Source organism: Arthrobacter glacialis, from assembly GCF_002909445.1.
Lineage (GTDB): Bacteria > Actinomycetota > Actinomycetes > Actinomycetales > Micrococcaceae > Specibacter > Specibacter glacialis.
In genome coordinates, this window is record NZ_PPXC01000002.1 from 171,727 (window position 1) to 287,069 (window position 115,343).

The following is a 115,343-nucleotide window of genomic DNA, read 5'->3' on the forward strand; positions in this document are numbered from 1 at the left end:
GACGGAGACGGCCGCCACCACGGCCGTTTCAAACAGCGCCGTGGTCCGCAAGGATCCCGACGAATCAGCCTCGCCGGGGTTTGCCGCCAGCTCCGGGCCAAACGCACCCGGGCGCTGGTCCAAGATCAAGGCAGCCTCGGGGGTGGTGACCGACTCTTCGGCACGCACCATGAGTTTGCCTGCCCTGGCTGTGACCGGCCAGTGAACCCGGCGCAGCGGATCTCCGTGGCGGTATTCGCGGGCCATGGCGTCGTCGTGGCTGGCGTGGGCCGGTGAGCGGCTCGCCTGGGAGCCGTCGTTGCCGCGTGAATCGCCCAGCGAAATTGCCGGCAGCTCCACGGCCGCCGGGGCAACCGTCAGTAAATCCCCGGCGTCGAGGGCCCTTTGGGCAAAAGCCACATCAAAGGGGTCGGTGAAGTGCCCCTTCAGCGGGCCAAGGGTGAATACCCCGCGGTGGCGTGGGTGCAGTTCATAGTGGTAGCGGCTCAACCGCCCGTGCGGCACCACGGGCTGGGGAAAGCTAAAAGGCCGTGCACCATTAAAGCCAGGCGGCAGCGTCTCCACCAGACGGATCCGCGACCCGCCGGGATTGCTGCCACGCACCTCCAAAGTCACGTTGACGGCCAGGCCCACCTGGGAAAGGGACGGGGAGATGTGGCGCTGGACGCTCACCCCGGGCCGGAGCGCATAAATCCCCAGGCAAGCAGCCACCGGCAGCAGGAAACAAAACACTGCCACCATCAACAGGTCACGCCGGCCAAAATATGCGGCCAGCAGCAGGGCCAGGACACCAAAAATGACCAGCAACCAGCCGCGGGGCCGCAAGGGACGTAGCGCAAACACTGTGGACTCCTAGCGGTTCCGGGCGTCCTTTGCGGCACGCCCGTCAGGCATTCCGCCGGGGACGGGAATGCTCGCCAGTACCTCGGCTATGACGGTGGCGGCAGTGACGCCCTGACTGGCAGCCCTTCGCTCAACGATCAATCTGTGGGCCAGCACGTGGTGGGCAAGATGGTGAATGTCGTCCGGGAGCACAAAGCCGCGCCCGGCAAGGGCGGAGGCAGCCTTGGCAGCGCGCAAAAGCTGCAGCAGCGCTCGCGGGCTGGCACCCAGACGCAGATCCGGATGTGCCCGGGTGGCCTGCCCAATATTCACTGTGTACGCCTTCACGGCGGCCGAGACGTGAACTTCCGTGACCAGTTCGATCATCGCGGCCACCTGCTGGGCCGAGGCCACGGGCTGCACCGAATCCAAGGGGTTGACCGACTGGTGGGTTTCCAGCATGGCCAGCTCCGCGCCAGTATCTGGATAGCCCATGGAGATGCGGGCCATGAAACGGTCTCGTTGCGCCTCGGGCAGAGGGTAGGTGCCTTCCATTTCGATGGGATTCTGGGTGGCAATCACCATGAAGGGCTCTTCCAGGGTGTAGCTGGTGCCGTCGACGCTGACCTGGTGCTCCGCCATGGATTCCAGCAGCGCCGACTGTGTTTTGGCCGAGGCCCTGTTGATCTCGTCCCCAATCACCAGATTGGCAAAAATGGCGCCGGGACGGAACTCAAAAGCCTGGGTGGACTGGTTGAAAATGGAGACGCCTGTGATGTCGCTGGGAAGCAGGTCAGGGGTGAACTGAATCCTGTTCACCGAGCAGTCAACGGTGCGGGCCAGCGCCTTGGCCAGCAGGGTTTTGCCCACCCCGGGCACGTCCTCCAGAAGCAGGTGCCCGCCGGCCAGCATGACTGTCAACGCCAGCTTCACGGCTTCTTCCTTGCCGTCAATAACCGTGTTCATGACTGCCATGATGCTCTGGCTCAGCTGGGCAAAGTGCTCGCTGTCCACGGAACGTGGCGCGCGGAACGGTGAAGCCGGCGGCTGACTCACTGGTGCCGGTGCCGGCGAGGCCGCCGTGAAAGTCTCCTGTGCGTTCATGCTCCGCCTCTCAAACTTTCATCCAGATGCACTCAGCATCCGCCTAGTGTGACCAACGCTACTATCCCGCACGCATTTTCGCCCTACCGGCCGCCAAATTCCCTCACGGTAAAGTAAGGGAATATGTGCACTGACGACATTCCCCGCCCTTACCGACCCGCATCGCTCGCCTCCCAGGGCGGCACGCACAGGGGCGATTTCGCGCCGGCGCCCGTGATGCTTGAGGTGCCCATCTATGACAACCACACTCACTTTGACTTTGGTGATTCACCCGTTGAACTGACTGCCGCCCTCGACGCCGCGCAGGCGGTGGGCATTGCAGGGGCCGTACAGGTTGGCTGCGACCTGGAGTCCTCGCGCTTCACGGTGGAGGCGGTCGACGCCGATCCCCGCCTGTTGGGTGCCGTGGCCATCCATCCCAATGATGCCCCCGAGTTGGCCCAGCAGGGTTCCTTGGATGATGCGTTGGTGCAGATTGATGCCATGGCCGCGCACCCCCGGATCCGGGCCATCGGGGAGACCGGTCTGGACTACTTCCGCACCGGGGAGGAAGGCGTGGCGGCACAGCACCACTCCTTCCGGGAACACCTTGACATGGCCAAGCGCCGCGACCTTGCCCTGCAAATCCATTGCCGTGACGCCCACGTGGACGTGCTGAACATTTTGGCGCAGGTGGGCTCGCCCTCACGTCTGGTTTTTCATTGCTTTTCCGGGGACGCGGAACTGGCAAGAATCTGCAACGAGAACGGCTGGTACATGTCCTTTTCGGGCACGGTGACGTTTAAAAATGCAAAAAATCTTCGCGAAGCCCTGGTGGTTGCCGATCCGGCGCTGATCCTGGCCGAGACGGATGCGCCATTTTTGACGCCCCACCCCTTCCGAGGGCGGCCCAATGCCAGCTACATGCTGCCCTACACGGTGCAAAGCATGGGACAAATTCTGGGCCGTGAGGTCAACGAACTCAGCCTGGCGATACGTCAAAATACAGAGGCTGTCTACGGTTCGTGGGCTGATTAAGCGTATTTGAGCCTGTCGAGTTCATCACTTTTCCGTTATCAACTCTTGTCCACTTGATCACGATTAGGTTACGCTGGGGAACTATTAGCCGTGGTCGGGGAAGGCCAACGGATCAAATGCTGCCGGATTCACGCCTTGTTCGTGGTTCGGGGCGAACGTTCGCAAGAACAATTTTTACAGTGCAGTCCGTGGTGGTTTGCGGACTAAATCTGTTCATGATTGCTTCCTTACTTCTCCGTGCCCGGGTGCTCTAGCAGTTACGGGAACAAGTGAATTTTCTCTACAAAACCGATGGCAAACTGAGCTTTTTGAAGCTTGCCGGCCAAGCCGCCGTCCTGGTGGCTCTGGTAGCCGGACTGCTCACCTTCACCGGTACCAGCAAGTCCGTCACTTTGGTCATGGATGGCCAGAGTAGTTCAGTTCAAGCCTTCGGCGGGTCCGTGGCAGATGTGCTCAAGGGTGCAAATGTGAGCGTGACCGGAGAAGACCACGTCAGCCCCGCGCTGGACACTGCTGTTGTTGACGGCGACGTTGTCACCGTCAACACAGCCAAAGACATTACCGTGAGCCTGGACGGTGCAGAAAAAACTGTCACCACCACCTCCACCAAGATCAGCGGCTTGATCAGCCAATTGGGCATCGCCGCCAATGCACGCCTGTCAGTTCCGGCGGACACCCTGCTGGCAAATTCCAGTGACATCAGCATCATCACCCCCAAGCAGGTCACCCTGGTGGCTGACGGCAAGAAGACCGTCAAAACCACTACGGCCCAGGATGTTTCGGCAGTTCTCGCCGAAGCCGGCCTGAATTTGGCTCCCACGGACCAGGTATCCGTCCCGGGCGTGGCCACGGTGGTGGAAAACATGGTGGTCAAGGTTACCCGGGTGAATACCAACGGCACCGACACGGCCACCGAAGCCGTCGCCTTTGAGTCTGAGCAAAAAGTGGACGCCGAACTTTTCAAGGATGAGAAGAAAACCACCCGCGAAGGTGTCGCCGGCTCGTTGGAAAAAACGTTCAGGACTGTCACCATTGACGGCGCCGTGGTCAGCCGCACCGAGACCGGGTCCAAGGTTGTGGTGGCCCCTGTTGCCGCGCAAATCTCCGTAGGCAGCAAGGAACGCCCCGCTCCGAAGGCGGAAGCCGCAGCCACCCCCGCCGCTGGCGCCAACACCGGTGCCAGTGCCCCGGCCATGTCCAATGAGGCCATGTGGGACGCCATCGCCCAGTGTGAGTCAACTGGCAACTGGGCCATCAACTCCGGCAACGGCTACTACGGCGGCCTGCAGTTCGACATTGGCACCTGGATTGGGGCCGGTGGCGGAGCCTACGCCCCCAACGCCAGCCTGGCCACCAAGGCCCAGCAGATTGACATAGCTAACAAGGTGTACGCAACGCGCGGCTTGCAGCCGTGGGGCTGCGCGCACGCCGCGGGCTAGCACCAAAAAAGTAAATACAGTCCTAATCACACACTCCCTTGCCGGTTTTCATGCCAGCAGGGGAGTGAGTGCGTTAATAGCGGCTACGATTATTTAGTGACCGCACCCGAGCCCAGCCCCGCACCCCAGCCACTGCTGGGTGCCACCGAGATCCGTCGACTTGCGGAGGAGATTGGTGTGCGTCCCACTAAAACACTGGGACAGAACTTTGTTATTGACGGCAACACCATTCGCAGAATTGTGGCTGCAGCCAAGGTGGACCCCACCGAGACGGTCCTTGAGGTTGGTCCCGGCCTGGGCTCGCTGACCCTGGGTCTGCTGGACGCCGCCGCCCGCGTGGTGGCTGTTGAAATTGATCCGGTCCTGGCGGCGAAGCTGCCCTCCACGGTGGCCGCGTTCCGCCCCGCATTGGCGGGAAACCTCGACGTCGTCCTCTCCGACGCTATGCGCGTCACCGAACTGCCAGCCGAACCCACCGCGTTGGTGGCGAATCTGCCGTACAACGTGGCAGTTCCTGTGGTGTTGCACCTGCTGGAACACTTCCCGTCGCTCAAGCATGGGCTGGTCATGGTCCAGGATGAAGTGGCTGACCGCATGGTGGCCGGGCCCGGCTCCAAGACGTACGGCGTGCCGTCGGTCAAGGGCGCCTGGTATTCACAGATGCGCAAGGCCGGCGTCATTGGCATGAACGTTTTTTGGCCGGCACCGAAGATCTCCTCGGGCTTGGTGGAGTTCACCCGCCGCGAACCACCGAAGACCCACGCCAGCCGTGAAGAAGTTTTCGCCGTCATTGATGCAGCATTCGCCCAGCGCCGCAAGACCCTGCGCGCAGCGCTTGCCGGGTGGGCCGGCGGGGCGGCACAGGCCGAAACGTACCTGCGCCAGGCCGGGGTGGATCCCAGCGCCCGCGGCGAAGTCATTGATGTGATTGCCTATGCACGCATCGCCGAAGCCAAGATTTCCGCCACGGTCTAACCATGGATCCCTTCAACAAGGCTGCCGGCACGTCCAGGGACACCGGCGCGGCACGTGGGCCGGACACCTCGGCCACGGCTGATGTTTTTGCCAACGACCCCTTGTGGGCTGCCCGTCCGCGCCACGTCAAAGTGCGTGCGCCGGGGAAAATCAATGCCTTCTTTCAGGTGGGCCCGCTCCGGCCGGACGGGTACCACTCCGTAGCCAGCACGTATCTGGCGGTTTCACGCTATGAAGAAGTGCTGGTCACGGTCAAGCCCGGCACGGACGCCACGGACATCACCGTGAGCATCGGTGCGGGAAGCACGTTGGATCCTGTTGACCTGGCCAATATTCCGCTGGACAAAGGCAACCTCGCCGTCCAAGCAGCGCTGCTGGTGGCTGACATCAGCGCCAACCCCAGCGGCATCCACATCGAAATCACCAAACATGTCCCCATCGCCGGCGGCATGGGCGGCGGCTCGGCGGATGCTGCAGCCACCCTGGTGGCCTGCGATGCACTCTGGCACACCGGGCTCTCCCGCGAGGAACTCTCACAACTGGGCTCAGAACTGGGCGCCGACGTGCCGTTCGCACTCTTGGGAGGTGCCGCCGTCGGGCTTGGCATCGGGGACAAGCTCACGGCAGCCCTGGCACCCACGCCCCTGCACTGGGTTCTGGTGCCGGCAGGTTTTGGGCTGTCCACGCCCGTTGTTTACGGCACCCTCGATGCTCTGCGGGAGGCGTCCGGGCGAGAGGTGCGCGAGCCGGAGCAGGTAGAGGCCGGCGTTTTGGCTGCCCTGCGGGCGGGGGATCCGCACGCGCTGGCACCGTTCCTGCGCAACGATCTGGGGGCCGCGGCGGAAAGTTTGGCACCGGCCCTGAGCGAGGTGCTGGCCCTGGGGGACGAGCTGGGTGCGCTGGCGTCCTTGGTTTCCGGCTCCGGCCCCACGCTGGCGTTCCTGGCCTCAGATGCCGACGATGCCAGCGACCTCGCCGCAGCGTTGGCCGAGCACGGCCACCAGGCGTGGGCTGTGGAAGGCCCCGTGCACGGCGCCGCAATCATCCCCTAAATTTATTTGTCCTCTTAATAATTTGTTGTAAGGAAAGTGGTACCACGTGGCTCATTTGCTTGGCGGGGAAAATCTTAGCGTTGCCTTCGCCACCCGAACCGTCCTCGACGGTGTCAGTGTCGGCCTGGAAGAAGGGGACCGCATTGGCATTGTGGGCCGCAACGGCGACGGCAAGTCCACGCTGATGCGCCTGCTGGCCGGGCGGCAGAGTCCGGATTCCGGCCGCGTCACTGTGCGCGGCGGCGTCCAGGTCAGTTACCTGGACCAGACTGACGTGCTCGACGGCGAGGACACTGTGGGCTTCGCGATTGTGGGGGAGGCCGCCGATCACGAGTGGGCCTCCAACCCCAAGATCCGCGAAATCATGGGCGCACTGGTGGGCGAGGTCGACTGGCACGCCAACATTCACTCGCTCTCCGGCGGGCAGAAGCGCCGCGTGGCCCTGGCCAAGCTGCTCATTGGCGATGACGACGTCATCATGCTCGATGAGCCCACCAACCACCTTGACGTTGAGGGCGTGGCCTGGCTGGCCAAGCACCTCAAGCAGCGCTGGCGTGCCAACGAGGGCGCTTTCGTGGTGGTCACCCACGATCGCTGGTTCCTGGATGAAGTGTGTACCCGCACCTGGGAAGTCCATGACGGCATCATTGACCCGTTCGACGGCGGTTACGCCGCCTATGTACTGGCCCGCGCCGAGCGTGACCGGTCTGCGTCCGTGATGGAGTCCAAGCGCGTGCAGCTGGTCAAGAAGGAGCTGGCCTGGTTGCGCCGCGGCGCCCCTGCCCGGACGGCCAAGCCGAAGTTCCGCATTGAGGCCGCCAACGAATTGATCGCCGATGTGCCAGAACCCCGCGACACCGTGGCCCTGTCCAAAATGGCCACCGCGCGCTTGGGCAAGGACGTCATTGACTTAGAAAACGTGTCCCTGAGCTACGGCGAGAAGGAACTGTTCAACAACATCACCCTGCGCCTGGCTCCGGGGGAGCGGCTTGGCCTGGTCGGCGTCAATGGTGCCGGCAAGACCACCTTGCTGCAGCTGCTCAACGGTGAGGTCCCGCCGTCGTCCGGCAAGGTCAAGCGCGGAAGCACTGTCAAAACGGCCGTGCTGACCCAGGAAGTCAAGGAGCTCGACGACGTCCTGAACATGCGCGTCATTGAGGTCATCGAGCGCGAAAAGCGTTCATTCGAGGTGGGCGGCAAGGACATGACGGCCGGGCAGCTCGTGGAGCAGCTCGGGTTCACCAAGGACAAGCAGTGGACCATGGTGAAGGACCTCTCCGGTGGTGAGCGCAGGCGCTTGCAGCTGTTGCGCCTGCTGGTGGGGGAGCCGAACGTGCTCATGCTCGATGAGCCCACCAACGACCTCGACACCGACACCTTGGCGGCCGTGGAAGATGTGCTTGATGGTTGGCCCGGCACCCTGGTTGTGGTCTCGCACGATAGGTACCTGCTGGAGCGCGTCACCGACCACCAGATGGCTCTCCTGGGCGACGGCAAGCTGCGCGGCCTTCCCGGCGGCGTGGATCAGTACCTGGAACTGCGCGAGAACGCCGGACTGGCACCCTCCTCCGGCAGTCCGAGTGCCGCCCCTGCGCCGTCGGGCCCCACTGAAGGTGAAAAGCGTGATGCCCGCAAGGTGCTGAACCGTTTGGAGCGCCAGCTGGGCAAGAACTCAGCCGCGGAGGCCAAGCTGCACGAGAAGATGGCCGCCCATGTGGGCGAGTACGACGTCCTGGCTGACCTTCAAGCCAAGCTGGCCAAGCTTGCCACTGAGCGCGAAGGCCTTGAACTGGAGTGGCTGGACGCCTCGGCCGTCCTGGAGTAACCCGCTTCTGCGGAACCCTGAACGTATGCGCTGAACCCGTGGCGAGTTTTGCGCATGAGTACCTATGCGTGGAACTCGCCACGGGTTTCACGCATAATTTCAGAGCCCTGAACTTATGCGTGAAACTCGTGGTCAGTTTTCCGCATAATTTCATGGTTGCGGCCTTTGCTTCCTCCACAGCGGCACGTGGGGGCTCTTTTGTCCCCAATTACGACGCCGAGGCTGCCGCCATCGCGGCATTCGGCCCACCCTTGATGCATGGGCGAGAACAGGGATGAAAAAAGTCAGGCGCTGGTGCAAGCCATTGATCGCCGAGGCGGCGTTGCCCGCCGCAAGGACCTTGTGGCTCTCGGGTTCACCACCTGGGACTTTCACCAGGGCGAGGCGCAGGGATTGCTCAGAGCCGTTGCGAGGGGACACTACGCATTGCCCCACGCCAACCCGGCGGACATCTGGCTGGCCAACCACCAAGCCAGACGGACGTGCTTGAGCAAAGTTGCGGATCTGGGACTGTGGTTGTTGGTGGAACCGCGGCAAACCCATGTTGCCGCGGCGCACGGGCGCCCTGTTGCCGGGTGCTTGGTGCACCGGGTCAGTGGCGGGCAATCGATGGTTAATATCCTGCGCCAGTGCGTGCAATGCGGCACCCAGCTTGAAGCCCTCGTGGTTCTTGAATCCGCGGTGGTCAAGAAAAAGTGCACCATTGGGCGGTTGCGCAGGGAATTCAGTGGTCGTGAGGACACAGCCGGCCGCGCCATTGTGGCCATGATTGATCCGCAGTCCATGTCCATCACCGAAACCTGCGGGCGCTACCATCTGCGCCAGGCCGGGTACAACGTGCAAGGGCAGGCGTTTATCAAAGATGCCGGGCATCTGGACCTGTTGGTTGAGGGCGTTCTGGGCATTGAGACGGATGGGGAAAAGTATCACAACACCCCGGAGGGCTGGGCCGAGGATCTTAGGCGCGACACCATGTACGTGCTCAACGGGATCTGGCGGCTGCGGATACCGGCAGCCGTTGTGCTGTACCACCCCGAACTCATGCTCCGTTGGGTGGAACAAGCCTTGGCGATGATCCGTTCCAAGTGACATCCCGCCTGCGTCAGCACGGAAAGTGCTGTGACCTTTGACACCTGCCGCCACGAATTTGCCCGCCACGGTGGCTCTCAACTCGCGAAATATGCCACCGGCGTGGCACACTATATTCTCGTGAGCTTCTAGCGAGAGCATGTAGCGCACGGTCCGCCCTGGTGTAATGGCAGCACCCCAGCCTTTGGAGCTGTGGAGTATAGGTTCGAATCCTATGGGCGGAACCACTTTTGTACGCGATCTGGCACAACGCCCGAGCAGGTACCATGGAATAGTTTCCCATTGCGTACGTTTTAAGACGGACTCTGGTCCGGGCAGGAGTGCCACTTAGTGAGCCCCCAAGAAATCCCCACCGATATTCCGGCAGCTGTCATCGTTTTGGCTGCCGGCGCTGGCACCAGAATGAAGTCGCGCACACCCAAGATCCTCCATCCCCTGGGCGGAATTTCCATGGTGGGCCATGCCTTGGCAGCAGCCAAGGGCCTGAACCCTGCCAAGCTTGCCGTGGTGGTTCGCCACGAGCGCGATCTGGTGGCCGGTCACATTGCGGGGCTGGATGCGGCTGCACAGATCGTGGACCAGGATGAGATCCCCGGCACCGGCCGCGCAGTGCAGCAGGCCCTGGATGCCCTGGACGCTGGCGCCGAAGTCAGCGGCACCGTGGTGGTCACCTATGGCGATGTTCCCCTCCTGACCACCGAGCTGCTGGCCGAGCTTGTCGCCACGCACTCAGCCGACAACAACGCCGTGACGGTTTTGACGGCAGTTCTCGACGACGCAGCCGGTTACGGCCGGATCCTGCGCGACGAGGCAGACGGCACCGTGCTGGGCATTCGCGAGCACAAGGACGCCACGGACGCGGAACGTGAAATCCGCGAGATCAACTCAGGCATTTACGCTTTCAACGCCGCAGTCCTGCGCAAGGCGCTCAAGAACGTCACCACGGACAACAACCAGGGTGAGATGTACCTGACGGATGTTTTGGCGTTGGCCAGGGCCGACGGCGGTCGGGTTGCCGCCGTCTCCACAACTGACCGCTGGCAGGTGGAAGGCGCCAACGACCGCGTGCAGCTCTCCGCGCTGGGCGCAGAGCACAACCGCCGCATCGTTGAGGCCTGGATGCGCGCTGGCGTCAGCATCATCGACCCCGCCTCCACATGGATCGACTCCACTGTGCAGCTCGATGAAGACGTCACCATCCTGCCCGGCACCCAACTGCACGGAAAAACTACAGTGGCGCGCGACGCCGTCGTAGGTCCCGATTCCACGCTGACCGACGTCCAGATCGCGGCAGGGGCGGAAGTGACCCGCACGCACGGCTCCGGTGCCATCATCGGGGAGGGCGCCCACGTGGGCCCGTTCACCTACCTGCGTCCGGGCACAGTGTTGGGCGCCGACGGCAAGATTGGTGCGTTCTATGAAACCAAGAACGTCACGATCGGCCGCGGTTCCAAGCTCAGCCACCTGGGCTATGCCGGGGACGCGGAGATCGGCGAGGACACCAACATTGGCTGCGGCAACATCACGGCCAACTTCGACGGCGTGAACAAGCACCGCACCGTCATTGGTTCGGGCGTGCGCACGGGCTCCAACACGGTGTTCGTGGCCCCGGTAACTGTGGGCGACGGTGCCTTCACGGGCGCCGGCGCCATTGTGCGCAAGGACGTTCCGGCGGGTGCCTTGAGCATGACCGTGGCACCCCAGCGCAATGCCGAGGGTTGGACTATGGCCAACAGGCCCGGCAGCATCCCCGCGCAAGCGGCGCAAAATGCCAGCAACTAAGACTTCTCAACTACCCCACCATTGCGAGAAAGCGAACCCATGAGCGAACTTAGCCACAACGTCGACAAGAAACTGGTCCTGGCGTCCGGCCGCGCCCACCCCGAGCTGGCTGAAGAAGTGGCGCGCTGCCTGGGCACGGAACTGCTGCCGATGTCTGCCTACGACTTCGCCAACGGGGAAATCTACGTCCGGTCCGGCGAGAGCGTGCGCGGCAAGGAAGTGTTCATCATCCAGGCCCACCCGGCCCCGTTGAACAACTGGCTCATGGAGCAGCTCATCATGGTTGACTCCATGAAGCGCGCCTCGGCCCGTGGCATCACCGTGGTGGCGCCGTTCTACCCGTACTCACGCCAGGACAAGAAGGGCCGCGGCCGCGAGCCGATCTCGGCGCGCCTGGTTGCTGACCTGTACAAGACCGCGGGCGCGGACCGCATCATGAGCGTTGATCTTCACACGGCGCAGATTCAGGGTTTCTTCGACGGCCCCGTTGATCACCTCTTCGCGATTCCGTTGCTGGCTGATCACATTCGCACCATCGTGGGGGACGACGACGTCACTGTTGTCTCGCCCGACACCGGCCGCGTGCGTGTGGCTGAGCAGTGGGCCGAGCGCTTGGGTGGGGCGCCGCTGGCCTTCGTGCACAAGTCACGCGACTTGACGGTGCCTAACCAGGCCGTTTCCAAGACTGTTGTGGGGCAGGTTGAGGGACGCACCTGCGTTTTGATCGATGACATGATCGACACCGGTGGAACCATCGCCGGCGCAGTCCGCGTTTTGAAGGATGCCGGCGCCAAGGATGTCATCATCGCCGCAACGCACGCCATCTTCTCCGACCCGGCCGCCGAACGCCTGGCCAACTGTGGTGCACGCGAAGTGGTTGTCACCAACACGCTGCCCATCCCGGAAGAGAAGCGCTTCCCCACGCTGACAGTGCTCTCCATTGCACCGTTGCTGGCCCGCGCCATCAAGGAAGTCTTCGAGGACGGCTCAGTAACGAGCCTGTTCGACGGCAACGCATAGCACTTAGCGCTAACAACTGACGGCCGCTTCCCTTCGGAGGCGGCCGTTTGCGTATGCGCTGCGCTGGCGCCCGAGGAGGCGCATGATTTGCCGGGTTGATTCATCCACAACCGCTGCTGGATTGGCTCTTGTCCACATTGACGACGCCGGGGCTACCGCGGCTCCCGCTGTTTGGGAACCATGGGTGACATGACACATGAAGATGACCTCAAGAGCAGCACAGTGGTGGCCGAACTTGTTCGGCGGGGCAAAGTGGCACGGCGCAAGGACCTGCTGGTCAGTGGCTGCACGGATTGGGGCGTCAGCGTGGCCGAGCGCAATGGATTGATCAGAAGGATTGGCCGCGGCTATGTGGCACTGCCAGATGCAGACCCACTGGATGTTCGGCTGGCGCGGCACCAGGCGAGACGAACCTGCTTCAGCAAAGCTGAACAACTGGGGTTGTGGATCATCACGGCGCCGGAAGCACCGCATGTGGCCGCGGCCCATGGACGTCCAGTTCCGGGATGTGTGGTCCACAGGGTCAGGGGCCCGCAGTCGCTGATGGACATTTTGCGGCAATGCGTCCAGTGCGGCACGGAAGCGGAAGCGCTGGTTGTGCTGGAATCTGCTGTGGTCCTCAAGAAATGCACCATTCCCCAACTGCGGGCTGCTTTTACGGGGCGGACAGGGGCCAAGGGGCGGACCATCATCGAGATGCTTGATCCGCAGTCCATGTCCATAGTGGAAACCTTGGCCAGGTACTACTTGCGCCAACAGGGATACAACGTGCAGAGCCAGTTCTATGTCAAGGGCGTGGGGCATCTGGACCTGCTGATAGAAGGACTCCTTGGCCTGGAAACCGACGGGGAGCGCTACCACAACACGCCTTCGGGGTGGGCCGACGATTTGATGCGGAACAACCTGCTGGTCATGGAGGGGCGGAAGTGTTTGCGGGTGAGCGCCCAAATGGTGCTCCATCGGCCCGATATTCTGTGCGACTGGGTACGCCAGGCACTTGCAACCATCAGCTCAGAAACAAAGTGACCCCTGAGCCTGCATTCAGCTTTGCGTATGCGCAGTGTTGGAGTCTGCCGCGGCGCAGCTGTCTCACGGGCGCAGCGCTGGCCGCCACCATGGCGCATAGCCCAAAACGCTTTGCACATGCGCAGCGCTGGCCGCCACTATGGCGCATAGCCCAAGGGCACTTTGGGTATGCGCAGCGCTGGAGTCTGCCGCGGCGCAGCTGTCTCACGGGCGCAGCGCTGGCCGCCACCATGGCGCATAGCCCAAAACGCTTTGCACATGCGCAGCGCTGGCCGCCACTATGGCGCATAGCCCAAGGGCACTTTGGGTATGCGCAGCGCTGGAGTCTGCCGCGGCGCAGCTGTCTCACGGGCGCAGCGCTGGCCGCCACCATGGCGCATAGCCCAAAACGCTTTGCACATGCGCAGCGCTGGCCGCCACTATGGCGCATAGCCCAAAACGCTTTGCACATGCGCAGCGCGGGAGTCTGCCGTGGCGCATGGCCGAAGTCCGTTGGTGCCACAGGGTGCTGGCGAGCCGGCGTCGTTCTGCTAGGATGGATCAGTAAACCTTGGCGAGGGACGCTTGCGAAAGCGAGAGTCCGTGATCGACTGGGTCTTCTACGCTCCTTGCATTCGTGTGGTGGATTGTGTTGACCTGTTTAGTCCACGCCCACCCCTAATGAATGAAGGAGCTTTTTTCATGACTGAATTGAACCTGATCGGCGAAGCCCGCAACGAATTCGGCAAGGGCGCGGCTCGCCGCATCCGCCGTGCCAAGCAGATCCCCGCAGTAATCTACGGCCACGGTGTTGCTCCCTTGCACATCGTTCTCCCGGAGCGCGAAACTGTTCGCGCCATCCGCGGCGCCAACGCCCTGCTGACCGTCACGGTTGATGGCGTAGAGCACCTCGCCCTGGTGAAGGATGTTCAGAAGGATCCCGTACTGCAGATCGTTGAGCACATCGACCTGTTGACCGTCCAGAAGGGCGAGAAGGTTGACGTTGACGTTCCCGTCGTCATCGTTGGCGAGCCTGCTCCCTCCGTTATCGTCAACCAGGAAACAATGACCATCAGCCTCTCCGCTGATGCAACCCACGTTCCCGTCAAGATCGAGGTTGACATTGCCGGCCGCACCGCCGGTGCGCACATCCACGCTTCCGACCTGGTCCTGCCGGCCAACTCGGTTCTGGTTACCGAAGGCACAGCGCTGATCGTTCACTTCGCTGAGCCCGCCGTTGCCACTGAAGCTGAAGCAGCTGCAGAGTAATAATCACTTATGAGTGAAACTTGGCTTGTAGTCGGGCTCGGGAATCCCGGGCCCGGCTACAGCCGTAACAGGCACAATATTGGTTACATGGTGGTTGAGGAATTGGCCTCCCGCATGGACGCCACTTTCAAGACCCACAAAGCCAAGGCGCTGGTGGCCACGGGCAGGCTGTCCATGGGTGGGCACAAGTTGATTCTGGCCAAGCCAGCAACTTTCATGAACCTCAGCGGAAGTCCGACGGCGCAACTCGCCAAGTTCTACAACCTCGCCCCCGACCATGTGATTGCCATCCACGACGAGATTGACATCCCCTTTGACACTGTCAAGGTGAAACTTGGTGGCGGCGAGGGCGGCCACAACGGCCTGCGCGACATCTCCAAAACCCTTGGCACCAAGGACTACTACCGTGTCCGTGCCGGCGTGGGGCGTCCGCCCGGACGCGCTGATGCCGCCAGCCACGTGCTGCGGGATTTCTCCACGGCGGAGAACAAGACTCTTCCCTTCCTGATCGATAACGCGGCCGACGCCGTCGAGCTATTGGCTGGCAGCGGACTGCTGGCTGCACAGGACAAATTCAGCTAAAACGCGCAAGCGAATTTAGCGTTAACTGCACTTCTTGGAATCGCCACGGCAAAGCGATCGGCAATCTTGGCCAAGCACGTGTGAAACGCTGTTAGAATCTCCCTAATTGCGACTGAGGTACCTCTTGGATACCAGTCAGGTCTCTCGTGGTGTAAGGGAACAGGTTATGGCAAGCGTCTGGGGTGAGTGGTCTACCGCCAGGGGCGATCCGACCGAACACCGGTCTGGTCGCCGTGACATGGGCGCGGCAGAACGGCGTCGTTGGTCATCCTTCATCCGGCAAGACCTGGTTGAGCTTGCCGTTGAACGGCTAGAAGACCCCCATACCCACGGCCTGGTGGTGATCGGCCACCGTGGCGTCGGAAAAACCACCCTGGCACGGTCCGTCGAGGCCCGCATCACCGCCACCACCCATTGTGTGAAGCTGTTTTGTCTTGACACGGAAACGGCCATTCCCTACGGCATTTGGGGTGTTCAGCTGGCCCGGCTGGACAGCGTGCACATGAAAACACCCAATTCCATCATCCACGGGATTGCCGACCTGGTGCACGCTGACGCCGCAGGTCGCCGCGTGGTTGTGGTTCTGGATCATCTGCAAACCATTGATACCTCCAGCATGGGCGTTTTGATGCACTTGATCTTCAGCGGAGCTGCCAAAGTGATGGTCCTGACCCGGGCCACCAATGAGTTGCCCGAAGACTTGATGTGGCTGCTCAAGGACAACCTGCTTTCGGAGCTGGCGCTGGAGGAGTTCACCAAAGGTGAGGTTCAGGAACTCATTTCCAAGGCCTTGGGTGGTTCCATTGCGACAGCCACTGTTGCTACCTTGCACGAATCCAGTGGCGGAAATCCGCTGGTCCTGCACACACTGGTCCACGAAGAGCTCAATCGCGGAAACCTGGTGCAACACCATGACACCTGGGTGCTCAACAGTGAACGCTCCACCGAACCCATAAGCTTGCTCGCGGAGCTGGTCCAGGGCCGCCTCGAGCGCGAATCGGCCGAGCTTCGTCACGGCGTCGAAATGATGTCACTTGTTCAACGGATTCCCCTGTCCATGGCGCTGGAGGTTCTGGGTGCCGACACTTTGAATCTGATGGAAGAGCGCAAGTATCTGGCTATCAGTGGGAAGGCTGGGCGCTACACCTCGCTTGCAGAACCCTTCATCGGTGAGACTGTTCGCGCCTTGCTGGACCAACAAGCAAAAGCCCGGCTGTACAGGGAACTGACGGACGTTGTTTCGATGGATTCACAGGACTTCTCACGGCAGGAACTTTTAGTCTTCGCCACGTGGGCGCACGACGCCGGAATCCCCCTGAAGCCGGAGGTGGCCCTGTCCGCAGCAAGGACTGCCTTGGTGTACTCGGAGCCCATGCTTGCCTTGAAATTCGCCGATGCTGTGGAAGGCGGCACGCCCCATGCAATCTATGCCGCCCTTGAGCGCAGTGCTGCCTACTCGCTCCTTGCCAACTACCCCAAAGCGTTGCACGAAATTAGTGAAACCAAGGACCTGGCGGAAATGTGCTTGAACATTGCAGACCATTCCGCGTGGCTGGGCGAACTCTGCAGTGCGCTGCAGTGGGTTGAGGGGGGATTGGCACAAATACCGGAGCTGCTGAGTGCCGAATCCGCCAAATTGCTGGATCCTGGCCATGAACTCGCGCATGTAGAGCAAGCCAGAAGAAACCTTAGCCTGGCCATGTGCGAGTATCAGGTGCACTGCGGGCAGTTTCGCGAAGCGGCACCGGCGTTGGAAGCCGGTTACCGGGAAATGGTGGATATCGACTACAGCCTGTTCTGCGGGAGCCTGTTGGTGCTGGTGTGGGCAGCCACTGGCAGGGAACTAGACGCGGTTGATTTGGCGCAGGAGATTTCTCCGCAATTCAAGAAAGCATCCCGGTTTATTCGGCAGCCGGAGCTCCACATTCACGGATTGGTACTAGCCCTGATTTGGTCCGGACAATGCCTGGAGGGAGTTGAGATGCTGACGCAGATGTTCGTGGGCATGGGGCGCCGCTCCGAGTATCATGGCGGCATCATCGAATTGGGTCTTGGCATTGCCCACGTTTGCGCCGGCAATGCGTTGGAGGCCGCAGAAATCCTGCGGGTGGCCGTGGCGCAGCTGGAATTACGGGATACGTACCACTGCACCCAAGTGGCGTATTCTGCACTGGCCTACGCCTTGGCCCAGGTTGAAGATGACGCCGAAGCAACAAAGTACCTTGCCCTCGCTGGAAACTTGGCGCCCACTACGACGTGGGTCAACGTGGCCCTGGCCAGGTTCTTTACCTTGATGGCCCAGCGGTGGCTGGGAGACCCGGACGCAACGGAACGGTTGGCCGCTTCTGCGCAGGAAGACGCTGCTGCCGGCAGGTATACACTCGCCTACCTGAGCCTATTTGGCGCCTCCACCAGTGCCCGCGAGAAGGACCTTGAGCTTCTGGAATCAACTGCAGCCATGGCACAGGGGCCCATGGCCGAGCTGTCCGAACTGGTGGCGCAAGCATTTCTGGACAAGGATGCGGAAAAGGCACTGCTGGCTGCGGAAGTGGCGCAAAGCATGGAACTGACCGCCGTGGAACTGCGCTGCGCGCTCTTGGCCCTGGATCTTGCCCGTGCGGCCGGATACACGCGGCAGGCCAAGGAAGCCGAAACGAGAATAAACCGCTTGACCCCGAGTTCACCAGTTCTCCCACTGGTGCCGATCATGGAGGGTGCCAAGCTGACCCAGCGTGAATCTCAGGTCGCCAAGCTTGCCCGGCGCGGAATGGCCAACCGGGCCATTGCCGAAAGTATGGGAGTGTCCATTCGGACGGTTGAGGGGCACCTCTACCAAATATTTTCCAAGCTTGGCCTCAGCTCCCGCAATGAGTTGTTTTAGGTGGTGACCCCGATGAGCCATCATGATCAGGAGCCACGTGGTGTTTCGCTTGCCATGCACGTCCATTCTCCCTTTGTGCGCCACGCCGAACTTGCGGACATTGAATTTGCCCTCGACAATGAGGATTGCCAGGCAGTCATTCTGCGTTACGACACTGGTCTGGGTGCCTCCAGCATTCTGCGTCACCTTGCCGAAGAAATGTCCAAGGTGCGGGCCGTGCTGGCCATCCATGGCATCCCCTCGCTGAGCTCGGTGCCGTATGGGGCATTCGCTCCACTGCTCGCTGGTGTGAACAGCGATGACCTCAGCATCCGCACCAACGTTTTCAGGGCAGTGCTGGATGCCCTCGCCGCAGGTGGTGACGTGTCCCATGGGACCGAACTCCCACTGGTGATCGTTGACGATGCGCACGCTGTTGATCCATCAACGGCTGAACTTCTGCTCACCTTGGTCCTCTCCGGAACCATCAAACTCGTTGCCTCGCATCTGCGCAACCACAAGTTGCCCCAGCCGCTGCCGAAGTTGTGGAGCGGTGGCAGTGCCGAAACCATCGATGTCCATCCGCTCACCCGTGATCAGGGGCATGAATTTTGCCGGGCCATGTTGGCTGCCCCCGTGGCCCTGCCTACCAGCTGGTACTTCTGGTCACGGTCCGGGGGTAACCCCATGCTGCTCAAGATGCTGGTCAGTGAAGCGCTCGACGACGAATTGCTCACCAAGAACCGCGGCATTTGGCTGTACCGGCTGGGCCACCACAGGGTGGGGCGGAACCTCCGCGATGTTGTTCGGCAACAAATTCGTGGTTTGAGCGCGGCAGCCGAGTCAGCGCTGGACCTTGTTGCGTTGGCCGAACCTGTGTCGCGGGAAATAGTTGAACAAGTCAGCGGAACAGAAGCCGTTGCTGAACTGCTGGCCCGCCAACTGGTGCAATCGCCGTTGCAACAAGAGGGCATGCTCAGACTTGCCAACCCCATTTACGGCGAGGTCATCAGGCAAATGGTGCCCCCCGCGCGCAGCCGCATTCTGCACGATAGTTTAATGGCGAAACTTGACGCCCAACCCATGGGAATGGAAGCACTCCTGCGGCGGGTCAGTTGGGCCGTGGACAGCGGCTTGGAAGTCTCGGCGGACCGGCTATTTCGTGCGGCGCTAATCGCCTGCAAGCTTTCTCAGCCCACGTTGGCGCTGGAACTTCTTGACCACATCACCGTGGCTGACCAGGCATTGGAGGTGCAGGCGGTTCAAGCCAGGGCCTTTTACATGATGGGCGACTATGAACAAGCCGCCAAGCTTCTCGATGACGCCTTTGATGCGGCCAACACCCTGAATGAGCTGTTGTTTGGGGCCCTTCTGCGCGCAGTAACCCGGCTTGCCCTGGGGATGCCGGCCGCCACGATGGAGGATGACATCAACACATTGCTCGCCGCCGGTGAACGGCTCATGGCGGAGATGCCTGAGCAGGCTGAGGTCATCAGGGATCGTGTTGGGCACAAGGCGGCTTTGCTTGAACTGATGATGCTGTCTCAAAAGGGTGACTATGGCCGCATGGGCCCGCTCATAGAATCTGTGCTTGCTGGCAGCCCGCAGCTTTCGGCGGACGAACGCCGGTTGAACGAATCCATTGCCTTGGCCATGGATGCCGAACGGCTGTGCGCTTTGGGTTTGTCCGCACAAAGCCAAAAACGCTCCGCCGAAGCCTTCGCCATTGAACACTCGGACCTCTATGACGTCTTCTTCATCCCCGAAATGATCGTCTTCCGCCAAGTGACCACGGCACTTTGCGCCGGGGATTTGCCCTTCGCCGCCAAGCTCCTGGACCAGTTCTTTGTGGATACAGGGCCAATTATTATCACTTTTGGTGGTGGCGCCAATGTGGCCCGGGGCATGGGGCTCATCCGGCAGGGACTTCTGCCGGAAGCGGTGGATGCTCTACTCCCGGCCATAGAATCGCTGCGGGACAGCGATCCACAACAACTGCTTGGATTCTGCACCTCCATGTTGGCCTACACAGCAGCCAAATTGGGCCAGGAGGAACTGGCGGCACGCTTGATTGCCGAGCATCAGGAGAAACCGGGCATGTTCCTTGTCACCGCCCACGAGCGCGCCTTCATGGCTGCGGCATGCGAATACCTTACACATGATGGTGCTGGACTGGCCGAGCTGCTCATCTTGGCTGACAACGCCAGAGACCAACAGGCGCCTCTTCTGGAGCTCAATGCCCTTGCCCTGGCCGTTGAACTTGGAGGGGATTCCCAGATTGAACGCTTGCTGCTGATTTGCCAGACGGTGGAAGGTGCATGGGCTGAATCGATCACGGACTTCTGCCACAAGCAACTTTCGCTCCGTGACATTCCCGTTGACGCCGCAGTTGATCAACAAGGGCCAGATAGCACGCCTCGGCTTGAGAATGCTTCTTCGCAGCAGGTCTCGTTTTTCGGCACATCACCGGTTTCACCGCACCAACAGGGAGCTACCGCCAAGCCGGCCGTTCCGCCCAGCAGGGCCCGGCAGTACGGCCAAATTAAACGCTTGCCACTGACACGCCGGGAACGCGAAATCACGGAATTGGTGGTGGAAGGCTACTCGGATCGGGAAATCGCTGAACGGTTGCAGCTGTCGGTACGTACAGTCGAAGGTCATCTGTACCGGTGCTACGCGAAATTGTCTATCAGTGGCAGGCACCAGATCATTGCCCAGGAGTGGATCCTGGACCACTTGCATTAACTGAGTGGCGTAAGTACTGAACTGAGTACTGAAACGCGAGGTACTTGCGCATCTGCCCTCCAAAAGTACTGGGAAATAGAGTACACACTACTCATGCCCGCCTGCGGGCTAGATCCTACTGTTGAAGTACTGGAGTTAGCTGTACATCATGGAAGGTCTCGACCCATGTCTCATACGGTCCTGGAATCAACACACATAGTTACTCACCCAACTATTTCACCGAACGGCCACAGCAAAAATGGTGACACATTTTCCGCAGTGCGTGAACCAATTCTTGAAACCATCCAAGGCAGGCTGCTGCACCGCGACAGCTGTGGTGCCATACTGTTGGGTGAGTACGGAGTAGGAAAGACTTGCGTGGCGAAACAGGTCCTTGAAGTCATGGAACATGATTGCCTGGTGGTCTCGCTGCGGTGCAGTGCCAGCACCGTCACCATCGATTATGGTGCCTTGAGCCCCTTGATGGGCAGCGTGGCACCTGACACCATTGAAAGCCCCATGTCAGTCCTGCGGGCTGTTTCGAAGGAGCTTCTGCAACGGGCCAGCCGCAGGCCAATCGTGTTGTTTATTGACAACGTTCAGGACCTTGACGACCATTCCGCGTTGATCGTGAGCCAGTTGGCGGTGAGCAAGGCGGTCAAGTTGCTCTTGACCGGCGATTCCCTAACCTCAATTCCGGGGGAGATTCTTGGACTCTGGCGGGATGGGCTCATTAGCCGCATGGATGTGTTGCCGATTTCGGAAGCCGATGCCCGTGACTGGCTCGAAGAATTCTTGGACAGGCCTGTTTCGGCTGCAGCCGCGAATTCACTGTATGAAGCAGGCGGTGGCAATCCGCGATTCTTGAGTGCCGTGGTGGTGGAGCAAATGGGTGCCGGAAGCGTGGTTCTCAACGAGGGTGTTTGGGTCCTTTCCGGCGCACCGTTTGTCTGCGGGCGCAACAGTGTAGACACGGTAATGGCTGCGTTGCTTTCCCTCTCGGTGCACGAGCGCCTGGTTGTTGAGGCCCTGGCATTGTCTGGCGGATTGTCGATTGGTCAGCTCATGGCTTTTTGTGATGCCAAAGCCGTTGACTCCTTGCAGCAGCGAGGTTTTCTGACCATGGGCAAGAAGGACGGAACCCTGGTCCACCTCCGTAACAACCTTGTGGCGCAAGTTCTGCGGCAAGAGGTTCCGGCGGGGCGCAGCCGCGAACTCCAGCGGCTAGCGGCCGCTTCAGCCGATGACCAAGGCGCAGCTGACATGGACAATTTTCAACTGGCCATTTGGGCAATCGACTGCGGCAATGCAGAGGGTCTGGAGCATGGCCATGACCAGGCCAGGGAGGCGAACAATGCCGGTCGCCCGGACCTGGCCTTGCGCATTCTTGACGCGATGCCCGGGCATGGTTCTGATCCTCTCGTGTTGGTTGAAAGTGCGCGGGCTTACTTGGGTCTGGGGAATCTCGACGGCGCCAGGGCTGTGCTCTTTGCCCCATCGCTGCGGCTCGCGGAGTTGCCCTTGGAACAGTGGGTGGATGTGATGCTGCTGCGCATGGCGATGGCCAGTGGTGGGAAGACAGCCGCAGCGGACGCCCACGACCTGCACGCATCGATTAGTTTGCGGCTTCATGACGAGCGTGCAGACTATTCGGCCACCATTGTGGACCTGAGAGAGCGGCTCCAGCTCGCAGAGATTGACCTGAACTTGGAAAAGGGCCGCTACGCCGAAGTGGGGCCGCAACTCCAATTGCTCCATTCAACGGGCGCAAGCGCCAGTACTCGGCGCTTGGCCGGGCTGTGGCTCATCGAAGTGTGGACCTTGACCGGCCGTGCATTGGATGCGGCCAAGATTGCTGACGAGCTCGAGTTGGAAGCCATAGTGCGTGACGATGCGGGCCCCTTTGAGGACCTTGCCGGCTCCGCCCTGGTCACGGCCATCACCGCTTCGCTGATGGCCGGCAATCCCGGCAGCTATTTGCTTCAGGCAGCTCAGGGCCCGTCTAACAGGATGCGGTCCATCACACTGGGACAACTGGTGGAAGGTTTGATGCACGCCTACTCTGGGCGGGCCGACAAAGCCCTCAGATCACTCTTGGCTGCTGCCAGCCAATTCGATCAACTCGATGAGAGCGCTTCACAAGCATTGGCGTACTCGGCCATCGCATATTCCTACGCGCTCAAGGGTGACGACGAGTCAGCAAAAACGTTCATGACGCTGCGCAATGCCATGGCGGTGTCAGGGCCCCGGTTGACAGTGCTCGCGTGTGAATCCTTTGAAGTTCTGGCGTCTGCCGAGATCGCGTCACGGGAGAAGGCCATTGTCTCCCTCTACTCCCTCGCCGATGAAAGCCACAGGGGCCAGGTGCCTGCCTTGGAGATGGGGTTCCTCTGTGCAGCAGTGAGATTGGGAAGCAGCAAAGGTGCCCCCCGGCTGCTGGACATTGCTGCCCAGGTGCAGGGCCCGTGGGCCAGGTGTTGTGAAGGATTCGCCCAAGGTGTCATGAATTCGAACGCACCCCACTTGCTGGAGATGGCCGAGGCAGCAAGTGCCTATGGCGACGATTTGTTTGCCCGCGACATTGCCCGGGCTGCACTGAAGATTGCCAGCGACGGTGCCGACAAGGGTTCGTTGCGCGTAGCCCACCAGCTTATCCGAAATGGTGTTATGAAGCTGGGACACGTCAAAGTGAGTAGCGATGACGGCCAGATGCTGACATTCCGAGAGCAGGAGATAGCCTCGCTTGCGGCCCGGGGTGCCAGCAACAAGGCCATCGCCGCCCAGATGCACATTTCCGTTCGTACGGTTGAGGGCCATCTCTACCAGGTGTACTCCAAGCTTCAGGTGAATTCCAGGGCGGAGTTGCGTGAAAGCCTAGCCTGAGAATTCCAGGGCCTGGGGCTTGGCGGTGTGCAGGTTCTCCGCAAGTTTCTCGACAGCCTCGCCAATTCCCATGAAGCTGGTGTCTATGCTGAAATCGGCATCGGCGGGGACTTCGTAGGGAGAATCGATGCCGGTGAACCCTGTCAGTTCGCCGTTGCGTGCCTTGGCGTAGAGTCCTTTGCGGTCCCTGGCCTCGCAGACCTCCAACGGGGTGCAAACATGAACCAGCACAAACTTTCCCACAGCCTGGGCCATCTCCCGTACTTCCTGGCGTGTGCTTTCGAACGGCGCAATGGGCGCGCAGACCACGGTGCCACCCACTCGTGAGATCTGGGCGGCAACCCAGCCGAGGCGGCGAATGTTGGCCTCCCGGTCTTCCTTGGAGAATCCGAGACCGGGCGAGAGGATGCGGCGGGTATCGTCGCCGTCGAGCAACGTAATGGGTGTGGTGGTGTCTTCTTGCAGACGCTCCGTGAGGGCACGCGCCAGCGTGGACTTTCCTGATCCGGAGAAGCCCGTCATGAAAATGACTGTGCCACCTTTGGTGGATTCCAGGGCGGGCTGCACCGAATGTGGCGCCGGAGTGGTGAAATCAAGGATGGCGTCACCGCCCAGATTCTTCACGACGTGGCGGAATTGCTCCGCATCGGCGGACGTGCCACCGAAGGTGGGCAGAACAACAAGTCCCACCCGGCTGTCTTCGAACAAATGCTGGACTGCACGGAGTTCGGCAAGAACGGGCAGCACAGAGTACGAGCCATGACATTGTGGGCCGCACACCGCAATCATCCACAACACAGCATTCATGGCCCGGGCAGCGTCAACAGATTCCACTATTTGCGAGGGCAGGGGAGGCGTGGCAAAAACGGCTGTCACCACAGTACGACGGCGCTCGTCGCGGGGAAGGGGGGAGCAAATGCGAAATTCACGGGCTGGGGGATGTTCCGCTGCCCGGATGGTTGTCAGGGTGCCTGCAAGGAACGAACGGCCGGGGTTGCCTTGGCCGAGTCCTGTCACGTCCATGCGGACCAGGGGAGTGCCATCCGGGTCTGTGAGCAAGGCGCTGCGGCACAACATGGCAAGGTCACCGTCAGCCGCAGAGACTTCCAGGGTGAAGCTGCCCGGCCACGATTCCGGCATGGCGCCAGGGAGGCAGTAGCCCGTTGCCGGTGTGTAGAGGCCGCCCGCCAAGAGCTCAAGTTCATCCAGCCGCGCACCACTCAAGGCGATGCAGGGCGGTGCCAGAGGTGTGGTGCGATAAGAGTTCATCAGCGTCAACAGCTTTCATCTCAGGAGGTTACCGGTCCGCCAGTGTCTTCCGGACCTGGCGGATGTCAGTGGTGGCCAAAGCCGGAAGGCCAAGGCGTTTGCGCAGCAACATCCAGGCCACTGGCGCCAAGACAAGCACTGCCACGAGCACTGTCGCGGTGCTTATGTTGTCGACATTGAGCATCTTCAGTCCGGAAGCCAAGAGGACAAATGCCAGCGCCCTCCTGATGAACCCTCCGGTGAGACGGCTGGACAGCTGGGCGCCCAGGTAGACCCCCGGGATGCTGCCAATGAGCAGCGGGATGGTCAGGCCAAGATCCAGGTCACCAAAGAACGTGTGCCCCAGGGCAGCGGCGGTGACGAGGGGGACGGCTTGAAACAAATCCGTCCCCACCAGTTGATTGGACTTCAACGCCGGGTATAGCGCCATGAGGCCCACGATGATGATTGAACCGGACCCAACAGATGTCATGCCCACCACCACGCCACCAATGATGCCCAAGCACACGGTGGGCAACGGCCGGATCCTCATGGGCCCAGTGTTTACTTCGGGAGCCAGCACGCCACGTCTCCGCTTGGCCCGCTCAGCCATCTTTAGATACGAGCGAAAGACCATGAGGGTGGCCGACACCAACAAGGCCACACCCAGCGCCATGCGGACAGCATCCTGGACGTGCTCTCCAGGGCCCATCCACTTCAGAATCAGGACTCCGCAGAACGCCGCAGGTACAGATCCCAGAACCAGCCACTTGACCACTTGGAGGTTGATGGTTCTCCTGCGCCAGTGCACCCATGAGCCGATGGGTTTCATGACAGCGCTTGCAACGAGGTCACTCGACACTGCTGCCAGGGGGGGAATACCGAAAATAAGGACCAGAGCGGGTGTCATGAGCGCGCCTCCGCCCATTCCCGTGAGCCCAACGACCACGGCAACCATAAACGCCACTGCAACTACAGATAGGTCCATGCCCACAGATTCTGCCACTGTGCGAGACTCTTGGACACGCGTAATTGGACCGCCCACTACGTGGTGTATCCGCAAATATCCCAGTAGCCGGACGAGGAAAGCCCGTCAAGGACCCCAGGCATGTGACATCCAGAGCTGACTGCGCACTCCAGGCAGGAAACCCACCGCCCCAGTCGAGCAGTAGGTGCAGTCAGTGATGAGCCAGAAGTTGCCGCATCCGTCGCAGGGCCATGTGGTCGGCGTGGTGGTCCAAGCCGGCTATGGCCGCACCCAACAGATTGGCGGATGCTGCCGGCGTTGACAAGCGTGGTGCCGTTCGCATGCTTTCTGGATGGCTCATGGCAAGATTCAGCGCTCGCATGAGTTCTTCCTCGGACTCAGCGGCAATGGCCTCACCGTGGCTGGCCATGGTCCTGGTGAATGCCACCTGATGGCCGTCCACCACCTCATTGAGCCTCGGCAGCCGGGGCACGGCGATCGGTAAGTGCCCCACGGAGCGTGCGTCGAGAATTGAGCCCGGCCCCCCTTGGACCAGAACGATCTTCGCGCTGGCATAGAGCTGCAAGAGGTCCTCGCGTGGCATGCGCAACACACCACGCGCCAATTCGGGGGCCTTGCTCGCGCCGTGCTGAATCAAGCAGGTGGGGTGGTCGGTGCGGGAATCAAGCCAGTCCTCAACCCAGTCAATGAGGCGGTCAAACTTATGGTGGTCGGTGCCCACGGACACCACCAGGGCCGGGTAATCGCCGTCGTACTTCACAGGATGGGCCCAATGTTGATGGCCTCAGGGTAATAGCGCAGTTGCTCTTCCCACTGGACACAGAAAACGTCGGACATCGGGTAGCAGAGCCGGCCGCTCAGGGTGGGCATGGTGATCCGGTCGAAACACTCTATATAAACGGTGCGTATATGCAGCAGGCGGGCAACTACGAAGAAGGGCACACTGACGCCGGCCCCCGTGCTGACAAGAACATCAGGACGCTTTCCGCGCAATGTGGGCCAGGCTAGAAAAAAGTTCCGGATCGCGTTGGGCAGGTTCCTTGTTGTGGGAAAGTAGCACCACGTGACGTCCTCGTCGCTCAGGGCGGACTCCACTTCCGGGCGACGAAAAGTCACCCATGACCTGTCCATATCTTTCCACCAGCTATCCAACGGCAACAGCTGGGCCAGATGGCCGCCTGCCGATGCAACAAACATGACTTTCACTTGGTTCTCCGTCCATTGGCAGTGAATGAGGGTGATGACATGAAGCCTAGAGTCGAGTCCCGACGAAGGCACGAGTACCGAATACCTAACTTGGTGTTATCAGTACTTGCTCCGGGCTAGTAGTCGGCAGCACCGTAGTCGAGGCGAAAGGTCAAGTAGTCGCCAGGAGAATCCCCGTAATAGCTACGCGTGCAGTAGGGGAACGGGCTTTCTAACCTTGTATTAGTAGGCAAATTTGGGACTCAGAGATTGATTCGGCTCAGATGCCCTACTTAAGTAGTTGACGTCGTGCCTCTTTCGCCAGTTGAAGGATACGACGGCGTCGGCGCCCAAAGCGGAGCCGGCGGCGAAGGCGTTGTCTGAGACCACAACGTCACCCCCAGTCGCCGTCGGCTCCTTGCGCGTCTAGATGGCCCACCACGTAGCCGGACTCCACCGAATCAAGTACTTGCTACTCGTGTGCAAATAAAGACTGTTCAATATGCTGAAGTCAGATACTCAGATTTTCCACGTAGTGCAAATGATGAATTGTCTACTCAATGCGGATGAACAATGGTGGAAATCTCGAGAATATTTTTTTGGTCTCGTCGGAAGAGTGAAGGGGGAATGACATGCGGGAACAAAACGGCGCCTTCCCACGGAGGCTGCTGCACTCCCAGCGCCGCCCCGGCAGCCCTGCGACGCTGGCCCGTCCCAGTCACTGCCGGCCCTCTCGATTCATTCAAGGAAGCCTTTGCAGTGATTGCAGTGGGGGCCATTCCGCGTCAGATTCAACCGGCAGTGGGGACTAATCGACATGAAACCCTTGGGACATAGTGGGCAAAATGGTGGTATTCGGAAACTTGTAGGCGACACTTCCGTATCTGGAATCGGCTCGCTGCCGGTTACCTTTGGTCAAGGCAGAGGCGTCAAAGCCGTAATGTCGGTGCCACCACATGGTCCAGCGAAGCTACGTCGCCGTCACGAGAGCTCGGAAGACTATGCGTTGCCCTGGGCGCGGAAATATCGCATCAAACTGCGAATAACAGACACCATACTGGTGGTGCTGTGCGTTTTCCTGAGTTCAGACGCCATTGCGGAAAGCCTAGATATTGCCTCTGAAAGACTGCTACAGGCCAATATTGGCGTTGCTTCGGTATGGCTGCTAACGCTGTGGCTCTGGAGAACGCGTGATCCTCGGTTGGTGGGGGTTGGCCCGGGCGAGTACAAGAAGATGATTAGCGCGAGTACAGCCGCGTTTGGCTGGCTCGCCGTCTTGTTTCTCCTTTATGGAGCGCACCGAATGTCAGTAGCTTTCCTAATTACCATGCCTGTGGGAACCATCGCGCTCCTCATCGGGAGGTGGGGCTGGCGCCGCTGGCTGACCCGCCAGCGGGCGTACGGACACTATTTATCCCGCGTCATTGTGCTGGGCGACAGGGAAGACGTGACGTATGTGGTGGAGCAGATCCACAAGAAGTCCGGAGCCGCCTATGAAGTGGTTGGCGTGGCCCTTGAAGATCCTGGTGCGGACAGGAGCATGAATGTTGGCCAGAACAGGATCCCGATCGTGGCCAGTCTGGACAACATTTGCGACGCCGTGATCGAGCACAATGCCGACGCAGTTATCGTCGCCGGACAAGTGACCCGCGGCGGCAGTTATCTCCGCGAACTGGGCTGGAAACTTGAAGAAAGTGCCACCGAACTGGTGGTTGCGCTGGCGTTGACAAATGTTGCCGGCCCACGCATCCAGATGCGTCCGGTTGAGGGTTTGCCGCTGATGCACGTGGACCTGCCACAATTCACCGGGTACAAACACCTGCTGAAGCGGTCCTTGGACATAGTCGCATCCGCGATGGCGCTGCTGCTATTGTCACCGATTCTGGTGGTGCTGGCCATCATGATTCGAAAAGACAGCCCCGGACCGGTGATTTTCCGCCAAGACAGGGTTGGGCGCGACGGCGGAATCTTTGAAATGTATAAGTTCAGGTCCATGGTGGCCAACGCCGAGGAAGTCTTGGCCACCTTGGCGGATCAAAACGAAGGTAGCGGACCGCTGTTTAAGATTCACAATGATCCCCGCATTACCAAGGTGGGTGCCTGGATGAGGCGCTATTCCCTGGACGAACTGCCGCAGCTGATGAACGTCCTGAAAGGGCAAATGTCACTGGTTGGTCCGCGGCCGCCGCTTTCAACCGAAGTGGAAAACTATGACGGACATACTTACCGCCGGCTATACATCAAGCCAGGCATCACTGGTTTGTGGCAGGTCAGCGGCCGCTCGGATTTGAGCTGGAAAGAGAGCGTCCGCATGGATCTCTACTACGTCGAAAACTGGTCCATGACCGGCGATTTCATGATCATGTGGCGAACTCTTCACGTGATGCGGGACCATGTTGGCGCCTATTGACCGCATGGCTGCAAACACGGTCTGTGCACAATTTCTTGCCAACGATCCATAACAAATTCTGGGGGAGTTAGTATGAACGGATTCAGCCTTTCAGGAGTTCAAGCCGATCAACAATTGGCTCGAGCTCTGGCCGAACAGGCAGGTCAAATGTTGCTCAGATTGCAATCTGAGGCGGTTCGTGACCACGTCCCTGCACATACGCTCAAGGATTTGGGCGACGCGAGCTCAGAAAAAATGCTCAGCACCTGGCTGCATGAGGCCCGGCCAGCAGATGCCATCTTGTCCGAGGAAGCACAGGACAGTTCACGACGCCTAGGGGCGTCCCGAGTGTGGATCATCGACCCCCTGGATGGCACAAAAGAGTTTTCCGAGGGGCGCTCGGACTGGGCGGTCCATGTTGCTCTTTGGAACTCCGGTGAGCTTACTGCCGGCGCAGTGGCCCTTCCCGGTTTGGGCACCGTGCTTGACAGCGGCACGCCTTTGCCGGAGCGTCCGGACCCCAGCAAGCCATTTCGGCTGGCGGTATCGCGGAGCCGGCCTTCGCCCCTGGCCGAGGCTTTGGCCAGCATCATGAACGCCGAACTGGTACCCATGGGATCTGCAGGCTACAAGGCCGGCGCCGTCATTCGCGGCGAGGCCGACGCCTACCTGCACAGTGGCGGCCAGTACGAATGGGATTCAGCCGCACCCGTTGCGGTAGCAATGTCGCTGGGCTTCCACGCCAGCAGAATTGATGGAACACCGCTGTGCTACAACCAGCCGGATCCGTACCTGCCTGATTTGCTTCTTTGCCATCAGGAAAATGCAGGTGAAATGTTGGAGTCCATTGATCTTCTCTTGAAAACCAACAACACTCGACCAAACGGTCTCTTTATGGACGGGATGTATCAACGATGAACAAATCCGAATCGGGCGGCAGCTATTCCCTCAGCCAGCTTCAGGCGCTGGAGTCCGAGGCCATCTTCATCATCAGGGAGGTGGTTGCTGAGTTGGAGCACCCCGCCCTGATGTTCTCAGGCGGCAAAGATTCCATTGTCATGCTGCACCTGGCAGCTAAGGCCTTTGCCCCGGCCCGGATCCCCTTCCCCGTCCTGCACATTGACACCGGCCACAATTTTGTCGAGGTTCTTCAGGTCCGCGATCAACTGGTGGCTGAGCTTGGCGTGAACCTTGTTGTTGGCTCCGTTCAAGATGCGATCGACCGCGGTCTGGTGCAGGAGGAGCCCAGCGGCTCCCGCAACAGGCTGCAGACCCGGGTCCTGTTGGATACCGCCGAAAAGTACGGCTACAACGCCTTGATGGGCGGGGCACGCAGGGATGAGGAGAAGGCGCGGGCCAAGGAGAGAATTTTTTCTTTCCGTGATGATTTTGGCCAATGGGACCCGAAGAATCAGCGGCCGGAACTCTGGAACCTGTTCAACACCAGGGTTCACCTCGGCGAAAGCATCAGGGTCTTTCCCATCTCCAATTGGACGGAGCTGGACATCTGGAGCTACATCGCGCAGGAGGGCATCACGGTGCCATCAATCTACTATGCGCACGTTCGAGAAGTCTTTGAACGCAACGGGATGCTCTTCGGCGTCCATGAGGTGTGCCAACCACATGCCAATGAGCCCACGTTTATGGAAACCGTCAGATACAGGACAGTGGGCGATGCCAGCTTGACCGCTGCCGTGCGCTCCGAAGCTGTCACGGCCCAGGAAATTGTCGTGGAAGTCGCGGCCACTCGAATCACCGAGCGCGGGGCCACGCGTGGGGATGACCAAGTCAGCGAAGCTGCTATGGAAGACCGGAAGAAGGAGGGGTACTTTTAATGGATCTTTTGAGATTTGCCACGGCAGGATCAGTTGACGACGGCAAGAGCACGCTCATCGGGCGAATGCTGTACGACTCGAAATCAATCTTTTCAGACCAGCTCGAGTCGATTGAGAAGACCAGCCGCGAGCGTGGCGATGAATATACGGATCTGGCCCTGTTGACGGACGGCCTGCGGGCTGAGCGGGAACAAGGAATCACCATTGACGTGGCGTACAGGTACTTTTCAACTCCCAAGCGGAAATTCATTATCGCCGATACTCCAGGCCATATTCAGTACACCCGCAATATGGTGACGGGTGCATCCACTGCTGACGCCGCAATTGTCTTGGTTGATGCCCGCAAAGGACTGAGTGAACAAAGCCGCCGCCACACATTCCTGGTGTCACTGCTGCAGGTTCCGCACCTCATTCTGGCCATCAACAAGATGGACTTGGTGGACTGGTCCGAGGAGGTCTATGAGTCGATTAGAAGCGAATTCGTGGACTTTGCGGCAAAACTGGACATTTCTGACCTGACAGTCATCCCAGTGTCCGCACTGCAAGGCGACAATGTGGTGGACGCCTCCGCGAACATGCCCTGGTACAAGGGCTCCACCCTGCTTCACCATTTGGAGACTGTGCACATAGCAAGCGACCGCAATCTGGTTGATGTGCGCTTTCCGGTCCAGTACGTGATCCGGCCGCACCAGAGCAGTCATCACGACTACCGCGGCTATGCCGGCCAGGTATGCGGGGGAGTGCTGCGGGTGGGCGATGAGGTGGTGGTGCTTCCCAGTGGAATGCCCACCAGAATCGCAGCCATCTACGCTCCCAGTGGCCCGGTAGAGTCCGCATTTGCGCCGATGTCGGTGACGATTTGCCTTGAGGACGACGTCGATGTGTCGAGGGGGGACATGATCTGCCGGCAAAACAACAGGCCAACCGTAGCGCAGGACATCGATGCCATGATCTGTTGGATGGGAAGCACCCCACTTGAGCCGGGACAGCGTTTAGCCATCAAGCACACCACACGAAACGCCAGGGCACTGGTTCAGGAACTGCAGTATGAGCTCAACATCAACACCCTGCACAGGAATTCTGCCGCTGTTGACTTGAAGCTCAACGAAATCGGCCGGGTCCGTCTGCGCACCACCATGCCGTTGCTGGCAGATGAATACCGCAGGAACCGCCAAACCGGCGGGTTTGTGCTCATCGATGAGGCCAACAACAACACCGTTGCCGCTGGCATGATCGTCAACGCAAACTAGCCCGTTTCGCACAAGTGAGTGGCCCGCATCATGCGGGCCACTCACTTGCGTGCCGGGTGTTTGGGCCCTAGGTTCCTTGGGGCTCAGGCACTGACGCGCCGGCGGGATTCTGTCACCGGCTTGAGGTTCGGCTTTCCTTCTCTACCAGTGCCATTCCCAGCCGTAGGAACCCTCAAAACCACCCACCACAAAAGCCGCGGAACCGGCCCCTGCTGGAACATCCAAAATGATCATGCCGGATTGGCTCTTGTCCGGGTCAATAGGGGACTCCAAGAGCTCCGACGACTTCACACATCCTGTGCTGTTGCCAATGGGGTCCAGGAGCTTTTTTCCTGCGGAGTCCCAGCCCCGAAATTCATTGCTGGTTATGGCCAGGCTGGGCCATCCTGATTCGGCAAAGTTTGAGCTGGTGGTGACATCTATGGTCAATGCCACGAATTGGCCGTTGATGCTGGGGAACGCCGAGGGCTCGGTGCACTTAAAATTCGTCTGGATTTTAGTTGCCGTCAGCGTCGCATACTTCTCACCCGTTGCCGCCCCGAAAATACCTGCTTGGCCCACCTGCTGTGACTCGTTTCCGCGGGTGTTCAGGTCTATTGAAGACAGTGGCGAGTCACTAGTTGGGGCCGGTGCCGGGGCCGGATCCGGCGTTCCTGCCGAGGCGCTTGCTGAGGGGCTCGGATCAGCCGTGGTCGCCGGTGGGGCGGCGGGCGTCGTGGCAGACGGCGACGTGCTGCTTGAGCCTGTAGTGGAGGGCCGCGCTGAGCCTTGCCCGCCATTCGGCGTACATCCAGTGGCAAGGATTAGCGCTGTGGACGCCCCAATAACAAGCAGTAGTTTATTCATGGAATTCTCCGATGAGGTTTACTCGTGGCAACTCGTTGATCCATCTGCCTTGATACTAGCCGAAGGGAAGCGCCTTAGGTAGGGGTCCGCGGAGGGGCTGATTTGACCCGGTTCACAAGCCCCCACGAAGCTTGTCCCTGCAGGTTGGGGAGGAGAAAAAGAGGCCATTGTTGGCGAACTTTCTAAACGCCGCATTTACCTCTGAGTTGGCGTTGATGGCGGTGTCATCAATGGCCCAATCACGCCCGCCATCATGGAGTCCGGAGCGGTTCCAATAGACCAATGCGCGCAGTTTAGGAAACTTGGCCAAATCCTTGGCGGCCGATGCGTAAAAGTCCTCCACATAGGGCGCCGTCAAGGCAGAGTTCTCAACTCCCCATTCGGCGATCATCTGGGGAGTGTCCGGATATTTCATGGCTGCCCATGCATAAAAGCCAGGCCAGGAACCACTGGGCTGATTGACCAACTGGGCCATGCCGGGCGTTGCCGCGGGGTCAAACATATACGTATCCTGGGCAATCCAGTCCACAACATCTCCACCGGGATGCAAGTCCTCGAACCAGGGCATGCTTGCCCATTTTGCCGTGCCTGAGTAGTTCAAGACTATGACGGCCTGATGGTGCGGATTGGATCGGATCACCCGGACAACATGGGAGAAGAAGTCACGAAAATCAGCCGCCGTTTGTCCTGAGCCCGGGGCCGGGTCCACAAAACGTTCAAACTCCGCGTTGAGAGACAAAAAATATGGTTGCGAATACGCTTCGCCCAGGTGCTGGGCCAAGCGGTACAGATAGGCATCCGCCGCGCCATCAGCCACCTCGCGCCACGTCAAACCGTCTGGACGCCAGTTGTGGAAGGGTATGAGCGGCTCCCCGGGCCTCGTGGCCATGTCAAATTCGGCGGGGCTTGGAAAGAGCTTGTCCTGCCCGAGTTCGTAGTAGTGGACAATCTCCATCTTGCGCCCTGCATCTGCCTCGAACTCCCGCAAGGCCTCAGCAGGAGTCTGCTCGGGGTTCAAAGGCGCAGCCGCCACACCAAAGAGCACATTGCATTCATTGGTCACGCCGGTGCTCGGCAGGCTGAGCGCCAACCCAGCCACCAAGACAACTACGGCCACAAAGGCGGTTTGTGGTTTCTTCATTGCTCCTCCCGGCTAACGCCACCCCCGGTCTACCCACCCTAGGAGAATCTTGGAAACAATGTAAGGGTCCGGCGGCCATTGCCGCTACCAAAGAAATGACAAGGGCGCCGCAACACAATGTGTTGCGGCGCCCTTGTCGTATGGTGCAGGAACGTTTACTTGAAGTAGCTGTTCCGGGCCTGATTCAGCAAGTCACTGGAGATGTAGCTCTTGAAAGCTGCCAGTGAGGAGGGTTTCGAGGTGATGTTCGTGATGCCAACAGGCAGTTTGGTGCCTGAGGGCTCGTAACCCGTTGAGTCCCAGTAGACCAGTGCCTTGAGTTTGGGGAACTGGGTCAACTGATCGGCCGCGGTGTTGAAGAAATCGCGCTTGTAATCCGGGTAGGTGACATCTTCATCAACACCCCATTCGCCAAGCATTTGGGGCTTGCTGGGGTGGTTCGTGGCAGCCCAGTTGTAGAAACCGGGCCACGCCGTGGGATTGCTGGTGCGGTTCACCATTCCGGCGAAGTCGGTCAACCAGACCGGCGGCTTGCCGAACGCGTAGGGATCCTGTGCAATCCAGTCCACTACGTCATCGCCGGGGTACAGGTCGTTGAACCAGGACATGGTGCCCCACTTCTCGATACCCGTGTAGTTCATGACAGTGATGGCGTTGGTGCCGCCGTTGGCACGCAGGACCTGCGTGGTGTGCCTGAAGAAGTCACGGAAGTCGGTGGCTGTCTGGCCGGAACCAGCGGTCTGGTTTACTTCGTCTTCCATCTCAGCGTTCAATGAAAGGAAGAACTTCTTGGACGCGTTGGCCTTCATGTAGGCACCCAGTGACTTCAAGTAGGAATCAGCAGCGCCATCGGCAACCTGACGCCAGGTCAGCCCGGACGGCTTCCAGTTGTAGAACAAGATGCGATTCTTGTCGGTCTCGTCCTGGCGGTTCAGCTCCCCGGCATTGGGGAACATGGCACTCTGGCCACGCTTGTAGTAGTGCGTGATGTCCATGGTGCGGCCGGCGTCTTTTTCAAAACGAGTCTGGGCTGCTTCCCACGATTCGCCACCTTCAGGGTTTCCAGCGGCGCCAAACCAGGTGCCACAGCTCGGCACAAGCTTCACGGACACGGTGCAATCGGTGCCCGGCGTGGTAGGCGGAACTTCCGGCGTCGTGGGGGGAACCTCTGGCGTTGTTGAGGTACCAGTGACCTCCAAGGTGGGGCGCTGGCCATCTGAGGCCTCACGGGAAGCGATGCGGCTGATGCCAGCGCCTTCACGTGCCAAGCCGATTGAGAGAGTGCCATCGGTGCTGCTCAAACCTGTCAGTGACAGGGTCAGCGCTTGGGCGCCGGAGGTGACCGTGGTGGTGCCCACCGTTTTGATGCCCACAGGGGCGTTGGCGAAGCTGACTGCTGCCTCGGTCCAGTTGTTTGATTCCAGCTGCGTGGCCTTGAGCGTTCCGGCCGTGCCACCAGTCATGGTCAGTTTCAAGTTCAAGGTGTCAGTGGCCTTGATGGTGCCCAGGTTGGTGAACTTGAGGTAGCCGTACTTGAGATCGCTGTTGTCTGTGCCAATGGCGATCTTTGTGGTGGATCCATAGTTCTTGGACGGCAGCGTGTTCACTGTGTAGGAATCTGCTGACGCAGTTGCTGCACCGGCGGCCTGTGCAGGCAGCACCGAGGAGATAACTCCGATTCCGCCCAAGAGGGCGGTGGTTGCGACCGTGGCCACAAGCTTTTTTGTAGCCGAGAACTTTCGGCTGGAACTCACATGGCGTGAGCTGAGTGAAAGACTTGACGAAGATTGGTTCGTCATACGTTGAACTCCAATTCGGCTGCTAGATTGGCCCCAGCCACCAAGCTAACCGCAATAATAGTTACATAACCGTTACAAGAGCCTAGTCGAAAGTCATGGATCACGTAAATTGGACGTGAGGCGCCCGTTGCTGTATGGCTGGCTATGTTTTCGGTGAAATCATGCGCCTTTTCACGCCAAGAAGCCCAGCGTAAAAGAGGCATGAGATGCCCAGAATCGACGCCTGAAAAGGGATCTGGGCGGGCAAAAGGATCCGCCCCAGAACTGGCAGCAGAAGAAAAATCACAGTGGTGGCGAAGATCATGAACACCGCAGCACGGGAGACCGGTGTAACGTGCACTGATTTCCGGACTTGGAAGAAGCACATGATGTTTCGCAGACAGATGGCGCCCGCCCAAGCCGTGGCAGCTCCAAAAATTCCCCAGTGGGGCACCAACAGCAAGCAGCCCACCACATCAAACGCCAAGGCAGTGGTGGTGTTGACCAATGACTGGGTGCTCCGCCCTGCCATGTTCAAGAGGGTGTCCACGGGGCCCATGGCCGTCGAGAAGAGCATGGCGAGCGCCAGAATGCGCAGCGCCGAAGATCCTTCCTCATAGTCAGGGCCGAAGAGCGTGCCCAGCACAACATCGGCGAACACAAACGCGGTCAAATGGATGGGCCAGGTCAGTGCCACGGACCAGAGCGTCAACTTTTGGGCAACCCTGCGCGTTCCAGCAATATTCGCATTGGCCAGCAAGCGGGCCAATTGCGGCTCGCTGACTTGCTGGATGGCCGTGTTTGCCAGCTGACCCAAAACCAGGAATCGGGTAACCGCAGTGTAGATCGCCGCCTCAGCCGGCCCGGCAAGGATGGTGACTAGGGCAATGTCCGCGCGTTGCAAGGCCACCAGGGCCATGCGGGAGAGCCCTCGGGGAATGGTGAACCGCCAAAACTCGCCTCGAGCTGCGCGATCCGTGGAACGTGCTCCCTTCCCGAGAATCCCGGGCCGTTTGCGGGCAATGTGTGCAACGGCGGCTGCGGCACAAACCAGGGACACCACATACGGCCCCGTCCACGCGACAGCCAGCCACAATAAATCTGCATGGGTCAACGCGGCAGCAAGAACGGCACCGAGCTGGACGAGCGGGCGCACCAGGCGTTCAATGTAGATGGTGGGGCCCATATGGGCGAAACCGCGCGTAATGGCCAGCATCAGCTCGTAGCCGGCAGCAACTGGCAAGGCCACGGCGAAGACCAACACCATGCCCATGGTCTGCTCCGAAGCCGGCCCACCACGGAGCAGCTCGGCGAGTGGCCTGGAGAATACGACGGCGGCCACCACGAGCGAGGCGGCCGCACAGAGCGAAACGGTGACGCCGTTTCTGACCAGGTGTCGGTTAACCGAGGTCTGGTTCCGGGCCGTGTTCCACGCTAGAAAGCGCACCAACCCTTGATCAACTCCCAATTGGGAAACTGCCACGGCAATCAAAAAGATGGACGACACAGCGAAAAAGAGTCCCGCCGTTTCCGGATCCCAGCGCCGGGAAATCAGGACAATAAGGGCGAATCCGACGATGGCCGAGAGGCCTGACCCCAAAAGGTTGGCACCGCCGGAGCGCGCGATCCGTTTCAGGGATCTTCCGGCATCCTGCTGGTGTTGATCTTGGTGCGGCGGCAGCTGGGTTGGCGAAATTTGTTGCCGGTCGGCGGAATCACTCACAACACTCTAGCCGCGGCGCTCGTGTACCACTTCAAGGGACGCGCTCCCTGCAGCGTCATCCGCGGACTGCGGCGTGTCCGTGGGTCCCTCAGCGGCGTCCGTAGCTGCCGCCGCTGGGCGGCGCCGCAGGCGTATTGCCTTCCGGCTAGGCCGCTTGTAGAGGATGGCTCCGGCAAGCTCAACGTGGATCTGGAGTAGGGTCCCCTTGGCCCGGGCCAGGTCCGCAACCGAAGCGGTGCCGCCGTCTACAACCAACAGAACTTCACGGGCATGGCGTGCCATGGCAATCCCGGCACCAGAGTCAAGTGAAGGGCCTGCAACGATGACCAGTGCCTTCTCGCTGAGGGCTTTAAACACTGTGGTCAACCGTGGGCCTTGGACCAGCGTGGCCAAGAGCTCGGCTTGGGTGCCGACAGGCAGGGTGGAATGGTTGCCATCGGTTTTCAGCAGGTCCCAACAGTCCGCCAGGGGTGCGTCTCCAGCAAGAATATCCGTGAGCCCCAGAACCTTGGCCCCCGTACCTGTTTCGCCGCCGTCGCTTTCAGCGGTGCCCACAACCACTGTGGTGGTGCCGATTTCATCGAAGGCTGCTGCCAGCCCTGACGCAATGGAGAATGTGTCCGTCCCCGCTGGCGTACCGGCAAGAAACAAGACATTCTTTTTACTGGGCTCGGAGGCGGCAATCACGTTTGCCACTTGCCGCAAGCCCTCCATGTCCACAACGGGTGCGTCCTTTGAGCTCCAGCGTCTAATGCTCCCCCTAAAGGGCTCGACGCCGGCTGAGACTATGTCTTCGGGCTCACGGATCTTTTGGTCGAGGTTCTCCCGGGCCAAGACAACCATCACGGCAAAGGCTGCCGCCACCAAAACGATGGCCAGGGCAATGAGTAGCGGGTTGACGCCATCCTTCGTCACGGGCAGGCTGGCCGGGCTGATGATGTCCCCTGGCGTGATCGAGGTGGCGTTGGCTCCGGTCTGATCCACATTGACCGTGGCCAAATGTGTTGCATAGAGGGTGACCTGCTGCTGGAGGTCCAGTATTTGGGCCTGATCAACATTGAGAATTTTGGCGGCGTTTAGACGGTTGGAGGCCTCGGCCAGGAGCTGCTCGATTGAGGTCTGTTGCTGCTTGCGCAATTCTGTCTGTGCGGCCACAACTCTCGCAGCGCGATCCCTGCGATAGGCGAGGTAGGCCTCGGCAAGAGCCTGCGCGCCGGCCTGCGCTAGTCTGGCGTTCGGCTGGGTGTAGGTGATTTGCACCACTGTGGAGTTGGATGGCACCTCGGTGAGGATGTCACTGCGCATTTCAGGTCCCAGCGCGGTGCCGGTTGAGGCACCAATCGCTACGGCTGCTTCGATGACAGCATCCGTGTACACCAGGCCGGCCTCAGTGGTGAGGGCGGCCAACTGTTCGGTGCGGGACGCTGGTGTGGTCGGTGAAAAGGGGTTTCCAGACAGCGGATCCAGGAAAACTATGCTCGTGGAAGAATAGGCCGGTTTGCCCTGCGCAAGGAACCCGATGGCGACAAGAACGCCGATGGTCAAAACGGCTACAGCGGAAATCCAGTGATGCTGTATTGCCCTCACGAAGAAGCTTTGACGCGGTGCTAGCTCATTCAACATTGTTCACCTTGGATTGAATAACCGTGGCTTGAAACGCAGTAGTGCTGTATTGCCCATCATTGCATAGGGGGTCTGCAAATGCGTAGCATTATTGGGCAAATTGTCGGAAAATCCTTCACCTCACCAACAGTTCCCCAAATTGTCCAGTTGAGCGGATCGCAGCGTCTTGACATGTAATGGAAGACTGTCGTTATGAGTTTGAGCCACAAGCCCACAACGTGGTGGAGGTAGCTACATGAACCATTCGTCAACGTCACCGGCCTCTGGCACTGGCGGTGCAAGAAATCGGCCAAACATCTTGATGCTCGGAGGGTTTGGCCGGAGCGGTTCAACCCTCTTGGAACGGTGCCTGGCCGAATCCCGGGGCGTTGTTGGCTTAGGTGAGGTGCTGCATCTGTGGGAGAGGGGACTGCGCGATGACGAACTTTGCGGTTGTTCCCTGCCCTTTTCGCAGTGCCCGTTTTGGCTCGACGTTGGCGATCGTGCCTACGGCGGATGGGATCACGTCGACGTTGAGCAGGCCGTTGGCGATCGCACCACAGTGGTTCGGAACAAGTACCTGCTCGAATTGATCACTGGTCTGACTCCGGCGAACCGCAGGGTTCGCCGTGATCGGTTGCTGGGCCGGGTCAATGCCCTCTACGACGCGGTCGTGGAAACCTCGGCTGCCCGCCTGATAGTTGATTCAAGCAAGCACCCGGCCTATGCCTATTTATTGCGACGCGCAGCCATCAATCTTAAATGCGTTTTGGTGGTGCGGGACCCACGCGGAGTGGCCTATTCCTGGTCCAAGGTGGTCACCCGTCCCGAAACGGGATCTGCGGGAGAAATAATGCCACGCTATTCCACTGTTTCTGCGGTGGCAAACTGGACACTTTATGGTGTGTTGTTTCATGCCCTCAGCCTTTTCAATGTGGATGTTAAGACTGTTCACTACGAAGATTTCATGGCCTCCCCGCGCCAGGTGGTGGATGATATTTTGCGGTTCGCCGGGCTGGAACCGGGGGCCGGGGACACCGAGCACATCCAAAAAAGTGAGGTGCACTTGTCAGCCCACCACACTGTTGCGGGGAATCCGATGAGGATGCGCACTGGAACGCTCCAGATCAAGGCGGACTCGGCATGGATGGTCTCCATGCCGCCGAGGGATCGGCGTGTTGCCGGAATTCTTAGCTTTCCGCTCCGCCTGGCCTACGGGCTACGCCGCAACTAGCGGTGTGTCTCAGTTTTGTGTGATGGGTTGCGAGGGTCAGTGCCGCTGCACTCGAGTAGTCCATGGGATGACATTCCTGCCAGGTTCCGCGCGTTGCTTTAGGGGATCCTCGAATCACTGGGAAGACCAATAAAACGAATTAACGGCGCAGGACACTCAACAGCAGACGGCCCGCTAGATGCCGCGCCCCCTGCGGTTGAGTGTCCTCACCACAAAGCTGGGTTTCACCAGATGCAGGGCCACGGCCATGGCAATGTACCCTCGAGGTTCCTTGGCGCTTAGGCGGATGGACCGGAATGCTGTCTTCATGGCGTTTCGGCGCTGGTTGCCCAGGGCAGCCAGCGCAAAAGCCCGCTGGCCTTCCATCCAGGCAGTACCGTTGCGGTTCGCCGCAAGGCTGGGATGTTTGACCATGAGGTACTCCAGGCCGTCCGCCATGGCCTGCCACTTTTGGGAAAAGTATGAGCCCTGGGGATGCCACAAGACGTCAGTGGTGACCTGGGGGAGAATCACCACCACCCCCGCCGCGCACGCACGCATCAAGTAGTCGTAGTCCTCCCCATACCCGTAGGGCAGGGCCTCATCCACCAGCCCCACCTTGGTGAGCAAAGGCTCGCGGGCAAACAGGTACGTGGACGGGTGGGCGCCTGTGAGCCGGCTACCGGACAGTGCTTGGGCTGTAACCACGTGGGCGTCGGGGATGCGGACATGTGCCCTGTCCCCGAAATGGACCTCAATGCCGCCAACGCAGCCTATTGCCTGGTGGGCGGCAAGCATGGCCAGCTGCCCTTCCAGTTTGCCGGCCCGCCAAGTGTCATCGTCATCGCAGAAGGCGACGATCGGGGCAGTCGCTGCCAGCAGGCCCGTGTTCCGGGCTCCCGGGAGTCCCGGGGTGCGTGAGTTTCCGCAAACTCTCAATTCCCTCGACGGCGTGGAAAACTCCAGTTCGGAGAGCTGCGGACTGGCATCGAACACCACGGTGATGCGTATGTGGCCCGAATATGTCTGATCCACAATGGACTGGATGGTTTTCTTGAGAAGTTCCAGGCGGTCATGGGTTGCAACAATTACGTCCACCCGGTCAGGGGTGGCCACTGGTGAATTTGGCACGGAGGTCCTTTCGGCGGTTGCTGCGAGGAACAAGGTGTGCAGCGGCGTGGGTGCGGTGGAATCTGCTCGCATAGGCCGCCAGGCAGCCCAGAAGCATTCCGACGGCGGCAGAGGAGGCAAGACTGATGACGAACCCGGGGCGGGTGCTTGAGGTGGGCAGCGTGCCGGCGTGAACAATGTAGCCGGCGGCCGGTTCGATCACGCTGAGGGAGATCAGCTCGGCTTGCAAGTCGGACTGCAACTGGGTCAAGGCCCTGTTTGACCCATCAAAGGACACTTCCTGTAGCTGTCCCGAGGCGGTGGAAACGTCCAAGGACGCCGTAACAGCATTGAGCTGGGCCCTAATGGCCTGGATCCGAGCTTCCTGGGCGATGTTCATCGATTTCTGCCGGGCGTCCATGAAATTACGGGCAAGCACCGAGACCGCAGACAGTGCTTGCTGGGGAGTTTGGGCTGAAACGTTCAGTTGAAGAATGCGGGAGTTGATCAGCGGGGAGATGGACAAGTCCTCCAGCAAGCCGCTTGAACGGCCCGGGTAGTTGAGGTCGCGCGCCGTTTGGCCCAGGACCTGGTCAGAGAGCAGCACCTGCACGGCCGAATCGATGGAAACGTCCTGCGGGTCTTTTCCCGCAGTCGACAAATTGGTGGTTGCCACCACCACAATGTCTGTCCTGGCCTTGAATTTTGCCGGCACAATAAACTGCGCCGCCGTGCCCCCCACTAGGCACACCAGAAAGACGGAGCCAATGATGCGCCAATGCGCGCGGACAAACTGCACGTAGTCACTGAAATACAGGTTCTTGGACTTCTGCCTCGGAGGGGCGCTGCCGCGGTGCAGATGCTCCAGCGGTGGGGACGGGGCGGTCATCGACGCCAACTCGGAACATGGCCCAGCAGCTTGGTGAGCTGCACGTCGTCGTCCTGGAATTGCTCACGAAGCCTGTCCTTCAGACTGGCCGGCATGGCGTCGCTGGGCCTGGCGTTGGCGCGGATGACGTCGGCGGGCCGCCAGGGCGAGATGCCAAGATAGTCCGTCAAGGCCGGCCAGTGGGGCAACCCCGGCACAAGGAAGTCGTCGGCGTCAATGACCATGACCCGTTCACGTCCCATGATGGAAAAGGCCCTCTCCAGTTGCACGGCATACCTGCCTCGGGCCACATAGGCATGGTGCTGGTGTGAAAATGACTGGTAATCGGGGTCCGTGACAATACGTTCTTCTTCGTGGCGCAGCCTGCCACCTTCGGCCTTGAGCGCGTCCTCGAACGTCAAGTCCTCGAATCCGCGCATTGTTTCCTGCTTGTAGGCGGAGAAGGCTCGCTCAACAGGATCCCGCAAAAGCACCAGCAGCTTGACCTCGGGGAGTTGGGCGGCGATGCGTGAAATTGCCAGTGGGTGGAAGAGGTAGTACGGGCTTCCCTCGCCGGTGATGCGTGGTGGGCGGCGATAGGCAGTGTTGAGGGGAAAATGCCCCAGATAATAGTTTGGCCCGCGGCGGAAGCGCTCTGCCGTATCAAAGTAGTGGATGCCTTTATTAAGGGCTGGCGGTTGAACTTGCGGGTGTTGGGCCAGCATGCGAAAAATACTGGTAGTGGCGCATCGTTGGGCGCCGGCAATGATGAACGTGGGTTTCATGCGCATGGGGGCGCTGAGCTGGCCCACGGCGGTCACCACCGAACGTGCCCCGCCGCGGGCAGTCTGGCGAATTGTTTGGGTGATGGTTTCCATGGTCGGTCTCATTTCTTCTGGCGTCCCAGCAAGGAATTCCGTTGTAATTGGTCCTCTATGAGGTCATGGTGCCAATCTGCCAAGGCACGCACAGGAGCACCCTCAGGGGAGAGGCCGTCCACCGTGAATCGTGTGGCTATGGTCAGTAGGTAGCCGATCAGAATTGCCCGGATCTGCTGTGGATGCGGATGGACCAACAACGCCGACTTCGCCAAATTCTTGGCGACCGCGTCGGTGCTGACGCCCTCCAGGGTGCTGCGGGCAGCGGTGTGGTCACCGCGAAGGCGAAGTTTCTGGTGGGCTGTGTAGTGAACCACATCGATTCCGGCCGGCACCGGATCCGAATACCGCTCCCAATCCCAAATCATGGGCACCGACGCTGTGTGCGCCAGGTTCCAGGGGCCGAAGTCGCCGTGCCATGCACCAAAGGGAATCTCCACATCACCAAAAACCTGAAGATAGTGGTCAAGGAGAGCCGGGAGCCGATTCCCCGGCACAGTGTGAAGGGGAGCAAGCTGCTGCTCCAGCATGGCCAGCCACGGACTTCCTGCTATGGGTGAGTGGTCCACCGGGGCGCTTTGCATGATTGCTGCGGCAGCCTCATGGGGGATGCTTCCTTGGCGGCGCTTGTCGGGTCGCAACGCGCTCATCAGCAGCACGCTGTTGCCCCGCCATGATCCCGCGTGAAGGGTGCGGGGGAGCGTAAATGCTTCCCTCGTTGCCCCCGCCAACTGGTCTAAAACCACGGATTCCCTGTTGACGAGCTGATTGGTCAGCGCATTCAAGCCAATCTTTGCGAATCCCACTTCGGCGCCGGAGGGTGAATGTACATTCAGGATCGGTTTGCGATTGGCTCGCGCCGATCCCACTGTCAAGGACAGGAGCACTGGATGCCCCAGCACCCCGGCCAAGTAGTCGGCAATTGAGTCCGGAGCGTCTGCACTTTTATGCAGCGTCAACCCATAAGGCATGGTGAAGGGCCCCAATCCTGCGGCCAGAATTGCTGACAGGAGTTGTCTGGGTGCCGCAGTGCGGAACGTGTCACCGGCGCTTGGCCGGACCAAGGCGTCTGCGGCTGCCGAGCGGTGGCCGGCAGACACCAGCATTCGTGGATGCCGGCGCCCCGGGACAAGTCGGAAAGACTGCGCGCCCGAAGTTACCCTGGCGACTGCCACTTCTGTCTGTGGAAACAGGCATTCGAGGGTTTGCACTAGGTCCTCAAGCATGGGGGTTGACCGCTGTCTGGTCATGGGACTGCCTCGGCCGTTGCAAGCTGGGCTGCCACGAGCTGTGTTTTCTTCTCCTGCTCATAGCGCCAGACCAGCCCAAGGGTGATCATCAGGATCATCAGGGGTGAACCGATGAGGTCATAGACGGGGAGCACGCAAAAGAAGAAGACCACTGGATACAGCAACGGTGTGGCCCACGAATCGCTCCGTGTAATGACGGGGACGGTGCGCCGGAGCATGAAGGCACAAAAGAGACCCGCGCCCAGAAATCCTGTGCAAAAGATCAGGAACCAAAAAGACCCCTGGGTGCCCAGTTGCGGTGGCGAACACTGGTGGCAGTCCGCGGTGGCGCCTGATGCAATGGAAAAAAAGTTTCCCTGACGGCTTCGCGTTGCACCAAAGCCAATAAGCGGCGAGTACTGGAGGACAGTTTCCATCGTGATGCCGGCAAGGTTGGAGCGTCCTTCGTTGCTGTGGGGGTTCTCCAAACGAGTTTGGATGGTCTCCCACAGCGGAGTAACTAACAGCCCAATGTACAAGACGATGGCCGTGGCGCCCGCACCTACAACGGCAAACCACCTGCCAGTAATGGCCATGCGCACCACGATGACCAGTGCCATGACTCCCAATCCTGCCCAGAGCCCCCTGTTGAGGGAAAAAATCACCGGCGGGATTGCTGCGAGAAGAACAAGGACAAAGGCAATTCTGTGCCCCGCATGGCGGGTGTATCTATAGGTCATTAAGTAGAAGGGAAGCAGCAGGCCAAAATTTGCGCCCCACGAATTCGCATACTCAAAGGGAGCCTTGGGCCGGGGATCGGGGTATCCCAAGATGTCTTGAATCTGCGCCAAACCAGGGTGGATGAGCGAGTTGAGGAACACGTTGGACCGCAGGGATCGCGGCAGAATCATCTCTAGGAAAGATGGGAATTCGTACTGCCACAGAAATTGGCCTGCATACCCGCCAATGACTGTCAGGATGAACAGCCACCCCATGAGGAATATGAGCCATTTGCGGGGGAACTGCTTTTCAGAAGTGTTGCCGATGAAGAGCAGCACAACGGTCACGGCGCCAAACCACAGAGCCCGGTAGGCCCACGGAAGAATGCGGGCAATACCGGATTCGGCCACCAGCCCGGGGACAGGCGTCCACAGCACCAGGAAACCGATGAGAATCACGGCCAGAAACAGGAGCCAGAAACCGAACCCGCTCGGGACAAGGATCTTGCGTTGGCGCAACAAATAGTAGCCCAGGGGAATGGACATGATCAGGAACCCCAATACGCCAAGTCCCAGTGCCCACCAGAGAGGGAATCCTGCGATGAACACGATGAGAGGCAAAGAAGGGGTGTGGAAAGCGTGGACCAAAACGTCTCTCAGCCGGCCCCTGCGCCCACGCCCGTGGGGCCCGGGGGGCACGGTTGCCGACGCCTGCCCAGGCCGATTCATCGACGGTGTTCCCAAGATGCGCCCCAACACTTCCAGTAGAAAAGCGGTCCACAATTGCTGCTCTGATCGACAGCTTAGTAGCGATGGAATCATTCGGGGAGGGGTGAACCATGAAACGGCCATAGACAAGTAGCCCAGGCGCAGGAACAAGTAGCCTGCCCAGGCTGGCTACACCGGGAATGGGGCCAACTGATCAAGCCAACAGTCCACACCAAGGTAAGAGCAGATACGTCAGGAATAGCGAAATATGCCGGTGCCCAGTAGTAAGGGATCGGGACACAAGTAATTTTGTCCTAACTCCTAGTATTGGAAGGCTCAAAGGAGTGTTCCCACCGGCGTTGATTGAACGTAATAATGATGCATCCGAGTCTTTTCTCGGTCTCAGAAGTCTCAAAATCATGTGGAGCCGGGCTCACAGAGTGCTGTGGGGATGACTCGTATCTCAAGAATGAGGAATATCCATGCGAAGATACATAGCAGTCTTTGCGGCGGTCCTGATGGTGGCCGGATTGGGATTTACAGTTCCCAATATGGCGGCAGCATCAGAAGCGACCCTTACAACAGTAGTCAGATCAACTCCGGTAAATTACACTCCCAATGTCTTGGACGGCACGGTCTTCTCGATCGCCCAAGTCGGCAATACGATCGTGTTGGGCGGGCAATTTACCCAGGTTCAAGCCAGCACCGGCGGCGCCGTGCTCTCTCGCAACAACATAGTTGCGTTCAACAAGGACACGGGCGCAATCAGCACCACGTTTGTTCCGCAATTCAACTCGACTGTCCGCAGCGTGGTTGCATCAGCTGACGGCAACAGCGTTTACGTGGGTGGCCAATTTGGCACGCTCAACGGCGCATCAGTGACCAAGGTGACTCGACTGGCCATCAGCAACGGGGCAAAAGTTGCGGGATTCAATCCCGGGCTCATTGATGCCGTGGTCCATGACATGAAATTGGTGGGCACGCGGCTGTTCATTGGCGGCGAGTTCACCGCTATTAACAACGTGCCTCGAAGCAGTCTGGCAGAGCTGGATCCGGCAACTGGGGCGCTGCGCGCCAACGTCAACATCGCCTTTGCCGGCACCCACCTGGGTGGAACAACCTTTGTGCACAAATTCGATGTCAGCCCCAACGGGGCCACCATGGTGGTCACCGGAAACTTCCGCACCATGAATGGGCTCGATCGGGTTCAGGTGGGCATGGTTGACTTGACCACAAATCCGGCCACCGTGGCAAACTGGGCAACCGATCAGTGGAAGCCGAACTGCTACTCCGTCTTCGCCTACTATCTCAACGACCTGGACTTTTCCCCCGACGGGAATTCCTTTGTCCTGGGATCCATGGGTGGCTATGGCAGTGGACCACCCAGCCTGTGTGACACCATGTCACGCTGGGAGACCAACGCGACAGGTGCTGCAGTGACGCCCACATGGGTTAACTACACAGGTGGTGACAGCATCTACGCTCTGGAAAACACGGGCAGCACAGTCTACTTCGGCGGGCACAACCGTTGGGTTAACAACCCGTTCGCCGCCGATAGGGCGGGACAGGGCGCTGTGGAACGCGAGGGCATTGGCGCCCTCAATTCCGTCAACGGCATGCCCATCGATTGGAACCCGGGACGAGACCGCGGACGCGGCGTCTTTGACATGATGGCCACCTCGCAGGGACTGTGGGTTGGTTCGGACACCGACAGGATTGCCCGTTACTTGTACCGGGCCCGGATTGCGATGTTCCCGGTGGCTGGCGGGACTACCATCCCCACAGCCAGTGCACCGGCGTTGCCGGTGGATGTCATGCAAAGCGGTTCGTTGAACGCACCCTTGGACGCCCGTTACCTGTACCGGGTGAACGCCGGTGGCGAGACCATCCCCACCCTTGATGGCGGAATGGACTGGATCGGTGACACAGCACCTCCGGGAAGCAATTACCGAAACACCGGCAATGCCGCCGCGTACGACACGGTAGGCTCCAGAACCGCCGCAGTGCCGGCAACAACACCGACGTCGATCTTCTCCACGGAGCGGTGGGACGCCCAGGGCAACCCGGAACTGATGTGGTCCTTCCCTGTACCGGCTGGCAAGCACGTCCAGGTGAGGCTTTACCTCTCCGACCGTTGCAGCTGCACCACAGCGAACGGTTCACGTGTCTTCTCCATGAGGGTCGACGGGCAGATGGCGTTCCAGAACTACGACGTCAACGCCTCCGTTGGTCACAATGTTGGAACCATGCTGTCCAGGGACATCACCAGCGACGGAAATGTGAACATTGAGTTCAACCACGTGGTGGAAAACCCGCTCGTCAACGGCTTGGAGATTGTTGATTTGGATGCAGCCGCACCGCCTCCGGGCCAAACGGACCAGATGAAGACCTTGTACTTCGATGGGACAACCGGTTCTGGCAGCACCGCGGCCGTGACGGGCAGCGTTCCATGGGACAACGTCCGCGGCGGATTCGTGGCCAACGGCAACCTGTATCTGGCCACCGCAACGGGCGAGTTCCAGCAGCGTTCCTTCAACGGCACCCAGATCGGCGCACCCACAGCACTGAACCTGTACGGTCTGACCAATTTTGCGGCAGACATGCAGTCGATGACGGGCATGTTCTACTCCAACGGCAGGATTTACTACACGCTGACGGGCCAGAGCAATCTCTACATGCGGTACTTCGATTTGAGTAGCCAAATAGTTGGCTCGCAACGGTTCACGATTGTGGGCCCAACGGGTGGCATGAGCTGGACAAACGTCAGGGGCATGTTCCTGGCCGGCAGTCAGCTGTACTGGGCCTCCGCCGATGGGAATCTCAACGCCATGAACTGGGCAGACTCGGTTGGAAACGGTGCCGTCAGTGGCACGTCAACCGTTGTCAGTGGTCCGGGGTTGGACGGCACCAATTGGGCCGCGAAATCCTTGATTGACAAGGTGGGAACAGGTTCTGTTATTCCCCCGCCCAATCAGGCACCCACAGCCGCCTTTGCGTCCACGTGTACTGGCTTGGCCTGTTCATTCAACGGTGCTGGATCAACGGATTCGGACGGCACCGTGGCAGGATATGCCTGGACCAGCTCGGATGGCGGCACAGGAACGGGTGCAACGTTTGCCCGTACCTTTGCGGCCCCCGGGACGTACACGGTGACCTTGACCGTGACGGATGACGACGGTGCGACTGGGACGGTAAGTCACGATGTGACGGTGGCGCAACTGCCACCACCCAATGTGGCACCTGTGGCGTCATTTACCAGTGACTGCACGTTCCTGGCATGCACCTTTGACGGTTCCGGTTCAAGCGACAGCGATGGCACGGTCAGCAGTTATGCCTGGGTCTTGCCTGCTGGAGCGACGGCAACGGGGGCAGTGACCACTTACACGTTCGCTGCCGCCGGAACCTATCCGGTCAATTTGACGGTCACCGACAACCAGGGTGCCACCGGGGCTATCACCACCAACGTCACCGTGGCTGCGGATCCCAATCCGCCGGTGACCAATCCGGTCGCGTTTGTGGCCTCGGCCGCAAGCTCGGCCACGGGATCGGCCAACACCCACACGTTGACCATTCCGGCCTCTGTACAAGCAGGCGATGTTCTGGTGGCTGCGTTCAGCACCAACTCCGGCACCGTCGCAGTGACGGGGCCGGCAGGATGGGATTCGTTTGCCAATGCGGCCACAACCTCGATGCGCGGCGTGTTCTACTCGAAGGTGGCCGTCGCGGCAGACGCGGGGTCCGTCATGACGGTGGGCACAGCGGCTTATGGACGCGGCACCTTGGTGGTCAGCGCTTACCGGAACGCCACGGTTGCCGCAGCATCATTTGCCCTGCAACCGGAAACCGTGAGCAGGGCGGCGCACACAACGCCCACCCTGGCTGCAGCCACTGGTTCCTGGGGACTGTCCTACTGGGCTGACAAGACGGCCGCCACCACCAGCTGGGTTGCGCCGGCCGGGGACAGCGTCCGCCAAAGCGGTGCCGGCACAGGCGCCGGGCACATGAGCTGGTTGCTGACGGACAGCAATGCTCCGCTTTCGGGATCCACTGCGGGTGGCTTGGGGGCGACGGCAAACAGTGCGTCTTCCGCTGCAGTCATGGGGACGGTGGTGATTGCCCGGGCTCCGTAGCCAACCTAGTTGCTAGCCTTCAGGCCCTGCCGATTGGAATCGGCGGGGCCTGAAGTGCGTCTGGTCACGGATGAGACGGGGCACGGTGCAGACGTGCGAAAATAGAAGAATAGAAACGTGGCGTATTTATGTCCCGCGTTTGCGGCACCGGCTAAGGAGCAGATAGTTGCCAGTGGCATCACATGCACATCCCATCCACCCATCCGCTCAGGCCTTGGGTGATGACGAAGTTCTGCGCATTCGCAATGACTTCCCCATCCTGGAGACGGAAGTCAACGGCCAGCCGCTGGTGTACCTTGACTCCGGTGCCACCTCACAGAATCCGCTCAGCGTCATGGAGGCGGAGCAGGAATACTACGAGCAGCGCAACTCCGCCGTGCACCGCGGTGCCCACACCTTGGCTGTAGCTGCCACGGATGTTTTTGAGGACGCCCGCAGCACGGTTGCCGCGTTTATTGGCGCCGATGACAACGAGCTGGTGTGGACCCAAAATGCCACCGCCGGGCTGAACCTGATTGCGTACTCCTTTGGCAACGCCAGCGTGGGCAAGATTTCCGGCGCGGCCCAAAAGTTTGCCCTGGCCGTGGGGGATGAGGTGCTGGTGACAGAAATGGAGCACCACGCCAACTTGATCCCCTGGCAGGAGCTGTGCCGCCGCACGGGCGCCACCTTGCGCTTCATTCCCATTCACGACGACGGCACCCTGGATATGGATGCCGCCGCGGCGCTCATCGGGGCAAAAACCAAGGTCCTGGCCTTCACCCACGTTTCCAACGTCACCGGGGTCATCAACCCCGTGGCCCAGCTGAGCGCCATGGCACACGAGGTGGACGCGCTGGTGGTTCTGGACGCGTGCCAGTCCGCCCCGCACCTGCCCTTGGACGTGAAGGCGCTGGATGTTGACTTTGCCGTTTTCTCAGGCCACAAGATGCTGGCGCCCACAGGCATTGGCGGTGTTTATGGGCGTGCGGAACTGCTCGACGCCATGCCGCCGTTCCTCACCGGCGGTTCCATGATCACCACTGTCACCATGGAAGAAGCCGGCTATTTGCCGGCCCCGCAGCGTTTTGAAGCGGGCACACAGCCCATTTCCCAGGCAGCTGCACTGGCCGCAGCCACCAACTACCTGCGTGAAACCGGCATGGAGCGGATCCATGAGTGGGAAGCGGCACTGGGCCAGCGCATGGTGCGCGGGCTGGAAGCCATCGAAGGTATCAGGGTCTTGGGGCCGGCATCGGGCATTCCGAGGGCAGGCCTGGCCTCCTTCGAGGTGGAAGGCGTCCACGCACATGACGTGGGCCAGTACCTTGACGCCGCCGGGATCGCCGTCCGGGTGGGCCACCACTGTGCCCAGCCACTGCACCGGCGCCTGGGCTTGAACGCCTCGACCCGCGCCAGCACCTATTTGTACAACACCACAGCAGAAGTTGACGCGTTCCTGGCCGCTGTGGCCGGGGTGCGCGGCTACTTCGGCGTGAACGGAGCATAAGCAACATGAGTTCGTTGGATTCGCTGTATCAGCAAATCATTTTGGAGCAGTCCAAGGCCCGGTATGGCGCCGACCTGCCGAATGAGCACTTGCAGGGATTGCACCTGCCCGAGAATGTGGGGCAATGCCACCAGCTCAACCCGGTCTGTGGAGACGAGATCACGCTGCGTCTTGAAACTGCTGATGATGTTGTGTCCGGGATTCACTGGGCGGGGGACGGGTGCGCTATTTCCATGGCATCGGCCTCCATTCTCAGCGAAATGGTGGTTGGCCTGGAACGAGCCGAGGTGCATTCCTTGATTGAGAGCTTCCGTGAGGTGATGCGTTCTCGCGGGAAACTGCAGGCCGACGAGGAAATTCTGGGTGATGCTGCAGCACTCTCAGGCGTGTCCAAATTCCCGGCCAGGGTCAAGTGCGCCATGCTGGCCTGGGTTGCGGCCGAGGACGCGCTGAACCAGACAAGCTAGTTCAAGTTAAACAGGAAGGCCCGGAGCCAATGGCTCCGGGCCTTCCTGCTTTCCGGGCGAACCCGGAAATGTGTACTTCTAGTTACGCGCTCTGTCGGCTGCGGCGGCGTGAAACCACCACGGTGCCAACACCGGCTGCAAGTGCACCGGCGCCAACGAGTGACCAGACCACAACACTGGTGTCAATACCGGTGTTGGCCAGGCCGCCCTTTTCGGCGTTTGCAACGTTGTTGCCCGCGCCGGAACCGACGCCTGTGCCATTGTTGGCGTCAAGGCTGGTGACAACCTTGACTACCTGAGAGGCCTGGTTACCTGATACACGGCCAACGGCCGTCAGGGTGTAGGTGCCCTTGGCGTCCAAGGTGACGGGAATCGAGAATGATCCCGAAGCCGTAGCCGTGGTGGTGAAGGTTGACGGAGCAACTGCCTTGACGATGAGCGGCTTGGACATGGAAACGCCACCGCCGAGTGAGCCAATGGCTCCGCCGGCAACGGCGCTGGTCTGGGTGACAGTGACGTCGACGGTCTCACCCGGGGCGAAGCCCGAGCCAGCGAATGTCACGGCCTGGCCCGGTACCACTGTGGTGTTTGAGACCGTGGCCGAGCCTTCGGCGGGGTAGCTAGGTGCAGCCTGAGCTGCAACCGCTCCCGCGGAAAAAGTTAGAATGCCGGCAAGTGCCAGGCTGGCGAGTGTTTTTTTCATTAGAGTGTTCCCCACTTAGAATTCTTGCGAAATGACAATATTTCCCCGATTAGGCATAGAGCCTATTTGAGGCTATCAGCAGTCTGTGGCAGTAACCAAGTTCGTTGGATTTAATGTTTTTTCTTAATCTAGCCGTTACGAGCTGTTTACTATCTGGATTTTTTGCGCTGCGGAATTGCCTATTGCGCCGGCGTTGTGCAGTTGGTCGCGGCCTCAGCCGGGAGGATCACATCCGCAGAGTCTTGCACGGTGGGTGTGACATCAAGGTGGGCCGGACTTGACTGGACCACCTTGGCAAAGTCGAGCTCCACCGTAGTGGTTTGCCCGGGGGCCAAGTCCACTCGGATCACGCCCACGGGGCGCTCATCATGACTAAAGGAACCTACAGGCGTGGACTTGCCATTCACGCGGGCAGCCTGTGTCCGCGCCTGAGCGGGACCGTATGCTACTACATTGGTGGCTACGTGGCCACGGGTGACGCCATAAACGCCGTCGCCAGTGACATATTTGGGCAGGGACGTCGCGGCATCGGCAGGAGCCGTATTGGTTAGCGTGATCCGGGCAGTGTACTGCCCGTAGCCGCCAGCGGAACATTGCCGCACTAGCTGGACAGTTCTCTTAACGTAGTAGTCCATTTTGGCCCCAGTGCCGTCATTGAAATAGACGCCAAATGCGGCCGGTGCAACACTAATCCCGGAAATGGCCCCGCCAATTCGCTGTGAGCCCAAGAGCTTTTGTTCGTCTACTCGGGCGGACCAAATCTTAATCCTGTTTTCTTCGACGCCTTTACCCAGTGCGGTGACCAGTTTTTCTCCGGACGTTTTTCCGGATGAAACCTCCGCGAAGACTTTTTTTGCGACTTCGGCGAAATAGGCGTCCTGCAGGGCAGGTTCTTCAATATTCGTGTAAACGTCAGACAGTAATGCCTTGACTAGGTTTTCGCTGGTCAGTTTGGTGGGTAGCCCACCAACGTCCACACCTTTGGGAATGGCGGAGCCAACGTCAACGGGACCGGTTGCCTCCAAGACCAGGGCCAGTGCCGACGGGTCCAAAGCTATGACGCCATCGATGACATCACCCGGGTGCCGCAGCTGCCACATGGCGCGAGCAGTGGTGGCAGCTGTGGGGAAGTCCGGCGTCATGTTCACGTTCTGCATGTAACTGCTCAGCCGGTTGGTGTAGATGGCTTCCTGGGCGGCGTCGACCTCTACCGCAGGCTCAAAAGCACCCATATTTGATGCGGAGTCCTGGGTGGTGAGCTGAATCTTCCCCTGTTCAACATGAAGAACTGCCAACGCACCCGGGATACCTCCGGTGGCCCGGACCTCTGCACTGTTCTGGATCAAGAGTAGGTAGTTTCTGGGCTCACTAGTGCCCATCATTGCGGGAAGCAGACGGACCGTGTTGGAGGCAACATTGAGTGTTCCTCGCAAGTCGTCCAGCTGTTCCTGGGCCGTTGTCAACGGATTCGCCAATTCTGGCAGCAACCGTGACTTGTCAATATCCGCCAGTCTCGAGTGGGAAAGCTGGATGGTGTTGGCGGCCGAGACAACACTGGGTGCTGCGGAATTTATGGCCTCGAGGCCTACAGCCCCGTCAGTTGGCGTCAGGGATTTCCAATCCAAGGATTCAAACGCACCCAACAACGGTTTTGCAGCGAGCTGGACCACGTCGTCCGCTGTAATGGCAACAATGGTGGCGGCTTCAAGATTTGGCCCTACCCATGGAATCGCACTGGCAACCTTCCAGAGTGGATCCGTCCCTGCTGCCTTGGCGGCGGCAGTGTGGATGGCCAGAGAGTCGACCGTGTCGGCTGCGCCAACACGGTCATTGTCGCCAAGCTGTTTCTTCAATTGCGGTACCAGCTCAGTGGTGGTCTGCAGATTGTCCTTGATGACTCCTGCCTTAAACCCCAACCATGCGGCTGCACCCCCGAGGACCAACGCGAAGAGGGCTACAGCAATTCCCGCCCGAATCCAGCGACGGCGGAGCTTGCCGCCCCGGATTGTCGGCTGTGCGCGAAGCCGACGGGGTTCGGGGGCCGGAGCTGCCGTGCGATCGGTGGGTTTGGTCATGGTTAGGCCCTTCCAGCGGGGAATATTTGTACGTTGAGCGCAACGTGTGTGGTCTTTTTCATTGCATGTTTGGGGCCATACGACACTATTTTAGTAGGCGCCTTCGCGCATGATGACAGCCTTCGCGGTGCGGAAGAGTATGACTAGATCTCCTGCCAAAGACCAATTCTCCACGTAGTAGAGGTCAAGCCGGACCGAATCCTGCCACGACAAGTTGGAGCGGCCACTGACTTGCCAGAGGCCGGTCAGTCCTGGTTTAACCAACAGTCGGCGCCGGACATGTTCTTCGTAGGCATCCACCTCAACAGCCAGCGGTGGACGTGGGCCAACTAAGCTCATGGATCCCAAAAAGACGTTTAGAAGTTGGGGAAGCTCATCCAAACTGAACTTGCGTAGTATTGCACCCACTTTTGTGACGCGTGGGTCCACTTTCAGCTTGAACAGGACGCCACTGCCTTCGTTTTTGTCCTGCAAAATGGCGAGCTGCTGTTCCGCGTCTACAACCATTGAACGGAACTTGTGCATGATGAAGGGCGCGCCAAGGATACCCACCCGTTCTTGCCGGAAAAAGACCGGACCGGGGTTTTCTGACTTGATGCAAATGGCAATGATTAGCATGACGGGGGAGAAACCTGCGAGCAGGAGCGATGAAGTCGCAATATCGAATGCTCGTTTCGCTACTCTCTTTCCACCTTCAAGCTTGGGGGTGGTTACGTGAATCAGTGGCAGCCCAGCAACCGGTTGAGTATGAATACGGGGTCCGGCGATGTCGGTGAGCGCGGGCGCGACAATGAGACCGATGTTTGAAGCAGCGAGCTCCCATCCCAACTGACGCATCGTAACTGGGCTGAAGTGCAGGCCAGCAGTGAGCGCAACTGTGTCAGCTCCACTAGCCCTGACTGCCGCCAGAATATCACCCGTGGCCTGTTTGCCTCTGTGGACCGGCAAATCAGGAGCGCCATCGATTAGCTCATTGTCAGTGTCTTGGAGGTAGGCGCCGACCGGTGAATAGCCTGATTGTGGGAATCGGCGGAGGGCTTCAGCCAAATGAGCTACTGCCCTCGAACCTCCGACGAGGAGCACGTGGGCCGTGCTTCTACCTTTGATGCGCTCCATTCCCAAGTGCTGACGCAGGATCCATCGGCCAGCAATCAAACCGCCAATGCCTATGGGGAATGCAAATCCTACATAGCCCCGGGCCAGCTCCATTTGGAACGCATAGGAAACCATGGCCAGGGTGCCGAATAACCACAACCCTGACGCAAAGACACGTTTGTATTCATCCGGTCCTGAGCCTAGGACTCGAGGTTCTCGACTGCCCCAAGCACCCAGCATGATCCACCATGCGCAAGGCAACAAGACGGTGATAGTTGTATAGGGCGCTCCTGCCACCTCGGCGTCGCCGTCCAGACCAAAACGAATCAGGTGTGCACCAACCACCGCCCAGATAACAACACAGGCATCAACAATGCCAATCCGGCGAACGTAACTTGCGCGCCAGTTTCCGGAACTCAATTATTTCCCCCACGATAAGAATTAGATGCGAATAGAAACCTGACTGGTCCGCAATTGCTGGACAGCAATAGATTTGTTCCTGGGAACCGAGCTAATTTACACGGCGCGAGGACGCCTTACCTTGCAAGATGTCATCGAAGGCATCTCGAGTGGCGAGCTCATCGGGTGAGCGATCGAGTCCTCTCGAGCGCCGGGGTTTTTGCACTTCGGGTGTTGCAGTTGAGTTCGAATAACCTTCGTAGCTATAGGAATAGGCATCGGGCCCCTTGGTGGGCACTCGGTTCAAGACAACTCCAAGTATGTCTGCATCTACCAGCTGAAGAGTTGCAATCGCTTTCTCAACCTGCGGACGTTTGGCGCTGTGGCAACCAATCACCAATAGGACTCCGCCTACCTGCTGGGCCAGTACGGCAGCATCTGTGACGGGCAATAGTGGTGGTGCATCAATAACGACCGCATCAAAGACCTGCTCAAGCCGCTCGATCAACTGCTTCATTTCCATTGATCCCAGTAGTTCGCTGGGATTGGGCGGGATTCGTCCCGACGTCAAAACATGCAGCTCATTTTTGCCCCACGGCTGCATCAGATCCTGAACGTCGGCTTGACCAATAAGTGCCGTGGTAAGACCCGCTTGACCTTCTAGTCCCAAATATGTAGCTATCATTGGGCGGCGAAGATCTGCATCAATCAGCGCCACAGTTTGGCCAGATTCTGCCATGGCAATGGCGAGGTTGGTGGCGGTGCTGCTTTTGCCCTCGCCTGGCAACGACGATGTGACCAAGACTGTCTTGCTCTTATGGCTGACGTGGGCGAACTGAAGGTTGGTCCGCAGTTGGCGGAATGACTCTGCTCGGTGACTGTGAGCTGAACCGCCTGTGACTAGGGGATGCTTTAGTGCGTCGTTGTCGACGGCTATGCCCCCTACCACCGGTGTCTGAGTTATCGACGCCAGGTCCCGTTCGCTTCGGATGCGGGTGTCCAATGTTGTTCGCAGTAGGGCCGCGGCTACACCGAGAGCTAAACCGACTATTAGTCCAAGTGCGAGGTTGATTTTGGTATTGGGCGCGGACGGCGCTGTGGGTGCAATGGCAGGTGTGACCACAGATACCCGGACGGGAGACAGGCCACCGTCATTCGGTTTCTCGAGTTCGTCAACAGTCTTCACGAGGCTGTTCGCAACGGCTTGGGCTGTCGCCGCGGCCTGAACTGGGGAGCCGTCTTCAACAGAGATAGAAATGAGGACTGTCGTCAAGTCAGAAGAAGCCGTAATCTTCTTTGCGAGTTGTTCGGGTGTTACAGCAAGTCCCAGAGAGTCAATGACGGGTTGCAATACCGTAGGCGTAGTAGTCGTCTTGACGTAGGAGGAGACCCTTGCCTGAATGAAGGTGTTGCCAGTTTGCAGATCCTGAACCGAGCCAGAATTTTGGGTTGCCACGAAGAGTTGTGTTTTGGCAGTGTAGACGGGTTTGGTCACAACCGATACTAGTCCGCCGAGCAGTAGGCCAATAAGGGCGAGGGCAACGATGATGATCCAGTTGCGTCGCAGAATGATTAAATAGTCCCGTAGTTCCAAGAAGGTGTTCCCCCGTGTAGAAGTTGCTTCCGGAGCACTGTCAGTGGTACTAACCTGGTGCTCCGGGAGCTTGTGCCGATGCAAGAGTCAGCAGAAAAAAAGCTATTTGCGGATATCGTTCACATTTTCGCGATACCACTCCACCGTGTTGCGGATGCCTTGCTCCAAGCCTATGGATGCGTGCCATCCCGCATCCCCGAGTTTGGATACGTCCAGGAGCTTTTGGGGGGTGCCATCCGGCTTGGTGGTGTCCCACAGCATCTCGCCGGTGTAGCCTACGGCTTCAGCGACTAAGCCTGCGAGTTCCTTGATGGTGACGTCAGTACCCGTGCCCACATTAACCTGATCCGGGCCGTCATAGTTTTCCATGAGATGGAGGCAGGCAGCAGCCATGTCGTCAACGTGCAAGAACTCACGACGCGGTGACCCGGTGCCCCAATTGGTCACGACAGGAGCGCCTTGGTGAACTGCCTCGTCATAGCGGCGAATGAGCGCTGGTAAGACGTGTGAACCCTCGGGCGAAAAGTTATCCCCGGGTCCGTAGAGATTGGTGGGCATTGCAGAAATCCACGGCAGACCATACTGACGGCGGATTGCCTGAATTTGAAGGATGCCAGCAATCTTCGCTATCGCATACGCATCATTAGTGGGTTCCAGATGTCCGGTGAGCAAGGATTCCTCCCGGATCGGTTGCTCGGCCAACTTGGGGTAGATACAGGAGGAACCCAAAAAGAGCAGGCGTTCAACGTTGTGTTCCCGTGCAGCATCAAGTACGTTGAGCTGAATCTGAAGATTGTCGCTGAGGAAGTCCACCGGGAAGGTGCTGTTCGCGAGAATGCCACCGACCTTTGCCGCGGCAAGCACCACGTAGCGGGGTTTTGTCTCCGCAAAAAACCTGAACGTAGCCTCGCGGTCCTTCAAATCCAGTTCCAGAGAAGTGCGGCCCACCAGATTCGTGAAACCGGCATTCGTAAGATTGCGCCAAATTCCGGACCCAACTAATCCACGGTGACCTGCTACATAGAAGGTCGATTCACGGTCTAGCGCGCCGGGTGCGTAGTTAACATCCATTGCTAGTGGTTCCAGCTCGCCAAGTCAATCGAATCCACCCAGTGGCTTCCGGAGTGCTCCAGCGCCTTAATGTCTGCATCAACCATGATGCGTGCAAGTTCTGGCGCCTCAACAGTGGTTTTCCAGCCGAGCTTGGCGTTGGCTTTGGAAGGGTCGCCGATGAGGGCATCCACCTCTGTGGGGCGAAGATAGCGCTCATCAAACTTGACATGGTCCTCCCAGTGAAGGCCTGCATGGGTGAAGGATTCGTCGAGGAAGTCCTTCACCGTGAAGCCAACCCCGGTAGCGAGAACAAAATCCTCGGGCTCATCAACCTGAAGCATGCGCCACATGCCCTCTACGTATTCTGCGGCGTAGCCCCAGTCCCGAACAGCATCCAGGTTGCCCATGTATAGGTCATTTTGTTTGCCCGCCTTGATGGCGGCCACAGCCCGTGTGATCTTTCGTGTAACAAAAGTTTCACCGCGGCGCGGGGACTCGTGGTTGAAGAGGATGCCGTTCACTGCGAACATGCCATACGCTTCGCGGTAGTTTTTGGTGATCCAGTAGCTGTAGACCTTAGCTGCACCGTACGGGGAACGGGGGTAAAAGGGCGTGTCTTCCCCCTGGGGTGGGGGAGTGGCACCAAACATCTCCGAGGTCGACGCCTGGTAAAACCGCGTCTTGATACCGGACATACGGACAGCCTCTAGCAAGCGAACTGTTCCGACGCCAGTTGTGTCTGCGGTGTGCTCGGGTTCGTCAAAGGAAACCCGGACGTGGGATTGTGCGGCAAGGTTGTAGACTTCGTCCGGATTAATTTTTGCCAAAAGGGTTACTAGGCGAGCACCGTCACTGAGGTCACCGTAGTGCAGGAACAATTTCGCGGTTGGGTCGTGGGCGTCGACATAGAGATGATCAATACGGGCGGTATTGAACGTCGAGGCGCGGCGGATGAGACCGTGTACTTCGTAACCTTTTCTGAGCAAGAGTTCGGCCAAATAAGAGCCGTCTTGGCCCGTGATTCCCGTGATTAAGGCGCGCTTAGTCAACGCAAGGTCCCCCTACATAATGTTTTTTTGAAAATTAGTGCGTCTTGAGCTGAGCCGTAGATCATTTCGGCACCGCAAGCTCGCGCAACCATTCACTGTACTGAAGTATAGCGGCGTGTTGAGAAAGCACATTCCCAGCGTAGTTTTGCCCTGCGGTTCCCAGCTTGGTTGCAAGTGTGGGATTCGCGGCGAGTTTTTCGGCAGAAGTCAGGAGAAGCTCCGCGGAATCCGGTGCGATTTGGATACCGCCCAGTGAGTATTCGATTTCGCCGGCGGTGGTGCTGTCCGGCTCGGTAGCGGCCAGTACCGGAAGCCCCGTGGAGAAATAGGACGTGAGTTTACTTGGAACGGCCATTTCTCTGAGCCCAGCCATTTCATTGACTAGCAGGATGTCGGCCGATGCTAAGGCTTCACGGAACTCCTTGTCTGGGAGCGGCGATATGAACTGAATGCGATTAACATCACTAGAAAGAGTTTCAATGTGACGCCGTTGGTTTCCGTCGCCTAAAAGTACGAAGTGGACCTTAGATCCGGTAGCGTCAGCCAGCCTAGCGGCGTTCACCACGTTTTCCAATGCCTGCTTGACACCGATGTTGCCTGCATGAAGGACAACGATGTCGTCTTCATTCCAACCATGTCTTGCGCGGGTTGCAGAGCGGTCAACAGCCACGACTGGCTGAACGTGGGTCCAATTCCGAATGACATTTACTTTAGAGGGGTCGACCCCGAGATCTCGACAGATGTAGGCCTTGAACCTGTCATGGATTACCGCAACCTGGGTGGCCGAGCGGAGAATGGCACCCTCGGTGATCTTCATCACCTTTGCGGCCCGGGAACCTCCATTGCCTGTTTCTTCCAAACCACGACTGTAGATGTCTTGAACCCAGATGCCTGTTGCGGGTCGCTTGAATCCGAATCTGGCTCTTGCCAAGACGAAGGCAGTCGAGAATAGAGCTGGACTAACTACCAATAACACATCTGGATTACGCCAACGAGTGAACAGCAGGCGAACCCCGAAGCTGAGTTCCATGTGTAGCCGGTGCATGTTATTGAGGCGGCTCGGGATGAAGTGGCGGACGCGTTTGACTCGAACTCCGTTGATGAACTCGACTCGACGCCAGCCGGTGTATCCCTCTGTTAACTTCCACTCTGGGTAGTGCGGAAAACCGGTGATAACAGTAATTTCATGCCCTTCCTCAACCAGCTTTTCCGCCAGCCGAGTGGTGTACGGAGAGATGCCTGTCGGTTCCGGCGCATAGTTGAGGCCAAGGATTGTGATGCGAAGTTTCGAAGGGGTCACCCATGCAACAATAGATGCAATTACACCAACAAATTTTCAAAATTGGGGGAGACTGTGCCTACAACAGACAACTTAGAGCCAGCAGGGCATACAATCCCGGTCATTGATCTCTCCAAGGCTCCTGGCGAGCATGCGGCATGGGACAAACCCAAAATTGTGATTTACATGTGGGCTATTGCTGAGATTCTCTTCGTCACTAATGCATGGCAGATTAGCTCTGGCCTCAGAGTACGTGTGTTGCGTCTATTTGGAGCAAAAATTGGCTATGGGGTGATATTTAGACCTCGGACACGTGTCAAGTTCCCGTGGAAACTACATGTTGGTGACCGGAGTTGGATCGGAGAGGGTGTGTGGATTCACAATCAGGACTTCGTTCACATTGGCGCGGATGTCGTAGTCTCTCAAGACACTTTTATTACCACCGGCAGTCACGCATACCGCAAGGACATGAGGCTTGTGACACGCCCCGTACGTGTGGAGGATGGCGTGTGGATTACTGCAAAGTGCATAGTTCTCGGTGGAACAATAATCGGCACATCCACGCTGATTAGACCCGGAACTGTTGTCTCCGGCGAAATACCTGCGAACTTGGTCCTAGATGTAGCTAATCCTGCTGGTTCACCCGTTCGCTTTCGAAAATAGGACTACTCAAGATTTCATATCAAAGACTTGATCTGGCCCATCATATGACTTGGATGGTGCAGCTGAATTCACGTCGCATCAATCTAATCAGTCAAAGTGATCTAGCGGGAGTCTGAATGAAAAGTGCTCGAGTCAATATTCTGCAAATTGCCACTCTATTTACTCCTGAAGGAAAGTTTGGTGGCCCAACCAGAGTCGCTCAGGATCAGACGAAGGGCCTGATACGTACCAATCACAATGTCTTGCTCGCCGGAGCAGGCACAGGTTTTGGATCGAGAATGCCCGAGAGGCTTGAAGGTACACCGGTTCAATTATTCCCCTCGATTAATATCGGAAGGCGTGGATTCGCAGGTACAGTGAGCCCTGGATTCTACTGGTGGTTATGGAATAACTGCCGCAAATTTGATGTTGTTCATGTCCACTTTGCGCGAGACCTGATTACACTGCCAGCCGCTCTGATTGTTCGACGTCGTGGTGTGCCAATGGTGTTGCAGACTCATGGAATGGTGGTCGTCCATAGAAGTATGCTGGTTCGCATCTTCGATCGGCTGGTCACTTCAAGAATCCTTTCGGCGGCCGACCGTGTTCTAGGACTTACGAACCATGAGGTTTCTGAGCTGACCGCTATTTGCGGAAACAGAACGATCCGGACCAGGACGCAACCGAACGGCGTCAATGTGGCGGAACCAATTGACGAACTGCTTATCAAGGACGAAGTTTTATTTGTGGCTAGGTTGCATCCTCGCAAGGGGGCGATTCTGTTCGTTGAAGCAGCAAAGTATTTGATCGAGTTAGGGCACACCTCAATATTTACGCTCATAGGACCTGACGAAGGAGAAGGCAAGGAAATTGCGAGTCTGATAAGCAATTTTGGCAGCGATCAAATACGCTGGCTCGGAGGATTAAAGGCTGACTTGGTCGATAGACATATTTCCAGTTCCATGTTCGTTGTATTGCCTTCGAAAAAGGAACCCTTTGGCATGACGATCATAGAGGCCATGTCAAACAGCAAGCCGGTCGTCATCTCCGACGACGCAGAAATTGCATCAATTGTCGAGGGGCACGGTGCAGGTATTATTGCCGAAAGGACCGTTATGGGCATGGCCGCAGCCATGGAGATACTCATTGGGGACAAAATGATGCGTTTTGAAATGGGCAAACGAGGTCATTCTCTGGTCGCTGAGGAATTTTCACTAGATGCCGTTGTTTCCAATTTAGAAAATGACTACATGTCTGTTTTGGCACTTAATCGGAGTGGTAATGTTGAAAACAACTGAGGATGAGCAGCCCCTACTGCGTATAATTTGGGTAACGAACGTTGCTGCTCCCTATCGTTTGCCTGTATGGGAAGAGCTCGGCTCCATTAGTCGCCTAGATGTAGTGCTTTTGGAGAACAACGCTTCATTGTCTAGAGGGCACAGGAATAGGGGCTCTGATTGGAAAACAAAAGAGGATGCAGAAAGATCATTTTCGTATAAGTTTGCAAAGGCAATTAGAGTCTCGGCCGGAGCGGGTCGGTATTACATTGGCTTGGGCGGAATAATCAAATTAGTGCGTGGGTGTGACGCAATTCTTTTAGGAGGATGGGAGTCGCCAGCGTACTGGCAGCTTCTCTTTTGGGCCAAAATATTCCGAAAGCGCACCGTCGGATTTTATGAATCAACGCTTGCTAGCAACAAGTATTCGGGCGGTCCGATAGCACACGCACGAACTCGATTCTTTAAAAGCCTAAATGCTGTGGTTGTCCCGGGGAAATCGGCCGCCGAAGCAATTGGGAAATTTGGCGTTGAACAACACCGGATATTTACAGGATTCAATGCGGTAGATGTCAAGGAAATCAATACCGTGGCGAGTCAAATTCGAGCAGAAGTCCCTATCTCCGGTGGGACCATATCCAAAAACATCCTCTTTGTAGGACAGTTAATCAAACGGAAGAATATTCACAGTCTGATTAACGCGCTATTCTCGATTGGAGACCCTGAGTATCGACTTACGATCGTTGGAGAAGGGCCAGAGGAGTTGAGTATTCGCGCTCTCTGTTCTGAACTTGACTTGAATGATCAAATCGAATTTTTGGGTCCAGTGGAGTACGAAGCAATTCCGGAGATATTGGCAAGACATGCGACTCTGGTACTTCCTTCTACGGAGGAAGTCTGGGGATTGATCGTCAATGAGGCTTTGGCGGCGGGAATTCATGTCGTAGTTAGCGACGTCTGTGGGGTTGTGGCGTCGATTAAGTCAATGTCCGGTGTTTTTGACTATCACGGAAACGATTCCACGGCATTGGCTAGTGCTATAAAATTGTCATCGAATGGCTGGGCTGGCCCCATCGTCCACCCCGATATTCTTGAATACACTCCAGCATTGTTCGCCCATATGTTTTATAAGGCGTTGGCGGCCTGCTCAGTGGACAGTCTTGATTTGCTAGCTCCGGTAGCCGATAAAATTAAGAGAACTTGATATGAACGAAATAATTAGCAAGGTATTGGGTGTCATTAGAGCTCGGTCAATATCTGTTCTTCCTGGTATGAGTATTCCAATAATGGTTAGATTTGACGGAATCCCGAATATTGTACGTGGTGAAAGAGGAGGCAGACTGGTTCTCGGTCAACGGGTCAGACTGTTCCGGGGTGTCGGGATATATCTTGAGACGGCAGAGTCTCAAGTATCCATAGGTGACCGTACATTCATCAATCGACGTTCGGAGATAGTGTGCAGATCGCGGGTCACAATTGGGACTGACTGCGCAATCTCCTGGGATGTCTGCATTTCAGATACGGATAATCACTCGATAGATGGATCCGCGGCCACTAGTGACGTCACCATTGGAAATAATGTTTGGATTGGGTCGGGAGTAGCCATTCTCAAAGGTGTGGAAATCGGAGAGGGCGCTGTCATTGGGGCACGCAGTGTGGTCACCAAGTCAGTTCCTGCACGCAGTCTTGTTGTTGGTTCGCCAGCGAAAATCATTCGGTCTGATGTTAGATGGGAACTTTGATTCCTACCCTCCTGCAACTCGGGCAACAGAATTTGGTATTAGAATCCGATGACAACCCAAAAACACATTTTGTTAATTCCGAATTAAATAGTTCTCTGTTATATTGCGTGAACACGGCAAAGATGGGTAGGCTGCGGCGGCAGTGGGCGGGCCCAGTAAATTTGATTAGATTCCCACCCGCATTAGCCGATCGTCGCTTCGTGAGGGGCAGGAGAGGTTTGTGTTTCGTGTTCAACAATTTTAGACTAATCGGGTCAATATTCTATTGATCAATTTTGGTCATTTTGTAGAATACCCGGTTGCTCAACTGGTAATGGCTGGGTATAGTCCAATTAAATTTCGTGCGGACATCTTGGTGTTCCGTCGAATTGGCGATGGAAAACCCAAGACCAGGAACTATGACTCCACTGGTGTGTTTGTATTTCCGGTAAAACTTGAGGTTGGCAGCATTGTCCTACTGAAAGGATTATTTCCTTCTTGGCCATACATTGTGAGTAATGATGTTGGGACTCACCAGAGGATGGAGGACGGATAGAGAGTAATTGCTATGGCCACTAGGGATTTTGATTTCGTATTTAATTTCTCGCACTGCCCTTCATTGGACCAATTTGTTTGGCTCACGATGGCCAAAGTGCTTGTAACAATATTGGGCTCATTTGGTCTATAACGCCGCTTCTCCTCAGATGGGCAAATTGTTGCCATTCACTTGGGCAGCAGATATCATCTCGTGTATTTAGGATCGCATTTCCATTGAAGTGCTGTCGTGGTTGGATGATCTGTATTCGTTGTCTGCTCACGTGTGGCTCTCCACCCGTATCTTTTGAAAGTATATTGTGCATCAGCGTCTTAGGAAAGTAATTGGTTTTGGGCTAAGTGTTGCAATTACGGGAATTTTGACTCTACTTGCAATTCCGTTGACTATTTCAGTTGGCGGTATCGACGATTGGGCAGCGATCGCATATGGCCAGTCGATAGGATCTGTGGGTGCGGTTTTCGTTGGCTACGGATGGGGCATTTCGGGTCCGGCAAGTGTTGCTAGTTCCCAGTTGCCTGAACACAGAAGGCTTTATTTGGATTCAGTGAAGACCCGACTTGTACTTTTAGTCCCTTTTGGTGCGCTAATTGTAAGCGTCTGTCTGATTGTTCCCACGAAGTCTGTTTTCCTGTGTGTGCTCGGAGGAATACTGGCTGTCGTCATGGAACTTCGCCCCAATTGGTATTTTGTAGGTATTTCTGCTCCTTATGCGATGCTGCTCAATGAGACACTCCCGCGAGTCCTATTTACAACAATAGGGTTGTGGGTGATGATCAGTCAGCAGAATGTCTTTGTGTCCGTCTTGTTTCAGATACTTGGTCTGATCGTCGCTCTCGCACTGAGTAGTCATTGGATCCTTCGAAATTCTGGTCGCTCCGACGACGGTAGATTATTTGTACCAACTTCCAAGATTCGCAATTTGCTGGTTGAACATCGTCATGGAATGTCTGCATCGGCTCTTTCTACTCTCTTTTCCAATGCGCCCTTGATTATTATCGGACTTGTTTCTCTGAGTTCAGTTCCAATATTTGCCGTTGTTGACCGTTTGAACAAACAGATCAATACCGCTGTTTCTCCAGCATTGGATGTTCTCAGGGGTTGGATTCCCCACGGGGATAACACTGCCAGACGAGCAAGAGCCCGGCATGCGCTCTTTTGGACAGCTATTTTTGCAATTACGTCCGGAATTTTTTTGCTTTTCCTGGGTCCCTACGCTATTTATTATCTGAGCCACCGTGTCGTGATGCTGGATGCTACAACAACTGCGGCTTTTTCTGTTATGTTTTGCCTGTCTTTGATAACCCTAGTTCAGGGACAAATCGTTCTGGCATCATTGGGTCTCATGAGGCATTTATCCCGAAATACAATGATTATGTCCTTGTTTAGTCTTCCTTGTATTATGTTGTTCGGTTGGCTTTGGGGAACGGCGGGAGCACTTTTTGCTATATCGATTGGACAACTCCTACTCCTTAGCTTGAATTATCACTCGTTGCGAATTTCTCGTGCTGTATGACGTACGTTGATTTTTAATGGGGCGGTAGTTCTGGCGGATTAGTGCAGATTCTCTGCCGATGATTCCTATTTTTGTACTGTATTTGAAGTCTTCCCGGCTTTTCTCAGAGCTCCTGAAATGTTGTGGTAATTGTCATGGGCGGGGTTTCAGCTAGCCTCGAGATTTGGTGAGGCCCGGTTTATGGTGAATCAGGGCTGACTGTCTGCCTGATGGTTCCCGATTCTGGCATTTGGGTGTGAGATTCTGACCGCGTGGTGGTGGTTGGTGACGGGTTCCACAGCGGTCACGCTGGTGCTGACTCTTGCTTCTGTTCGGTGGCGGACGGTCGGTTGTGGCCGTCTAAGGAGGGCTCCAGAGCTCCGGCCATAGCGATCCAATGATTCTGATCCGGTCATGGTTATTTGCTGGCGTAGTGGAGGATCAGGCCGGTGCCGCGGTGCCGCGGTGCCGCGGTGCCGCGGTGCCGGGTTTGAGTGCTGTTGAGCTGGTTACAGAGTTCGGCGATTGCCGTGTTTTTCGCTTACGTGGGTTGCAGATTCAAGGTGATCATGAGGTATCCGGGTTCGGTGTTATCGATGTTGCCGGTCTGGTTGGATGCTTGGCGCGTTAGCGTGCGGGCTTCCTAGATGGCGTTTTGTATCCGGTGTTGGTTCGGATCTCCCGAGCGATCGTCATTGCGGTGTTGTAGGCGGCGATACGGATGCCGTGGTGGATCAGTTTCGTCTCGGTATCTAGGACTTGCTGACCGGGGTTCAGTTCGCCAAATCGAAGCTCGGCTGGAATCTTCTTGTGGTTCTTTTTAGCAGCAATCAAAGCATTATCAGCGTCCCAGAGAGGACTCATGGCTGTCCGTGGTTCGTGGTGAATTCTGGTTTCGTGTCCTTGAACAAAGGTGGCTCGTAGCCCTGTTGTGATGGATGTTCTGATGCATTCATCTTTGACAGGACTACGAGCCTTGAACGAGCTTACTTTGGTGCACCCTGATGCTGCCACCACGATCTTCAATCTGGACGATTACCGCGTCCTGGCAACCCATACGTTGAGTTCTGGTCAACGCAGAATCCATATCGAGAGCACTGTTGAATCCGGGTGCCCGGGTTGCGGTGTCATTGGCACCCGTCGCCACTCTGGCCGGCAGCAACGAGTCCGCGATATCCCCGTGGCTGGTCCGGTGGAAGTTGTTTGGGCCAAGCGGTGGCTATTCTGCGACGAGACATTGTGCCTGCGCAAAACCTTCTTTGAATCCACGCTCGAGGTCCCGGCCAGGGCACGGACCACGAGCCGGCTCCGCAGCGCTCTGGTGCGAGCTGTCATTGACTCTGGCCGTGCCGCGACGGAAACCGCTACCGCCCATGGCGTCTCTTGGTGGCTGGTGCAAAAGGCCTTTAGCCCGGCTGCGACGAAGCTGCCCAACGTTGATCTCTTACGGCCAAGGATGCTCGGGATTGATGAACACTGTTTCCGCTCCGTCCGCTTCTTCAAAAACACCGAGACCAATGCTTGGCAGCGGATCGAGCCATGGATGACTACGATCGTTGACCTGGATACGAGCCAGTTCCTTGGTGTTGTTGACGGCCGAGACCACACAGGGGTCGGGGCATGGTTCATCAAGCGACCCTTGGAGTGGCGACTCGGAGTGGAAGTAGTCGCGATCGACCCCTCGGCAGCATTCCGAAAAGCGTTACGGATGTGGCTGCCCCGCACTGCCGTATCCGTCGATCACTTCCATCTGATCCAGCTCGAGAACCAGACATTGACAGAGGTTCGCCAGCAACTTTCTCATCAGATGCGGTCGTCGTGGCCGGGCAGTTGACCCGGCATGGGCGCACCGGATGCTGCTTCTGCGGGTTGGCGATTCACTCTCCGATCAGGCCAAAGCACGGTTGGAGAAAGTCTTCGCCACCGACGACCCGACCGGAAAGCTCAAGGCTGCGTGGGAGGTGAAGGAACAAGTTAGAGTTTTGTTGCGGACCGGCTCTTTGGAGGACGCCGAGCCGGCGCAGGAACACGTCGAGGATCTCGTGAGGGAATCCAAACAGCCCGAGACAACCGGGCTGTGGCGGACCATTTGCCGCTGGTGGAAGGAGATCGAAGTCCTCGTCGATACCGGCGCGACCACGGGGAAAGGCGAAGCCAACAACACCAGCATCAAACACATCAAGAGGACCGGCCGAGGCTTCGACAATAGCGCTAACTACACGACGCGCATTATGCTCAGGAGCGCCGCCCAAACAACGGTGAATCATCCATGACAATAATGGAATTCACCACGAACCGCGGAGAGCGCGGATACCGAAGGCTTCCCCTGTCTTCTTCGTGCCAGCTAGGGGCAGGTCAACGAGGGTGTCAGCGGCCGACCATTTCCGGCTCTGTCCGTTCTCGTCAGCGAGGAGACCTCCACGAACAGTTTCTCTTCAACTCTTCTACGTCCTTGCTGGCGCCTTCGCGCCAGGTGAGCATGTGGAATCCTTGTTCGGCCATGTGTTTGAACAGATCCGGTGACCAGCCGCAACGGTCAAAACCAGCCAGCACGCGCCTCTCATCCCCCACGACTTGAAGGAGTTCTGGCAAGAGTTTGCGCAGTTCACCGGCCAGTGACGCACCCGGTTCGGCCATGACTACAAAGACTGGGGATCCGTGGGCGTCAGTGACCCGTGTTTCCTCGCTCGCCGGAACCGGGAACTTCAACAGTGTCGCGTTGAGCTTCCCGATCTTCTTGCAGCCCAGATAGGCACGCACATTCCCATCAACATAAAGAAGCGCGGCCAGGTTCTCCCCGCCCGAGCCAGTGGAGTTCAAGTGATGTTTGGCCAAGGCGGCGTTTAGTTCTTCGGCTTTACCTGTTTCGGAGAGTTGGCTAATCATGCGGTGAATCGTTTTTACTTCCGGTGCCCGATCTATACCCAGCACCCTCCTCAGTTCCACAGGGTCGAAGCGGGTGGCGCCCTCGGCGCGGGCTTCCCCAGCCAATGCCCGCAGAACTGCATCGATCAGGACGGGTTCCAGCCCATAGAACCCGTTCGGGAGTGAACCATAAACTTTCTTCGCACAGGCCACCAGCTCTGAGGACTCCAGGTCAGGCAGGGCCAGAAACAATCCGGCATGATGAACATGGGCAGCAGGTGAAAACACCGATCCCGCGCACTCCAGGAGCACGGCCCGTGCTGCCGCACGCTCCCCGACTCGGGGAACCAGTGCCGGTAGGACCGGCTGTGTCAGCTGTTCAGTCCGGCGCGCTCTGCCCTGCAGGGGGAGTGTTGATGCTTCTTGGGTCCCTTGTTCGTCAGCGATTTCAGGGCGCGTTTGGACACTGAATTCCGAGACGCCGACCGCGGCGGCGATGGAACGCAATGAGTGTTGTTGCCCGCGCAGGGCAACGATCCGGTCGATAGTTGCGGTCAACAGCCCTGAGGAACTCGTGGGCCCCCTTTTCTCCGAGACCAGAGCGGCCACGGCGCCAACTTGGGCCAGTTGGCCCCACTTCTATATAGCGACCGGCGAAACCTTGAGAGCCTTCGAGATCTCTCCCGTCGAGTCCGTGTGCAGGCGCATCGATTTCACAGCTGCGCAGCGACGGGCAGCAGCATCTCCGGTCTCCCAAACATCACAGAGCTGACCATGAATATAGACTTCCCCGCCCCGGTCGTCCTCGAGAAGGGACGCGGCCAAGCCCACCGGAACCTCAGCAGGAACCATTGGCCTAGGAAGACGTGGCTCGGCAGTCATGACAGCCATCATTCCACCCTCCGCTGGGCTTCAAAACAGTAACTCTGTTTTTCGCATATTGGGCAAAATTAAGAGGGTTTCACCCCAAAAGCCCCCGAAAAATCAACGAACTCCCGAAACCGCCTCACCACCATGGCCGATCCCTAGACCTTGAATCTGCGGATACAGGAGATGCCGGTCTCGTAGACTCACGGATCTGTAATAACCTGTACCCAATGTGTTGCGCAAAAACCGGGGGATACTATCTTGACCACAATGACTCGAACTGGCCGCATTCGAGAGGAACGGAATAGAGTAGATTTCTTGGTGCGGTTGGCTGGATTCCTTTTCATCCTTGGCCTCTTTGCATCATCGCTTCTTGTACTGCGGGTGGGTGGAACGACAATTGGGGACTTGCTAATGATTTCCAGCGCGCTGGTCCTGTCGCTGTCGGCTAAGAAGCCAGAGATGCCCGGTCCTTCGCACATTTTTCAGGTGTTGGTCGTGCTTATGATTGTCACCGGTGGAGGACTGGCGTCGATCGTTAGTCAAGATACTGCGGACAGCTTGATGGTTATGCTTCGTGTCATCTACGTGGTCGCCATTCTGCCCTGGCAGGCTAGAATCCTTTTGAACACGCCGAAACGGCTTGCCAATGGTCTTCTTTCGTTCGCATTAGGGGCTGCCGTATGCGGCCTAGGCGGAGTCCTGCAGGTCGTCGCGGGTGCAGACGTCATTCCGGGTGGGCAGGTCACAATCGCTGGTCGTTTCTCTGGCTTTACCGGACATGTCAGTGATACCGGGATTATCACCGCATTGGCCGTCATATTTGGCGTCGCCGCGCTGGGTGCCCGAAGCCGTGACTATGGCCGTTTTCTGCCCCTCTTTATCCTCACTGGCGGCATCGCAGGATTGATTCTTAGTGGGAGTGTAAGTGGAATGCTTGCAACCGGTCTGGGAACCTTAGTTATTTTGGCCCTTCGTGGGGTTTCGGTTGGACGGATCTTTTTGGTGGCTGTCGCTGCCGGAGTAGGCCTCTATTGGGCGACGGGCACTATTGGTTCGACAGCTAACGCGCTGTCGCCCAGTGAGCGTGTCCTTCAAGTTCTAGGGATAACCGGTAGCGAAGAATCACTGAACACCACATCCTCGAGGTGGGAAACGGACTTACTTGGCTGGCAGGGCTTCCTTCATGCGCCATTGACTGGCGTTGGACTAGATGCGCAATCGTCCATTGTGACGGAGACTTTGTCCGTACATAACTTCCTTCTGGCGGCTATGTACCAGGGTGGCGCGATATTTTCCCTTGGACTTGTGGTGGCTATTGTGACAGGTATCCGACAAGGTTGGAGGCATCGTTCGGATGATTCCATAAGTGTCGCCATACTCGCGATGACGGCCGCGACCCTGGTGTTCTCGATGACGGCTCCTAGTTTCTACAACCGGTATTTCTGGATTCCACTGGCTCTGCTGGCCGCTCATGTCGCAATAAAGCGGAGTGATCATCTACCCGGGGAGTCAGCTGAGTCTTTGACCATCGGTTCGAAACAATGGAAGTCAGCTTTGCGCTAGATATCGCACTGCATAGTTGCGTCCCCTGCATCGGGCAGAGATGTGCGAGTAGTCATCGTGGCAATTTTTTGAACGGACGGCATCTTTATTTACGTTTTCACGTACCAGAGTGTCCGATGGTCGAAGTACCGAGCAAGACTGGCGTCCTTGCAAAGATGATGGTGGTTGTTTGGTGGACGGAAGTCGTCAATTGCGGCAGACGCGGGCAGACAGTGTCAATCGCTCACAGTTGTGAATCGTCGTATTAACTGTTGCAAGGTTGAACACAGACACGGAAAGGTGACCGGAAGCGACCCGGCAAGCAAAAGTATTGCAGCCTCAAAGGCAACAGCTACCGACTACGAAAGGGGACTGCCCTGGCTTTGCTTGACTCCTGACTTGTGAGGATACGTTCCTTGCAGCAAGGATATTGATATGCCTAAGCCTTTCCCCGCCGAGTTCCGCCGCGACGAAAGTTGCCGTGGCTCGCAAGCATGAAGCACCTATCGCTCAGATCGCTAGGGACTTCGGGATCTTGAGAAGCGACGTTGCATAACTGGCTCAAGAAAGCCGATATCGAGGTCGGCAACCGCCCGGGTGTGAGCGCTGCTGAGGCGGCCGTGCTACGGGATGCGAAGAAACGCATCCGGCTACTGGAGCAGGAGAACGAGATCCTGCGTCGGGCCGCGGCGTTCTTCGCCCGTGAGCTGCCCCCAAAATGAGGTTCCCGCTGGTCCTTGATTAAGACGTGCGACGGGGTTCCCGTCGCGGTGGCCTGCCGGGTGCTCGGATTCTCCAAACAGGCGTTCTACGCATGGAAGGCGACTCCGGTGACGGACCGGGATTGGGCTGATGCGCATCTGATCAACGCCGCGCTAGATGTGCATCGAGACGACCCGGCGTTCGGCTACAGGTTCATTGCAGACGAGCTGAAGGAGCAGGGCCTGGCCGCGGGTGAGAACCGGGTCCAGCGGCTGTGTTGCAGCCAGAGAATCTGGTCTGTGTTCGCCAAGAAACGCGGATTGACGCGCAAGGCCGGTCCGCCCGTTCATGACGACCTGGTCAAGCGGGACTTCACCGCAACGGCACCCAACCGGCTCTGGCTCACGGACATCACCGAGCACCGCACCGACGAGGGCAAGCTGTACCTGTGCGCGATCAAGGACGTCCATTCGAACCGGATCGAAAGGCTATTCGATCGACTCACGCATGAAGGCGTCCCTCGCCGTTGCCGCGCTGCGTAACGCAGTGTCGCTCAGGTCCTCACTAGGAACCGTGGTGGATTAGGACCCTGAAGACCAAAGGGCTGACCGGATCGATGGGCCGGGTGGGCGCGTGCGCCGACAGCGCTGCCATGGAGTCATTTTTTGCGCTGCTGCAGAAGAATGTCCTGGACCGCAAACGATGGACCACACAGCAGGAGCTGCGGCTGGCGATCGTGACCTGGATCGAGAAAACCTACCACCGCAAACGCCGACAACGACGACTTGGCCGCCTAACCCCGATCGAGTTTGAGAGAATGACTACTGGCCTCAAAGCCGCCTAGAAACACTAAACCCCGAGAGTCAACGAAACCCGGGGCAGTCCCGTCTGCCCTGCTCGATCTACTGGGACAACTCAAACTTACCGATGTCTCCGACCGGATCCGTACCGCAACCGAAACCTTGTTCAACAGCTCATCGAGGCCGAGGCCACGGTGTTCATTGGTGCCGGCCCCTTCGAACGTTCCGAGGCACGCACTACCTAGCGCAACGGCTCCCGAACCAGGACGTTGACGACCACAGCTGGGGACCTGAACCTGAAGATCCCCAAGCTGTGGAACGGGTCGTTCTTCCCGGCATTGCTTGAACGGCGCCGTCGCGTTGACCAGGCCCTCTACGCAGTCGTGATGAAGGCATACCTGCACGGGGTATCCACCCTCACGGTTGAGACCAAAGTCAAGGCACTCGGGGCCGATACCGGGATTTCCAAGTCCGAGGCCTCCCGGATCTGCGAGGACCTGGACCATGAAGTCGGCGCTTTCCCTGACCGTGATCTCTCCACCATGGACTACTAGTACGTGTTTCTCGATGCGACCTACGCAAGGCCAGGTTCGGGCACCAGGTGGTCTCTCAAGCGGTCGTGGGCGCTTTCGGGGCTGCTGCGGACAGGCGACGGGAAGTCCTGGACGTTGACGTTGGTGACAGTGAGAACGAAGGGTTCTGGACCGCGTTCCTGCGTTCCATGAAAACCCGTGGACTGGACGGGGTGAAGCTGGCGATCTCCGACGCCCACGCAGGCTTGAAGAAGGCCATCGCCACGGTCTTCCAGGGTGTTTCATGGCAGCGCTGCCGGATGCATTTCATGCGAAACGTGCTCTCGATCGTGCCCAAAGGGTCCCAGGGCATGGTCGGCTCGATCATCCGCACTGCTTTCGCCCAACCCGACGAATGGGAAGCCGGGGACCGCCGCTACCTCTCCGAGGCCTCCATGACCGAACTCAAGACCATGAACACCACAACCACCGCCCCGGTAGAAGAAGGAATTTTGCTCCCAGAATTCACTGCAGCATAATCAAAGCACTGACCCGCACGGTGTTGAGAAAAACTCCACCACTCCACGGGACGCAACCATGGGTAGCCGGCCATGGCACAAGTCAACGCGGGAGTAGATACACACAAAGACACACATTATGTTGCCGTAATCAGTTTGAGCGAAGAACACCTCAAAGCGGTGCAGTTCCCGGCAACGAAAGCAGGTTATCAAGCGCTGACAGGGGTTCATTCGGTCGCATTCGCTCGGGCCGAACCGAAAATAGCCTGTCCCGACCACTTCCCTCTGACGAGGTGAAGTAACTAGGTATGTCAGCGCGCGCAGTCAATAAGTGCGCCGATCGCCGGAGTGATGTCGCGGCGCATCTGCTCATAGACTTCGTCTGAACGGCGGTACGGATCCACCACGTCGTCGTCCTCCGGAGATGATCGGAACTGGCTGCGTGCACGCAGGGCGAGCGGAATCATGGCCTCCCATCTTTCAGCAGCTCCCATGCCCTGGGGTGTTTCAATCTGCGGCAGAATGCGGGCCAGTTCTCGAAGAGTGAAGGTCTTTTTTAGCAGTGCCGGGCGCATCTCGACAATGCGACTGCGATGGGCCCGGGTCAATGCGATGACCAAGTCCTGTTCGGCCAAGATGGCCGGGGTTAGTTGTCGAGCAGCAAAATTGTCGGTAGCCGCACCCATGACTCGGATGAAACCCTCCACATGGGGCTCGATGGCGTGGCCAACAAGGGCCCCGGTGCCTGCACTGCTTACCTCAAATGCTCCTGGAGAGACCTGCTCGAGGCCATGCTGAAGAAGCCGCTCGGCCATGGGGGAGCGGCAGATATTGCCGGTGCACACCGTGAGGATTCTGAACGGGGGAGGAGTGGTCATGATCCGGATTTTCCTTCTTGGGTCTCGACAGCCTCGACCAACGAACGCCGGTGGGCAAGGGTGTAGATCGCGGCGCCGACGCCGGCACCCAACGTATTTGCCAGTACATCCAATACTGATGGGAATCTGGCCGCCAGAAACAGCGACTGCCCAAGTTCAATAGTGCACGATGTCACGAATCCGATGCCAAGGCCCAGCCAGGCTTTCTTGGTCCACACCGAAGCAATGATGCCCATGGGCACAAAGAGCAGGACATTGGCGGAAAACTCAATCTGCGCATAGTCAATGAATGCAGGCATGCCATGACGATGGAGCCAATCAATGACTTGGTGGAGCACTCCAGCGGCTGGCTGATCCACAGGCGTGGGCCAAAAAACAATGAGTGACAGCGCCACCAAGTAGGCAGCCATCAGGCTTACTGCAAGGCGGTGGAGGGCTTGGTGGGTGCTGGTCACATATAGACGTTACGCCACATTGACGTAGCTGGCCGTCAACTGGCCCGCAGTTTGGTTCCCGCACTTTCGCAATGCCGCAAGTTTTTTGGCTGCGGCAGCGTTGCAATCCATTTCGAGAACCCTGATGAGGTCGCTGGTCAGCTCTCCGAGCCGGGCTGCTCCCACCATCAAGCTAGAACTACGGAGACTCAGTGCTGCGTCCAAGGCGTCTTCCCTATGGCCAGCGGTGACAGCCTCGTGAATCCGCACAAAACGTCCGGGCCACATGTCAACATAGCGGCACACAAAGTTACGGCACAGTGTGGTCTCGCCGTCGAGGGATTCCTCAAGGGAGTGCAGAGTGGCGCTACAGACAAGTGGCAATGCGGTGACTGTCATCCTCTGTTCGTGCCTCCTGCCGTGTGTCGTGTTTGAGTCCAAGTGATCTTGATTTCCTCTTCAACACTATCGGCAGCTTGCAGGAATTCGATGGGTTTTTGCAGAAAATACTAGAACTTGACCAAACCTTATACAAAAGGACAGGGCTTGGTGCTCGAGCCGACCCTGAATGCGTCAGTTTGTGCCGTATTTTCGCGGAATCGTACTGATTTTGAGCTTGGCTTGAATTTCCTATTGGGCTGTGGGTGGATCGCGAATATTGTGCTTTTCTTGCGGCAATCTTCCGGATACAGGGTGCCATTTCTTGAGGTGCATCCTCCATAGTTGTTGTCAGCGGAAGCCTACTTGCTGGGAAGAATCGGCAGACCGTTCGGCCTGGCGCCGGCACGGGCCACCAGACAAGTCATGGCTCCGGATTGGCAAGTCCCCCTAGACAGGTGGTGTGTTGACTCCCCCCTCAACACACCACCACCCCTTTATGCGTGAGGTCACAGCAGATGCGGTGGTCTGGAAATGGACAGGTTACTGCGCGGAGTCAAACACGGACTTACGTTGCACGCCACGCCCCGGGATTCCGCTGCCAAGAGACAAACACCCCGGCAGCACAAACCCGATGGTGGTTCCCGCGCCTGGCTCACTGCTCAAGCTAATGGTGCCGCCATGTTTGGCGACAATGGTTCGCGATATCATCAGCCCCAAACCGATTCCCGGTATGGATCTGGCCATTGCGGACCTGGCCCGGAAGAACTTGGTAAAAGCCTCAGCTTGTTCCTCCGAGTTCATGCCCATGCCCGTGTCCCGAACCTCGCACCACAAGTCCGTGCCCTCGGCCCATGCTCTGACGGTGATGGTTCCGCCGTCGGGGGAGTACTTGACCGCATTGGAGACGAAGTTATCCAGTACTTGCCCAATCCGCCTGACATCGATGAAGACCTCCAACGGCCCCTGCATCTCCGTGACCAGGCCCAGCTTGTTCAGCTCGGCCGCCGGCGCTGCCGAGGACACACTTTCCGAGACTAGTGTGGCAAAATCCGTCCGGCTCAGCTGCAGCGTCAGTGAATCTGTGGTCAGCAGGTCGGAGACCAAGGAACTGAGACGGTCCACATTGCGTGAAGCAATGTTCAAGTAGCCGCGAACCTCAGCAGGCAGTTGCTCCTGTTCGTCCAAGGCCATTTCCAAGTAGCCCTGGATGGACGTCAACGGAGTGCGGAATTCGTGCGAAACGTTCGCCACGAAATCATTTTTGGCCTCCAGTGCTGCCATCATCTCGGTGATGTCATGGAAAGCTATCACTGCACCATCGAAGTTGCCGTTCTCATCCAGGATGGGCCGTGCGGCGGTGGAGACTGCCCTCGCCTGGTCTCCTGTTCCCAGCCACACCTGATAATTGGTGAAAGCCTCGCCCCTGATGGCCCGGCGCACGGGGCGTTCCTCCGCAGCCAGCAAAGTGACAGCGTCCACTGAGAAAACCACCAGCTCGCTTTCCTCCGGGTCTGGAATGTGCTCAGGAACTGCATGGTCGTGCAGAGCCCTTTGGGTGGCATCCATCAGCATGTCATTGCCCGCTGCGTCCACCACCACCACACCAACAGCAACCGTGTCCACCACTGTTGCCAGCAGCCGCTCCCGTTGCTGGCTGGCATCTAATGCGGCCCGCAACTCAACATCCTTGGCTTCCAGCGCTTTCCGCTGAACGTTCACGGTATTGGTCACGGCAACTACAGTGATGGCGTAGGCCAGCACCACCAGCGGGAAAAGTAGAGGCTTGGCCAACTGCTCTGGGGTGAAACCGGTGGGCGAAGTTAGAACCGGAAACCACACAATAAGCAAGGCTGCTGTCACACTGACCACGATTGAAGTACGTTTTGCCAGGCCCGATGAAGCCAGCCAAAAGACCGGGAAAAAAATCAGGAGGCCAACGGCCGTTAGGAACTGCTGGTTACCGCCGCGGAACAGCCCAATGGCCACAAAGTCCAAATAGGGGAGGACAAGAAACGCGCCCCGTGGCAGCTTCTGCCATGGGACAGCGATTGCCGCGACAAACAATAGGGCGTGCAATGCCAAGGCCGCTATGAACAGCGGTTCCCCAAACGACGTGGGATACACCAGTACAGCGATACATACGGCAACAACCATGACCAGCGTCAACGGCAACTGAGTTAGGAACACCCGCCTACGCAAAGGATGGAGCCAACCCAGAAACCGCACGGATTTCTGCTGCTTGCCGAGGTGGGGCATAAGTACTTCCATCCGTCGAGGTCACGATGTGGCGCATTCGCTTGCGTCCGGCAACAACTGAAGTACTTGTGGTGAGCCGGCAAAGAGCACCGCCGCACAAGTCGTCAGGCAAGAAGCTGTTGGTTTAGATAATCTCACATTCGGCAGTTTGCGGAGTCTAGTGACCTGCATGTTCGTTGGGCGGATACTTCCTGAGTATTTCTTGAGCTTGAGGGAACCCACACAATGTGCCTGAATGCTTGAGCATTTCTTGTTGTAATCTTCCGGGTTTTTGATGCCTTTTCTTGCGTTGGGGGCTGCATTGTTGAACCCATCGGCAGGAAAGCTTGCTGAGTGAACTTGAACAAGGGGTCTGACAATGAACAAGATGGCTAAGGGCGCAATTGCTACTGCTGTAGGCGTTATTCTGCTAGCTGGCGGTGGCGGTACGTTGGCTACTTGGAACCAGGCCCAGAATTCCTCCATGGGTTCGGTTGTTTCCGGTGACTTGAACCTGGTTCCGGTTTCTGCCGGTGCGTGGACTGACAAGGCCGGCAAGGCCATCACGAACATTGCCGCGTACAAGGTGGTTCCCGGTGAAACTTTGACCTACACCCAGCAGCTGGATGTGACGTTGAGCGGTGACTTGATGGCGGCCACATTGAAGGTTACCGGCGAGACCGTGAACAATGGGTTTGCTGCGAACGCTGTTGTTTCCACAACGGCCCTGAAGAACGCCACCGATGGTGCAGTTCTGCCGACCACCACACTCCGTGCTGCCGATACTGGCAAGGTTACTGCCACCACCACGTTCGCGTTCAAGGAAACAACCGCGAACCGTGAATCAGTGAACGCCAACTACAACTTCGGCGCTATCGGCTACGAACTCAAGCAGCTGGCCCCGGCCGGCAGCAACGGCCTCTAACCACACAGCACCACAGACCCCCTGTGGGTGGTGTATTGGGCCACCAACCAATACACCACCACCCCCCTCCCGACGGAAGCAGCCATGAAAAGCACCCGCGCACTGAAAGCCACCGGCCTTGTGCTGGTTGCCGTGGTGCTGGGACTGCTTACTGTGCAGGGGAGCTATGCGCTGTGGAACAAATTTGCTGGGGCAAACGCCGGAACCGTCCAGGCCGCTGATTTTCGAATCAGCCTCACGGATACCAAAACCGGCGACTACACTGACATGACTCTGGCCAACGGAACAGCGGCCACGTTTGCCTTAAGCACCACACCCACGGGGGCCGTGGTCCCCGGACACAGCACCTACGCCGGTGTCCAGCTGGGCAATGTGACCAACGCCGGAGGGGACTTCACCGTGAGGGCCACTACGGCAGTCCCCGTCATCGACAACAACGCGGTATCCGCGCTTGCACCCTACATGCAGGTCAAGGTGGTTGCTGCAACAGCACTCTCGCAGTGCTCCCAAGCCGCGCTCTACGAGTCAGCTTCATCCAACGGCACCGCCACAGTGGACATCGCCAAGACCGCAACTGGTGTGTTTTGCTTCCAGATCACCCTGGCTGCCACCATGCCGGTGAATCTCAGCGGACAAACCGCAGCCATTGCCGTCCCGATCACTGTCAACCAACTCTAAGAGGGTCCACCATGTCTGTTATCAGCCCCGTCACCAGCGATGTTTCATCTCTGAACTCTGAGCCGGCCGGCAAGGTACGTCCCCGCGGAATCCTTCACTCGATTGGCAGCTGGAGCGCCTACGTGGTCCTCCTCCTCGCAGCGGTCAGCGCCTTGATCATGATCGTGGCGCCCATGGCCACCGGCTCGCAAACATACACCGTGCTGACCAACTCCATGGCACCCAAGTACGCGCCCGGAACTTTCCTGGTGGTCAAGCCCACAGAGTTCTCCTCTCTCCGCGTAGGTGATGTCATTACCTTCCAAATTGAATCAGGCAAGCCCGGTGTCATCTCCCACCGCATCACCTCGGTGGGATCCACCCAAACCGGAGAACGGGTTTTCACCACCAAAGGAGACAACAACTCCCTGGAAGACGCTGCCACCGTCCAAGAAGTGCAGATTAAGGGCAAACTGCTATACGCAGTACCCTATGTAGGCTTCGCCGCCCATGCTGTGGGCGAGCAGAGGGGCAAGCTGCTTCCCATCATCGCCGTAGGATTCATCTCCCTGGGTGCCTTGAGTATGGTCCGGGGTGCCGTGGAAAAGAAGCGCGGCAAGCATGAAAAAGACAATGACTAGAAAAGTCCCGCCGCGCAGCCTCGACGGCTCCGCACGCATGGCCGTCGTGGCCATAGTGGCAAGCATTGCCATGGGAACACTGCTGGCAGGACCTGCCGCAGGCGCCGAGAACAAGAATGATCTGCTTCAGCTAAGCCGCGACGGTGTCCACTTCGCCACTGACGCGATTCCAACCATGTTTAGGAGCACAAAAGGTTATGTTCCAGGAGAATCAAGGCCAGGACTCATTTGGGTTCGCAACGCCGGCAAAGACAGCGCGCACTTCACCCTCGCTGTGCACAACACCAACAACCCAGACACCAGCGCAGGGATTGCTGGCGCATCAATTCTGCCCCAGCACCTGCGCCTGCAAGCGCAAGCCTCAGGCCGCGTCACCACAGCCAACGCTCTGCCAACTCCCGGCACCTGCACCCCGGTCATCGATGGTTGGACGCTGGCCGCAGGCGAAGTACTGCCCCTGACCCTTGACCTGGGCCTGTCCGTTGAAGCTCCCAACTCCACCCGAAATCAAAACGCCGACTTCACCCTGACTTTTGTCCTGCAGGAACGTGGTGCCGGTCAGCTTATAGGACCGTGCGCTGGGGGCCCGGGCAACCTGGCCGCAGGCGGCGCAGTGATTTCACTGCCCATCAGCGGCGGCACAGCGGCAACAAGGACGCCTGCCACAGGAGTTGTGTCAGGTGGTGTGCAAGTTCCCATCGGCTCCGACGTCGGCACAGATCTGGACCCCCTGCAGCAAGGTGTCCAGCCCTCACCGGAAGCGTCGCAGGCATTGCCGCTGTTGCGCCAGCTGCAAAGTAATGTGGAAGCCACCGACTACAACCCATGGCCATGGATTGTCGTCATCAGCGCATGCGTGTACGTATTCACCTCAGTTCGGAAACGGAGCAAGACTAGATGAGCTCAGTAGGCCCTCAGCAACCAGAGCTGAAGACGGGCGGCGGCACTAAGCGCGCCCTTGGCAGGCTGCGCAAGCTTCCCGGGTTCACCACTGCAGCAGTGGCGTTTGTTCTCATCGTGTTGCTGGGTGGTGGCGGTGCCGCCGTTGCCAAATGGAATCAAAGCGCCACAGTTTCCATGGGCATCACCGCAGGTGCTGCGCCAGCACCGAGCCCCACACCTACTCCTTCTCCAAGCCCGACGCCGACACCCACTCCCAGCGCAACGCCCCCTCCGAACAACCAAGGAAATATTGTTGCCAACCCAGTCATTGCAGCGCGACCAGGACTCATGGATCCCACCAAGGTTGAGTGCGATGCCAACGGAAATTCCGGAAAATACGCTGTCAGTTGGCCAGCTGATGCTTCCGGCAACATCAGCTACGTGGCTTCAGTGAGTGTCAGTGATAAGAACTATGGTGCACCGCAATCACAAAATGTGTCCGTTAACAAGGCCACTTTCAATCTTAGCAACACCGACGCCGCCTATGGCCTGTACATCCTTCGGATTCAGCCGATGAATGGCACTGTTGCCGGTGACCCTATCTACCGGACTATTCAGCATGAAAAAAGGACGCAGCAATGCGGCTATGCCAGCCCGAATGACCGGTCCCCGCTGGGCAGCTTCTCAGTCAACGCAGTCCCTGCAAGTTCGGTGAAGACCAACAATGTTCTCAATGTCAGTTGGACGGCACTGGCTACGGGAACCGACTACAAGGTGTCAATCGTGTCCGTGGACACAGCGTCCAGTTTTGGTGCTGAGTTCACCACCCGGTCCACAGGTGCCACACTGACTTTTCCGGCGTACAAACTGGATGGTTCAGGCAACCCAACCAACGGCGGCGCTTACAACGGCGAATATTTGCTGCGAGTCATACCGATGAACGGGACCCAGGCGGGCGATCCAGTCTATAAAAAGGTCTTCTACAAGGCCTATGAATTTAGGGTTGAGAATTACCAGTACCAGTACTAACAAGTTCTGAACTGACTACACACCCCGGAATCACAAAACTCATGGTGGTTCCCTGACCCTGTTCACTGGACACAGTTAGGGTGCCGCCATGGTTTTCGATGATGGTCTTGGAAATCATCAGGCCCAAGCCAATGCCTGGGATACCGCGTTCCCTGGCTTGTCCGGCCCTGAAGAACTTCTGGAATAGCCCGGCCTGATCTGCCGGACTCATGCCCAGGCCGGTGTCGCTGACCTGGCAGTGTAGATCTGTTCCGTCAGCGCACGCGCGCACCGTGAGGGTGCCGCCGTCGGGCGAGTACTTCACAGCGTTGGACACCAGGTTGTCCAAGACTTGGCCAATCCGGCCGGCGTCGATCATGGCCATCAATGGTTGTTGGCAGTCCGACTCCACTGCCACACCATTGGCTGCGGCAGCCGGCGCAGCTGTGCCCAGGGAATCTGCAATGAGCTTATCGACGCAGGCAGGGGCTCGATCAATATTCATGGTGGTGGTAGCCAACAAATCTGTCACCAGCCCATTGAGACGGACGGCATTGCGGTCGGCAATGGTCAAATAGTTGATAACTTCCGCGGGCGCCAACCCGGGCGATTCAAGGGCCAGGGCCACATAAGATTGGATGGCCGTCAGGGGAGTACGGAACTCGTGGGAAACATTCGCCACGAAGTCGTCTTTGGCGGCGAGGGCTTCCACCATGTCGGTGACATCGTGGAACGCGATGACGGCGCCGTCGGAAGTCCCATCATCACTGACGATGGTGCGGGCAGTGGTTGACAAGGCCCTGGCCTGCTCGCCGGCACCAATCCAGATCTGGTAGTTGGTGAACGATTCGCCATCAATGGCACGACGGACCGGGCGGGCATAGGCCGGTAACGGAACCCGGTCGACGCCGAATATCAACAGTTCGCTTTCCTGCGGGTCACTGATATCCGGCGGCACACCCAAAGCATGAATGGCCTCCTGGGTGGAGTTCATGAGACGGTCGTTGCCGTCCGCATCCACCACGACGACGCCCACACCCACTGTGTCCACAATGGTTTCCAACAGCCGCTCGCGCTGCCGGCTGTCCACCAAATCCTTGCGCCTTAGCGAATCCTGGGCCACCAGAGCATCGCGCTGCCTGTCCATGCTGGTGGTCAGGACCACCATGGCAATGGCGAAAGCCAGCATCATGAAGGGAATCAGCAGCGGCCGCACCAACTGTTCCGCTGACACGGGGCCGGGGGCATTGAATTCCGGAATCCAAACGATCAGCAGGCTTGCCAGTGTGCTGGAAACGATTGCCGTCTTGGGTGCAAGCCCGGAGGCACACAGCCAGAAGACGGGGAACAAGGCGATCATGCCGGCAGAATTCAGCAGTGCGTTGGTACCTTCGCGGAACAAGGCCACGGCAACAAAGTCAAGGTAAGGAATCAGAAGAAACGATCCCCGCGGCATTTTCTCCCACTGGACGGTTCCGGCAACTGCCAGCAAACCCACGCTCATGAACAACGAGGCCACGAGTTCCCCGCTGGCGAAGAGGGACGGTTGCAAAAATACTACGAGTGCTGCTGCCAAGATCATGGTGAGCGTGAACGGAAGCTGGGCCAGAAACATGCGGGTCCGGGGGGATCGCTCATAAAAGTAGCGCCGGATGAGCCGATTTCCAGCTGTTTCAGTCAAATTTTCAGGGATGATCGTCAAAATTGCTTCCGTCATTAAGTTATGTCTGCCAAGAATCTCGAGGTGCTAGTCACGTTGGGCCGGTGCATCGGCAAGGTGCCCAGTATGTCATGCTGCCCTGCGAAGGTGTTGTAGGGCGACGCCAGAGACGATGTCATAATGTAAGTACTAATGGGCCTGGGGGCTCTAAGACGTTGTAACAAGCACGTTTCTTATTGGTCTTTGTAAGTTTAGTGAGGGAAAGATGGACAATCCTCGTGTGGCAGTCATCGTTGAAGATGACCAGGATATCCGCGAGCTGATCAGTGTAATTCTCATTCAGGCTGGATTTGAGGTGTACTCAGCCAGCAATGGGGCGGACGGGGTTGAGGCCGTCAAAAAGTATAATCCGGCCATAGTCACGCTCGATTTGGGCTTGCCTGACATGGACGGTTTTGAAGTGGCTAGGCGCGTGCGGCTTTTCAGCGACACCTACATCATCATGCTGACCGGGCGTGCAGACGAGATGGATACCCTGCTGGGGTTGGAAACCGGTGCCGACGACTACCTCACCAAGCCGTTCCGGCCCCGTGAGCTGCGCGCCAGGATCAGCGCGATGATGCGCCGACCCCGTGCTGGCGGCACCGATGCCGCTGTGGCAGAATCCGCCTCTGCGGAGGCTGCAGCAGAGCCAGCTGCCATTGCCGAGACTCTCCACGAAGGGGCGGCGCCGGAGGCCGAGCCCGCTGCCGGAACCAAGTCAGTCAACGGCCTGGTCCTTAACGACGGCGACCGCACAGCGGAAGTGGACGGCACCGAACTGGATCTGACCCGCACCGAGTTTGACCTGCTTCATGCCCTAGTAGACGGCGGCAAGCAGGTGCGCAGCAAGTCGGACTTGGTGCGCTGGCTGCGTGGGGAAGAATACGACGTGGGCACCTACATCAGCGACGCCGACGAACGCACCATCGAGGTGCACATGACAAACCTGCGCCGAAAAATGGGCGACAACCCCCGCGATCCGCGCTGGATCAAGACTGTGCGCGGAGTGGGCTACCGACTGGTTCACTAAGCTGTGGCCACTCGGCAACCCTTGCAATGCCCTTAGGGCCCTGGACCAGTTTGGTTCAGGGCCCTAAGGCTTTTTGCCCCAGGTTTTGCCCGGTTGCCTTTTGCCCCGCTGATGTCTCAGGCGAGGACCAATACGCACTCAGGCAACACCATGCGCATGGTGGTCCCAACGTTGCGTTCGCTTTGAATCGAGATGTGACCGCCGTGGTTGGCCACAATGGTCTTGGTGATCAGCAGCCCCAGCCCCAGACCGGGGATGGACCGCTCCAAGGCAGGGTCTGCACGGAAGAACTTGGTGAACGCCTGGGCCTGCTCGGCACTGCTCATGCCCATGCCGGTATCCTGAACCTCGCACACCACATCCGCGCCGTCGTTCCACGCGCGCACCGTGACGGTTCCGCCGTCGGGCGAGTATTTGATGGCATTGGAGATGAGATTGTCCAGCGCCTGGCCGATCCGGCCGCCGTCGACCATGGCCCGCAGCTGACCGGGGACATCCAGGATCAACTCCACCCCATTCTTTTCTGCCATGGGTCTGGCGGAGGCCACACTCTCGGCGATGAGGGCGGAAACATCCGCCATGGCGGGGCTGACTTCCATGGCGTCAGTGGTCAGGAGGTCTGAGACCAGCCTGTTGAGGCGGAGTGCGTTGCGCTGGGTGATGCCTACGAATGTGCTCAGGTCCTGGGGGAGGCGGTCCGATTCATCGGCGATCATGGCCAGGTAGCCAAGGATGGAGGTCAGTGGCGTGCGGAACTCGTGCGAAACGTTGGCCACAAAGTCATCCTTCGCGGCCAGGGCTGCCATGGTTTCTGTGTTGTCGTGGAAGGCAATGACGGCGCCGGCTGAACTGCCGTCCTCATTGCGCATGGTGCGTGCAGTGGTGGAGATGGCCCGGCTATTCTCGCCCTCACCAATCCACATCTGGTAGTTAGTGAAGGATTCCCCCAGGATGGCGCGGCGGACGGGACGCTCATCCGCTGGCAGCAGGACCTTGCCGTACCCAAACAGCAGGAGGTCTTTTTCCTGTGGATTGGCAATGTCACCCGGCATGGCCCGGGAGTGAATTACCGTCTGGGTTGAATTCATCAATTGGTCATTGCCGCCCTCATCCACCACAACAATGCCCACAGCCACGGTATCCAGAACGGTTTCCAGCAACTGTTCCCGTTGCTTGCTTAGATTCAGTGCTGTTCTCAGCTTGGCGTCCTTTTCCTCGATGGCCAGACGCTGGCTGTCCATGCTGGCCGTCATGATGACCACGGTGATGGAGAACGCCATCATCATGAACGGGAAGAGGAGCGGCTTGGCGAGCAACTCGGGAGTGATGCGGGATGGGCCCAGGATCAGCGGCACCCAGACAATCAATAAGGTGCCCAATGTGCTGCTGACGACGGCTGTTTTGCGGGCCACCCCGGAGGCCGAAAGCCAGAAGACGGGGAACAACACCAGCAAGCCCACGGCGGTAATGAACTGTGCACTGCCGTGGCGGATGAACCCCACAGCAATGAAGTCCATATACGGAATCAGCAAGAAGGAGCCCCGCGGCAGCTTGTCCCACGGCATCAAGCAACACAGAGCAAGAATGCCCGCCTGCAGCCACAAGCCAATGACAAAGTGGGGGTCACCCAAAGTCTTTGGGTAGTAAGCGGCCACCAGTGCCACTGTCAACATGACTGTCAGGGTAAGCGGCAACTGCGTGAGGATGACGCGCATCCGCAGGGATCGCTTGTAGAAATGTCGCTTCAGCAGGGTTTCAGACGCGGGGTTGGTCAATGTGCTTCCGATGCTGGGTCCAGTTAATGCACCGACATCGGTACACGCCAGTCTCTCACCCTTCGTGTCCCCGCACACTTATGCCGCGCCGCCCGGCGGCGGCACGGCGCAAGTGCGTGCTAGCTACTTTATGGAGTCGCCTTGCTGGAACACATCCGGGATGCCATCGTGGTCATCATCGAGTTCCTCGAGCTCGGCCACCTTGCGGTAGTGCCTGTTGCGGCTGCGCAGCACCACGGACGCCAGCAGAGCCGCGAGCACGGACCCGGCCAAGATTGCCACCTTGGCGTGGGAGTAGTGGGGGCTGTCGGCGCCGAAGCTCAATTCACTAATGAGCAAGGACACCGTGAAGCCAACCCCGGCCAGCAGCGCAAGGCCGACGACGTCGATCCAGGCCAGACCGTCGTCGAGCTTGGCCTTGGTGGTCTTTGTGACTAGCCAGGTGGCACCAAAGACGCCAATGAACTTTCCAGCAATCAAGGCCACCACAATGCCGATGGCCACCGAATCAGTGAAGGCGCTCTTGAGGCCGGCCACCCCGCCCAGTGCAACGCCGGCGGAGAAGAATGCGAACACGGGTACGGCCAAACCGGCTGAAAGGGGGCGGATGGCATGCTCAAACTTCTCGGCCATGCCAGGTCCGTTTTCAGGCGTTTTGTCCTTGCGGAGCACGGGAACCATGAAGCCCAGCAGCACACCAGCCACTGTGGCGTGAACGCCGGAGGCATGGACAAGCGCCCATGTGGCGAACGCCAGAGGCAGCAGGAAGTACCAGGCGCTGATGCGTTTTTGCACCAACCAAGCGAAGACCAGCAGCGGCAGCAAGGCTAGGGCCAGGAACTGGAACTGCATTTCACCTGGGTAGAACACAGCAATGATGGCGATGGCGATGAGGTCATCCACCACGGCCAATGTCAGCAAGAACGTGCGCAGGGCGCTGGGCAGGTGGGTGCTGATGACAGCCAGGACCGCCAGTGCAAAGGCAATGTCGGTGGCTGTGGGGATGGCCCAACCTCTGAGTACTTCCGGCCCGGCTTGGAGGTTGATGAGGACGAAAAGCACGGCGGGCATGATCACGCCGCCCACGGCGGCAGCAATGGGAACGAGCGCGCGGGAGGGGCTGCGCAGATCGCCGGCAACGAATTCGCGCTTGAGTTCAAGCCCGGCAACAAAGAAGAAGATTGCCAGCAGGCCGTCGGACGCCCAGCCGCCCAGGCTGAGGTTCAGGTGCAGGCTTTCCGGGCCGATCCGGAAGTCCCGCAAATCAAAGTAGCCGTTGGCCCACGGTGAATTGGCCCAAATCAGGGCGACCACCGTGGCGATGAGCAAAAGGGCTCCGCCGACTGTTTCGGAGCGGAGAATGGTGCTGATGCGCACGGATTCGGAATAGCTTCCCCGGCTGAAGATGCGGGAGTTCTTTGTGGATTTCATGGGTGCGGCGGCCTTCCGTTGGGTCCAGCAGTGGCGGGACCACTTTTGGGTTCATCAAAGTCATTGCCGACCAGACTTCCCGGCGCACCTGATTCCCAGTCTACCTTGGCCCGGCACTGGGGTGGTCCTGTAGTTGTGAAGGGCCGGCCCTGCCCAAAGGGATAGGACTAGCCGAAAGGATGGGATTAATTAGCCGCCTGGCGGTTGGAAATAGCCGTTTGGGATCTGATTGTCCGTGTGGTCTTGGGTTTAGATGAGAATACTGCCTACTGGGGGCGTGAATTTTGGGGGAGGAAATACTCGTGAAAAAAGTTATGAAGGCAGCCGTCGCGGCTGGTGCAGCAGGTGCATTGATGTTGGGTGGAGCAGGGACGTTTGCCCTGTGGAACGCAACTGATGACCTTGACGATGCAGGCACCGTCACCACAGGGCACTTGACCATGACGACAGTTCCGGCATCGGGCGCTTGGGAGGACATCAGTGTTCCCGCCACTCCTGTTGCTTTCGACGCCATTTCCGAGACGATTGTTCCCGGTGACACTGTGAAGTTCACTCAGAATGTCACCATCTCTGCAGAGGGCAAGAACCTCTCGGGCGAATTGGTAATTGGCAACACAGCCGCGGCAATTCCGGCTGACCTGGCTGGTCACGTGACGGTCGCGGTTGCGGCTACTACATCAGGCCCGAACATCTCTGTGGTTGGAAATACCATTACGTTTTCCAAGCCCGGTACCTACACCGTGCCTGTGACCATCACGGTGGCTTTTGCCAAGGGCAATCTCACAGATGCGAAGACGCCTGCTGTCACCATGGACGAGGCAATCGACCTGCCGGCGCTTTCGCTGACATTGAACCAGACCCGGGCATAGCCGGGTCGAGTAACCCGTTTTTGTCACTTGCGTAAAACTCTGCTGACAGCCTTGGCTGCGGCCGTGCTGGTGGTGCTCCTTGCAAGCGCCCAAGGCACGGCCGCGCTCTTGCGCGCCGAAAGCCAGCTCACACCCGGAACCATCACCACCGGAAAGCTCGCTCTACAAGCCGGCAACGGGAACAGCAGCTCCACAGACTTTGTATTCGCGGATTTGAGCACCAAACCCCTGGTGCCCGGGGGATACCTGCAGGCCCCGCTGACCATCAGCAACACTGGCACCGTATACCTCAACTTCAGTCTTGCCGGTGCAATTTCAGCACCTTCTTCGCCCACACCGGCTGACACCGCTCTGGCCTCCGCCGTGGACTTGACCATCCATGCGGTGGCTGACACTGCAGCATGCCAGCCCGACGCACTCACCCCTGGTCCAGCCTTGTACCAAGGCAAGCTGAGCCCAACGGCATCGTTCTCGCCCAGGCACCTGGCGGCGCAGGGCGCCAGCTCGGAGCAGACACTATGCGTGCGCATCAGCCTGCCCTCAGGCACTGACTCCAGTGCCGCTGGGGGGAAACTGAAGCTGGTACTTTCCTGGCGGGGTGATCAAGCATGAGCGGCCGACGCAGGGCCACCGCCCCAGAACGCACGGGCGTGCTGTGGTGGTGCGGGCAGATTGCAGCATGGCTGATACTGCTGACCATCCTGAGTGTTGCGGCCATGATGATAGTGATTCCCCGCATTGCCGGGGCCAAGGCTTACACAGTCCTCACAGCATCCATGGAGCCGGGGTTGCCGCCGGGAAGCCTGGCTGTGATCCGGCCACAGGATCCGGCCACACTGCGCACCGGTGACGTGATTACCTTTCAAGCCGAATCGGGAAAGGCATCAGTCATTACGCACAGGATTGTAGGCGTGGGGTCCACGCTGGGTGGAGAACTGCGCTTCACCACCCGCGGCGATGCCAACTCCGCCAACGATCCGCAGGTGCTGCCCGAGCAAGTCCGTGGCAGTCTCTGGTACAAAGTGCCGCTGCTGGGCCACGTCAATAGTGCGCTGAACGGTTCGCAACGCCAGTGGCTGACGATCTCCGCCATTGCCGGACTGCTGGGCTACTCCACTTTTATGGCCGTCAGTGCCTTGCGTGATCGCTTCCAAAGGAGCAGGACTCTATGACCTCCACCCGTGATTCACCCGGCCGTCTTGACTTGACTGGGCCCGCCCGCAGGACGGTACTGGCAACAGCTGTGGCGCTCGCCGCGACCATCTGCACCCTAGGTTCGCCAGCGTCTGCGCAGGACCCACGCGACGCCGTCGTACCTGCTGTGATGCCGGCCAGCCAGAAGACCAACCTTGCCTATAGCTCCGACGGGGTGGACTATTCGGCGGGTTTTCCCGTGCTGTTCACCGCGGCGACCAAGCTGGTGCCGGGGGAGGGTGTTGCCGAAAGCCTGTGGATCCGCAATGACAACGCCATGGCCGTCAAAGTGTGGCTGGCTGTCCCTGCTTCCGACGGAATTGAGCAGGTCCACCTGCGGGTTGGGCTGAAGCCGCAGCCAGTGGTGACGTTGGAGCCCGGTGCGAGCAGTGAATTGCAAGCGCACGTGTGGCTGCCGGAATCAGTTGGCAATGATGCTCAGGCTCAATCGTTGCCTGTCCGCTTGCAAGTGAATGTTGGTCAGGTGGGTGAGACCGTTTTGGGTGAGACTGTTTTGGGTGAGACCGGAGCAACCTCAAGCATTTGGCCTGTGGGGCTGGCAGTGCTGATGGGTGGCGTGGGTGCGCTGGTGGCGTCCCGGAAACGATCGGATCGTCCCGTGGTTCTCACCGCTCCCACTGTTTCCTCGGCACCCGGAGTGGGAGGAAGTTCATGAGCCGGGGGGCCGTTGAGCAATCTGGCTGGTCGGTGCGGGTGAAGGCGTTGCTCTCCTTGGGGCTGCTGGCCGGCTTCGGGGCTGTTTCCACCTTGGCCGCCTGGACAGGCACTGCAACCGCCACCTCCGACATAACAGCCGCCACCGTCTTCATTGCTGCGGGGGCAGACGCGAACGCTACTAGCGCCAGTTACACGATCCCGATCGCCACAGCTAACTGGTACCCGGGAATGAGCCAAGCAGCCATGGTGACTGTAAAGAACACCGGTACCTCGAATGTCAGCTACAACGTGCGGGGGGCAGCCCCTGGTGCGTTGGGAACTGCGATGGCAGTTGAGGTCTCAAAGGGCGGCACCGTAGTCAATGGTTCGGCGACCGGCGGGACGTGTTCTGTGGCGTCGGCCTACACAAAGGCTGGGGGATCGAATTTCCCGCCCCCGCACCCCCTGGGCAACCTTAATGCCGGGGGGTGGGCCACGTTCTGCGTATCTACCCTGTTACCACTGGGCTCCGGTTCAATATTGCAGGGTCAGTCCACCGCCATCACACTAACTTTCACAGCAAGTACGGTGCCCTGACATGACCAGACAAGTATTACGACTTTCTGCCTGGGAACGCTGCCTGCTGAATGCTGGCGCGGCGCTGGGCCTGCTGTGCCTGGTGCTGGCCGGGCTGGCACTGGTTCTGGGACTCAAGCCGTTGATTGCTATCTCCGGATCCATGAGCCCGGGCATTCCTGTTGGCTCGCTGGCACTTGCCATGCCTACGGCTGCCGCAGAAGTTGCGCCGGGGCAAGTGGTTTCAGTTGTTGCGTCCAACGGAACCCGCATCACCCACCGCGTGGTCTCCGCAGATCCTGTGACTGGGCTGGTGCTCAAGGGGGACGCCAACCCCGTGGCAGACTTGCAGCCGTATTCCTTTGGACCTGCGGACCGGGTGGTGTTTTCCGTTCCGTTCCTTGGCTACGTGGCCAGCTGGCTCAGCTCACCATGGGTGTTTGGCTTGGGCGGGCTGCTGTGTGCGTATCTTCTATATGTGGCTTTCTTCAGGTCCGACGCCGGACGGTCCGGGAACGTGCCTGCGGAGGGCTCAGCGTCGGACAGCGTTCCGGTTGCCGGGGCGGGCGGGCCGGGAACGCGGCGCAGTAAATGGCTGGGCGCCGGGGCAATCGTTGCGGCGCTCGCCGTAGTGATCCCGCTGGGTGTGGTGAACCGAATTGAAGCTACACAGGCGGCGTGGACGGCTAGTGCCGTGGCAAGTGCCACGGTGACGGCACTGAACACTGAGCAACCCAAAGATCTCAATTGCGTCCGCGGAAGCAGCGACACCAAAATTAACTTCAGCTGGGGTGCCCCACAACCTGGGCCCCTGCCGTTAACTGGCTATGTGGTGAGAGCCTATGTTTCGGGTGGTTCATCAACAGGGGTGAGGGCCGACACTCTAACGCCTGCAACGAGGTCGGTGACACTTGACCAAATCGCAGACAATGGCTTGCTAGGAAACCTGTTGGGGTTGCTCTTGGGCGGTTTGATCGGAACAAACTACGACTACACGATCACTTTTGAGGTATCCGCCCAATATGGGTCGGCGTGGGTATCTGCGCCGCTGGCCCACCACACCGTTAACGCCACCGCCAAAGGTGCCATCTTGGGGATCCTGCTGCCGACGAAAAAACTTACTTGCCTCATGCAGTGAAACATAAAAGTGGCTGCGGGTTTTCGCAGCTCATGGTCACTCTGTTGGCACTCGCTTTAGTGGGCGTTTAACCGTTCCTGACGAGTTCGGCCGCACCTGCATTGAAGGGGTCCTCCCAAGTGTTTGAGAGGACCCCTTCAGTGCGCCACTCTCCGGGGACAGCCGTTGGTGGCGGGCTTTTCTTGGCGGCTAGTGCCGTCCGGCTACCCTGCGGTTTCGCCAGAGCGCTACGCCGCCGAGTCCAAGGAACATGATCGCCACAGCGAGTGTGGGAACCACCACTAGGCCGGTGTATGCCAAACCGCCCTGAGCCTTGGCCACTTTGTTGGTCACAGCCTTTGCGGGGGTGGTGACGCGAGTGGTGGCCGGTTTGGTGACGCTAGTGTTGGCAGGTTTGGTTGCCACGGTTGTCGCTGGACTTGTTGCAGGTGTAGTTGCGACTGTTGTGGCGGGTGTAGTCGCCGCTGTTGTCGCGGTGGTTGTGGCCGGCGTTGTTGCCACCGTGGTCGCCGGTGTGGTTGCCGCGGTCGTTGCCGGCGTAGTTGCGGGGGTTGTTGCCGGCGTAGTTGCGGGGGTTGTGGCTGCAGTGGTCGCTGCGGTAGTCGCGGGAGTTGTGGCTGGCGTGGTTGTCGCCGTTGTTGCCGGGGTGGTTGATGGCGGCGCAGTGGTGGCCTGGCTGGTGGGGCACACCACCGTCTCCAGGACCACTGTGAATGTTGCCGTGCCAATGCCCGCATTGGGCGTCCAGCCGGGAGCTGCGCCGAGCTGAGTATCCGCGCCCGGAGCTGCTGTAACAATCACTGTGGCTCCGTTGGCCGCCACGCCCTGGACCGTGTAGACGATCCCCGAGGTGCTGGCCGGGGTGACGGAAGGGATGCTCAGCTGGCCAAACTGGTCGCAAACGGCCTGGACAACCACCGGCGCAACTGGCAACGCCGTCACAATGGTGGGTTGGATTGTGCAGTCAGGGACTGTGAGAACCACCGTGTACAAACCCAGCCCGGTACCGGCGTCAACCACCCAGCCGTTGCCCGCCAACAAGACGGTTCCAACGGAGGGAGTTGCCACCACTGTGACGGTGCTGCCAGCAGCAATGGCACCCTGATATGAGTAGCTGATGGCGGCAGTGTTGGCGGGCAGCTGCAGCGCAGGCAGGGTGGCAACGCCCGGAGCGCTGCACACCGCCTGCACAACGATCGGGACAGCAGGGGCCATGGAGACCTTGCCCGGAATGACGCAGCCGTTATTGAAAACAGCCTGACCCTCAACCGTCCAGTTCTGGCCTGCAGGGTTGTAGTCATTCGGCGGGTAGATGTCTCCCCACCTTCCGGCGGGATTCGTGGCGGGGTAGATGGGTCCCACATCGTCGATGTGTCCGGAATTGAAGAACCCGTTCACGCTGGTCTCCAAGGACTCGTACGGGTTGCCTGTGCTCGCCGAGGCATGACAGAAGGCAACTTTCTTCTCGTCATTGGGTGCGGCGGCAGCTCCGGCTGCCATGACTCCCAAGCCGGCAAGGCCCAGCGCAATGATGGCAGCGGAGGACATGATCTTGGTCCACAGTTTGGGCGTGCTTGAACGCTGATCCGTGGCAGGTTGACGTGGTTGCGAGTTGTTCTTCATGGCTCCCCAGCTCTCCGATGACGCTCGTGGCACCACTCGACTGCGGCGTTATCAGGGAATGAATCTGCCTGCAGTCCCAAAGCCAAATCAGCATCGTAGGTGGTGGGGAAGTCGTGTCCCCGTCCGGAAAATGAATCAATGTGGAGGCAATCTGCCCCCAGATCTTCATTGATGTTTTCTGGCCCCAACGCTGAAATCTCTCCAGATGTGGAATTCGAAGACTATGGTTCGGTAAAACCACGGGCTAGAGTGGCCGCCACTCTAAGGCTGGCCACGAATTACTTGGTTTTTGCGGCAGCACTCGCTTCTTGGCTGCAACCACTTGGGTTCCAGAGACCGGATTGCCTGCAAACCGGGGAACTTTCCTTGCTGGGGTACTTGCAAGCCATCTGAGTAGCCTGCTGAGCAGGCTGTTTGGCCCGCACAAAAAAGGGCACTTAAACAGCCACGGCGCACAACTTTCGTTGTGCGCCGTGGCTGCCAAGGGCCGTTTCTGCCGGTGAAGGTGCAGAAGTCCTCTAGATTTCTTAGGCGTGCGTGTCCAGCCATTCCTGGGCGAGGTTCGCCTGCAGGTTCAGGGCCCGGCCAATCACGGGCTCGGCAGCCGAGGCAATCTTTGCACCCAGGAACGGGACACCCGACGTGACCTCGCCGGTGAGCTCCACCACTGTGGAAGTGCCGCTGGCCGTCAGCTTCTGCAAGGCCGTAACATCCACGGGGGCACCGGCAACGGTGAGCTTAATGGTGTTGGTGCGGGCGCCGTCGGACGCCGGAGCGCTCCAGGACTCCTCCTGCGTCACAGTCAACGTTGCGCCAACAAACTTCTTGACGATGTCCGGCATGCGCGTGGTGGGCAGGGTGCGCACGGTCTTGGTGGTGAACGCAGCCGAGGTGGGGCCGCTGATGGTGAACGACTTCAGCTCCCCGCCCACGGTCTCGCTGACATGCTTGACGAAATCGGCGTTGGTAAAGACATCTGTCACGCTCTGGGCGGTGGCAGAAAGAGTTGTTGAGGCGGCAAGCGCCATGGTTCCTCCAAAGGTGGGGGTGCGTAGGGCAGCTCCTAGGATAGCAAGCGTTGCTTTGGGATTCCTGCGCGCACCCGGCCCGGAGTAAGCTGGAGTGGTCCCTGGAACTTTTGCTAAATTCTGGGCCTTTGTGCTGTTCCCCGCCTGATTTGGGGCCGTCAAAGCGCGGCGGTTGCTGTCCATCCGCCATTCGTCAATCCGCCAATAGTCAAGGAGAAAATCACCCATGAGTCTTGCAGGGTTGCGAAGCGCGCTATCCCAGGATCCACTGTTCGCCCGAGTGCGCAGCTACGCCGCCAGCGACCCCGCCACGCGCAGCACCGACATCGCATTCAGCGCCCCCGCCGGCATGCGGGCAGTGCTATTGGCCGAAGTGGCGGACGGCTTAGCCTCCCTTGCCGACTCCGACGGCGTGGTCCTTGCCGTGACAGCCACCGGGCGCGAGGCCGAAGACACCGTGGCCGCCCTGAACTCCTACCTCCCGGCCGGCGCCGTGGCAGAATTCCCCAGCTGGGAGACGCTCCCGCACGAACGACTCTCACCGCGCTCAGACACCGTGGGCCGCCGTCTAGCCGTGCTGCGCCGCCTTGCCCATCCCGAGCTCGACGCCGGACCCGCCTTGCGCGTGGTGGTGGCGCCCATCCGTGCGGTTGTGCAACCCTTGGTGGCTGGCTTGGGCGAGCTGGTTCCCGTACATGTGCGCGTGGGCGAGGACGTGCCCTTCACCGAGCTGATCAGGCGGCTTGCCGACGCCGCCTACGCCCGCGTGGACATGGTCACGCACCGCGGCGAGTTTGCCGTGCGCGGCGGCATTTTGGATGTTTTCCCGCCCACCGAAAACCACCCCATCCGCATTGAATTCTTTGGCGATGAGGTGGAGGCCATGCGCTGGTTCAGCGTGGCCGACCAGCGCTCCCTGACCTCCGTCAAGGGCGATGTCAGCCACCCCACCGAGCTCTACGCCCCACCCTGCCGGGAAATCCTCATCACCCCGGCCGTCATGAGCCGGGCCGCGAAACTCAAGGACAGCATGCCGGGCGCGGCCGCCATGTTGGAGAAGATTGCCGGCGGCATTGCCGTGGAAGGCATGGAATCCCTGGCCCCGGCCTTGGTGGATGGCATGGTGCCGCTGACCTCGCTGCTGCCTGCTGACTCGATCACCGTAGTGCTGGATCCGGAAAAGGTCAGCGCCCGAGCCCACGACCTCGAATCCACCAATGAGGAATTCCTCGAGGCCGCCTGGTCCACCGCATCCGACGGCGGCAACGCACCCCTGGACCTGGGCTCGGCCGATCTGGGTGCGCACGGCGTTGACCTGGCCCAGGCCGGCTTCAAGTCGCTGGCCCAAACCCGAAGTGGCGCCCTGGACCACGGGGTGAGCTGGTGGTCCATCAGTGCCCTGGCTCAGGATGAAGAACTTGACGTGTCCACGGACGTGCTCAACTTGCACGCGCGAGAACCGCGCGGCTACCGCGGCGACGTGGCGGAAATGATGGAGTTCCTTGGCGCCCGCGTGAAGGACCAGTGGCGGGTTGTGGTGGCCACCCAGGGCCCCGGGCCGGCCCAACGCCTGGCCGAGCTATTCCACCAAGCCAACATCCCGGCGTCGCGCGTTGATTCCTTGGATCACGAACCCCAGCCGGGCATCATCGAGGTGACAACCGCTGATACCGGGCGCGGCTTTGTGCTGGATTCGCTCAAGCTGGGCCTGCTGACAGAGGCGGACCTGCTGGGGCGGGCGTCGGCCGTGTCCACGAGGGACATGCGCAAGCTGCCCTCCAAACGGCGCAACGCCGTGGACCCGCTGCAGCTGAGCGCTGGCGACTACGTGGTCCACGAGCAGCACGGTGTGGGCAAGTTTGTGGAGCTGATCCAACGCAAGGTGGCAGGTGCCGGCGTTGGCGGTTCGGCGGGGCTGCGCGAATACTTGGTGCTTGAGTATGCGCCGTCCAAGCGCGGGGCGCCGGGGGACAAGCTGTTTGTGCCCACAGACCAGCTGGACCAGGTGACCGCGTATGTTGGCGGGGACGCTCCGGCGCTGTCCAAGATGGGTGGCTCTGACTGGGCTGCCACCAAGTCCAAGGCCCGCAAGGCAGTCAAGGAAATTGCCGGTGAGCTGATCAGGCTGTACTCGGCGCGCATGGCCTCCAAGGGGCATGCGTTTGGGCCGGACACGCCCTGGCAGGCCGAGCTGGAGGAGGCGTTCCCGTATGTTGAGACGCCTGACCAGTTGGTGGCCATCAATGAGGTGAAGGCCGACATGGAGAAGGAAGTTCCCATGGACCGGCTCATCTCCGGCGACGTGGGCTACGGCAAGACGGAGATCGCTGTGAGGGCCGCGTTCAAGGCTGTGCAGGACGGCAAGCAGGTGGCTGTTCTAGTGCCCACCACCTTGCTGGCGCAGCAGCACTTCGAAACATTCAACGAGCGCTTCTCCGGCTTCCCCGTGCGTGTTGCTGCGCTTTCCCGCTTCCAAACAGCCAAGGAATCGAAGGAGATCGTGGAAGGCGTCCGCACCGGTTCGGTGGACGTGGTCATTGGTACACACCGGCTGCTTTCCAAGGACTTTGGCTTCAAGGACCTGGGCCTGGTGATTGTTGATGAGGAACAGCGCTTTGGTGTGGAGCACAAGGAAGCGCTGAAGAAGATGCGCACCAACGTGGATGTGCTGGCCATGAGTGCCACGCCCATTCCGCGAACACTGGAAATGTCCATGACGGGCATTCGTGAGACCTCCACCTTGGCCACCCCGCCTGAGGAGCGCCACCCCGTGCTCACCTACGTTGGCGGCTACACGGACAAACAGGTGGGTGCTGCCATTCGGCGCGAGCTCATGCGCGAAGGCCAGGTCTTTTATGTGCACAACCGGGTTAAATCGATTGAGCGCACGGCAGCCCACATTCAGCAACTGGTGCCGGATGCCCGCGTGGCTGTGGCGCACGGGCAGATGAGTGAATCCCGGCTTGAACAAATCATTGTTGACTTCTGGGAGAAGCGCTTTGACGTGCTGGTGTGCACCACCATCATTGAAACCGGCCTGGACATCTCCAATGCCAACACGCTGATTGTGGAGCAGGCCGAAAACTACGGCCTGTCCCAGCTGCACCAGCTGCGCGGCCGCGTGGGCCGTGGCAGGGAGCGGGCCTATGCTTACTTCCTGTACCCGGCAGACAAACCGCTGGGTGAGGTTGCCCTGGAGCGGCTCAAAGCCGTTGCCGCGCACAACGAGTTGGGTGCCGGCATGGCTCTGGCCATGAAAGACCTGGAGATTCGCGGCGCCGGAAACCTGCTGGGCGGGGAACAATCCGGTCATATTCAAGGTGTTGGCTTTGACCTGTACATCCGCCTGGTGGGCGAGGCTGTGGCTGATTACCGCGGCGATGGCGAGGAGCGGGTGGCGGAGATGAAGATTGAGCTGCCCGTCAACGCCCACCTGCCGCACGACTACGTGCCGGGGGAGCGGCTTCGTCTGGAGGCCTACCGGAAGCTTGCCGCGGCCGTGACGCTTGAGGCCATCGATGAGGTTGAGGCCGAACTCATTGACAGGTACGGCGACTTGCCGCCAGCGGCCGTCAACCTCATTGCCGTGGCACATTTCAAGGTCCTGGCACGGGCTGCCGGGCTCACCGACGTGGCGCTGCAGGGCAACTTCATCAAGTTTGCCCCGGCGGATCTGCCCGAGTCCAAGGAGATGCGCCTGACCCGCATGTACCCGGGATCCATGGTGAAGCCGGCGCTGAACTCCATCCTGATCCCCAAGCCGAAGACTGCACGCATTGGCGGCCGGGACCTGGCCGACGCCGAGGTCCTCAAGTGGGCGCAAGGCGTTCTGGAAGCGATCTTCGAGACGGTGCCGGCGGCATAGCTCTTTTCAACTGGCCCGCGGCTTTTGCTATGCGCCCCGTCAACCCTTGGGCGGGCGCATAACTGGACAACGCCGCGGCAGGTGAGGTCCGCCGTCGTTCCTTAAAAACTGACCCGCAGTTATGGTCGAAAAACACCGCGAAATCGCGATTTTTCGACCACTACTGCGGGTCAGTTGAAAGCAGTTACTCTCCGGCGGAGTCGGAACGGCCCAAAAAGGTCTGCGGGATGACCAAGGACAAGAAGCACAGGCCGATGCCCACGCCAGCCGGTACGAACGCGTGGGCAAAGCTTTCCAGGCTCCAGAAGGAGAAGGCAAAGATTCCGCCAAGGAACAAGGCGAAGAAGATGACGAACAAGACGACTGACTGCACGGTGCTGTTCTCACCGCGGTAACGGGTGTTGGACACGTTTCCTCCTGACCCCAAAATGGGGAGCTGAGTGGATGCACCGGCTGTCCGGTGCGCTGATCTACCCACGATCTTAGTACGGATTAGTACGAAGCAGTGCTTGCCCCACCGGTGACGATGGCAATACCGGAGCTGGTGCCAATGCGGGTGGCGCCGGCGGCAATCATTTCCAGTGCCTTTTCACGGGTGCGGACCCCGCCGGAGGCCTTCACTCCCAGATCCGGGCCCACTGTTTGGCGCATGAGTGCGACGTCGGATGCGGTGGCACCGCCGCCGTTGAACCCTGTGGAAGTTTTCACGAAATCGGCACCGGCCTCAACGGCTGCTTCGCACGCGAGGATCTTCTCGGCGTCGCTGAGCAGGGACGTTTCAATGATGACCTTCAGCAGTGAATCCTCGGCATGGACCACCTCGGCAACAGCTGAAATGTCCGAGACCAGCGCGTCCTTGTCCAGGGCCCTGGCCGAGGCGATGTTGATGACCATGTCCACCTCTTCGGCGCCATCCATGGTGGCTCCGCGGGCCTCAAAAACCTTGACGTCCGTGTTGTGTGTGCCCAGCGGGAAGCCCACCACGGTGCACGTCAAAACACCTGTGCCCAGCAGAGCCTTCTTGGCTGTTTCCACCCAGACCGGGTTGACGCAGACGGACTTGAAGTGGTGCTCTGCCGCCTCCTTGCACAGCCGCAGAATATCCGCGCGGCTGGCCTCGGGCGCCAAGAGGGTGTGGTCAATGTACCGGGCCAAATCGTCTGTGGCGTTGGGTTCTGCCAAGGGGCTGGTGGCTGTCATGATGCAAACCTTCCTACGTGCTGGGTGATTACCCAATGGTGCCACATTCGTGGCTCAATGGCTGCTGACTGCCCGGGCCGCGCGTGCTCAGCGCAGCCGGTAGCCGCGCTTGACCACTGTCTCCACAATGGTGGGGTCGGGCAAGGCTGCGCGCAGGCGGCTGATGGTCATGTGAAGGGCGTGTTCGGCGTCTCCCAGTCCCAGCTCTGCCGCCAAATCAGCCTGCGAGAGCACGGCCCCGCTGGCACTCATGAGTGAGCGCAGCAGTTGCAGCGGGGCCGGGGCCAGCGGGATGGGGATTCCGTCCACGGTGAGTGACTGCCCGCGCACCTCCAGCACCGTCCCCTCGCTCTCCCGGCGCAGCACAGCAGTTTGCTCCAAATGGTCACAGACGGTCTTGATCAGGGCACCCATCCGGAACCTTTCCGGCACCAGGGGAGTGATGCCGGCTTGTTGGAGGGGCGCTGCAGTGACTGGCCCGACGGCGGCACTGACCACGTGCCCCAGCCCGGTCCTGTCCCCGCGCAGGGCCGCGAGGAACTCCGGGGCCCGCCCCAATTGTTCGGCGGTGCTCAGCACGGCGTCCACGGCGGGAGCGCTGGTGAACGTAATGACATCGAGTTCCCGGTTGATCACGGCCTCGATGAGTTGGGGCAGCTTGTCCCCGTCCTCGGCATTGACCCAGCGGTAGGGAGTCACCGTGAGCACTGTTGCACCGGCGTCGCGCAGGCGTGCAAGGGCGGCAACATCCGTGTAGCCGTGCACCTGTACGGCCACTGTTTTGCCCTGGACGCCGTCGGAAATCACCAGTTCGGTGAGGGTTGCCGTGGTTTCGTCCGCGCTGATGCCTTGATCATCCAGGCCGGCGGCACGGACAGCGCCGCGGGCCTTGGGTCCGCGCACGTAGATGGCGGCCTTGGCCAGGGCGGCCAGGAGCTCCTCGCCCTGCCCGGCGGCGTCGGCGGCCTCGCACCAGCGGCGCATCCCATAAGCAGTGGTGACCATGACAATGTCCGGGGCCGCCTCAATCACGGCAGACGTTTCCGCGCGCAGGGCGTCGTCGTCCTCCACCGGGGCAATCTTCAGGGCCGGGGCGTGCAACACCTGCGCGCCCCGGCGCTCCAAGGCCTCGATCAGGTCCCCGGCGCGGCGATGTGCTGTGACGCCGATCCGGAATCCGCGCAATGGCTGGGCGGGGCGGGTCTGCGGTGTTTGGCTCATGGGTTCCTTAGAAGCTGCTGGCCAATGGGCATTGGCGGGGAAGTCTTAGCAATGGTACCGAGAGTGGCATTTATTGCGGTCTGTATAACGCCGTGTTTGCAAGCGGCACAGCTCACCGGGATACAGTGAAGGCACTACTAACAGTTGGGCGATCTGGGCCCGGCCGAACCCGGGGGAGTTCTCTTGGCCGTCGAGCCTGCAGTGGAGCCACGCCTCCAGACAAAACCACGCAACGCCGCCCTTGACGGCATACGCGGCCTCGCCATCAGCGCAGTGATCGCATCGCACTTTGTTCCGGGCGGATTCAAGGGCGGCGCATACGGTGTTCTGGTCTTCTTTGTACTCAGCGGATACCTCATCACCACCTTGCTCCTGAAGGAACATGAGCGCAGCGGCCGGATTGACCTCAAGGCGTTCTACGCCCGGCGCGCGTTGCGGCTGCTTCCGGCCCTGTACGTTTTTTTGGTGGTGGCCCTGGGCATGTCCCTGCTGTTTGGCAGGGAACTGCGCATGGATCCGGGCGGTTCCCTGGTGGGCTCCGTGCTGGCGTTCTTCTACGTCTTCAACTGGGTGGACTTTGCCGGCCTTCAGATTCCGCATTCGATGACCCCGCTCTGGACGTTGTCCGTGGAAGAACAGTTTTACTTGGTGTGGCCGCTGCTGCTGGTCTTGATGCTCGGGGCGCCATTGTTGAAGAAGCACCTGCAGGGCATAGTCCTGGCGGCCGCCGTGCTCTTTACAGGACTGGGCATTGCGGCGTACCTGGTGTTCGGCCTCATGTCCTACTACCGAAGCTGGACCTGGATTGCCCCGCTGCTCCTTGGCGTGTCCCTGGCCATCGCCCAACACCGCACCCAAGGCCGCCTTGGCACCGAGCTGGCCCGGCTGGCACCCATCGCCTGGGCCCTGCTGATCCTGGTGGCGGCATACCCGCCCACACTGGACAGCGTGGTGACCCACGCCGTGGTGGTCCCGCTGTTGAGCGTGGCCAGCTGCATCATCATTGCCCGCAGCGTGGACGGCGCCACCAGCTTCTCCACGCGGGTTCTGTCCTTGCCGGTGCTGGGCTATTTGGGCAGGCGCTCCTACGGGCTGTACCTGTGGAACCTGATTGCCCTGGAAACGCTGGAACACTTCATCCACCACCCCGCCCTGCTCATTGCCTGCGCGCTCGCAGCCACCTTTGCCGTTGCTGAGGCGTCCTACCGTTGGGTAGAGATGCCGGCCCTGCGCCTCAAGCACAGATTTGAGCGCGTGCAACTGGCCTAACGTGCCCGGGGGACGGACCTCAGGCCGACTGCAAACTGGCATCTTCGAGAAAATCCGAGACTGCCAGGCCGTTGCTCTGGGCAAGGTCCACCACATCGCCAATGACGATCACCGCCGGGTTGCGGCACGCCGAGGACGCACTCACAATTCTGCCCAGTGTTGCGATGGTGGTGCGCTGGGTGTGGCTGAATCCGCGTTCGACGACGGCCACCGGAGTGCCGGAGGCCAGCCCGGCCATGCGCAAACCCGCCACCAAGGAGGGCAGCGTGCCGATCCCCATGAGCACCACAATGGTCCCGCCCAAGCCAGCCAAATGCCTGTATTCCTTGCCCGTCAGGGGCGCGTGGCCGGACACCACTGTAAACAAATGGCTGACATTGCGGTGCGTCACGGGGATGCCTGCCGCACCGGGAACGGCGATGGCGCTGGACACTCCCGGGACCACCGTGACGGGGATGCCCGCAGCCACGGCTGCTGACATTTCCTCACCGCCGCGGCCAAACACAAACGGGTCCCCGCCCTTGAGCCGCACCACGTGCAGGCCGCCCCGGGCGCCGTCGATCATCCTCGCCGTGATGTCCTCCTGGGAAACTTTGTGGTGTCCCGGCGTCTTGCCCACGTCCACAAAGGTGGCGCGCGGTGCCAAGGCGGCCAGATCCTCCGTGGGTCCCAGCCTGTCAAAATAGACCACATCCGCCTCAGTCAGCACCTTGGCTGCACGGAGCGTGAGCAGATCTGCGGGGCCGGGGCCGCCGCCAACGAGGGTGATGCGTCCAGTACGCCGTGTGCGTGGCATGGGCCCTGCCTTCAATTGGTGAGCGCGTCTGCGCCGCGGACGGGAATGTGGGTGGCTATCAACACCGGACCGTTTTCCTGGGTTTTCTCCAGTTCGGTGGCGGGGCGGATCTGGCCACGTTCCGGGACAAACACAATGGATTCGTCCAGGGACTCCGGGGCGTTGACAAAGGAGCGGAAGCGGCGCAAACGCTCGGGGTCCGCCAAGGTGGCTGCCCATTCGTCCTGGTAGTTGTCCACGTGGGCCGCCATGGCCGCCTCGAGGTCTGCTGCGATGCCGAGGGAATCATTGACCACCACGTCCACCACATGGGCCAGGCCGCCGGGTAGCTCCTCCTGCCAGCGGGCAGTGCGCTGGAGCCTGTCCGCCGTGCGGATGTAATACATGAGGTACCGATCGATGTAGCGCACCAGGGTGTCCCCGTCCAGGTCCTTGGCCAGCAGCTGGGCGTGCGCCGGGGTGGCCCCGCCGTTGCCGCCAACGTACAGGTTCCAGCCGTCGGCTGTGGCGATGATGCCCACATCCTTGCCGCGCGCCTCGGCGCATTCGCGGGCACAGCCGGAGACGCCCAGCTTGATCTTGTGCGGGCTGCGCAGGCCCCGGTACCGCAGTTCCAACTCGATGGCCATGGCCACCGAATCCTGCACCCCGAACCGGCACCAGGTGGAACCGACACAGGATTTCACCGTGCGCAGGGACTTCCCGTACGCCTGCCCGGACTCCATGCCGGCGTCGATGAGGATCTTCCAAATCTGTGGCAGCTGCTCCAGCCGGGCCCCGAACAGGTCGATCCGCTGCCCGCCGGTGATCTTGGTGTACAGACCAAAGTCCTGGGCCACCTTGGCGATCACGGCCAGCTTGTCCGGGGTGATCTCACCGCCGGGAATGCGCGGCACCACCGAGTAGCTGCCATCCTTTTGCATGTTGGCCAGCGCGCGGTCGTTGGTGTCCTGGAGGGTGCCGCGGCCGGCGTCGAGCACGTATTCCCCGTGCTGGCTGGCCAGAATGTTGGCCACTGTGGGCTTGCAAATGTCACAGCCGCGGCCTGCTTGGGCGGTTTCATCGATGCCGAAGCGGGCCAGAATCTCGGGGAAGCTCTTGAGTTCCAGGGCGTGGACGGCCTCAAAGAGTTCCGGTCGGGACATGGCAAAGTGCTCGCACAGGGCCTTGGAGACGGCGATTCCTGACTTGGCCAGCTCGCCCTCCATGAGCTTTTGCAGCAGCGGCACGCAGGAACCGCATTGGGTGCCGGCCCGCGTGCAGGCCTTCAGGCCGGGCAGGTCCTGAACCGGGTCCTGCCCCTGGCACGTGCCGCAGCCGTTGACGGCGTCGCGGATGCCACCGGCCGTGACGTTGTTGCACGAACACAGGATGGCGTCGTCGGGAAGTTCGACGACGGGTGCGTCGCCTCCGCCTGCCGCCGACAGGAACGCTCCGGGTTCCGCCGGCAGCTCCCGGCCCAGCAGGGGGCGCAGGCTGGTGTAGGGGCTGGCGTCGCCAACAAAGATGCCGCCCAACAGGATCTTCGCATCGGAGCTGGTGACAATCTTTTGGTAGACGCCGCGGGCGGGATCGGCGTACACCACCTCCAGGCTGCCTTCGGAGCGGGCAAACGCGTCACCAAAACTGGCCACGTCCACGCCGGAGAGCTTGAGCTTGGTGGCAGTGTCAAAGCCGGGGAAGGTGGCGTCGCCGCCGTGCAGCCTGTCCGCCACGATCTCCGCCATGGTGTTGGCCGGGGCCACCAGGCCAAGGCACATGCCGCCAAAGTTGGCCACCTCACCGATCGCCCAAACGCGGGGGACTGTGGTTTTGCAACCGTCGGAAATGACCACTCCGCCGCGCGGGCCCAGCTCAAAACCGTGGTGGGCTGTGCCGTCGTCCCCCCGCGCCAATTCGTCGCGGGGGCGCACGCCCACGGCCACCACCACCAGATCGGCGGGCACCACCGAGCCGTCGGCCATCAGAACACCGGTGACCTGGCCGCCGTCGTCCGTCTGAATCGCCTCCGGGTACACCCCGGCCGTGGTGTTCATGCCCTTGGCCGCCACCAAACGGCCCAAGGCCTGGCCGGCGCCCTCATCCAGCTGGGCGTTCATGAGCCACTTGCCGCCGTTGATGACCACCGAGGCGGCGCCAAGCTTGATGAGCCCCGCGGCGGCCTCCAAGCCCAGCAGGCCGCCGCCAATGACGGCCGTGTTCACGGTACGGCCCAGCTTCGCACCGAGCAGGGCCAGCTGTTGGTTGAGGGTCCACACATCCTCAAGGGTGCGGTAAACATGGGTGTGTTCGGCGCCCGGAATGCTCAAACGGGTGGCGTCGGAGCCCGTGGCCAGGACCAGTTCGTCGTAGGGGTAGTGGGTCAGCACGCCGCCCGCCATGGTCTTCACCGTCTGGGTCTGTGGATCGATGGCGGCAACCTCAGCACCGCGGACCAGGGTCACGGCGGGGTGCTCCCACAGGGCAGGATCGCCCAGGGTCAGGTCCGTGTCCACGGCTGTCAGTGCCTGGCTCAGGGCCACCCGGTCATAGGGGGCGTGGGCCTCCTCGGTCAGGACCGTGAGATGCCAACCTGACAGTCCGCGGGCATGCATGGCTTCGGCAAAACGATGGGCGGCCGGGCCGCCGCCAACAACTACTATCCTGCGAAAAGCGTTTGCTGCCTGGGGGCTCGGGGTGTTCTGCGCGTTGGGCTGCGTCATGGCTGTGGCCTTTCCTCGGTTGGCCTAGTGCTGGCACCAACGTGTAGTCCCATGGTAGAAAACCGGCATTGCCTCGCCGTTTCGCTTATGTAACAGACAGTTAACGTCCACCTACCGGCCACCCCAAGCAGGCGGTGACACGGGATTTACGTCCCCGTCATGTGCGCGGCGGCGCGGCGAAACATGGCCTCCCTAGTGTGAAAGCTACGCAGTTTGGCCCTCCCAGCGAAGGAACGTTCATGGAAACAGTCATGGAAATGCCAGCCACCGGCTACGCGCCGCTTGCGGTTGACCCCGCGTGGGTCCGGGTCTGCCGGCTCGATGATCTGGCCGATTCCTGGGGCGAGGCAGCCCTGGTCAAGGGGCAGCAGCTAGCCCTGTTCCGGGTGGGTCGCGGGGACGTCTTTGCCGTGTCTCAGGCCGATCCGGCCACCCGCGCCCACGTCATGTCCCGCGGGATGGTGGGCTCGCGCGGGCGTACCCACACCATTGCCTCCCCGCTGCACAAGGAGGTCTACTCCCTGGCCACGGGGGAGTGCTTTGGCCGCCCCGAGCTGCACCTTGGCACGTATCCCGTGCGGGTGGTGGACGGCGTGGTTGAGGTTTCGGTTTAGAGCGGTTCCAGCCCCAGCTCCACGGTCGCCATGGTGAAGTGTGGGGCTCGGTCCCGCCGCGAACCGGTGATTTTTGCTCTCCTGGTACTTCGGCGAGGGCGAAAATCCCGAGTCCAGGTCAGGGCTGTGGGCTTTTCGGATTCCAAACAGCAGCTAATGCGATTTCCTGATTCCAAACAGCAGCTAATGCGGGTTGCGGACCGTCACACCCGCATTAGCTGCCGTTTGGAACCGAGATGATGCTCATCCCCCACCACCATCCCGGGAGGCGGATTCTTCGATTGACCACGCCGTGGGTCTCGTTCAAGGACGCTGACGGGACACACCTGATGTCGTTCTTGGCGAGCTGCGTCAAGAACTGACCCAGGCTAAGGTTTCGGTTTAGAGCGGTTCCAGCCCCAGCGACGCCTTGACATCGCGGACGACGGCGGCCAGCGCACGTTCGGCTTCCTGCTGGGCTGCCGGGAGCTGATCACGCCCGGCGACGGGCACAATTACTTCCAGGTAGCACTTGAGCTTTGGCTCGGTGCCGCTGGGCCGCACGATCACCCGGGTGCCGCTCTCGCTCAGGTAACTCACGCCGTCGGTCGCGGGAAGTTGGGGTGTCCCCACCGACAGATCGGTGAACTGGGCAATGGCCGAGCCGTCAAAGCCGGCCGGCGGCTGGGCCCGGAGCCTGGCCATCATGCTCTCAATCTCGGCAGGATCCTCCACCCGGATGCTGATTTGGTTGCTGGCGTGCAGGCCGTGGGCCAGGGCCAGATCATCCAGTACGTCCAAGAGCGTCCTGCCAACAGCCTTGAGTCCGGCGGCCATTTCAGCCACCAGCAGCCCGGCGGAGATGCCGTCCTTGTCTCGGACCACCTCCGGCGCCACACAGTAACCCAGGGCTTCCTCGTAGCCGTAGCTCAGGCCCGGCACGCGGGAAATCCACTTGAAACCGGTCAAGGTCTCGACGTGCTCATAGCCTGCTTCGCCAGCAATCCTGGCCAGGAGCCGTGAAGAAACAATGGAATTCGCAAACACGGGGGTTGCCGCGCCTGTGCCCTCGTCTCCGGCAATTCCTGTGCTCCCGACATGGCCGCCGCGGGCCACCACATGGGCGCCAAGCAGTGCGCCCACCTGGTCGCCATGCAGCTGACGCCACTGACCGCTGGAGGGGTCCTTGACTCCCACGGAAACCCTGTCGGCGTCGGGATCGTTGGCCAGAACCACATCCGCACCCACCTTTTCCGCTAGCGCAAAAGCCAAATCCATGGCGCCTGGCTCTTCCGGGTTGGGGAAGGAGACGGTGGGGAAGAAGGGGTCGGGTGCGGATTGCTCGGCCACGGCATGAATGTCCGTGAAGCCGGCACCGCGCAGCACCGCCAGCGCGGTCTCATGCCCCACCCCGTGCAGGGAGGTGTGCACTATGCGCAGTTCACGGTGCGGGAATGCGTCGCGGTCGGTAAATGCGGTGATGGTGTGCTCGTAGCTTTCCAGCAGCTGATGCGCCACCACGGTCCAGCCGCTTTCTGCCAACTCAATGGCTGAGGTGTCGCCCATCTCGGCCGTGTTTGACGCCGCGTCGATGTGCGCTGCGATTTGCGAATCGTGGGGCGCCACGATCTGGACGCCGCGGGCCTCCGGGGCCACCGCACGCCCACCCAGGTACACCTTGTAGCCGTTGTCCGCCGGCGGGTTGTGGCTGGCCGTAACCATGACGCCGGCCTCGCAGTCCATAGCCCGCACAGCATAGGCGAGGACGGGCGTTGGCAGGGCGGCGGGCAGCAGGAACGTTTCGATACCTGCGGCGGTAAAAATGGCCGCCGTCTCCTGGGCAAACACTTCCGAATTGTGGCGGGCGTCAAATCCCACAACAGCCCTGGGCTGGTAGGCGGTCGGCTGGGAGGCGGGCGGCTGGGAGGCGGGCGGCTGGGAGGCGGGCTCGCCCGCGGAGGAGGTTCCGGCGTCGTCCATCTCAGCCCGGGACATCTCAGCCTGGGCCGACTGTTCCTGGGCCAGCTCAGCCTGGGCCAGGGCCAGCAGGTGGGCCGCCACCCCGGCAGCAGCCCGGCGCACCACAATCCGGTTCATCCGGTTCGGGCCCGGACCCATGGCGGCCCGCAGCCCGGCCGTGCCAAATTGCAGATGGCCGGTAAAGCTGTCCGCCAGTTCCAGGGGCTCCTCGGCGATCCAGCTGTGCAGCCGGGCCGTCGTGGCGGGATCGGGATCGTGGCTGGCCCACTGCAGCGCAGCAGCCTTCAGGGCCTGCGTCTCGAGTGCGGCTTTGGACGTCGAGGTGGTGTCATCTACATGTCTCACCCCATAAATGTAGCCGCACTCGTTGGGGATGACGCTACATTTTGGCGATAATGTCTGCCAGCAAGGCCGAAATTCGGGGGCCAGCCGCCGCGCCAGCCTCGATAACTTCCGCATGGCTCAAGGGAACCGGGCTGATGCCGGCCGCCAGATTGGTCACCAAGGAGATGCCAAACACTTCCATGCCCGCTGCGCGCGCGGCGATGGCCTCCAACGCGGTGGACATGCCCACCAAATCAGCACCAATGCGCTTGGCGTACTGGACCTCAGCCGGAGTTTCGTAGTGCGGGCCGGTGAACTGTGCGTACACGCCCTCCGCCAGCGAGGGATCCACTTCACGGGCCAGTGCCCGCAGGCGCGTGGAGTAAAGGTCGGTCAGGTCCACAAACGTGGCGCCTTCCAGCGGTGAGGACGCCGTGAGGTTGATGTGGTCGCTGATCAACACGGGAGTGCCCGGCGTCCAATCCTCATTGAGCCCGCCGCAGCCGTTGGTCAGCACCAAGGTGGTGGCGCCGCAGGCAGCCGCCGTGCGCACGCCATGGACCACCGCGCGCACACCCTTGCCCTCATAGAAATGGGTCCGGGCGCCCAGCACCAGCACGTTTTTGCCGGCCGGGGTGCGGATGGAAGTCAGCGTGGCCACATGGCCCACGACGGCGGGCGCCGAGAAACCGGGCACCTCTGCGGCGTCCACGGCGGCTGTTACTTCGCCGATGAGTCCTGCCGCCTCACCCCAGCCTGACCCCAGTACTACGGCGATGTCGTGGTGGGTAACGCCCGTGTGTTCGGCAATGTACGCTGCGGCCTCGCGGGCCAGTTCGGTGGGATCTGTGTCCGCCGGAAAAAGTTGATTAGTCACGAAACCAACATACCGGCACCGCGGGCCTCCGTACACAAGCTCGAATAACTTGGTGCATGGCGCAAGCTAGGGAAGAATGAACAATTGTGACGAGCCAACAAGATGTCTTTCAGCCCTTTGCCCTTCCCAGCCTAGCCATCCTCGGTGGTGGACCAGGCGGTTATGAAGCCGCGATGGTGGCCGCCTCGATGGGTGCAACCGTGACCATTGTGGAGCGCGCCGGATTGGGTGGTGCGGCAGTCCTCACCGATGTGGTCCCGTCCAAGTCGCTGATTGCCGTGGCCGAGGCCATGAACCGCAGCGTGGATTCCACCGAGCTGGGTGTGAGCTTCGAGACACCCGAGGGCAACCCGAAGACCGTCATGCGTGCGGATCTGAAGAACATCAACGAACGCGTCATGCGTCTTGCCCGGGAACAGTCAACGGACATCCGCAACGGGCTCGAGGCCTTGGGCGTGAAGATTGTGATCGGCACCGGCCGGCTGTTGGACAACCGCACCATTGAAGTTGACCGCGGCGAGTCCAAGGAAATCATCAAGGCCGACGCCATCCTGGTCTCTGTGGGCGCCCACCCGCGTGAGCTTGCCACGGCCCAGCCCGACGGCGAACGCATCCTGAACTGGACCCAGATTTACGATCTGGAAGAGCTCCCCGAAGAACTCATTGTGGTGGGCTCCGGAGTCACGGGTGCCGAGTTCGCCTCAGCCTTCAACGGCCTGGGCTCCAAGGTCACCTTGATTTCCAGCCGTGAGCAGGTGCTGCCGGGTGAGGACTCCGACGCCGCCGCCGTGCTGGAGGACGTTTTTGCCCGCCGCGGCCTGCGCGTGCTGTCCCAGTCCCGCGCCGAGGCTGTGGAACGCACGGCCGACGGCGTGGTGGTCACCCTGGGCGACGGCAGCAAGGTCACCGGATCGCACTGCCTGGTCTGCGTGGGGTCCATCCCGAACACCACCGACATTGGTTTGGAGGCCGCCGGGGTTGAAGTCACCTCCAGCGGCCACATCAAGGTCGACGGCGTTTCCCGCACCAGTGCGCCCAACGTTTACGCGGCCGGCGACTGCACGGGCGTGTTCGCCTTGGCCTCGGTTGCTGCCATGCAGGGCCGCATCGCCGTGGCCCACCTGGGCGGCGACGGTGTGCGCCCCCTGAAACTGACGCAGGTTTCCTCCAACATTTTCACATCCCCCGAAATTGCCTCGGTGGGAGTCTCGGAAGCCGATCTGGCCTCCGGCAAGTACCAGGGCGACGTCATCAAGCTCTCCCTGCACACCAACGCCCGGGCCAAGATGCGCGGCGTCAACGACGGATTCATCAAGATCATTGCGCGCAAGGGCTCCGGCACAGTCATTGGTGGCGTTGTGGTGGGCGCTGGCGCGTGTGAGCTGATCTTCCCGATCGCCCTGGCCGTCACGCAAAAGCTGCACGTGGACGACGTCGCCAACACCTTCACGGTGTACCCCTCGCTTTCAGGCTCCATCGCCGAAGCGGCCCGCCGCCTCCACGTCCACATGTAACGTCCTTCCCAACCTCCCAAGCTCGGCCAGGATTTGATCTAAGCTCCCCGCCTCAACTGACCCGCAGTAGTGGTCGAAAAACACCGCGAAATCGCGTTTTTTCGACCACTACTGCGGGTCAGTTGCGATTTTTACACGGGGCGTGAACTGCCCGTTTTTGCGCCTAGAACATGTGGTTTGTGGCACAAGTGGGCTAGCGTAGCTTCATGACTAAATCACCCATAGCTGGGGCCGGGGCAGCTGCCCCGGCCCGGCGAGAGACCTTCTCTTCGCGCAAGCTCTTCATACTCTCGGCGATCGGCTCCGCCGTCGGGCTGGGCAATATCTGGCGCTTCCCTTATGTCGCCTACGAAAACGGTGGGGGCGCCTTCCTGGTTCCCTACCTGGTTGCACTGCTGTGCGCCGGCATACCCCTGCTGTTCCTGGACTACTCGATTGGGCACCGCTTCCGCGGCTCAGCCCCGCTGTCGTACCGCAGGCTGCACCGTGCCGCCGAGCCGCTGGGCTGGTGGCAGGTGCTGATCTGCTTCGTCATCGCCATCTACTATGCGGCGATCATTGCCTGGGCAGCCATGTACACCTGGTTTTCCGTGACCCAGGCTTGGGGGGATGACGCAGAGGGGTTCTTCTTCACCAACTACCTCCAGTCAGCCCCCGAGGCTGGCTTGTCCTTTGACTACGTATCCAATGTCTTCTTCCCGATGCTGGCCGTGTGGATCGTGGCCATTGTGATCATGGTGGCCGGTGTTAACAAGGGCATCTCACGCGCCAATGCCGTGTTCCTGCCGCTGCTGGTGGTCATGTTCGTGATCCTCGTGGTGCAGTCACTCTTCCTCGAAGGCGCCATGGAAGGCCTCAACGCTTTCTTCACCCCGGAATGGGCTGCTCTGAAGAACCCGAGTGTGTGGGCCGCGGCCTTCGGGCACATCTTCTTCTCCCTCTCAGTGGCCTTTGGCATCATGGTCACCTACTCCTCGTACCTCAAGCGCAAGACCGACCTGACCGGATCGGGCATGGTGGTGGCCTTCGCCAACTCCGGCTTTGAAATCCTTGCCGGCATTGGCGTTTTTGCTGCCCTTGGCTTCATGGCCGTGGCATCCGGAACGGCCGTGGACGAGGTCGCCTCCGGCGGCATCGGACTGGCGTTCGTGGCCTTCCCCACCATTGTTTCCGAAGCACCCTTCGGTGCAGTGTTGGGAGTCCTGTTCTTCGGCTCACTGGTCTTTGCCGGCTTGACCTCGTTGATCTCCATCCTGGAAGTCATCGTGGCGGCGTTCCAGGACAAGCTCGGGTGGAGCCGCAAGGTAGCCACCTTGGCCGTCACCATCCCGATCGCCCTGATTTCGCTGATTCTTTTCCCGACCACCACGGGCATCCACTTGCTGGACACCTCGGACGCGTTCGTGAACCAGTTCGGCATCCTCGCCTGTGCCCTGGTCACAGTTATCGTCGTCTCGGCCGGGCTCAGTAGCCTCCCGCGCCTGCAGAAGCACCTGAACAAGACCTCAACCATCAAGATGGGCGTCGGCTGGCGCGTTGTGGTTGGCGGCATTGTGCCGGTGGCCCTGGGCTACATGCTCATCAACGAGATCCAGACCAAGAGCACCGAGCAGTACTCGGGCTATCCGGCCTGGTTCAACGGGGTGTTCGGTTGGGGCATGGCGGGTGCGCTGATTGTGGGTGCAGTGCTTCTCTCCTTGATTCCCTGGAGCGAGAAGTCCAGGCTCCACGATGCCGAGTACGACGAGTTCAACGAAGCCGCCGAACGTGACGGCGACGTTGACAACAACCGAGAGAAGGTTCAATCATGACCCCGGTAGCCATCACCATGATGATCATTGCCTTGTTGACGATTTGGGGCGGGCTGGCCTTGGCCATGTGGAACTTGGCCCGCCACCCGGAAGATGAGGATCAGCTTCCGGCCCCCGAGGAAATGCCGCACGAGCTCTAGCGGCGACGACCGCGCCAACTGACCCGCAGAAAACGCCGAAAATCACGGTAAAACCGTGAATTTTCGGCGTTTTCTGCGGGTCAGTTGTGAAGTTGTGAAGTTGTGAAGTTGTGAAGTTGGTTTTAGGCGGGGGCGAAGTGCTTCTCGATCAGCTCCTTGAGCTCTCCGTGGCAACCACCACAACCCGTTCCTGCCCGGGTAACCGCAGAGACTTCCGCAACGGTCGAGCAGCCGCGGGCGGCGGCGGCCGTGATGGTTTCCTCCGCCACACCGGCGCACCGGCACACTGTCCGGGCCGGATCCGCCGTGGCCGCAGTGTCCCTGTCGGGGCCGTCCAGACGCAGCAGGGCCGACCTGTCTGCCGGGAGTTCGGAGCCGCGTTCAAAGAGCAGCGTGAGCTCGGCGCCCGTGCGGGGCATGCCCACGCTGATGAAGCCGGCCAGTACCCCGTCGCGGGTGCTCATTTTCACGTATTTTCCGTGCTCGGGGTCAGCCCACTGGCTCACGGACAGGCCCGGAACGGGATCGAACGGCCCGGCCTGCACTTCCCCGGCGGCCGCAACATCCACGCCCCGCGCCTTGAGCATCATGACCGGGGCACGCTCGGCCGGCAGCGGCACTGCCAAAGATCCCGTCAGGAAGTCCGCGAGCCATTCGGCCTGCCGCCAGCCGGGGCCAATCAGCCCCAGCGGCCCATCACTGGCAGCACAGTCGGCGCAGTCGGAGTCCAAGCAGCGGACCTGCGCGCAGTCGCCCATGGCAAAAACGTTCGGATCGTGCAGGGCAGCGAGCCGGTGGTCCACCAGAATTCCCCGGTCCGTGGCCAGTCCAGCTCCAGCCGCCACCTCAACGCGAGGCCGCACGCCACAGGAAAGCACCAGCAGATCACCCTCAACGGGAGCACCACTTTCCTGCAGCAGGGCAGAGAACCGAAGTTCGCCGTCGTGCCCGGGGCTCAGCTGCACCCCCACAGAGCGGGCGTTCGAGATGACGGTGATG

89 protein-coding genes, 1 tRNA gene and 2 pseudogenes (2 of these 92 only partly in view) are annotated in these 115,343 nt (G+C 59.6%); 50 read left to right on the forward strand and 42 right to left on the reverse strand.

Going from position 1 to position 115,343, the window contains the following annotated elements; genetic code table 11:
* Nucleotides 1-843: the 5' portion of a DUF58 domain-containing protein gene (locus CVS27_RS03075; RefSeq protein WP_103464271.1), read on the reverse strand. It extends 492 nt beyond the left edge of the window; the window shows 843 of its 1,335 coding nt (coding positions 1-843); the start codon lies at nucleotides 841-843; the stop codon falls past the left edge of the window.
* 9 nt (nucleotides 844-852) lie between these two features.
* Nucleotides 853-1,926 carry an AAA family ATPase gene (locus CVS27_RS03080; RefSeq protein ID WP_103464272.1) on the reverse strand — a complete coding sequence of 358 codons (1,074 nt, stop codon included), beginning with the start codon at nucleotides 1,924-1,926 and terminating at the stop codon, nucleotides 853-855.
* Between the two features lie 123 nt (nucleotides 1,927-2,049).
* On the opposite strand from CVS27_RS03080, the gene CVS27_RS03085 reads away from it, so the two are divergent.
* The 15 genes from CVS27_RS03085 to CVS27_RS03155 all read left to right on the forward strand — a co-directional run bounded on the left by CVS27_RS03085 (nucleotide 2,050) and on the right by CVS27_RS03155 (nucleotide 23,448).
* On the forward strand, nucleotides 2,050-2,943 hold the full coding sequence (locus tag CVS27_RS03085; RefSeq protein ID WP_103464273.1) for a TatD family hydrolase: 894 nt from the start codon (nucleotides 2,050-2,052) through the stop codon (nucleotides 2,941-2,943).
* A 308-nt stretch (nucleotides 2,944-3,251) separates the two neighbouring features.
* Nucleotides 3,252-4,382: a resuscitation-promoting factor gene (locus CVS27_RS03090; protein ID WP_243400028.1), complete on the forward strand. Its 1,131-nt coding sequence runs from the start codon at nucleotides 3,252-3,254 to the stop codon at nucleotides 4,380-4,382.
* Between the two features lie 96 nt (nucleotides 4,383-4,478).
* The gene (gene rsmA / locus CVS27_RS03095) at nucleotides 4,479-5,357 is read left to right on the forward strand and encodes a 16S rRNA (adenine(1518)-N(6)/adenine(1519)-N(6))-dimethyltransferase RsmA (protein WP_103464275.1); all 879 of its coding nucleotides are present in this window, start codon (nucleotides 4,479-4,481) and stop codon (nucleotides 5,355-5,357) included.
* 2 nt (nucleotides 5,358-5,359) lie between these two features.
* Nucleotides 5,360-6,409: a 4-(cytidine 5'-diphospho)-2-C-methyl-D-erythritol kinase gene (locus CVS27_RS03100; RefSeq protein WP_103464276.1), complete on the forward strand. Its 1,050-nt coding sequence runs from the start codon at nucleotides 5,360-5,362 to the stop codon at nucleotides 6,407-6,409.
* A gap of 46 nt (nucleotides 6,410-6,455) precedes the next feature.
* Nucleotides 6,456-8,234 carry an ABC-F family ATP-binding cassette domain-containing protein gene (locus tag CVS27_RS03105; protein WP_103464277.1) on the forward strand — a complete coding sequence of 593 codons (1,779 nt, stop codon included), beginning with the start codon at nucleotides 6,456-6,458 and terminating at the stop codon, nucleotides 8,232-8,234.
* A gap of 258 nt (nucleotides 8,235-8,492) precedes the next feature.
* Nucleotides 8,493-9,323 carry a type IV toxin-antitoxin system AbiEi family antitoxin domain-containing protein gene (locus tag CVS27_RS03110; protein ID WP_103464278.1) on the forward strand — a complete coding sequence of 277 codons (831 nt, stop codon included), beginning with the start codon at nucleotides 8,493-8,495 and terminating at the stop codon, nucleotides 9,321-9,323.
* Between the two features lie 152 nt (nucleotides 9,324-9,475).
* A tRNA-Gln gene (locus tag CVS27_RS03115) sits at nucleotides 9,476-9,550 on the forward strand.
* 103 nt (nucleotides 9,551-9,653) lie between these two features.
* Entirely contained in the window at nucleotides 9,654-11,105 is a 1,452-nt protein-coding gene (gene glmU, locus CVS27_RS03120; RefSeq protein WP_103464279.1) for a bifunctional UDP-N-acetylglucosamine diphosphorylase/glucosamine-1-phosphate N-acetyltransferase GlmU, read from the forward strand.
* Nucleotides 11,106-11,144: 39 nt separating this feature from the next.
* A complete protein-coding gene (locus CVS27_RS03125) occupies nucleotides 11,145-12,125 on the forward strand; it encodes a ribose-phosphate diphosphokinase (protein WP_103464280.1) in 981 nt (326 codons plus the stop codon).
* A gap of 189 nt (nucleotides 12,126-12,314) precedes the next feature.
* On the forward strand, nucleotides 12,315-13,151 hold the full coding sequence (locus tag CVS27_RS03130) for a putative endonuclease domain-containing protein (protein ID WP_133162860.1): 837 nt from the start codon (nucleotides 12,315-12,317) through the stop codon (nucleotides 13,149-13,151).
* A 681-nt stretch (nucleotides 13,152-13,832) separates the two neighbouring features.
* Nucleotides 13,833-14,399, forward strand: a complete 567-nt coding sequence (locus tag CVS27_RS03135; RefSeq protein WP_103464282.1) for a 50S ribosomal protein L25/general stress protein Ctc — start codon at nucleotides 13,833-13,835, stop codon at nucleotides 14,397-14,399.
* A 9-nt stretch (nucleotides 14,400-14,408) separates the two neighbouring features.
* Nucleotides 14,409-14,981, forward strand: a complete 573-nt coding sequence (gene pth, locus CVS27_RS03140; RefSeq protein WP_103464283.1) for an aminoacyl-tRNA hydrolase — start codon at nucleotides 14,409-14,411, stop codon at nucleotides 14,979-14,981.
* Between the two features lie 166 nt (nucleotides 14,982-15,147).
* On the forward strand, nucleotides 15,148-17,862 hold the full coding sequence (locus tag CVS27_RS03145; protein ID WP_103464284.1) for a helix-turn-helix transcriptional regulator: 2,715 nt from the start codon (nucleotides 15,148-15,150) through the stop codon (nucleotides 17,860-17,862).
* 12 nt (nucleotides 17,863-17,874) lie between these two features.
* Nucleotides 17,875-20,586, forward strand: a complete 2,712-nt coding sequence (locus CVS27_RS03150) for a helix-turn-helix transcriptional regulator (RefSeq protein ID WP_133162861.1) — start codon at nucleotides 17,875-17,877, stop codon at nucleotides 20,584-20,586.
* 258 nt (nucleotides 20,587-20,844) lie between these two features.
* Nucleotides 20,845-23,448 carry a helix-turn-helix transcriptional regulator gene (locus tag CVS27_RS03155; RefSeq protein WP_165788044.1) on the forward strand — a complete coding sequence of 868 codons (2,604 nt, stop codon included), beginning with the start codon at nucleotides 20,845-20,847 and terminating at the stop codon, nucleotides 23,446-23,448.
* Here CVS27_RS03155 and cysC read toward each other — a convergent pair.
* From cysC to pssD, 4 genes are all read right to left on the reverse strand, one after another.
* A complete protein-coding gene (cysC, locus tag CVS27_RS03160; RefSeq protein ID WP_103464287.1) occupies nucleotides 23,440-24,717 on the reverse strand; it encodes an adenylyl-sulfate kinase in 1,278 nt (425 codons plus the stop codon). The genes CVS27_RS03155 and cysC overlap by 9 nt on opposite strands.
* Nucleotides 24,718-24,745: 28 nt before the next feature.
* Complete coding sequence (locus CVS27_RS03165; protein ID WP_103464424.1) at nucleotides 24,746-25,684, reverse strand: sulfite exporter TauE/SafE family protein; 939 nt, start codon at nucleotides 25,682-25,684, stop codon at nucleotides 24,746-24,748.
* 190 nt (nucleotides 25,685-25,874) lie between these two features.
* On the reverse strand, nucleotides 25,875-26,444 hold the full coding sequence (locus CVS27_RS03170; protein ID WP_103464288.1) for a glycosyltransferase: 570 nt from the start codon (nucleotides 26,442-26,444) through the stop codon (nucleotides 25,875-25,877).
* Complete coding sequence (gene pssD, locus CVS27_RS03175) at nucleotides 26,441-26,881, reverse strand: PssD/Cps14F family polysaccharide biosynthesis glycosyltransferase (RefSeq protein ID WP_103464425.1); 441 nt, start codon at nucleotides 26,879-26,881, stop codon at nucleotides 26,441-26,443. Before pssD ends, CVS27_RS03170 begins: the two co-directional genes overlap by 4 nt.
* A gap of 928 nt (nucleotides 26,882-27,809) precedes the next feature.
* Here pssD and CVS27_RS03180 point away from each other — a divergent pair.
* The 4 genes from CVS27_RS03180 (at nucleotide 27,810) to cysN (ending at nucleotide 32,343) form a co-directional block, all read left to right on the forward strand.
* Nucleotides 27,810-29,279, forward strand: a complete 1,470-nt coding sequence (locus tag CVS27_RS03180; RefSeq protein WP_243400029.1) for a sugar transferase — start codon at nucleotides 27,810-27,812, stop codon at nucleotides 29,277-29,279.
* A gap of 72 nt (nucleotides 29,280-29,351) precedes the next feature.
* Entirely contained in the window at nucleotides 29,352-30,176 is an 825-nt protein-coding gene (locus tag CVS27_RS03185; RefSeq protein WP_103464290.1) for a 3'(2'),5'-bisphosphate nucleotidase CysQ, read from the forward strand.
* A complete protein-coding gene (cysD, locus tag CVS27_RS03190) occupies nucleotides 30,173-31,093 on the forward strand; it encodes a sulfate adenylyltransferase subunit CysD (protein WP_103464291.1) in 921 nt (306 codons plus the stop codon). The genes CVS27_RS03185 and cysD overlap by 4 nt, the downstream gene beginning before the upstream one ends.
* Entirely contained in the window at nucleotides 31,093-32,343 is a 1,251-nt protein-coding gene (gene cysN, locus CVS27_RS03195) for a sulfate adenylyltransferase subunit CysN (protein ID WP_103464292.1), read from the forward strand. Before cysD ends, cysN begins: the two co-directional genes overlap by 1 nt.
* Nucleotides 32,344-32,484: 141 nt before the next feature.
* Here cysN and CVS27_RS20470 read toward each other — a convergent pair whose 3' ends face one another.
* From CVS27_RS20470 to CVS27_RS03220, 5 genes are all read right to left on the reverse strand, one after another.
* Nucleotides 32,485-33,189 carry a hypothetical protein gene (locus tag CVS27_RS20470; RefSeq protein WP_133162862.1) on the reverse strand — a complete coding sequence of 235 codons (705 nt, stop codon included), beginning with the start codon at nucleotides 33,187-33,189 and terminating at the stop codon, nucleotides 32,485-32,487.
* A gap of 112 nt (nucleotides 33,190-33,301) precedes the next feature.
* Nucleotides 33,302-34,330, reverse strand: coding sequence for a hypothetical protein (locus tag CVS27_RS03205; protein WP_103464294.1), 1,029 nt, complete (start codon nucleotides 34,328-34,330; stop codon nucleotides 33,302-33,304).
* 155 nt (nucleotides 34,331-34,485) lie between these two features.
* On the reverse strand, nucleotides 34,486-36,045 hold the full coding sequence (locus CVS27_RS03210; RefSeq protein ID WP_165788242.1) for a CBM96 family carbohydrate-binding protein: 1,560 nt from the start codon (nucleotides 36,043-36,045) through the stop codon (nucleotides 34,486-34,488).
* A gap of 226 nt (nucleotides 36,046-36,271) precedes the next feature.
* Nucleotides 36,272-37,831: a lipopolysaccharide biosynthesis protein gene (locus tag CVS27_RS03215; protein WP_103464296.1), complete on the reverse strand. Its 1,560-nt coding sequence runs from the start codon at nucleotides 37,829-37,831 to the stop codon at nucleotides 36,272-36,274.
* A gap of 6 nt (nucleotides 37,832-37,837) precedes the next feature.
* Entirely contained in the window at nucleotides 37,838-39,418 is a 1,581-nt protein-coding gene (locus CVS27_RS03220) for a hypothetical protein (protein WP_103464297.1), read from the reverse strand.
* Between the two features lie 271 nt (nucleotides 39,419-39,689).
* Here CVS27_RS03220 and CVS27_RS03225 point away from each other — a divergent pair, with 271 nt between their 5' ends.
* On the forward strand, nucleotides 39,690-40,667 hold the full coding sequence (locus CVS27_RS03225) for a sulfotransferase (RefSeq protein WP_103464298.1): 978 nt from the start codon (nucleotides 39,690-39,692) through the stop codon (nucleotides 40,665-40,667).
* Nucleotides 40,668-40,841: 174 nt separating this feature from the next.
* Here the strand turns inward: CVS27_RS03225 and CVS27_RS03230 are convergent, their stop codons facing one another.
* The 5 genes from CVS27_RS03230 to CVS27_RS03250 form a co-directional block, all read right to left on the reverse strand.
* Nucleotides 40,842-41,777 carry a glycosyltransferase family 2 protein gene (locus tag CVS27_RS03230; RefSeq protein WP_165788041.1) on the reverse strand — a complete coding sequence of 312 codons (936 nt, stop codon included), beginning with the start codon at nucleotides 41,775-41,777 and terminating at the stop codon, nucleotides 40,842-40,844.
* Complete coding sequence (locus CVS27_RS03235) at nucleotides 41,749-42,645, reverse strand: Wzz/FepE/Etk N-terminal domain-containing protein (protein WP_103464300.1); 897 nt, start codon at nucleotides 42,643-42,645, stop codon at nucleotides 41,749-41,751. The genes CVS27_RS03230 and CVS27_RS03235 overlap by 29 nt, the downstream gene beginning before the upstream one ends.
* The gene (locus CVS27_RS03240; protein WP_133162863.1) at nucleotides 42,642-43,502 is read right to left on the reverse strand and encodes a sulfotransferase family protein; all 861 of its coding nucleotides are present in this window, start codon (nucleotides 43,500-43,502) and stop codon (nucleotides 42,642-42,644) included. The genes CVS27_RS03235 and CVS27_RS03240 overlap by 4 nt, the downstream gene beginning before the upstream one ends.
* 8 nt (nucleotides 43,503-43,510) lie before the next feature.
* Complete coding sequence (locus CVS27_RS03245; protein ID WP_103464301.1) at nucleotides 43,511-44,608, reverse strand: hypothetical protein; 1,098 nt, start codon at nucleotides 44,606-44,608, stop codon at nucleotides 43,511-43,513.
* Nucleotides 44,609-44,748: 140 nt separating this feature from the next.
* Nucleotides 44,749-46,071, reverse strand: coding sequence for a hypothetical protein (locus CVS27_RS03250; protein ID WP_133162864.1), 1,323 nt, complete (start codon nucleotides 46,069-46,071; stop codon nucleotides 44,749-44,751).
* 569 nt (nucleotides 46,072-46,640) lie between these two features.
* Between CVS27_RS03250 and CVS27_RS03255 the strand changes: the two genes are divergently transcribed.
* From CVS27_RS03255 to sufU, 3 genes are all read left to right on the forward strand, one after another.
* On the forward strand, nucleotides 46,641-50,288 hold the full coding sequence (locus tag CVS27_RS03255) for a PKD domain-containing protein (RefSeq protein ID WP_103464303.1): 3,648 nt from the start codon (nucleotides 46,641-46,643) through the stop codon (nucleotides 50,286-50,288).
* A gap of 172 nt (nucleotides 50,289-50,460) precedes the next feature.
* Complete coding sequence (locus CVS27_RS03260) at nucleotides 50,461-51,777, forward strand: SufS family cysteine desulfurase (protein ID WP_243400030.1); 1,317 nt, start codon at nucleotides 50,461-50,463, stop codon at nucleotides 51,775-51,777.
* 5 nt (nucleotides 51,778-51,782) lie between these two features.
* Nucleotides 51,783-52,244: a Fe-S cluster assembly sulfur transfer protein SufU gene (sufU, locus tag CVS27_RS03265; protein ID WP_103464304.1), complete on the forward strand. Its 462-nt coding sequence runs from the start codon at nucleotides 51,783-51,785 to the stop codon at nucleotides 52,242-52,244.
* Between the two features lie 82 nt (nucleotides 52,245-52,326).
* On the opposite strand, the gene CVS27_RS03270 is transcribed toward sufU, so the two are convergent.
* The 7 genes from CVS27_RS03270 to CVS27_RS03300 all read right to left on the reverse strand — a co-directional run bounded on the left by CVS27_RS03270 (nucleotide 52,327) and on the right by CVS27_RS03300 (nucleotide 61,512).
* Nucleotides 52,327-52,947, reverse strand: a complete 621-nt coding sequence (locus tag CVS27_RS03270; protein ID WP_103464305.1) for an LPXTG cell wall anchor domain-containing protein — start codon at nucleotides 52,945-52,947, stop codon at nucleotides 52,327-52,329.
* A gap of 179 nt (nucleotides 52,948-53,126) precedes the next feature.
* A complete protein-coding gene (locus tag CVS27_RS21185; RefSeq protein WP_243400031.1) occupies nucleotides 53,127-55,022 on the reverse strand; it encodes a DUF4012 domain-containing protein in 1,896 nt (631 codons plus the stop codon).
* A 90-nt stretch (nucleotides 55,023-55,112) separates the two neighbouring features.
* Nucleotides 55,113-56,537, reverse strand: a complete 1,425-nt coding sequence (locus CVS27_RS03280) for a sugar transferase (RefSeq protein WP_103464306.1) — start codon at nucleotides 56,535-56,537, stop codon at nucleotides 55,113-55,115.
* Between the two features lie 91 nt (nucleotides 56,538-56,628).
* On the reverse strand, nucleotides 56,629-58,110 hold the full coding sequence (locus tag CVS27_RS03285) for a tyrosine-protein kinase domain-containing protein (RefSeq protein ID WP_103464307.1): 1,482 nt from the start codon (nucleotides 58,108-58,110) through the stop codon (nucleotides 56,629-56,631).
* A 102-nt stretch (nucleotides 58,111-58,212) separates the two neighbouring features.
* Complete coding sequence (locus tag CVS27_RS03290; RefSeq protein ID WP_103464308.1) at nucleotides 58,213-59,181, reverse strand: GDP-L-fucose synthase family protein; 969 nt, start codon at nucleotides 59,179-59,181, stop codon at nucleotides 58,213-58,215.
* Nucleotides 59,182-59,183: 2 nt separating this feature from the next.
* The gene (gmd, locus tag CVS27_RS03295; RefSeq protein WP_103464309.1) at nucleotides 59,184-60,212 is read right to left on the reverse strand and encodes a GDP-mannose 4,6-dehydratase; all 1,029 of its coding nucleotides are present in this window, start codon (nucleotides 60,210-60,212) and stop codon (nucleotides 59,184-59,186) included.
* A 61-nt stretch (nucleotides 60,213-60,273) separates the two neighbouring features.
* A complete protein-coding gene (locus CVS27_RS03300; RefSeq protein WP_103464310.1) occupies nucleotides 60,274-61,512 on the reverse strand; it encodes a glycosyltransferase in 1,239 nt (412 codons plus the stop codon).
* A gap of 758 nt (nucleotides 61,513-62,270) precedes the next feature.
* On the opposite strand from CVS27_RS03300, the gene CVS27_RS03310 reads away from it, so the two are divergent.
* From CVS27_RS03310 to CVS27_RS20475, 4 genes are all read left to right on the forward strand, one after another.
* Nucleotides 62,271-63,431, forward strand: coding sequence for a glycosyltransferase (locus tag CVS27_RS03310; RefSeq protein WP_103464312.1), 1,161 nt, complete (start codon nucleotides 62,271-62,273; stop codon nucleotides 63,429-63,431).
* Nucleotides 63,415-64,614 carry a glycosyltransferase gene (locus CVS27_RS03315; RefSeq protein WP_165788243.1) on the forward strand — a complete coding sequence of 400 codons (1,200 nt, stop codon included), beginning with the start codon at nucleotides 63,415-63,417 and terminating at the stop codon, nucleotides 64,612-64,614. The genes CVS27_RS03310 and CVS27_RS03315 overlap by 17 nt, the downstream gene beginning before the upstream one ends.
* 82 nt (nucleotides 64,615-64,696) lie before the next feature.
* Nucleotides 64,697-65,152: an acyltransferase gene (locus tag CVS27_RS21450; RefSeq protein ID WP_103464314.1), complete on the forward strand. Its 456-nt coding sequence runs from the start codon at nucleotides 64,697-64,699 to the stop codon at nucleotides 65,150-65,152.
* Between the two features lie 833 nt (nucleotides 65,153-65,985).
* Entirely contained in the window at nucleotides 65,986-67,200 is a 1,215-nt protein-coding gene (locus CVS27_RS20475) for a polysaccharide biosynthesis protein (RefSeq protein ID WP_133162866.1), read from the forward strand.
* 606 nt (nucleotides 67,201-67,806) lie between these two features.
* On the opposite strand, the gene CVS27_RS03330 is transcribed toward CVS27_RS20475, so the two are convergent.
* Nucleotides 67,807-68,043 carry a hypothetical protein gene (locus CVS27_RS03330; RefSeq protein WP_103464316.1) on the reverse strand — a complete coding sequence of 79 codons (237 nt, stop codon included), beginning with the start codon at nucleotides 68,041-68,043 and terminating at the stop codon, nucleotides 67,807-67,809.
* Nucleotides 68,044-68,155: 112 nt separating this feature from the next.
* On the opposite strand from CVS27_RS03330, the gene CVS27_RS21455 reads away from it, so the two are divergent.
* A complete protein-coding gene (locus tag CVS27_RS21455; RefSeq protein WP_279325097.1) occupies nucleotides 68,156-69,013 on the forward strand; it encodes a transposase in 858 nt (285 codons plus the stop codon).
* 19 nt (nucleotides 69,014-69,032) lie between these two features.
* On the forward strand, nucleotides 69,033-69,452 hold the full coding sequence (locus CVS27_RS21460; protein ID WP_279325098.1) for a transposase: 420 nt from the start codon (nucleotides 69,033-69,035) through the stop codon (nucleotides 69,450-69,452).
* A 130-nt stretch (nucleotides 69,453-69,582) separates the two neighbouring features.
* Here the strand turns inward: CVS27_RS21460 and CVS27_RS03340 are convergent, their stop codons facing one another.
* Nucleotides 69,583-70,602 carry a putative transposase gene (locus CVS27_RS03340; protein ID WP_103464317.1) on the reverse strand — a complete coding sequence of 340 codons (1,020 nt, stop codon included), beginning with the start codon at nucleotides 70,600-70,602 and terminating at the stop codon, nucleotides 69,583-69,585.
* Nucleotides 70,603-71,172: 570 nt separating this feature from the next.
* On the opposite strand from CVS27_RS03340, the gene CVS27_RS03350 reads away from it, so the two are divergent.
* From CVS27_RS03350 to CVS27_RS21200, 3 genes and pseudogenes are all read left to right on the forward strand, one after another.
* Nucleotides 71,173-72,477 (forward strand): O-antigen ligase family protein, encoded by a 1,305-nt coding sequence (locus CVS27_RS03350; protein WP_133162867.1) that lies wholly within the window; start codon nucleotides 71,173-71,175, stop codon nucleotides 72,475-72,477.
* A gap of 414 nt (nucleotides 72,478-72,891) precedes the next feature.
* A pseudogene (locus tag CVS27_RS03355) lies at nucleotides 72,892-74,002 on the forward strand (IS3 family transposase).
* A 49-nt stretch (nucleotides 74,003-74,051) separates the two neighbouring features.
* Nucleotides 74,052-74,883, forward strand: a pseudogene (locus tag CVS27_RS21200) (IS256 family transposase); the annotation flags it as partial.
* 416 nt (nucleotides 74,884-75,299) lie between these two features.
* Here CVS27_RS21200 and CVS27_RS03365 read toward each other — a convergent pair.
* From CVS27_RS03365 to CVS27_RS03380, 4 genes are all read right to left on the reverse strand, one after another.
* A complete protein-coding gene (locus tag CVS27_RS03365; RefSeq protein WP_103464320.1) occupies nucleotides 75,300-75,866 on the reverse strand; it encodes an arsenate reductase/protein-tyrosine-phosphatase family protein in 567 nt (188 codons plus the stop codon).
* Complete coding sequence (locus tag CVS27_RS03370) at nucleotides 75,863-76,321, reverse strand: VanZ family protein (RefSeq protein WP_103464321.1); 459 nt, start codon at nucleotides 76,319-76,321, stop codon at nucleotides 75,863-75,865. The genes CVS27_RS03365 and CVS27_RS03370 overlap by 4 nt, the downstream gene beginning before the upstream one ends.
* Before the next feature lie 9 nt (nucleotides 76,322-76,330).
* Complete coding sequence (locus CVS27_RS03375; protein WP_103464322.1) at nucleotides 76,331-76,699, reverse strand: hypothetical protein; 369 nt, start codon at nucleotides 76,697-76,699, stop codon at nucleotides 76,331-76,333.
* Between the two features lie 522 nt (nucleotides 76,700-77,221).
* Complete coding sequence (locus tag CVS27_RS03380) at nucleotides 77,222-78,949, reverse strand: sensor histidine kinase (protein ID WP_103464323.1); 1,728 nt, start codon at nucleotides 78,947-78,949, stop codon at nucleotides 77,222-77,224.
* Nucleotides 78,950-79,295: 346 nt separating this feature from the next.
* Here CVS27_RS03380 and CVS27_RS03385 point away from each other — a divergent pair, with 346 nt between their 5' ends.
* The 5 genes from CVS27_RS03385 to CVS27_RS03405 all read left to right on the forward strand — a co-directional run bounded on the left by CVS27_RS03385 (nucleotide 79,296) and on the right by CVS27_RS03405 (nucleotide 83,050).
* Nucleotides 79,296-79,841: an alternate-type signal peptide domain-containing protein gene (locus CVS27_RS03385; RefSeq protein ID WP_243399662.1), complete on the forward strand. Its 546-nt coding sequence runs from the start codon at nucleotides 79,296-79,298 to the stop codon at nucleotides 79,839-79,841.
* 84 nt (nucleotides 79,842-79,925) lie between these two features.
* Nucleotides 79,926-80,519 (forward strand): hypothetical protein, encoded by a 594-nt coding sequence (locus tag CVS27_RS03390; RefSeq protein WP_103464325.1) that lies wholly within the window; start codon nucleotides 79,926-79,928, stop codon nucleotides 80,517-80,519.
* 11 nt (nucleotides 80,520-80,530) lie between these two features.
* Nucleotides 80,531-81,139, forward strand: coding sequence for a signal peptidase I (locus CVS27_RS03395; protein WP_103464326.1), 609 nt, complete (start codon nucleotides 80,531-80,533; stop codon nucleotides 81,137-81,139).
* Entirely contained in the window at nucleotides 81,132-82,040 is a 909-nt protein-coding gene (locus CVS27_RS03400) for a hypothetical protein (RefSeq protein WP_103464327.1), read from the forward strand. The genes CVS27_RS03395 and CVS27_RS03400 overlap by 8 nt, the downstream gene beginning before the upstream one ends.
* On the forward strand, nucleotides 82,037-83,050 hold the full coding sequence (locus CVS27_RS03405) for a hypothetical protein (RefSeq protein ID WP_103464328.1): 1,014 nt from the start codon (nucleotides 82,037-82,039) through the stop codon (nucleotides 83,048-83,050). Before CVS27_RS03400 ends, CVS27_RS03405 begins: the two co-directional genes overlap by 4 nt.
* Here the strand turns inward: CVS27_RS03405 and CVS27_RS03410 are convergent.
* The gene (locus tag CVS27_RS03410) at nucleotides 83,019-84,746 is read right to left on the reverse strand and encodes a sensor histidine kinase (RefSeq protein ID WP_103464329.1); all 1,728 of its coding nucleotides are present in this window, start codon (nucleotides 84,744-84,746) and stop codon (nucleotides 83,019-83,021) included. The two genes, CVS27_RS03405 and CVS27_RS03410, sit on opposite strands and share 32 nt — an antisense overlap.
* Nucleotides 84,747-84,954: 208 nt before the next feature.
* On the opposite strand from CVS27_RS03410, the gene CVS27_RS03415 reads away from it, so the two are divergent.
* A complete protein-coding gene (locus CVS27_RS03415) occupies nucleotides 84,955-85,761 on the forward strand; it encodes a response regulator transcription factor (protein ID WP_103464330.1) in 807 nt (268 codons plus the stop codon).
* Nucleotides 85,762-85,877: 116 nt separating this feature from the next.
* On the opposite strand, the gene CVS27_RS03420 is transcribed toward CVS27_RS03415, so the two are convergent.
* Both CVS27_RS03420 and nhaA read right to left on the reverse strand, forming a co-directional pair.
* On the reverse strand, nucleotides 85,878-87,536 hold the full coding sequence (locus CVS27_RS03420) for a sensor histidine kinase (RefSeq protein ID WP_243400032.1): 1,659 nt from the start codon (nucleotides 87,534-87,536) through the stop codon (nucleotides 85,878-85,880).
* A gap of 123 nt (nucleotides 87,537-87,659) precedes the next feature.
* A complete protein-coding gene (nhaA, locus tag CVS27_RS03425; RefSeq protein WP_103464331.1) occupies nucleotides 87,660-88,967 on the reverse strand; it encodes a Na+/H+ antiporter NhaA in 1,308 nt (435 codons plus the stop codon).
* Nucleotides 88,968-89,269: 302 nt separating this feature from the next.
* Here nhaA and CVS27_RS03430 point away from each other — a divergent pair, with 302 nt between their 5' ends.
* The 6 genes from CVS27_RS03430 to CVS27_RS03455 are packed head-to-tail and all read left to right on the forward strand — an operon-like array spanning nucleotide 89,270 to nucleotide 93,401.
* Nucleotides 89,270-89,836 (forward strand): alternate-type signal peptide domain-containing protein, encoded by a 567-nt coding sequence (locus CVS27_RS03430; RefSeq protein ID WP_133162868.1) that lies wholly within the window; start codon nucleotides 89,270-89,272, stop codon nucleotides 89,834-89,836.
* Between the two features lie 27 nt (nucleotides 89,837-89,863).
* On the forward strand, nucleotides 89,864-90,448 hold the full coding sequence (locus CVS27_RS03435) for a hypothetical protein (protein ID WP_133162869.1): 585 nt from the start codon (nucleotides 89,864-89,866) through the stop codon (nucleotides 90,446-90,448).
* Nucleotides 90,445-91,008: a signal peptidase I gene (locus CVS27_RS03440; protein ID WP_103464334.1), complete on the forward strand. Its 564-nt coding sequence runs from the start codon at nucleotides 90,445-90,447 to the stop codon at nucleotides 91,006-91,008. Before CVS27_RS03435 ends, CVS27_RS03440 begins: the two co-directional genes overlap by 4 nt.
* A complete protein-coding gene (locus CVS27_RS03445; RefSeq protein WP_103464335.1) occupies nucleotides 91,005-91,706 on the forward strand; it encodes an LPXTG cell wall anchor domain-containing protein in 702 nt (233 codons plus the stop codon). The genes CVS27_RS03440 and CVS27_RS03445 overlap by 4 nt, the downstream gene beginning before the upstream one ends.
* Entirely contained in the window at nucleotides 91,703-92,284 is a 582-nt protein-coding gene (locus CVS27_RS03450) for a hypothetical protein (RefSeq protein WP_103464336.1), read from the forward strand. The genes CVS27_RS03445 and CVS27_RS03450 overlap by 4 nt, the downstream gene beginning before the upstream one ends.
* 1 nt (nucleotide 92,285) lies before the next feature.
* Nucleotides 92,286-93,401, forward strand: coding sequence for a hypothetical protein (locus tag CVS27_RS03455; protein WP_103464337.1), 1,116 nt, complete (start codon nucleotides 92,286-92,288; stop codon nucleotides 93,399-93,401).
* A 189-nt stretch (nucleotides 93,402-93,590) separates the two neighbouring features.
* Here CVS27_RS03455 and CVS27_RS03460 read toward each other — a convergent pair whose 3' ends face one another.
* Both CVS27_RS03460 and CVS27_RS03465 read right to left on the reverse strand, forming a co-directional pair.
* Nucleotides 93,591-95,024: a hypothetical protein gene (locus tag CVS27_RS03460; RefSeq protein ID WP_103464338.1), complete on the reverse strand. Its 1,434-nt coding sequence runs from the start codon at nucleotides 95,022-95,024 to the stop codon at nucleotides 93,591-93,593.
* Nucleotides 95,025-95,551: 527 nt separating this feature from the next.
* Nucleotides 95,552-96,052, reverse strand: a complete 501-nt coding sequence (locus tag CVS27_RS03465) for a DUF2505 domain-containing protein (protein WP_103464339.1) — start codon at nucleotides 96,050-96,052, stop codon at nucleotides 95,552-95,554.
* 226 nt (nucleotides 96,053-96,278) lie between these two features.
* On the opposite strand from CVS27_RS03465, the gene mfd reads away from it, so the two are divergent.
* Nucleotides 96,279-99,917, forward strand: a complete 3,639-nt coding sequence (gene mfd, locus CVS27_RS03470; protein WP_103464340.1) for a transcription-repair coupling factor — start codon at nucleotides 96,279-96,281, stop codon at nucleotides 99,915-99,917.
* A gap of 184 nt (nucleotides 99,918-100,101) precedes the next feature.
* Here the strand turns inward: mfd and CVS27_RS03475 are convergent, their stop codons facing one another.
* From CVS27_RS03475 to CVS27_RS03485, 3 genes are all read right to left on the reverse strand, one after another.
* On the reverse strand, nucleotides 100,102-100,326 hold the full coding sequence (locus CVS27_RS03475; RefSeq protein ID WP_243399660.1) for a hypothetical protein: 225 nt from the start codon (nucleotides 100,324-100,326) through the stop codon (nucleotides 100,102-100,104).
* 83 nt (nucleotides 100,327-100,409) lie between these two features.
* The gene (gene deoC, locus CVS27_RS03480; RefSeq protein WP_103464342.1) at nucleotides 100,410-101,117 is read right to left on the reverse strand and encodes a deoxyribose-phosphate aldolase; all 708 of its coding nucleotides are present in this window, start codon (nucleotides 101,115-101,117) and stop codon (nucleotides 100,410-100,412) included.
* 87 nt (nucleotides 101,118-101,204) lie between these two features.
* A complete protein-coding gene (locus tag CVS27_RS03485) occupies nucleotides 101,205-102,338 on the reverse strand; it encodes a uroporphyrinogen-III synthase (protein WP_103464343.1) in 1,134 nt (377 codons plus the stop codon).
* Nucleotides 102,339-102,521: 183 nt separating this feature from the next.
* On the opposite strand from CVS27_RS03485, the gene CVS27_RS03490 reads away from it, so the two are divergent.
* On the forward strand, nucleotides 102,522-103,607 hold the full coding sequence (locus CVS27_RS03490) for an acyltransferase family protein (RefSeq protein ID WP_165788244.1): 1,086 nt from the start codon (nucleotides 102,522-102,524) through the stop codon (nucleotides 103,605-103,607).
* Nucleotides 103,608-103,626: 19 nt separating this feature from the next.
* Here CVS27_RS03490 and cobA read toward each other — a convergent pair whose 3' ends face one another.
* Both cobA and nirB read right to left on the reverse strand, forming a co-directional pair.
* Nucleotides 103,627-104,403: a uroporphyrinogen-III C-methyltransferase gene (cobA, locus tag CVS27_RS03495; protein ID WP_103464345.1), complete on the reverse strand. Its 777-nt coding sequence runs from the start codon at nucleotides 104,401-104,403 to the stop codon at nucleotides 103,627-103,629.
* 11 nt (nucleotides 104,404-104,414) lie between these two features.
* Nucleotides 104,415-107,105, reverse strand: a complete 2,691-nt coding sequence (gene nirB, locus CVS27_RS03500) for a nitrite reductase large subunit NirB (RefSeq protein ID WP_103464346.1) — start codon at nucleotides 107,103-107,105, stop codon at nucleotides 104,415-104,417.
* Nucleotides 107,106-107,344: 239 nt separating this feature from the next.
* Here nirB and nirD point away from each other — a divergent pair, with 239 nt between their 5' ends.
* Nucleotides 107,345-107,719, forward strand: coding sequence for a nitrite reductase small subunit NirD (nirD, locus tag CVS27_RS03505; protein ID WP_103464347.1), 375 nt, complete (start codon nucleotides 107,345-107,347; stop codon nucleotides 107,717-107,719).
* A 381-nt stretch (nucleotides 107,720-108,100) separates the two neighbouring features.
* Here nirD and CVS27_RS03510 read toward each other — a convergent pair whose 3' ends face one another.
* Together CVS27_RS03510 and CVS27_RS03515 are read right to left on the reverse strand one after the other, a co-directional pair.
* Nucleotides 108,101-110,023 (reverse strand): phospho-sugar mutase, encoded by a 1,923-nt coding sequence (locus tag CVS27_RS03510; protein ID WP_370739462.1) that lies wholly within the window; start codon nucleotides 110,021-110,023, stop codon nucleotides 108,101-108,103.
* Nucleotides 110,024-110,057: 34 nt separating this feature from the next.
* Complete coding sequence (locus CVS27_RS03515; protein ID WP_103464349.1) at nucleotides 110,058-110,879, reverse strand: purine-nucleoside phosphorylase; 822 nt, start codon at nucleotides 110,877-110,879, stop codon at nucleotides 110,058-110,060.
* Nucleotides 110,880-110,965: 86 nt separating this feature from the next.
* Here CVS27_RS03515 and CVS27_RS03520 point away from each other — a divergent pair, with 86 nt between their 5' ends.
* The 3 genes from CVS27_RS03520 (at nucleotide 110,966) to CVS27_RS03530 (ending at nucleotide 114,344) form a co-directional block, all read left to right on the forward strand.
* Nucleotides 110,966-112,393 (forward strand): NAD(P)H-quinone dehydrogenase, encoded by a 1,428-nt coding sequence (locus tag CVS27_RS03520; protein ID WP_103464350.1) that lies wholly within the window; start codon nucleotides 110,966-110,968, stop codon nucleotides 112,391-112,393.
* Nucleotides 112,394-112,599: 206 nt separating this feature from the next.
* The gene (locus CVS27_RS03525; RefSeq protein WP_103464351.1) at nucleotides 112,600-114,204 is read left to right on the forward strand and encodes a sodium-dependent transporter; all 1,605 of its coding nucleotides are present in this window, start codon (nucleotides 112,600-112,602) and stop codon (nucleotides 114,202-114,204) included.
* Nucleotides 114,201-114,344: a methionine/alanine import family NSS transporter small subunit gene (locus CVS27_RS03530; protein WP_103464352.1), complete on the forward strand. Its 144-nt coding sequence runs from the start codon at nucleotides 114,201-114,203 to the stop codon at nucleotides 114,342-114,344. Before CVS27_RS03525 ends, CVS27_RS03530 begins: the two co-directional genes overlap by 4 nt.
* A gap of 122 nt (nucleotides 114,345-114,466) precedes the next feature.
* Here the strand turns inward: CVS27_RS03530 and CVS27_RS03535 are convergent, their stop codons facing one another.
* Nucleotides 114,467-115,343: the 3' portion of an FAD-dependent oxidoreductase gene (locus CVS27_RS03535; RefSeq protein ID WP_103464353.1), read on the reverse strand. The gene runs 638 nt beyond the window's last position; the window shows 877 of its 1,515 coding nt (coding positions 639-1,515); the start codon falls outside the window, past its right edge; the stop codon is at nucleotides 114,467-114,469.

Coding starts and splice junctions, on each gene's coding strand:
- CVS27_RS03080 (WP_103464272.1), bottom strand. CDS start 1,926: ATGAACGCACAGGAGACTTTCACGGCGGCCTCGCCGGCACCGGCACCA.
- CVS27_RS03085 (WP_103464273.1), top strand. CDS start 2,050: ATGTGCACTGACGACATTCCCCGCCCTTACCGACCCGCATCGCTCGCC.
- CVS27_RS03100 (WP_103464276.1), top strand. CDS start 5,360: ATGGATCCCTTCAACAAGGCTGCCGGCACGTCCAGGGACACCGGCGCG.
- CVS27_RS03110 (WP_103464278.1), top strand. CDS start 8,493: ATGGGCGAGAACAGGGATGAAAAAAGTCAGGCGCTGGTGCAAGCCATT.
- CVS27_RS03125 (WP_103464280.1), top strand. CDS start 11,145: ATGAGCGAACTTAGCCACAACGTCGACAAGAAACTGGTCCTGGCGTCC.
- CVS27_RS03130 (WP_133162860.1), top strand. CDS start 12,315: ATGACACATGAAGATGACCTCAAGAGCAGCACAGTGGTGGCCGAACTT.
- CVS27_RS03135 (WP_103464282.1), top strand. CDS start 13,833: ATGACTGAATTGAACCTGATCGGCGAAGCCCGCAACGAATTCGGCAAG.
- pth (WP_103464283.1), top strand. CDS start 14,409: ATGAGTGAAACTTGGCTTGTAGTCGGGCTCGGGAATCCCGGGCCCGGC.
- CVS27_RS03145 (WP_103464284.1), top strand. CDS start 15,148: ATGGCAAGCGTCTGGGGTGAGTGGTCTACCGCCAGGGGCGATCCGACC.
- CVS27_RS03150 (WP_133162861.1), top strand. CDS start 17,875: ATGAGCCATCATGATCAGGAGCCACGTGGTGTTTCGCTTGCCATGCAC.
- cysC (WP_103464287.1), bottom strand. CDS start 24,717: ATGAACTCTTATCGCACCACACCTCTGGCACCGCCCTGCATCGCCTTG.
- CVS27_RS03165 (WP_103464424.1), bottom strand. CDS start 25,684: ATGGACCTATCTGTAGTTGCAGTGGCGTTTATGGTTGCCGTGGTCGTT.
- pssD (WP_103464425.1), bottom strand. CDS start 26,881: ATGTTTGTTGCATCGGCAGGCGGCCATCTGGCCCAGCTGTTGCCGTTG.
- CVS27_RS03180 (WP_243400029.1), top strand. CDS start 27,810: ATGTCGGTGCCACCACATGGTCCAGCGAAGCTACGTCGCCGTCACGAG.
- CVS27_RS03185 (WP_103464290.1), top strand. CDS start 29,352: ATGAACGGATTCAGCCTTTCAGGAGTTCAAGCCGATCAACAATTGGCT.
- cysD (WP_103464291.1), top strand. CDS start 30,173: ATGAACAAATCCGAATCGGGCGGCAGCTATTCCCTCAGCCAGCTTCAG.
- cysN (WP_103464292.1), top strand. CDS start 31,093: ATGGATCTTTTGAGATTTGCCACGGCAGGATCAGTTGACGACGGCAAG.
- CVS27_RS20470 (WP_133162862.1), bottom strand. CDS start 33,189: ATGAATAAACTACTGCTTGTTATTGGGGCGTCCACAGCGCTAATCCTT.
- CVS27_RS03205 (WP_103464294.1), bottom strand. CDS start 34,330: ATGAAGAAACCACAAACCGCCTTTGTGGCCGTAGTTGTCTTGGTGGCT.
- CVS27_RS03225 (WP_103464298.1), top strand. CDS start 39,690: ATGAACCATTCGTCAACGTCACCGGCCTCTGGCACTGGCGGTGCAAGA.
- CVS27_RS03235 (WP_103464300.1), bottom strand. CDS start 42,645: ATGACCGCCCCGTCCCCACCGCTGGAGCATCTGCACCGCGGCAGCGCC.
- CVS27_RS03240 (WP_133162863.1), bottom strand. CDS start 43,502: ATGGAAACCATCACCCAAACAATTCGCCAGACTGCCCGCGGCGGGGCA.
- CVS27_RS03245 (WP_103464301.1), bottom strand. CDS start 44,608: ATGCTGGTGTCTGCCGGCCACCGCTCGGCAGCCGCAGACGCCTTGGTC.
- CVS27_RS03255 (WP_103464303.1), top strand. CDS start 46,641: ATGCGAAGATACATAGCAGTCTTTGCGGCGGTCCTGATGGTGGCCGGA.
- sufU (WP_103464304.1), top strand. CDS start 51,783: ATGAGTTCGTTGGATTCGCTGTATCAGCAAATCATTTTGGAGCAGTCC.
- CVS27_RS03270 (WP_103464305.1), bottom strand. CDS start 52,947: ATGAAAAAAACACTCGCCAGCCTGGCACTTGCCGGCATTCTAACTTTT.
- CVS27_RS21185 (WP_243400031.1), bottom strand. CDS start 55,022: ATGACCAAACCCACCGATCGCACGGCAGCTCCGGCCCCCGAACCCCGT.
- CVS27_RS03290 (WP_103464308.1), bottom strand. CDS start 59,181: ATGGATGTTAACTACGCACCCGGCGCGCTAGACCGTGAATCGACCTTC.
- CVS27_RS03310 (WP_103464312.1), top strand. CDS start 62,271: ATGAAAAGTGCTCGAGTCAATATTCTGCAAATTGCCACTCTATTTACT.
- CVS27_RS03315 (WP_165788243.1), top strand. CDS start 63,415: ATGTTGAAAACAACTGAGGATGAGCAGCCCCTACTGCGTATAATTTGG.
- CVS27_RS21450 (WP_103464314.1), top strand. CDS start 64,697: ATGGTTAGATTTGACGGAATCCCGAATATTGTACGTGGTGAAAGAGGA.
- CVS27_RS03330 (WP_103464316.1), bottom strand. CDS start 68,043: ATGAGTCCTCTCTGGGACGCTGATAATGCTTTGATTGCTGCTAAAAAG.
- CVS27_RS21460 (WP_279325098.1), top strand. CDS start 69,033: ATGCTGCTTCTGCGGGTTGGCGATTCACTCTCCGATCAGGCCAAAGCA.
- CVS27_RS03365 (WP_103464320.1), bottom strand. CDS start 75,866: ATGACCACTCCTCCCCCGTTCAGAATCCTCACGGTGTGCACCGGCAAT.
- CVS27_RS03375 (WP_103464322.1), bottom strand. CDS start 76,699: ATGACAGTCACCGCATTGCCACTTGTCTGTAGCGCCACTCTGCACTCC.
- CVS27_RS03380 (WP_103464323.1), bottom strand. CDS start 78,949: ATGGAAGTACTTATGCCCCACCTCGGCAAGCAGCAGAAATCCGTGCGG.
- CVS27_RS03385 (WP_243399662.1), top strand. CDS start 79,296: ATGAACAAGATGGCTAAGGGCGCAATTGCTACTGCTGTAGGCGTTATT.
- CVS27_RS03390 (WP_103464325.1), top strand. CDS start 79,926: ATGAAAAGCACCCGCGCACTGAAAGCCACCGGCCTTGTGCTGGTTGCC.
- CVS27_RS03395 (WP_103464326.1), top strand. CDS start 80,531: ATGTCTGTTATCAGCCCCGTCACCAGCGATGTTTCATCTCTGAACTCT.
- CVS27_RS03400 (WP_103464327.1), top strand. CDS start 81,132: ATGACTAGAAAAGTCCCGCCGCGCAGCCTCGACGGCTCCGCACGCATG.
- CVS27_RS03405 (WP_103464328.1), top strand. CDS start 82,037: ATGAGCTCAGTAGGCCCTCAGCAACCAGAGCTGAAGACGGGCGGCGGC.
- CVS27_RS03410 (WP_103464329.1), bottom strand. CDS start 84,746: ATGACGGAAGCAATTTTGACGATCATCCCTGAAAATTTGACTGAAACA.
- CVS27_RS03415 (WP_103464330.1), top strand. CDS start 84,955: ATGGACAATCCTCGTGTGGCAGTCATCGTTGAAGATGACCAGGATATC.
- nhaA (WP_103464331.1), bottom strand. CDS start 88,967: ATGAAATCCACAAAGAACTCCCGCATCTTCAGCCGGGGAAGCTATTCC.
- CVS27_RS03440 (WP_103464334.1), top strand. CDS start 90,445: ATGAGCGGCCGACGCAGGGCCACCGCCCCAGAACGCACGGGCGTGCTG.
- CVS27_RS03445 (WP_103464335.1), top strand. CDS start 91,005: ATGACCTCCACCCGTGATTCACCCGGCCGTCTTGACTTGACTGGGCCC.
- CVS27_RS03450 (WP_103464336.1), top strand. CDS start 91,703: ATGAGCCGGGGGGCCGTTGAGCAATCTGGCTGGTCGGTGCGGGTGAAG.
- CVS27_RS03455 (WP_103464337.1), top strand. CDS start 92,286: ATGACCAGACAAGTATTACGACTTTCTGCCTGGGAACGCTGCCTGCTG.
- CVS27_RS03460 (WP_103464338.1), bottom strand. CDS start 95,024: ATGAAGAACAACTCGCAACCACGTCAACCTGCCACGGATCAGCGTTCA.
- CVS27_RS03465 (WP_103464339.1), bottom strand. CDS start 96,052: ATGGCGCTTGCCGCCTCAACAACTCTTTCTGCCACCGCCCAGAGCGTG.
- mfd (WP_103464340.1), top strand. CDS start 96,279: ATGAGTCTTGCAGGGTTGCGAAGCGCGCTATCCCAGGATCCACTGTTC.
- deoC (WP_103464342.1), bottom strand. CDS start 101,117: ATGACAGCCACCAGCCCCTTGGCAGAACCCAACGCCACAGACGATTTG.
- CVS27_RS03485 (WP_103464343.1), bottom strand. CDS start 102,338: ATGAGCCAAACACCGCAGACCCGCCCCGCCCAGCCATTGCGCGGATTC.
- cobA (WP_103464345.1), bottom strand. CDS start 104,403: ATGCCACGCACACGGCGTACTGGACGCATCACCCTCGTTGGCGGCGGC.
- nirB (WP_103464346.1), bottom strand. CDS start 107,105: ATGACGCAGCCCAACGCGCAGAACACCCCGAGCCCCCAGGCAGCAAAC.
- nirD (WP_103464347.1), top strand. CDS start 107,345: ATGGAAACAGTCATGGAAATGCCAGCCACCGGCTACGCGCCGCTTGCG.
- CVS27_RS03525 (WP_103464351.1), top strand. CDS start 112,600: ATGACTAAATCACCCATAGCTGGGGCCGGGGCAGCTGCCCCGGCCCGG.
- CVS27_RS03530 (WP_103464352.1), top strand. CDS start 114,201: ATGACCCCGGTAGCCATCACCATGATGATCATTGCCTTGTTGACGATT.